122 protein-coding genes and 1 pseudogene (1 of these 123 running past the window's edge) are annotated in these 110951 nt (G+C 74.3%); 60 read left to right on the top strand and 63 right to left on the bottom strand.

Annotation, left to right across the window (positions count from 1 at the left end; genetic code table 11):
* Window positions 1-93: the 5' portion of a FadR/GntR family transcriptional regulator gene (locus tag ACR9E3_RS25035; RefSeq protein WP_460383394.1), read on the bottom strand. Its footprint begins 585 nt before the window's first position; only the first 93 of its 678 coding nucleotides appear in the window; the start codon lies at window positions 91-93; the stop codon falls past the left edge of the window.
* 131 nt (window positions 94-224) lie between these two features.
* On the opposite strand from ACR9E3_RS25035, the gene ACR9E3_RS25030 reads away from it, so the two are divergent.
* From ACR9E3_RS25030 to ACR9E3_RS25015, 4 genes are read left to right on the top strand one after another with little or no spacing between them, the layout of a single operon-like run.
* On the top strand, window positions 225-1097 hold the full coding sequence (locus tag ACR9E3_RS25030) for a fumarylacetoacetate hydrolase family protein (protein WP_460383392.1): 873 nt from the start codon (window positions 225-227) through the stop codon (window positions 1095-1097).
* Window positions 1098-1120: 23 nt separating this feature from the next.
* On the top strand, window positions 1121-1885 hold the full coding sequence (locus ACR9E3_RS25025; RefSeq protein ID WP_460383391.1) for an alpha/beta fold hydrolase: 765 nt from the start codon (window positions 1121-1123) through the stop codon (window positions 1883-1885).
* A gap of 32 nt (window positions 1886-1917) precedes the next feature.
* Window positions 1918-3216, top strand: coding sequence for a metal-dependent hydrolase family protein (locus ACR9E3_RS25020; protein ID WP_460383390.1), 1299 nt, complete (start codon window positions 1918-1920; stop codon window positions 3214-3216).
* A gap of 1 nt (window position 3217) precedes the next feature.
* The gene (locus ACR9E3_RS25015) at window positions 3218-3541 is read left to right on the top strand and encodes a thioredoxin domain-containing protein (RefSeq protein ID WP_460383389.1); all 324 of its coding nucleotides are present in this window, start codon (window positions 3218-3220) and stop codon (window positions 3539-3541) included.
* A 280-nt stretch (window positions 3542-3821) separates the two neighbouring features.
* On the opposite strand, the gene ACR9E3_RS25010 is transcribed toward ACR9E3_RS25015, so the two are convergent.
* A complete protein-coding gene (locus ACR9E3_RS25010; protein ID WP_460383388.1) occupies window positions 3822-4034 on the bottom strand; it encodes a DUF7711 family protein in 213 nt (70 codons plus the stop codon).
* 75 nt (window positions 4035-4109) lie between these two features.
* Between ACR9E3_RS25010 and ACR9E3_RS25005 the strand changes: the two genes are divergently transcribed.
* Genes ACR9E3_RS25005 through ACR9E3_RS24990 form a run of 4 tightly spaced genes read left to right on the top strand, consistent with a single transcriptional unit; the run spans window position 4110 to window position 7361 of the window.
* Window positions 4110-5393 carry an aminotransferase family protein gene (locus tag ACR9E3_RS25005; protein WP_460383387.1) on the top strand — a complete coding sequence of 428 codons (1284 nt, stop codon included), beginning with the start codon at window positions 4110-4112 and terminating at the stop codon, window positions 5391-5393.
* The gene (locus ACR9E3_RS25000; RefSeq protein ID WP_460383386.1) at window positions 5390-5713 is read left to right on the top strand and encodes a winged helix-turn-helix transcriptional regulator; all 324 of its coding nucleotides are present in this window, start codon (window positions 5390-5392) and stop codon (window positions 5711-5713) included. Before ACR9E3_RS25005 ends, ACR9E3_RS25000 begins: the two co-directional genes overlap by 4 nt.
* 41 nt (window positions 5714-5754) lie before the next feature.
* Complete coding sequence (locus tag ACR9E3_RS24995; RefSeq protein WP_460383384.1) at window positions 5755-6600, top strand: NAD(P)H-binding protein; 846 nt, start codon at window positions 5755-5757, stop codon at window positions 6598-6600.
* Window positions 6597-7361 carry a LamB/YcsF family protein gene (locus tag ACR9E3_RS24990; protein WP_460383382.1) on the top strand — a complete coding sequence of 255 codons (765 nt, stop codon included), beginning with the start codon at window positions 6597-6599 and terminating at the stop codon, window positions 7359-7361. The genes ACR9E3_RS24995 and ACR9E3_RS24990 overlap by 4 nt, the downstream gene beginning before the upstream one ends.
* A 3-nt stretch (window positions 7362-7364) precedes the next feature.
* On the opposite strand, the gene ACR9E3_RS24985 is transcribed toward ACR9E3_RS24990, so the two are convergent.
* The 6 genes from ACR9E3_RS24985 to ACR9E3_RS24960 form a co-directional block, all read right to left on the bottom strand.
* Window positions 7365-7592, bottom strand: coding sequence for a hypothetical protein (locus ACR9E3_RS24985; protein WP_460383380.1), 228 nt, complete (start codon window positions 7590-7592; stop codon window positions 7365-7367).
* Window positions 7593-7877: 285 nt separating this feature from the next.
* A complete protein-coding gene (locus tag ACR9E3_RS24980) occupies window positions 7878-9233 on the bottom strand; it encodes an acetyl-CoA carboxylase biotin carboxylase subunit (RefSeq protein ID WP_460383378.1) in 1356 nt (451 codons plus the stop codon).
* Complete coding sequence (locus ACR9E3_RS24975) at window positions 9230-9472, bottom strand: acetyl-CoA carboxylase (protein ID WP_285652261.1); 243 nt, start codon at window positions 9470-9472, stop codon at window positions 9230-9232. The genes ACR9E3_RS24980 and ACR9E3_RS24975 overlap by 4 nt, the downstream gene beginning before the upstream one ends.
* An 11-nt stretch (window positions 9473-9483) precedes the next feature.
* A complete protein-coding gene (locus ACR9E3_RS24970) occupies window positions 9484-10458 on the bottom strand; it encodes a 5-oxoprolinase subunit C family protein (protein WP_460383375.1) in 975 nt (324 codons plus the stop codon).
* Window positions 10455-11354 (bottom strand): 5-oxoprolinase subunit B family protein, encoded by a 900-nt coding sequence (locus tag ACR9E3_RS24965; protein WP_460383373.1) that lies wholly within the window; start codon window positions 11352-11354, stop codon window positions 10455-10457. The genes ACR9E3_RS24970 and ACR9E3_RS24965 overlap by 4 nt, the downstream gene beginning before the upstream one ends.
* 3 nt (window positions 11355-11357) lie before the next feature.
* A complete protein-coding gene (locus ACR9E3_RS24960) occupies window positions 11358-13727 on the bottom strand; it encodes a xanthine dehydrogenase family protein molybdopterin-binding subunit (RefSeq protein ID WP_460383371.1) in 2370 nt (789 codons plus the stop codon).
* A 300-nt stretch (window positions 13728-14027) separates the two neighbouring features.
* Here ACR9E3_RS24960 and ACR9E3_RS24955 point away from each other — a divergent pair, with 300 nt between their 5' ends.
* Window positions 14028-14318 carry a DUF1540 domain-containing protein gene (locus ACR9E3_RS24955; RefSeq protein ID WP_460383369.1) on the top strand — a complete coding sequence of 97 codons (291 nt, stop codon included), beginning with the start codon at window positions 14028-14030 and terminating at the stop codon, window positions 14316-14318.
* Here ACR9E3_RS24955 and ACR9E3_RS24950 read toward each other — a convergent pair.
* From ACR9E3_RS24950 to ACR9E3_RS24925, 6 genes are all read right to left on the bottom strand, one after another.
* Window positions 14303-14719 carry a hypothetical protein gene (locus ACR9E3_RS24950; RefSeq protein WP_460383367.1) on the bottom strand — a complete coding sequence of 139 codons (417 nt, stop codon included), beginning with the start codon at window positions 14717-14719 and terminating at the stop codon, window positions 14303-14305. The genes ACR9E3_RS24955 and ACR9E3_RS24950 overlap by 16 nt on opposite strands.
* A 97-nt stretch (window positions 14720-14816) precedes the next feature.
* Complete coding sequence (gene corA / locus ACR9E3_RS24945; protein ID WP_460383365.1) at window positions 14817-15857, bottom strand: magnesium/cobalt transporter CorA; 1041 nt, start codon at window positions 15855-15857, stop codon at window positions 14817-14819.
* Window positions 15858-15901: 44 nt separating this feature from the next.
* A complete protein-coding gene (locus tag ACR9E3_RS24940; RefSeq protein ID WP_460383363.1) occupies window positions 15902-16687 on the bottom strand; it encodes a lysostaphin resistance A-like protein in 786 nt (261 codons plus the stop codon).
* Window positions 16684-18540, bottom strand: coding sequence for an alpha/beta hydrolase (locus tag ACR9E3_RS24935; RefSeq protein WP_460383361.1), 1857 nt, complete (start codon window positions 18538-18540; stop codon window positions 16684-16686). Before ACR9E3_RS24935 ends, ACR9E3_RS24940 begins: the two co-directional genes overlap by 4 nt.
* A gap of 94 nt (window positions 18541-18634) precedes the next feature.
* On the bottom strand, window positions 18635-19843 hold the full coding sequence (locus ACR9E3_RS24930; protein ID WP_460383359.1) for an amidase family protein: 1209 nt from the start codon (window positions 19841-19843) through the stop codon (window positions 18635-18637).
* Between the two features lies 1 nt (window position 19844).
* Window positions 19845-20399 carry a hypothetical protein gene (locus ACR9E3_RS24925; RefSeq protein ID WP_460383358.1) on the bottom strand — a complete coding sequence of 185 codons (555 nt, stop codon included), beginning with the start codon at window positions 20397-20399 and terminating at the stop codon, window positions 19845-19847.
* Between the two features lie 184 nt (window positions 20400-20583).
* On the opposite strand from ACR9E3_RS24925, the gene ACR9E3_RS24920 reads away from it, so the two are divergent.
* A complete protein-coding gene (locus ACR9E3_RS24920) occupies window positions 20584-21219 on the top strand; it encodes an L-threonylcarbamoyladenylate synthase (protein WP_460383357.1) in 636 nt (211 codons plus the stop codon).
* Window positions 21220-21224: 5 nt separating this feature from the next.
* On the opposite strand, the gene ACR9E3_RS24915 is transcribed toward ACR9E3_RS24920, so the two are convergent.
* The 4 genes from ACR9E3_RS24915 to ACR9E3_RS24900 form a co-directional block, all read right to left on the bottom strand.
* Window positions 21225-21542 carry a hypothetical protein gene (locus ACR9E3_RS24915; RefSeq protein WP_460383356.1) on the bottom strand — a complete coding sequence of 106 codons (318 nt, stop codon included), beginning with the start codon at window positions 21540-21542 and terminating at the stop codon, window positions 21225-21227.
* Window positions 21539-22027: an STAS domain-containing protein gene (locus ACR9E3_RS24910; protein WP_460383355.1), complete on the bottom strand. Its 489-nt coding sequence runs from the start codon at window positions 22025-22027 to the stop codon at window positions 21539-21541. Before ACR9E3_RS24910 ends, ACR9E3_RS24915 begins: the two co-directional genes overlap by 4 nt.
* Window positions 22028-22163: 136 nt before the next feature.
* Window positions 22164-22892: a TSUP family transporter gene (locus ACR9E3_RS24905; RefSeq protein ID WP_460383354.1), complete on the bottom strand. Its 729-nt coding sequence runs from the start codon at window positions 22890-22892 to the stop codon at window positions 22164-22166.
* Window positions 22893-22950: 58 nt separating this feature from the next.
* Complete coding sequence (locus tag ACR9E3_RS24900) at window positions 22951-23397, bottom strand: DUF4333 domain-containing protein (protein WP_460383352.1); 447 nt, start codon at window positions 23395-23397, stop codon at window positions 22951-22953.
* A 248-nt stretch (window positions 23398-23645) separates the two neighbouring features.
* Between ACR9E3_RS24900 and ACR9E3_RS24895 the strand changes: the two genes are divergently transcribed.
* Window positions 23646-24377, top strand: a complete 732-nt coding sequence (locus ACR9E3_RS24895) for a PP2C family protein-serine/threonine phosphatase (protein ID WP_460383351.1) — start codon at window positions 23646-23648, stop codon at window positions 24375-24377.
* 3 nt (window positions 24378-24380) lie between these two features.
* Here the strand turns inward: ACR9E3_RS24895 and ACR9E3_RS24890 are convergent, their stop codons facing one another.
* A complete protein-coding gene (locus ACR9E3_RS24890) occupies window positions 24381-25817 on the bottom strand; it encodes a sensor histidine kinase (protein ID WP_460383349.1) in 1437 nt (478 codons plus the stop codon).
* Window positions 25814-26509, bottom strand: coding sequence for a response regulator transcription factor (locus tag ACR9E3_RS24885; protein WP_460383348.1), 696 nt, complete (start codon window positions 26507-26509; stop codon window positions 25814-25816). The genes ACR9E3_RS24890 and ACR9E3_RS24885 overlap by 4 nt, the downstream gene beginning before the upstream one ends.
* Window positions 26510-26647: 138 nt before the next feature.
* Between ACR9E3_RS24885 and ACR9E3_RS24880 the strand changes: the two genes are divergently transcribed.
* The 3 genes from ACR9E3_RS24880 (at window position 26648) to ACR9E3_RS24870 (ending at window position 29245) form a co-directional block, all read left to right on the top strand.
* Window positions 26648-27241: a hypothetical protein gene (locus ACR9E3_RS24880; protein WP_460383347.1), complete on the top strand. Its 594-nt coding sequence runs from the start codon at window positions 26648-26650 to the stop codon at window positions 27239-27241.
* A gap of 277 nt (window positions 27242-27518) precedes the next feature.
* Window positions 27519-28451 carry a sulfite exporter TauE/SafE family protein gene (locus ACR9E3_RS24875; protein WP_460383346.1) on the top strand — a complete coding sequence of 311 codons (933 nt, stop codon included), beginning with the start codon at window positions 27519-27521 and terminating at the stop codon, window positions 28449-28451.
* Window positions 28452-28522: 71 nt separating this feature from the next.
* Window positions 28523-29245 carry an HAD family hydrolase gene (locus ACR9E3_RS24870; RefSeq protein WP_460383345.1) on the top strand — a complete coding sequence of 241 codons (723 nt, stop codon included), beginning with the start codon at window positions 28523-28525 and terminating at the stop codon, window positions 29243-29245.
* Here the strand turns inward: ACR9E3_RS24870 and ACR9E3_RS24865 are convergent.
* The 4 genes and pseudogenes from ACR9E3_RS24865 to ACR9E3_RS24850 form a co-directional block, all read right to left on the bottom strand.
* Window positions 29235-29534, bottom strand: a complete 300-nt coding sequence (locus ACR9E3_RS24865; protein ID WP_460383344.1) for a hypothetical protein — start codon at window positions 29532-29534, stop codon at window positions 29235-29237. The genes ACR9E3_RS24870 and ACR9E3_RS24865 overlap by 11 nt on opposite strands.
* Before the next feature lie 63 nt (window positions 29535-29597).
* Window positions 29598-31112, bottom strand: coding sequence for an FGGY family carbohydrate kinase (locus tag ACR9E3_RS24860; RefSeq protein WP_460383450.1), 1515 nt, complete (start codon window positions 31110-31112; stop codon window positions 29598-29600).
* 36 nt (window positions 31113-31148) lie between these two features.
* Window positions 31149-32150: pseudogene (locus ACR9E3_RS24855) on the bottom strand (2-hydroxyacid dehydrogenase); the annotation flags it as partial.
* 19 nt (window positions 32151-32169) lie between these two features.
* Window positions 32170-32814, bottom strand: a complete 645-nt coding sequence (locus tag ACR9E3_RS24850; RefSeq protein ID WP_460383343.1) for a class II aldolase/adducin family protein — start codon at window positions 32812-32814, stop codon at window positions 32170-32172.
* A gap of 122 nt (window positions 32815-32936) precedes the next feature.
* Here ACR9E3_RS24850 and ACR9E3_RS24845 point away from each other — a divergent pair, with 122 nt between their 5' ends.
* Together ACR9E3_RS24845 and ACR9E3_RS24840 are read left to right on the top strand one after the other, a co-directional pair.
* Entirely contained in the window at window positions 32937-33728 is a 792-nt protein-coding gene (locus tag ACR9E3_RS24845; RefSeq protein WP_460383342.1) for a DeoR/GlpR family DNA-binding transcription regulator, read from the top strand.
* Between the two features lie 74 nt (window positions 33729-33802).
* Window positions 33803-35143 (top strand): MFS transporter, encoded by a 1341-nt coding sequence (locus ACR9E3_RS24840; protein WP_460383341.1) that lies wholly within the window; start codon window positions 33803-33805, stop codon window positions 35141-35143.
* Here the strand turns inward: ACR9E3_RS24840 and ACR9E3_RS24835 are convergent.
* Window positions 35116-35298 carry a MerR family DNA-binding transcriptional regulator gene (locus ACR9E3_RS24835; protein WP_460383339.1) on the bottom strand — a complete coding sequence of 61 codons (183 nt, stop codon included), beginning with the start codon at window positions 35296-35298 and terminating at the stop codon, window positions 35116-35118. The genes ACR9E3_RS24840 and ACR9E3_RS24835 overlap by 28 nt on opposite strands.
* 115 nt (window positions 35299-35413) lie before the next feature.
* Between ACR9E3_RS24835 and ACR9E3_RS24830 the strand changes: the two genes are divergently transcribed.
* The gene (locus ACR9E3_RS24830) at window positions 35414-35695 is read left to right on the top strand and encodes a hypothetical protein (RefSeq protein WP_460383338.1); all 282 of its coding nucleotides are present in this window, start codon (window positions 35414-35416) and stop codon (window positions 35693-35695) included.
* Here the strand turns inward: ACR9E3_RS24830 and ACR9E3_RS24825 are convergent.
* From ACR9E3_RS24825 to ACR9E3_RS24815, 3 genes are read right to left on the bottom strand one after another with little or no spacing between them, the layout of a single operon-like run.
* On the bottom strand, window positions 35661-36992 hold the full coding sequence (locus ACR9E3_RS24825) for a sensor histidine kinase (protein WP_460383336.1): 1332 nt from the start codon (window positions 36990-36992) through the stop codon (window positions 35661-35663). The two genes, ACR9E3_RS24830 and ACR9E3_RS24825, sit on opposite strands and share 35 nt — an antisense overlap.
* The gene (locus ACR9E3_RS24820; protein WP_460383335.1) at window positions 36989-37699 is read right to left on the bottom strand and encodes a response regulator transcription factor; all 711 of its coding nucleotides are present in this window, start codon (window positions 37697-37699) and stop codon (window positions 36989-36991) included. The genes ACR9E3_RS24825 and ACR9E3_RS24820 overlap by 4 nt, the downstream gene beginning before the upstream one ends.
* Window positions 37700-37730: 31 nt before the next feature.
* The gene (locus ACR9E3_RS24815; RefSeq protein ID WP_460383333.1) at window positions 37731-38075 is read right to left on the bottom strand and encodes a hypothetical protein; all 345 of its coding nucleotides are present in this window, start codon (window positions 38073-38075) and stop codon (window positions 37731-37733) included.
* Window positions 38076-38279: 204 nt separating this feature from the next.
* Between ACR9E3_RS24815 and ACR9E3_RS24810 the strand changes: the two genes are divergently transcribed.
* Window positions 38280-39077 carry a class I SAM-dependent methyltransferase gene (locus ACR9E3_RS24810; protein WP_460383331.1) on the top strand — a complete coding sequence of 266 codons (798 nt, stop codon included), beginning with the start codon at window positions 38280-38282 and terminating at the stop codon, window positions 39075-39077.
* Between the two features lie 43 nt (window positions 39078-39120).
* Window positions 39121-39918, top strand: coding sequence for an enoyl-CoA hydratase/isomerase family protein (locus ACR9E3_RS24805; protein ID WP_460383330.1), 798 nt, complete (start codon window positions 39121-39123; stop codon window positions 39916-39918).
* On the opposite strand, the gene ACR9E3_RS24800 is transcribed toward ACR9E3_RS24805, so the two are convergent.
* The 7 genes from ACR9E3_RS24800 to ACR9E3_RS24770 form a co-directional block, all read right to left on the bottom strand.
* On the bottom strand, window positions 39905-40534 hold the full coding sequence (locus tag ACR9E3_RS24800; protein WP_460383329.1) for a hypothetical protein: 630 nt from the start codon (window positions 40532-40534) through the stop codon (window positions 39905-39907). The two genes, ACR9E3_RS24805 and ACR9E3_RS24800, sit on opposite strands and share 14 nt — an antisense overlap.
* Before the next feature lie 52 nt (window positions 40535-40586).
* On the bottom strand, window positions 40587-41708 hold the full coding sequence (locus ACR9E3_RS24795) for a thiolase family protein (protein ID WP_460383328.1): 1122 nt from the start codon (window positions 41706-41708) through the stop codon (window positions 40587-40589).
* Complete coding sequence (locus ACR9E3_RS24790; RefSeq protein ID WP_460383326.1) at window positions 41705-42100, bottom strand: Zn-ribbon domain-containing OB-fold protein; 396 nt, start codon at window positions 42098-42100, stop codon at window positions 41705-41707. Before ACR9E3_RS24790 ends, ACR9E3_RS24795 begins: the two co-directional genes overlap by 4 nt.
* Window positions 42093-43001 (bottom strand): CoA transferase subunit A, encoded by a 909-nt coding sequence (locus ACR9E3_RS24785; RefSeq protein WP_460383325.1) that lies wholly within the window; start codon window positions 42999-43001, stop codon window positions 42093-42095. The genes ACR9E3_RS24790 and ACR9E3_RS24785 overlap by 8 nt, the downstream gene beginning before the upstream one ends.
* A gap of 71 nt (window positions 43002-43072) precedes the next feature.
* A complete protein-coding gene (locus tag ACR9E3_RS24780; RefSeq protein WP_460383324.1) occupies window positions 43073-43924 on the bottom strand; it encodes a hypothetical protein in 852 nt (283 codons plus the stop codon).
* 9 nt (window positions 43925-43933) lie between these two features.
* Complete coding sequence (locus ACR9E3_RS24775; RefSeq protein ID WP_460383323.1) at window positions 43934-45379, bottom strand: aldehyde dehydrogenase family protein; 1446 nt, start codon at window positions 45377-45379, stop codon at window positions 43934-43936.
* 30 nt (window positions 45380-45409) lie between these two features.
* Complete coding sequence (locus ACR9E3_RS24770) at window positions 45410-46939, bottom strand: class I adenylate-forming enzyme family protein (protein ID WP_460383321.1); 1530 nt, start codon at window positions 46937-46939, stop codon at window positions 45410-45412.
* Between the two features lie 113 nt (window positions 46940-47052).
* On the opposite strand from ACR9E3_RS24770, the gene ACR9E3_RS24765 reads away from it, so the two are divergent.
* The gene (locus ACR9E3_RS24765) at window positions 47053-47703 is read left to right on the top strand and encodes a PadR family transcriptional regulator (RefSeq protein ID WP_460383320.1); all 651 of its coding nucleotides are present in this window, start codon (window positions 47053-47055) and stop codon (window positions 47701-47703) included.
* A 1-nt stretch (window position 47704) separates the two neighbouring features.
* On the opposite strand, the gene ACR9E3_RS24760 is transcribed toward ACR9E3_RS24765, so the two are convergent.
* Window positions 47705-48013: an EthD family reductase gene (locus ACR9E3_RS24760; RefSeq protein ID WP_460383318.1), complete on the bottom strand. Its 309-nt coding sequence runs from the start codon at window positions 48011-48013 to the stop codon at window positions 47705-47707.
* Window positions 48014-48084: 71 nt separating this feature from the next.
* Window positions 48085-49662 (bottom strand): class I adenylate-forming enzyme family protein, encoded by a 1578-nt coding sequence (locus ACR9E3_RS24755; protein WP_460383317.1) that lies wholly within the window; start codon window positions 49660-49662, stop codon window positions 48085-48087.
* 209 nt (window positions 49663-49871) lie between these two features.
* Between ACR9E3_RS24755 and ACR9E3_RS24750 the strand changes: the two genes are divergently transcribed.
* Window positions 49872-50534, top strand: a complete 663-nt coding sequence (locus tag ACR9E3_RS24750; protein ID WP_460383316.1) for a TetR/AcrR family transcriptional regulator — start codon at window positions 49872-49874, stop codon at window positions 50532-50534.
* 10 nt (window positions 50535-50544) lie between these two features.
* Window positions 50545-50766: a hypothetical protein gene (locus tag ACR9E3_RS24745; protein ID WP_460383315.1), complete on the top strand. Its 222-nt coding sequence runs from the start codon at window positions 50545-50547 to the stop codon at window positions 50764-50766.
* Here the strand turns inward: ACR9E3_RS24745 and ACR9E3_RS24740 are convergent.
* Window positions 50738-51232, bottom strand: coding sequence for a GNAT family N-acetyltransferase (locus tag ACR9E3_RS24740; RefSeq protein WP_460383313.1), 495 nt, complete (start codon window positions 51230-51232; stop codon window positions 50738-50740). The genes ACR9E3_RS24745 and ACR9E3_RS24740 overlap by 29 nt on opposite strands.
* A 534-nt stretch (window positions 51233-51766) precedes the next feature.
* Here ACR9E3_RS24740 and paaA point away from each other — a divergent pair.
* From paaA to ACR9E3_RS24695, 9 genes are all read left to right on the top strand, one after another.
* The gene (gene paaA, locus ACR9E3_RS24735; RefSeq protein WP_460383312.1) at window positions 51767-52735 is read left to right on the top strand and encodes a 1,2-phenylacetyl-CoA epoxidase subunit PaaA; all 969 of its coding nucleotides are present in this window, start codon (window positions 51767-51769) and stop codon (window positions 52733-52735) included.
* On the top strand, window positions 52732-53076 hold the full coding sequence (paaB, locus tag ACR9E3_RS24730; protein ID WP_460383310.1) for a 1,2-phenylacetyl-CoA epoxidase subunit PaaB: 345 nt from the start codon (window positions 52732-52734) through the stop codon (window positions 53074-53076). Before paaA ends, paaB begins: the two co-directional genes overlap by 4 nt.
* Entirely contained in the window at window positions 53076-54032 is a 957-nt protein-coding gene (gene paaC, locus ACR9E3_RS24725) for a 1,2-phenylacetyl-CoA epoxidase subunit PaaC (RefSeq protein ID WP_460383309.1), read from the top strand. Before paaB ends, paaC begins: the two co-directional genes overlap by 1 nt.
* Entirely contained in the window at window positions 54026-54544 is a 519-nt protein-coding gene (paaD, locus tag ACR9E3_RS24720) for a 1,2-phenylacetyl-CoA epoxidase subunit PaaD (RefSeq protein WP_460383308.1), read from the top strand. The genes paaC and paaD overlap by 7 nt, the downstream gene beginning before the upstream one ends.
* Window positions 54544-55644: a 1,2-phenylacetyl-CoA epoxidase subunit PaaE gene (gene paaE / locus ACR9E3_RS24715; protein WP_460383307.1), complete on the top strand. Its 1101-nt coding sequence runs from the start codon at window positions 54544-54546 to the stop codon at window positions 55642-55644. The genes paaD and paaE overlap by 1 nt, the downstream gene beginning before the upstream one ends.
* 11 nt (window positions 55645-55655) lie before the next feature.
* Window positions 55656-57689 (top strand): phenylacetic acid degradation bifunctional protein PaaZ, encoded by a 2034-nt coding sequence (gene paaZ, locus ACR9E3_RS24710; RefSeq protein WP_460383305.1) that lies wholly within the window; start codon window positions 55656-55658, stop codon window positions 57687-57689.
* Window positions 57682-58101: a hydroxyphenylacetyl-CoA thioesterase PaaI gene (paaI, locus tag ACR9E3_RS24705; protein WP_285652344.1), complete on the top strand. Its 420-nt coding sequence runs from the start codon at window positions 57682-57684 to the stop codon at window positions 58099-58101. Before paaZ ends, paaI begins: the two co-directional genes overlap by 8 nt.
* A 141-nt stretch (window positions 58102-58242) precedes the next feature.
* Window positions 58243-58899 carry a DedA family protein gene (locus tag ACR9E3_RS24700; protein WP_460383303.1) on the top strand — a complete coding sequence of 219 codons (657 nt, stop codon included), beginning with the start codon at window positions 58243-58245 and terminating at the stop codon, window positions 58897-58899.
* Window positions 58900-58938: 39 nt separating this feature from the next.
* Complete coding sequence (locus ACR9E3_RS24695; RefSeq protein ID WP_460383302.1) at window positions 58939-59253, top strand: hypothetical protein; 315 nt, start codon at window positions 58939-58941, stop codon at window positions 59251-59253.
* A 50-nt stretch (window positions 59254-59303) separates the two neighbouring features.
* On the opposite strand, the gene ACR9E3_RS24690 is transcribed toward ACR9E3_RS24695, so the two are convergent.
* A complete protein-coding gene (locus ACR9E3_RS24690; protein ID WP_460383301.1) occupies window positions 59304-60440 on the bottom strand; it encodes an acyl-CoA dehydrogenase family protein in 1137 nt (378 codons plus the stop codon).
* Window positions 60441-60507: 67 nt separating this feature from the next.
* Here ACR9E3_RS24690 and ACR9E3_RS24685 point away from each other — a divergent pair, with 67 nt between their 5' ends.
* Window positions 60508-61095 carry a TetR/AcrR family transcriptional regulator gene (locus ACR9E3_RS24685; protein ID WP_460383300.1) on the top strand — a complete coding sequence of 196 codons (588 nt, stop codon included), beginning with the start codon at window positions 60508-60510 and terminating at the stop codon, window positions 61093-61095.
* Here the strand turns inward: ACR9E3_RS24685 and ACR9E3_RS24680 are convergent.
* A complete protein-coding gene (locus ACR9E3_RS24680; RefSeq protein ID WP_460383299.1) occupies window positions 61066-61785 on the bottom strand; it encodes a molybdopterin-dependent oxidoreductase in 720 nt (239 codons plus the stop codon). The genes ACR9E3_RS24685 and ACR9E3_RS24680 overlap by 30 nt on opposite strands.
* Window positions 61786-61870: 85 nt before the next feature.
* Between ACR9E3_RS24680 and ACR9E3_RS24675 the strand changes: the two genes are divergently transcribed.
* The 6 genes from ACR9E3_RS24675 (at window position 61871) to ACR9E3_RS24650 (ending at window position 65903) form a co-directional block, all read left to right on the top strand.
* A complete protein-coding gene (locus tag ACR9E3_RS24675; protein ID WP_460383298.1) occupies window positions 61871-62437 on the top strand; it encodes a TetR/AcrR family transcriptional regulator in 567 nt (188 codons plus the stop codon).
* 10 nt (window positions 62438-62447) lie between these two features.
* Window positions 62448-63083, top strand: coding sequence for an MSMEG_1061 family FMN-dependent PPOX-type flavoprotein (locus ACR9E3_RS24670; RefSeq protein ID WP_460383297.1), 636 nt, complete (start codon window positions 62448-62450; stop codon window positions 63081-63083).
* Between the two features lie 105 nt (window positions 63084-63188).
* Window positions 63189-63539 (top strand): YciI family protein, encoded by a 351-nt coding sequence (locus ACR9E3_RS24665; protein ID WP_460383449.1) that lies wholly within the window; start codon window positions 63189-63191, stop codon window positions 63537-63539.
* A complete protein-coding gene (locus ACR9E3_RS24660) occupies window positions 63527-64765 on the top strand; it encodes an RNA polymerase sigma factor (RefSeq protein ID WP_460383448.1) in 1239 nt (412 codons plus the stop codon). Before ACR9E3_RS24665 ends, ACR9E3_RS24660 begins: the two co-directional genes overlap by 13 nt.
* Before the next feature lie 17 nt (window positions 64766-64782).
* Entirely contained in the window at window positions 64783-65433 is a 651-nt protein-coding gene (locus ACR9E3_RS24655; protein ID WP_460383296.1) for a DUF1707 SHOCT-like domain-containing protein, read from the top strand.
* Between the two features lie 137 nt (window positions 65434-65570).
* Entirely contained in the window at window positions 65571-65903 is a 333-nt protein-coding gene (locus ACR9E3_RS24650) for a hypothetical protein (RefSeq protein ID WP_460383295.1), read from the top strand.
* Between the two features lie 108 nt (window positions 65904-66011).
* Here the strand turns inward: ACR9E3_RS24650 and ACR9E3_RS24645 are convergent, their stop codons facing one another.
* The 9 genes from ACR9E3_RS24645 to ACR9E3_RS24605 all read right to left on the bottom strand — a co-directional run bounded on the left by ACR9E3_RS24645 (window position 66012) and on the right by ACR9E3_RS24605 (window position 72255).
* Window positions 66012-66506: a deaminase gene (locus ACR9E3_RS24645; protein ID WP_460383293.1), complete on the bottom strand. Its 495-nt coding sequence runs from the start codon at window positions 66504-66506 to the stop codon at window positions 66012-66014.
* Window positions 66507-66519: 13 nt separating this feature from the next.
* Window positions 66520-66726 carry a DUF2795 domain-containing protein gene (locus tag ACR9E3_RS24640; protein WP_460383292.1) on the bottom strand — a complete coding sequence of 69 codons (207 nt, stop codon included), beginning with the start codon at window positions 66724-66726 and terminating at the stop codon, window positions 66520-66522.
* Window positions 66727-66739: 13 nt separating this feature from the next.
* Window positions 66740-67153 carry an STAS domain-containing protein gene (locus ACR9E3_RS24635; protein ID WP_460383290.1) on the bottom strand — a complete coding sequence of 138 codons (414 nt, stop codon included), beginning with the start codon at window positions 67151-67153 and terminating at the stop codon, window positions 66740-66742.
* Between the two features lie 145 nt (window positions 67154-67298).
* On the bottom strand, window positions 67299-67514 hold the full coding sequence (locus ACR9E3_RS24630; RefSeq protein ID WP_460383289.1) for a hypothetical protein: 216 nt from the start codon (window positions 67512-67514) through the stop codon (window positions 67299-67301).
* 139 nt (window positions 67515-67653) lie between these two features.
* The gene (locus tag ACR9E3_RS24625; RefSeq protein WP_460383288.1) at window positions 67654-68424 is read right to left on the bottom strand and encodes a glycosyltransferase family 2 protein; all 771 of its coding nucleotides are present in this window, start codon (window positions 68422-68424) and stop codon (window positions 67654-67656) included.
* Entirely contained in the window at window positions 68421-69032 is a 612-nt protein-coding gene (locus tag ACR9E3_RS24620) for a methyltransferase (protein WP_460383287.1), read from the bottom strand. Before ACR9E3_RS24620 ends, ACR9E3_RS24625 begins: the two co-directional genes overlap by 4 nt.
* Window positions 69026-69763 carry a PIG-L deacetylase family protein gene (locus ACR9E3_RS24615; RefSeq protein WP_460383286.1) on the bottom strand — a complete coding sequence of 246 codons (738 nt, stop codon included), beginning with the start codon at window positions 69761-69763 and terminating at the stop codon, window positions 69026-69028. The genes ACR9E3_RS24620 and ACR9E3_RS24615 overlap by 7 nt, the downstream gene beginning before the upstream one ends.
* Window positions 69760-70719 carry an acyl-CoA dehydrogenase family protein gene (locus ACR9E3_RS24610; RefSeq protein ID WP_460383284.1) on the bottom strand — a complete coding sequence of 320 codons (960 nt, stop codon included), beginning with the start codon at window positions 70717-70719 and terminating at the stop codon, window positions 69760-69762. Before ACR9E3_RS24610 ends, ACR9E3_RS24615 begins: the two co-directional genes overlap by 4 nt.
* 189 nt (window positions 70720-70908) lie before the next feature.
* Window positions 70909-72255, bottom strand: coding sequence for an amidase family protein (locus ACR9E3_RS24605; protein WP_460383283.1), 1347 nt, complete (start codon window positions 72253-72255; stop codon window positions 70909-70911).
* 110 nt (window positions 72256-72365) lie between these two features.
* Between ACR9E3_RS24605 and ACR9E3_RS24600 the strand changes: the two genes are divergently transcribed.
* Together ACR9E3_RS24600 and ACR9E3_RS24595 are read left to right on the top strand one after the other, a co-directional pair.
* A complete protein-coding gene (locus tag ACR9E3_RS24600; protein WP_460383282.1) occupies window positions 72366-73238 on the top strand; it encodes an NmrA family NAD(P)-binding protein in 873 nt (290 codons plus the stop codon).
* A gap of 189 nt (window positions 73239-73427) precedes the next feature.
* On the top strand, window positions 73428-73598 hold the full coding sequence (locus ACR9E3_RS24595) for a hypothetical protein (RefSeq protein WP_460383281.1): 171 nt from the start codon (window positions 73428-73430) through the stop codon (window positions 73596-73598).
* A 37-nt stretch (window positions 73599-73635) separates the two neighbouring features.
* Here ACR9E3_RS24595 and ACR9E3_RS24590 read toward each other — a convergent pair whose 3' ends face one another.
* A complete protein-coding gene (locus ACR9E3_RS24590; protein WP_460383280.1) occupies window positions 73636-74037 on the bottom strand; it encodes an ATP-binding protein in 402 nt (133 codons plus the stop codon).
* 52 nt (window positions 74038-74089) lie between these two features.
* Between ACR9E3_RS24590 and ACR9E3_RS24585 the strand changes: the two genes are divergently transcribed.
* Window positions 74090-74476: a nuclear transport factor 2 family protein gene (locus tag ACR9E3_RS24585; RefSeq protein ID WP_460383279.1), complete on the top strand. Its 387-nt coding sequence runs from the start codon at window positions 74090-74092 to the stop codon at window positions 74474-74476.
* A 41-nt stretch (window positions 74477-74517) separates the two neighbouring features.
* Window positions 74518-75018, top strand: a complete 501-nt coding sequence (locus ACR9E3_RS24580; RefSeq protein WP_460383278.1) for a hypothetical protein — start codon at window positions 74518-74520, stop codon at window positions 75016-75018.
* Here the strand turns inward: ACR9E3_RS24580 and ACR9E3_RS24575 are convergent.
* Window positions 75015-76415 (bottom strand): MFS transporter, encoded by a 1401-nt coding sequence (locus ACR9E3_RS24575; RefSeq protein ID WP_460383277.1) that lies wholly within the window; start codon window positions 76413-76415, stop codon window positions 75015-75017. The two genes, ACR9E3_RS24580 and ACR9E3_RS24575, sit on opposite strands and share 4 nt — an antisense overlap.
* A gap of 121 nt (window positions 76416-76536) precedes the next feature.
* Between ACR9E3_RS24575 and ACR9E3_RS24570 the strand changes: the two genes are divergently transcribed.
* The 3 genes from ACR9E3_RS24570 to ACR9E3_RS24560 all read left to right on the top strand — a co-directional run bounded on the left by ACR9E3_RS24570 (window position 76537) and on the right by ACR9E3_RS24560 (window position 79430).
* Window positions 76537-77172, top strand: a complete 636-nt coding sequence (locus tag ACR9E3_RS24570; protein WP_460383276.1) for a LysE family translocator — start codon at window positions 76537-76539, stop codon at window positions 77170-77172.
* A 186-nt stretch (window positions 77173-77358) separates the two neighbouring features.
* Window positions 77359-78819 carry an FAD-dependent oxidoreductase gene (locus tag ACR9E3_RS24565; RefSeq protein ID WP_460383275.1) on the top strand — a complete coding sequence of 487 codons (1461 nt, stop codon included), beginning with the start codon at window positions 77359-77361 and terminating at the stop codon, window positions 78817-78819.
* Between the two features lie 83 nt (window positions 78820-78902).
* Window positions 78903-79430: a hypothetical protein gene (locus ACR9E3_RS24560; protein ID WP_460383273.1), complete on the top strand. Its 528-nt coding sequence runs from the start codon at window positions 78903-78905 to the stop codon at window positions 79428-79430.
* Here ACR9E3_RS24560 and ACR9E3_RS24555 read toward each other — a convergent pair.
* A complete protein-coding gene (locus ACR9E3_RS24555; RefSeq protein WP_460383272.1) occupies window positions 79411-80556 on the bottom strand; it encodes a TetR/AcrR family transcriptional regulator in 1146 nt (381 codons plus the stop codon). The genes ACR9E3_RS24560 and ACR9E3_RS24555 overlap by 20 nt on opposite strands.
* Window positions 80553-81347, bottom strand: coding sequence for an enoyl-CoA hydratase-related protein (locus ACR9E3_RS24550; RefSeq protein ID WP_460383271.1), 795 nt, complete (start codon window positions 81345-81347; stop codon window positions 80553-80555). The genes ACR9E3_RS24555 and ACR9E3_RS24550 overlap by 4 nt, the downstream gene beginning before the upstream one ends.
* 246 nt (window positions 81348-81593) lie before the next feature.
* Here ACR9E3_RS24550 and ACR9E3_RS24545 point away from each other — a divergent pair, with 246 nt between their 5' ends.
* Window positions 81594-83141 carry a long-chain-fatty-acid--CoA ligase gene (locus ACR9E3_RS24545; protein WP_460383269.1) on the top strand — a complete coding sequence of 516 codons (1548 nt, stop codon included), beginning with the start codon at window positions 81594-81596 and terminating at the stop codon, window positions 83139-83141.
* 4 nt (window positions 83142-83145) lie between these two features.
* Here the strand turns inward: ACR9E3_RS24545 and ACR9E3_RS24540 are convergent, their stop codons facing one another.
* Entirely contained in the window at window positions 83146-84411 is a 1266-nt protein-coding gene (locus tag ACR9E3_RS24540) for an RNA polymerase sigma factor (protein ID WP_460383268.1), read from the bottom strand.
* A 4-nt stretch (window positions 84412-84415) separates the two neighbouring features.
* The gene (locus tag ACR9E3_RS24535) at window positions 84416-84835 is read right to left on the bottom strand and encodes a YciI family protein (protein ID WP_460383267.1); all 420 of its coding nucleotides are present in this window, start codon (window positions 84833-84835) and stop codon (window positions 84416-84418) included.
* Between the two features lie 185 nt (window positions 84836-85020).
* On the opposite strand from ACR9E3_RS24535, the gene ACR9E3_RS24530 reads away from it, so the two are divergent.
* From ACR9E3_RS24530 to ACR9E3_RS24485, 10 genes are all read left to right on the top strand, one after another.
* Complete coding sequence (locus tag ACR9E3_RS24530; protein ID WP_460383265.1) at window positions 85021-86904, top strand: GAF domain-containing SpoIIE family protein phosphatase; 1884 nt, start codon at window positions 85021-85023, stop codon at window positions 86902-86904.
* Window positions 86901-87242: an STAS domain-containing protein gene (locus ACR9E3_RS24525; RefSeq protein WP_460383264.1), complete on the top strand. Its 342-nt coding sequence runs from the start codon at window positions 86901-86903 to the stop codon at window positions 87240-87242. Before ACR9E3_RS24530 ends, ACR9E3_RS24525 begins: the two co-directional genes overlap by 4 nt.
* A complete protein-coding gene (locus ACR9E3_RS24520) occupies window positions 87239-88219 on the top strand; it encodes an ATP-binding protein (protein ID WP_460383263.1) in 981 nt (326 codons plus the stop codon). Before ACR9E3_RS24525 ends, ACR9E3_RS24520 begins: the two co-directional genes overlap by 4 nt.
* Window positions 88220-88625: 406 nt before the next feature.
* Window positions 88626-89207, top strand: coding sequence for a DUF2510 domain-containing protein (locus ACR9E3_RS24515; protein ID WP_460383262.1), 582 nt, complete (start codon window positions 88626-88628; stop codon window positions 89205-89207).
* 87 nt (window positions 89208-89294) lie between these two features.
* Entirely contained in the window at window positions 89295-90692 is a 1398-nt protein-coding gene (locus ACR9E3_RS24510) for a dihydrolipoyl dehydrogenase family protein (protein ID WP_460383261.1), read from the top strand.
* 64 nt (window positions 90693-90756) lie between these two features.
* Complete coding sequence (locus ACR9E3_RS24505) at window positions 90757-91221, top strand: hypothetical protein (RefSeq protein ID WP_460383260.1); 465 nt, start codon at window positions 90757-90759, stop codon at window positions 91219-91221.
* A 262-nt stretch (window positions 91222-91483) separates the two neighbouring features.
* On the top strand, window positions 91484-91714 hold the full coding sequence (locus tag ACR9E3_RS24500; protein ID WP_460383259.1) for a DUF7455 domain-containing protein: 231 nt from the start codon (window positions 91484-91486) through the stop codon (window positions 91712-91714).
* A 99-nt stretch (window positions 91715-91813) separates the two neighbouring features.
* Window positions 91814-93283, top strand: a complete 1470-nt coding sequence (locus ACR9E3_RS24495; RefSeq protein WP_460383257.1) for a hypothetical protein — start codon at window positions 91814-91816, stop codon at window positions 93281-93283.
* 436 nt (window positions 93284-93719) lie between these two features.
* The gene (locus tag ACR9E3_RS24490; protein ID WP_460383255.1) at window positions 93720-93965 is read left to right on the top strand and encodes a hypothetical protein; all 246 of its coding nucleotides are present in this window, start codon (window positions 93720-93722) and stop codon (window positions 93963-93965) included.
* 143 nt (window positions 93966-94108) lie between these two features.
* Window positions 94109-95944, top strand: coding sequence for a glycosyltransferase family 4 protein (locus ACR9E3_RS24485; RefSeq protein ID WP_460383254.1), 1836 nt, complete (start codon window positions 94109-94111; stop codon window positions 95942-95944).
* Window positions 95945-96053: 109 nt separating this feature from the next.
* On the opposite strand, the gene ACR9E3_RS24480 is transcribed toward ACR9E3_RS24485, so the two are convergent.
* From ACR9E3_RS24480 to ACR9E3_RS24445, 8 genes are all read right to left on the bottom strand, one after another.
* Entirely contained in the window at window positions 96054-96500 is a 447-nt protein-coding gene (locus ACR9E3_RS24480; protein ID WP_460383253.1) for a MerR family transcriptional regulator, read from the bottom strand.
* Between the two features lie 171 nt (window positions 96501-96671).
* Window positions 96672-97184, bottom strand: a complete 513-nt coding sequence (locus ACR9E3_RS24475) for a hypothetical protein (RefSeq protein WP_460383251.1) — start codon at window positions 97182-97184, stop codon at window positions 96672-96674.
* Window positions 97185-97424: 240 nt separating this feature from the next.
* Window positions 97425-97922: a cupin domain-containing protein gene (locus tag ACR9E3_RS24470; protein WP_460383250.1), complete on the bottom strand. Its 498-nt coding sequence runs from the start codon at window positions 97920-97922 to the stop codon at window positions 97425-97427.
* Between the two features lie 87 nt (window positions 97923-98009).
* A complete protein-coding gene (locus tag ACR9E3_RS24465) occupies window positions 98010-100814 on the bottom strand; it encodes an AAA family ATPase (RefSeq protein WP_460383248.1) in 2805 nt (934 codons plus the stop codon).
* Between the two features lie 12 nt (window positions 100815-100826).
* Window positions 100827-101198: a VOC family protein gene (locus tag ACR9E3_RS24460; RefSeq protein WP_460383246.1), complete on the bottom strand. Its 372-nt coding sequence runs from the start codon at window positions 101196-101198 to the stop codon at window positions 100827-100829.
* Window positions 101199-101203: 5 nt separating this feature from the next.
* Window positions 101204-101722, bottom strand: coding sequence for a VOC family protein (locus ACR9E3_RS24455; RefSeq protein WP_460383245.1), 519 nt, complete (start codon window positions 101720-101722; stop codon window positions 101204-101206).
* A gap of 57 nt (window positions 101723-101779) precedes the next feature.
* A complete protein-coding gene (locus tag ACR9E3_RS24450) occupies window positions 101780-102589 on the bottom strand; it encodes an oxygen-binding di-iron domain-containing protein (protein ID WP_460383244.1) in 810 nt (269 codons plus the stop codon).
* Between the two features lie 67 nt (window positions 102590-102656).
* Window positions 102657-105563, bottom strand: a complete 2907-nt coding sequence (locus ACR9E3_RS24445; RefSeq protein WP_460383243.1) for an ATP-binding protein — start codon at window positions 105561-105563, stop codon at window positions 102657-102659.
* A 327-nt stretch (window positions 105564-105890) separates the two neighbouring features.
* Between ACR9E3_RS24445 and ACR9E3_RS24440 the strand changes: the two genes are divergently transcribed.
* The 4 genes from ACR9E3_RS24440 to ACR9E3_RS24425 all read left to right on the top strand — a co-directional run.
* The gene (locus tag ACR9E3_RS24440) at window positions 105891-106307 is read left to right on the top strand and encodes an ester cyclase (protein WP_460383242.1); all 417 of its coding nucleotides are present in this window, start codon (window positions 105891-105893) and stop codon (window positions 106305-106307) included.
* 1131 nt (window positions 106308-107438) lie between these two features.
* Window positions 107439-108503 (top strand): rolling circle replication-associated protein, encoded by a 1065-nt coding sequence (locus ACR9E3_RS24435; RefSeq protein WP_460383241.1) that lies wholly within the window; start codon window positions 107439-107441, stop codon window positions 108501-108503.
* A gap of 608 nt (window positions 108504-109111) precedes the next feature.
* Window positions 109112-109675, top strand: a complete 564-nt coding sequence (locus ACR9E3_RS24430) for a hypothetical protein (RefSeq protein ID WP_460383240.1) — start codon at window positions 109112-109114, stop codon at window positions 109673-109675.
* A gap of 298 nt (window positions 109676-109973) precedes the next feature.
* Window positions 109974-110951, top strand: a 978-nt coding sequence (locus ACR9E3_RS24425) for an AAA family ATPase (protein WP_460383239.1), incomplete at its 3' end; no start/stop codon positions are given.

Raw genomic sequence — 110951 nt, 5'->3', positions numbered from 1 at the left:
CTCGGTGGGGATCTTCGCCCCCGTGCCGAGCGATCCGTCGGCGATCCCGCCCTCCAGCAGGTCGCGCAGCCGCGTCACCACCCGCGCCTCCATGGCGACCAATACTAGACCAATACGGAGGGCTGTGAAGCCTTGGCGTCGCTCCGGATGGCCCCTACGGTCGGAGCACCGGCGATGTGGGACACCACACGACGGTATTGGTAACGATTGGTTGGAGGCTCGCCGTGAAGCTCGTGACGTTCGTGACCGACGGTCGCGAGGCGGTCGGCCGACTGGACGACGACGAGACGACGGTGCGCGACCTGACGCCGGTGGTGGGCGCGTCGTCGTTGCTCGCGGTGATCGAGGACTGGGAGCGCCTCGCCCCCCGCCTCGCCGCGGCGACCGACCTGCCCGTCGTCGACGACCCGCGGCTGCGCGCACCCTTCCCCGCACCGCGCCGCGACCTGTTCGCGGTCGGCAAGAACTACCGCGAGCACGTCGCGGAGTTCGGGCGGTCCGGCTACGACACCCCGCAGCGCTCGGAGGACCTGCCCGACAAGCCGATCGTCTTCACCAAGGCGACCACCAGCGTCACGGGCCCCTTCGACGACATCGAGGCCCACGCCGGCCTCACCGCCGAGCTCGACTACGAGGCCGAGCTCGCCGTGATCATCGGACGCGGCGGGCGCGGCATCCCCTACGACGACGCGATGGACCACGTCTGGGGCTACACGATCGTCGACGACGTCACCGCCCGCGACGTCCAGCGCGACCACAAGCAGTGGCTGCTCGGGAAGTCCCTCGACACCCACGCCCCGATGGGCCCCTGGGCGGTGAGCAAGGACGAGATCGACGACCTCGGCGCGCTGGAGGTCAGCTCCACCGTCAACGGCGAGCCGCGCCAGAAGGCGCCCGTCGCCGACCTGATCTTCGACGTCCCGGAGCTGATCCGCGTGATCTCCGCGGGGATGACCCTGCTGCCCGGCGACGTCATCGCGACCGGGACCCCCGCCGGCGTCGGCATCGGCTTCGACCCGCCCCGCTTCCTGCGCCCCGGCGACATCGTCGAGTGCGCGATCACCGGCCTCGGCGCCATCCGCAACACCGTCCGCTGACGAACCCTGGAGGTAGCTGACCCGTGCAGGTCAACGGCAAGGAACTGGCCGTCGAGGTCGACGGCGACGGCCCGGCGGTGCTGCTCGTGCACGGCCTGGGCGGCACGTCGACGTTCTTCCAGCCGCAGGTCGCGGCCCTGGCGGAGCGGTTCACCGTCATCCGGCCCGACATGGAGGGCTCCGGACGCTCCCCGGCCACCGGCACGCTGTCGATCGAGGGGTTCGCGAACGACCTCGCCGCACTGCTCGAGGCCCTCGACGCCGGACCGGCGCGGGTCGTCGGCCACTCGATGGGCACGATCACCGTGCGGAGCCTGGCGGCCCGGCGCCCCGAGCTCGTCTCCCACCTCGCCCTGCTCGGCGCGGTCCCGGCGCCGCTGCCCGAGGCCGGGCAGCAGGGCCAGCACGACCGGGCGGCCAAGGTGCGCGCGGGCGGGCTCCCCGACGTCGCGACCGCCGTCATGACCAACGCGACCGCCGAGGCCACGCGCCGCGACCACCCCGGCACGGCCGCGGCGGTGCGCGAGCTGGTGCTGCGCCAGGACCCGGAGGGCTACGCCCGCTCGTGCGAGGCCCTGGCCGGCGGAGGAGACCCCGGCCCCATCTCACGCGAGCTCCCCCTGCTCCTGCTCACCGGCGCCGACGACGGCGTCGGCGCCCCGGCCGTCACCCAGGCCCTCGCCGACGCCCACGGCTCGGCCGTCGTCGACGTCTTCGACGACTGCGGGCACTGGACCGCCCTCGAGAAGCCCCACGAGGTCACCGAGCACCTCCTGAAGTTCTTCTGACCCTCACCACCCTCGCTGACGAGGAGATCGTCATGACCAAGGTCCTGTTCCGCGATGTCTCGATCCTCGACTCCACCGGGGCCGAGCCCTACCCGGGCGACGTGCTCGTGGAGGACGACCGGATCGCCGCGGTCGGCACGGTCGACGACAGCCGGGCACTGCACGCCCAGGTCGTCGAGGGTCGGGGCCGCACGCTGATGTCCGGGCTGTGCGACGCGCACACCCACTTCAGCTGGAACAACTCGGCGGACCTCGACGGCCTCGGGATGATGCCGGTCGAGGAGCACCTGCTCTTCTCGATGGAGTCGGCGAAGAAGTACATCGACTCCGGCTACACGATGTGCCTCGGCGCCGCGTCGGCGAAGGAGCGCCTCGACGTCGTGTGCCGTGACGCGATCAACGCCGGCCGCATCCCCGGGCCGCGCTACCTGGCCAACGGCCCCGAGATCGCGGTGACGGGCGGCGCGCTGATCAAGTCGATCACGAAGTTCGCCGACGGGCCGGAGGGCATGCGCCTCGCGGTGCGCCAGCTGATCGACCTGGGCGTCGACCAGATCAAGCTGTCGATGACCGGCGAGGAGATCACCGGCACCCAGCGCGCGGAGGACACGTACTTCTCCGACGAGGAGGTCCTCGCCGCCGTCACCGAGGCCCACCGCCGCGGCAAGCGCGTCTGCGCCCACGCCCGCTCCGCGGAGAGCGTGAAGATGTGTCTGCGGAACAAGGTCGACATCATCTACCACGCCTCGTTCACCGACGCCGAGGGCATGGACATGCTCGAGGCCAACAAGGACTGGGTGTTCGTCGCCCCCGGCATCAACTGGCTGATCGCGACGCTCTACGAGGCCGAGGCCTTCGGGTTCCCGCAGGAGGCCGCCGAGGCCGTCGGGTACAAGAAGGAACTGGAGATGGCCACGGACGGGCTGCGCGAGATGCACCGGCGCGGCATCAAGCTCCTGCCCGGCGGCGACTACGGGTTCGCCTGGACCCCGCACGGCACCTACGCCCGCGACCTCGAGCACTTCGTCGAGCGGCTCGGCTTCACGCCGATGGAGGCCCTGATCTCCGCGACGGCCTGGGGCGGCGAGATCATGCTGCGCCCCGACGAGCTGGGGAAGGTCCAGCCGGGCTACCTCGCCGACCTCATCCTCGTCGACGGCGACCCGCTCGAGGACATCACGATCCTGCAGGACCACGACAAGCTGCACGCGATCATGAAGGACGGCCGGTTCCACAAGGAGGACAGCGGTGTCGCCCCGGCGAGCGGGCTCGACGCGCCCGCCGGCCCGGTGACCGAGTCGACGCACCAGACCGTCCAGGCCCGTCCCTGACGTGCCTCTGCTGATCTGCCGCACCTGCCCGCGCGACGAGCCGGGGAGCGGGTCGTTCGGGGTCGCGCTGGACGAGGCCGTGGCGGGGTCCGTGGACGTGCGGGTGCGCCACGTCCCCTGCCTCGGCGGCTGTCCGAACGCGGGCAACGTCGCCCTCGACGGGCCCGGCAAGCCGCGGGTGCGCTTCTCGCACATCGGTGTCGACGACGCCGACGCCGTGCTCGACGCGGCCCGGCGCTACGACGGCAGCGCCGGCTTCCCGGGCGACTGGGACGTGCCGGCCGGGTTGGCGGACCGTCTGACGGCGGTGACGCCGAAGAGGTGAGGCTCGGGGTGGCGGCTTCATCGCCGCGCCCCTGATCTCATGATCCGCCTGGGTGCTCCTCTGACCCGATGTCATCGGGTGAGAGGAGCACCGGGGCGGATCATGGTCAGCAGGGACGCCAGGTGCGCCCACCGGGGGTAGGCACCGGAGCCGGCGCCGAGCTCATCCCCCTCGACCGCGTGGCGGGGCGCCTCCCCGGGGCGGCGGCGCCGGGTGAGGCTCGGGGTGCCTGGAGACGCTTCGGTTTCCGAAGCATCTCCAGCACCTCCGCGGCCTCGGCTCAGCTCTCCACCGCGTCCTCGATCTCACGCAAGCCCTGGGCGGCGCGCCAGAGATGATCGGCGGGAGCGTGGCGCGCGCGGCGCCACGACCTGTCGTGGAAGCCGTCGAGCACCGCGCGGAGGTGGCGCCCAACGAGGTCGCGCTCCTCGCGCAGCTGTGCCCGGCGCTGCTCGTCGTCCGGTCGGCGACCCACATCGACGCCAGGGGCCACGCCATGATCCGTCCCGGTGCGCGGATCATGCCGCGGGGGTGCCGTGGCCCGCGCCGAACGCGGAGAATCCGAACCATGAGCACCCGGCTGTGGCATCCGTTCTCCGACATGGCGGCCGTGGACGGCCACGAGTTCGTCGTCGACCGCGGCGAGGGCCCGTGGGTCTTCGACGAGGAGGGCCGGCGGTACCTCGACGGCTGCGCGAGCCTCTGGTACGCGAACCTCGGCCACGGGCGGCAGGAGATCGTCGAGGCCGCGATGGCCCAGATGGGCAAGCTCGAGGCGTACTCGTGCTTCGCCGACATCGCGAACCGTCCGGCCCTCGAGCTCGCCGACCGCCTCGCCGGGCTCGCGCCCGTCGACGACGCGAAGGTGTTCTTCGGGTCGGGCGGCGCGGACGGGATCGACACCGCGGTGAAGATCGCGCGCGGCTACTGGCAGGCGCGCGGCGAGCACCAGCGCGTGCACGTCGTGTCCCGCGAGACCGGGTACCACGGCACCCACGGCTACGGCACGTCGATCACCGGCATCCCGCCGAACCGCGAGGGCTGGGGCGTGCTCGCCGGGGAGAACACCGTCGCCCCGCTGCACGACCTCGACGGCGTGGAGAAGATCTTCGCGGAGGTGGGCCCGGAGCGGATCGCGGCGTTCGTCATCGAGCCCGTCACCGGTGCCGGCGGGGTCCACCTGCCCGTCGACGGCTACGTGGAGGGCGTCGCCGAGCTGTGCCGCCGCCACGGCGTGCTGCTGGTGATCGACGCGGTGATCTGCGGGTTCGGGCGGCTCGGCACGTGGTTCGGCATCGAGCGCTTCGGCGTGCGGCCCGACATGATCACGTTCGCCAAGGGCGTCACCGCCGGCTACCTCCCGCTGGGCGGAGTGATCGCCTCCGGCGAGGTCGCCGCCCCGTGGTGGACCACCCCCGGCGAGCGCACCCTGCGCCACGGCCCGACCTACTCGGGCCACCCGACGTGCTGCGCGGCCGGGCTCGCGACGCTCGACATCTACGAGCGCGAGAACCTGATCCAGCGCGGCGGGGAGCTGGAGATGCCGCTGTTCGAGGCGCTCGCCCCGCTGACCTCACACCCCTACGTCCACGAGGTGCGCGCCGGCTTCGGGTTCCTGGCCGCCGTCGAGCTGGAGCAGGAGGTGCTCGACGCGATCCCCGACGCCCCCAACGTGCTGCTGCGCGCGGCGCGGAAGGCGGGCGTGCTGGTGCGCGGGCTCGGCAAGGGCGTCGCGGTGTCGCCGGCGCTGACCGTCGGCGACGAGGAGATCGCCTTCCTCGCCGAGGGCATCCGCGCCGGCCTGGACTCCCTCACCGTCGAGCGTCCCGTGCCGTCCGCCCCGGGCGCGTGAGCGCGCCCGCGCCGGACGTCTTCCTCGCCGACTGTCCCGCCCGCTCGGCGCTGGAACTCATCGCCGACACCTGGTCGGTGGTGGTGATCGTGGGCCTCGCCCACGGTCCCCGGCGGTACTCGGCGCTGCTCGAGCGGGCCGGCGGGATCAGCAAGAAGATGCTGACCCAGACCCTGCGGCGCCTCGTGGACGCCGGGCTCGTCGTCCGACCGGCGACCCGCGGCGGGGACTACCGGCTCACCGAGCTCGGCGTCTCGCTCCTCGCCCCGCTCACGGCGCTGACCGCGTGGGCCGAGGAGCACGCGCACGAGCTCGCCTGAGGGCACCCCGCGGTTCCCTCGCGGCGACCACCATCGCGGCCATGGACATCGACACGGCGCTGGTCGCCGGAGCGACGGGGAACGTGGGCGCGGAGGTCGTCCGGGCGCTGGTCGCGCGCGGGGTGCCCGAGGTCCGGGCGTTGTCACGACATGGCACGGCCGTCGACGGGGCGAGACCCGTGGCCGGGGACCTCGGCGACCGCGCAACGGTGTCGGACGCCTGGCGGGGAGTGGACGCGGTGTTCCTCCCGGCCGGCCACCCCGACCCGCCCGGGCTGCTCGCCGACATGGCGGCAGCCGGGGTGCGCCGGGTCGTGCTGCTCTCGACCGGCGCGGTGGTCGGCGGCGACCTCGACAACGCGGTGACACGGTTCAACGTCGTGTCCGAGGCGGCCGTCCGGGACTCGGGGCTCGCGTGGACGGTGCTGCGGCCGAGCGGGTTCATGTCGAACGCGCTCGGGTGGGCGCCGCTGACCGGCGTCGTCCGCGAGCCGTTCGCCGACGTCGGGGTCGCCGTCATCGACCCCGCCGACATCGGCGCCGTTGCGGCCCACGCGCTGACGGACGGCGACCTGGCCGGTCGGAGCCTGCGCCTCACCGGCCCCGAGGCCTCCGTGCCCGCCGAGCGCCTGGCGATCCTGGCCGACCTCCTCGGCCGCGACCTGCGCCTCGAGCCGGAGCCCGACGACGAGGCCCGGGCGCGGATGAGCCGGTCGATGCCCGAGCGGTACGTCGACGCCTTCTTCCGCTTCTTCCGTGGCGGGGAGTACGACGACGGGCACGTCACGACCGTCGTCCCGGATCTGCTCGGGCGCCCGGCACGGACATTTCGGGAGTGGGCAGAGGTTCACCTCGACGCGTTCCGGGCGGAGACTGTCCGACCATGAAGACCCGTGTCGACCTCAACGCCGACGCCGGCGAGAGCCTCGGGCGCTGGAAGCTCGGCCACGACAGCGAGCTCATGACGCACGTGACCTCGGTGAACGTGGCCTGCGGCTTCCACGCCAGCGACCCGGTGACGATGCGCGAGTCGGTGCGCACCGCCGTCGCCACCGGCACCGCGATCGGCTCCCACCCCGGCCTGCCCGACCTCGTCGGGTTCGGGCGGCGGCGGATGGCCCTGCGCCCGGACGAGGCGGCGCAGCTGGTGCTGTACCAGACCGGTGCATTGCAGGCGACGGCCCGCGCGGAGGGCGCCGAGGTCGTGCACGTGAAGCCGCACGGGGCGCTCTACGGCATGGCGCTGACCGACCCGGAGATCACGACGGCGATCACCGAGGCCGTGCTGCGCCTCGACCCGGACCTCATGATCTTCTGGCTCGCGGGCCCCACCGCCGAGCTCGCCCGCTCGCTCGGCGCGACCGTGGCCCGCGAGGGCTTCGCCGACCTCGAGTACACCGACGAGGGCCACATCATCGTCGAGCCCGAGCCGAAGGCGAAGGACCCCGACGCCGTCGCCCAGCAGGCCCTCGACCTGCTCGACGGCCACGTGACCTCGACGTCCGGCAAGAACCTCGACGTCGAGGTCGACACGATCTGCCTGCACGGCGACCGTCCCAACGCCGTCGAGATCGTCGAGGCCCTGGTGCGGCGCTTCGACGACGCCGGCGTCGAGCGGGTGCCCGCGGTCGAACTGCTGCGCGGCTGAGCGCTACAGGCCGATCAGGTGCCACATGATCAGGCCGTGCACGTCCTGCGCCTCGTCGGGCGACGCGCAGCTGACCTCGAACATGTTCCGGCCCACCTTGATGCCCACCACGGTCGCCTCGGTGACCGGCTCGTCGACCGCCGTGATGTACGAGCAGCTGACGATCTGGCGCAGCGGCACCGAGGTCAGCGCCACGCGTCCGTCCTCGTACGCCGCGTCCATGAGCAGCACGCGCCGGTTCGTGATCCCGATTGAGGACGGTCGGGCCGCGCCGGTCGCCGAAGATGCCGTAGATCTGCTCGCCCTCGAGGATGTCCCGCCGGATGGCCTGGACCCCCGGGCCGTGGTGCTGGACGTGTCCGGCACGGTGCTCGGGCCGGACCGGTCCCGCGAGCTGCCCGGAGTCACCCGTACGACCTTGGAGCGACATGGTCTCTCCTCGTATCACTACTCCCAGCAGTGTGCAGGTGACGGTGCGTCAGCTCCACGTCGCGGAACGAGATAGGTCCTTCGGTCCTAGTCCGTTGCTCCGGCCAGCCACGATTCCAGCGTCGTGATGTCGTAGCTCCCGTCGATGACGGCCGGCTCGTCGAGCAGGCGGCGGTGCAGGCCGATCGTGGTCGGCAGGCCCTCGACGCGGTACTCGGCGAGGGCGCGCCGGCCGCGGGCGAGGGCCTCGGCACGGGTGGGCGCCCAGACCGAGAGCTTGGCGACGAGCGAGTCGTAGAACGGCGGCACGACGTCGCCGGCCATCAGCGCGGTGTCGACGCGGACACCCGGGCCGCCCGGCAGTTCGAGGCCATCGACGGAACCCGGCGACGGCAGGAAGTCCTGGTCGGGGTCCTCCGCGTTGACCCGGAACTCGATCGACGCCCCGCGGCACGCGATGTCGTCCTGACCCACCGACAGCTCCGCCCCGCCGGCGATGCGCAGCTGCTCGGCGACGAGATCGAGACCGGTGACCCACTCGGTGATCGGGTGCTCGACCTGGATGCGGGTGTTCATCTCGATGAAGAAGAACTCCTCACCGTCCACCAGGAACTCCACGGTCCCGGCGCCCACGTAACCCACCTCGCGCGCCAGGCGCACGGCCGCGTCGCACAACGAGGAACGCACCGACGGGTCGAGCCCCGGCGCCGGCGCCTCCTCCAGGATCTTCTGACGCCGGCGCTGCAGCGAGCACTCCCGCTCGAAGCAGTGGACGACGTTGCCGTGGGTGTCGGCGAGGACCTGCACCTCGACGTGCTTGGGCCCCGGCAACGCGCGCTCGACGTAGACCGCGTCCGACCCGAACGCCGACGCGGCCTCCCGCTGCGCCTCGACCACCACGTCGCGCAGCTCGTCGGCGGTCGCGGCCGGCCGGATGCCCCGCCCTCCACCACCGGCCGACGCCTTGACCAGCACCGGGTAGCCGACCTCCTCGGCCGCGGCGACGGCGTCGTCGACCGACGCGACCTCGTCGGAGCCCGGCACGACCGGCACGTCGGCCGACCGCGCGAGCGCCCGCGCCGCCGCCTTGTCCCCCATCGTCGCGATCACCGACGACGGCGGCCCGACGAACACCAGCCCCGCCTCCTCGACGGCCGCGGCGAACGCGGGGCGCTCGGAGAGGAACCCGTAGCCGGGGTGCACCGCGTCGACGCCGGCCGAGCGCGCGGCCTCGAGCACGGCGTCGGCGTCGAGGTAGCTCTTGGACGCCGCCGACTTCCCGAGGTGCACGGCGTCGTCGGCCATCCGGACGTGGGCGGCCTCGGCGTCGGCGTCCGAGTACACCGCCACCGACCGGATCCCGAGCTCCCGGCAGGCCCGCACGACGCGCAGCGCGATCTCGCCGCGGTTGGCGACGAGGACCGACCGCAGACCCTCGCTCACGTCTCCAGCTCGACCAGGTCCTGGCCGATCGTCACCTCGTCCTCGTTCTCGACGAGGAACGCCGACACGGTGCCCGCGGCGTCGGCCTTGACCTCGTGGAACGTCTTCATGACCTCGACCAGCCCGACCGTGTCGCCCTCGGCGACGGAGGCCCCCGTCGTCACGTAGGGATCCGCGTCGGGCGAGGGCCGGTGGTAGAAGACGCCGGGCGTACGAGAGGTGATCTTGTGACTGGCCACCGGGGGACCCCCTAGGACGCGAGTGCGGATCGGATGCGGTCGAGTGCGGCGAGGCGGTCCCGCCGCACCTCCAGCGCCCCGTCGAGGTCGACGGGCACGAAGCGGGTCCGGTCGCCCGTCTTGGTCTGGGCGAGCCGGTCGCGGTCGACGGAGACGACGGTGCCGAGCGTCGCGTAGCCGCCGCCCGTGACCGCGTCCTGCAGCAGCACGATCGGCTCGACGCCGCCGGGCACCTGCACCGATCCGACCGGGTAGCCGCAGTCGGTGACGTTCGCCGGGTCGCTGCCGGCCCCGAAGGGCTGCTCGCGCGGCACGAACTCCAGCTCGGCGCCGCGGAACCGGTAGCCGACGCGGTTGGCGTCCGGGGTCACCTTCCACTCGGTGTCGGTGAAGCGCGCGAGGCTGTCCTCGGTGAGCCGGTAGCTGTGCAGGCCGACCAGCAGGTGCACCTCGGCGGTCGACGGGTGCACGGGCACGTCCGACGGATCGACACGGCGCCCGGCCCGCGGGTCCCGCGCGAGCGAGCCGAGCGGGAGCTCGTCGCCGGCCTGCAGCGCCCGACCCTGGAAGCCGCCGATCCCCACGAGCGTGTAGGTCGAGCGGCTGCCGTAGTAGAGCGGCACGTCGATGCCGCCGGCGACGGCGACGTACGGGCGGGCGCCCGCGCGCAGCTGGCCGAACGTCAGCACCGAGCCCGCCGACACGGCCACGGACTCCCACAGCGGGATCTCCTCGCCGTCCACGAACGCCGGGATGTCCGCGCCGGTCACGGCGATGACGGTGTCCTGCGTGAACTCCAGTGTCGGGCCGAGGTACACGGCCTCGAGGGCCGCGGCGCCCGCCTCGTTGCCGACCAGCGCGTTGCCGACGTGGTAGGCGAACGAGTCCAGCGCGCCCGACGGCGGGAAGCCGATGCTGTAGTAGCCGAGCCGCCCGGTGTCCTGGACCGTCGTCTCGAGACCGGGATCGACGACGCGGATGCTCATCCGTACAGCACCTCCTTCATCGCGGCGTTGGTGCCGTCCGGGTCGGCGAGGAACCGGCTCGGCGAGAACTCGAGCTCCTTGTAGGAGTACCGCCAGGTGCCGGCGTCGACCTGCGCGCGCACGTCGTCGTACTCCTCCTGGTCGACGCGCCGGTAGTTGATGACGTCGCCGTGCCGGAAGAACACCACCGAGTCGTTCTCGGCGAAGTCCGGCAGGCGCTGCTCGCCGTCGAAGATCGGCGCCGGCGCCGAGCCGAAGAGCTGGTAACCGCCGGCGCCCTTCACGGGGTAGATCACGGCGAACGCGCCCCCGAACCCGAACGCGCGCTCCGGGGTCTCGGTGCGCGGGCGGACGTACTTGGGCACCTCGACCTGACGCTCCCGGGGCACCAGCTGGAAGCACCACGGCAGCCCGGGGACGAAGCCCATCATCGTCACCAGGTACGGCGAGGCGGCGAGCGCGTCGATGAAGTCCTCGGTCGACGAGTAGCCGTTGATCCGGGCGCCGTAGTCGAGATCGGTGCCCGTCGGGTCCTGGTGGCGGTCGCGGAACTTCATGAGGACCTCGTGGGTCCACGGGTCGTTCAGCATGATCGGCACGTCGATGATGCGCGTGGCGACGGTCAGGTCGTCCGAGTGCCCGCCGACCTCGCCCTCGATCCGCTGCAGCTCGCGGACGAGGTCGCGCGGGTGCAGGCGGTCGGGGTCGACGCGGACCATGTACGACGCGTTCGACGGCGCGATCTCCTCGACCCCGGGGATCGCCTCCTCCGCCAGTCGCCGCGTGATCCCCAGCGACGTGAAGTGCACCGGCAGGCTCATCGCCGGGGAGAGCTCGACGTAGACGAACTCGTCGCCGCCGTAGTCGTACCGCGTCTCGGTGTCCGTGGCGGTCATGGATCACACCCTGGCCGCGTCGGAGAGCGCACGCCAGACCCGCTGCGGGGTGAGCGGCATGTCGAGGTGCGTGACGCCCCGGGCGGCCAGCGCGTCGATGGCCGCGTTGACCACCGCCGGCGACGACCCGATCGCCCCGGACTCACCGATGCCCTTGGCGCCGAGCGGGTTGGTGGGCGAGAGCGTGACCGTCTGGTCGAGCTCGAAGCTCGGCAGGTCGCTCGCCGCGGGCACCGCGTAGTCCGCGAGCGTGGCGGCCGTCGGCTGGCCCGCCTCGTCGAAGGTCGCGTGCTCGTAGAGCGCCTGCGCGATGCCCTGCGCGATCCCGCCGTGCAGCTGACCGTCGACGATCTGCGGGTTGACGATCCGTCCGCAGTCGTCGACGGCGACGAAGCGGCGCACCGTCGTGCGTCCGGTCTCGGTGTCGACCTCGACGACGGCGACGTGCGTGCCGAACGGCCAGGTGAAGTTCGGCGGGTCGAAGTGGTGGTCGGCGGTGAGGTTGGGCTCCATGCCCTCGGGCAGGTCCGCCGCCAGCGACGCCGCGCCGGCCACCTCCTGGATCGTGATCGAGGGCCCCGACGTCCCGGCGACCGAGAACACCCCGCCGACGAACTGCAGGTCGTCCTCCGACGCCTCGAGCAGGTGCGCGGCGAGCGTGCGGGCCTTCGCCGCGACCTTCTCCGCCGCCCCGTACACCGCCGTGCCGCCGACCGCGAGGCTGCGCGAGCCGTAGGTGTCGCGGCCGAACGGGGCGACCATCGTGTCGGAGTGGAACACCTCCACGTCGGCGGGGTCGATGCCGAGCGAGTCGGCCGTGATCTGCGCCCACGCCGTCTCGTGACCCTGCCCGTGCGGGCTGGTGCCGGTGACGACCTCCGCGCGCCCGGCCGTCGTCATCCGGACCGTCGCGGCCTCCCACCCGCCGCTCTGCAGCCGCACCCCGGCTGCGACCTTCGACGGCGACAGCCCGCCGGACTCGGTGAAGTTGCCGATCCCGACGCCGAGCTCGACGGGGTCGCCGTCGGCCCGACGCCGCCGCTGTTCGGCCCGCAGCCCCTCGTAGTCGACGAGCTCGAGCGCCCGGCGCATCGCCTTCTCGTAGTCGCCCGAGTCGTACTGCACGCCGGACGGGACGGTGCGGGGCTCGCTGAAGGGCGGGTGCAAGTTGCGCAGCCGCAGCTCCGCGGGGTCCATCTCCAGGGCCCGCGCGAGGTCGTCGAGGACGCGCTCGTGGGCGTACGCCGCCTCCGAGCGCCCGGCGCCGCGGTAGGCGTCGGTCGGGGTGAGGTTGGTGAACACGCCCTCGCAGGCGAAGTCGTAGGCGCCGAAGTCGTAGAGCCCGCAGTAGGTGAACGCGCCGAACACCGCGATCCCCGGCGTCAGCAGCTGCAGGTAGGCGCCCATGTCCGCGACGAGGCGGACCTTCATCCCGAGGATCGTCCCGTCGCGCCTCGCCCCGACGGTCATGTGCTGGACCTGGCCGCGGCCGTGCGTCGTCGCGACGTGGTGCTCGGAGCGGGTCTCGGTCCACTTCACGGGGCGCCGCAGCCGGCGCGCCAGCACGAGGGCGAGCGCCTCCTCGGCGTACACGTTGAGCTTCGCCCCGAAGCCGCCTCCGACGTCGGGCGCGACGACGCGCAGCTTCGTGTCGGAGATGCCGCAGATCGCGGCGAGGATGTCGCGCACGAAGTGCGGCACCTGGGTGGAGGTGTGGATCGTGAAGCCGCCGCCCACGGCGTCCGGGGTGACGACGACGGCGCGCGGCTCCATCGGCGAGGCCATCACGCGCTGCTGGACGTAGCGGCCCTCCACCACGACGTCGGCCTCGGCCAGCGCGGCGTCGACGTCGCCGACCGCGAGCGGCCACGTGTAGCAGTGGTTGGTGCCGAACTCCTCGTGCACCAGCGGCGCCCCGGGCTCGAGGGCGGCCTCGACGTCCACCACCGCGGGCAGCTCGTCGTAGTCGACGACCACGAGCTCCGCGGCGTCGCGGGCCGCGGCCGCCCCGGTGGCGACGACGACCGCGACCCCGTCGCCGACGTGGTTGACCTCGTCGCGGGCGAGCGGCGGGTGCTCCGGCACGAGGATGTCCTCGGTGACGGGCCAGCCGCACGGGATGCCGGCGGCGAACTCGTCGGCGAGGTCGGCGCCGGTGAGGACGGCGACCACGCCGGGGTGCTCCCGGGCGGCGGCGGTGTCCACGGCCGTGACCCGGGCGTGGGCGACGGGGCTGCGGACGACCGCCAGGTGGACCGCTCCGGGCGGTGCGATGTCGTCGGTCCAGGTGCCGCGTCCGGTGAGCAGTGCCGCATCCTCCCGGCGGGGGAGGCTCTGCCCGACGTGCGCGGTTCTCGGGACGGTCTCGGTCATCCGGGGGCGCTCCCCTCGGCCGGCGATGGTGGTGTGATCCACCGTGGCCTGCCCGGTCCGTCCTGGGAAGTGCCGGTTGTCCACTCCTGATCTTCGCGGCGCGGTGAGGGCAGGCCATCCTCACCCCCGGCGGCCCGGACGAGTGCAAGCGTTGGTGACCTGGATCATACATTCGGCGGTTTGTCGCGCGTGTCGCCTGCGTCGCCGCAGGTCGCCGCGATCGGTGCGCCCGTTTCGCCCTGCTCAGGGCAGCCTTCACTGCGTGGCGGGACGCCCGCCGGGCCCGCCACCATCGTCGCCATGACCTCGATCCAGAGCCTGCCCACGGTCCAGGGCTGTTCGGTGACGTCCTGCGCCTACAACGAAAGCTCGTCCTGCCACGCGGCCGCCATCACGGTGGCCGGCGACAACGCGAAGTGCGGCACCTTCGTCGAGATCTCCTTCAAGGGCGGCGTGTCCGGCAACGGCGTCGTCGGCGCCTGCCACCGCTCGGAGTGCAAGTTCAACGACAAGCTCGAGTGCACGGCCGGCTCGGTGGAGATCGGCGCGGGCCGCGACGTCGCCGACTGCCTCACCTACGAGGCCCGGTAGAGCTCCTCGAGCGGCGCGACCGACCCGTCCGTGGGTTCGAGCACGAGCCCGCGCATCGGGTCGGCGCGCAGCGTCCCGTCGGCCACCGCCAGGGCGGCGACGCAGTCGTCGTCGTCCACCAGCACCGCGGCGCCCCCTGCGGCCACGCCCGCGAGCGCGCCCAGCACGGCACGGCGCCCGGTGGCGTCGAGCCCGTCGGTGAGCCGGTCGACCAGCACGATCGCGGCGCCGCCGGCGTCCTCGAGGCGTCGGCGCCGCTCCGCGACGCCCGTCCCCGCCTCGGCCGTCACACGCTCCGCCGGCGCCCCCGACGTCTCGTCGAGCATCGCCATCAGCCGCCGGCGCACGATCTGCTCGCCGAGCAGCACCGTCACCTCGCCGGTGGGCAGTCGCAGCGTCATCGCAGCCTCCTGTTCAGTGAGGGGAGGCTAACCTCGCTTTCGCGCCGCCGTCGAGGGCTCGGGCGGATCTCACGCCGATGTCCGGACCCGCCCGCGGCTACAGCCAGCCGCGCTTGCGGAAGACGAGGTAGAGCACGACCGCGGTGAGGACCATGAGTCCCAGCGCGAACGGATAGCCGTACACCCAGCCCAGTTCGGGCATGTGCTCGAAGTTCATCCCGTAGATCGCACCGATCAGGGACGGCGTGAAGAGGATGGCCGCCCACGAGGAGATCTTCTTGACCTCCTCGCCCTGCGCGAGGCTCGTCTCGGAGAGCGTCCGCATCTCCTCGTTCTGGCGCTGCCCCACGAGCGCGGCGTTCACCTGCAGGATGTTGCCCAGCAGCTGGCGGAAGTTGTCCGCCGACTCGATGGTCTGGGCGACGTGGTCGGCCACGTCGCGCAGGCCGCGGTGCAGCGTCACGCCCTCCGGGTCGTCGGTGGTCTCGGCGAGCAGCCCGTCGAGGACGTCGCGCAGCGGGTCGACGGCGCGCTGCAGCTCGATCACCTCGCGCGAGAGCTGGTAGATGCGGCGCGAGACGCTCGGGTCGCCGCCGAAGACCTGGGTCTCGATCTGGTCGATGTCGTGGCGGAGGCCGCGGACGACGGGGTGGTAGTCGTCCACGATGCGGTCCAGCACGGCGTACAGCACCGCCCGCGGGCCCTGGGCCAGCAGCGTCGGGTCCTGCTCGAGCCGGGCGCGCACGGACGACAGGTCGGGGGTCTCGGCGTGCCGCACGGTGACGACGAAGTCCTGCCCGAGGAACAGGTGGACCTCACCGACCTGGACGTCCTCGTCCTCGTCGACGTACCAGGCGGGTCGCAGCACCACGAACTCGACGTCGTCGTAGCGCTCCAGCTTCGGTCGCTGATGGGCGTGGATGGCGTCCTCGACGGCGAGCGCGGGGAGCGCGAGCTCCCGGGCCAGCTGGTCGAGCTCGTCCTGGTCGGGGCGCAGCAGGCCGATCCACGCGAAGCCGTCGTCGGGGCCGTCGGCCGCCCGCTCGCGGTCGCGCAGCAGCGCGAGCGTGCCGTCGAGGGAGTCCGGCTCCGTCTCGCGCGCCCCGCTCACGTACACGGCGTTGTCGACGACGCTCATCGGGTGATTGTCGCGCTGCGCGCACCTCTCCGCTGACGGCCGGGTCAGTGGGCGAGCGCGACCCCCGCGGCGACGATGCCGACGGCGTTCGTGCCGAGGTGCAGGCCGATGGGGGCGAGCACCGATCCGGTGCGGTGGCGCAGCCAGCCCAGGGCGAGACCGCCGGTGATCGTCACGGCGAGCACGGCGAGGGCGGACGTCCACTGCAGGGTCGGCGGCAGCGGCACGGCCGAGGGGCCCATCGCGACGGTGAGGTGCCACAGGCCGAACGCGACGGCGGAGACGCCGAGCGCCGCGCGGACGGGCAGGGAGCGCACCGAGCGGCCGTGCAGCACGCCGCGGAAGGCCAGCTCCTCGGCCAGCACGGTGCCCAGCGGGATGAGCAGCAGGCCGCGCAGCAGCAGCGCGCCGGGTGAGGCGCCGGCGAGCTGGGGGTTCTCGAGCAGGTGGGGTGCCACGATCAGCACGGCGCCGTATCCGAGGACGGCGACGCCGATGGCCGCGCCGCCCCAGCGCAGGCCCGCCCCCCAGGTGCCGCGACCGATGCCGAGGTCGGCCCAGGTCAGGCCGAGCAGGCGCGCCACGGTGACCATGGCCGCGACCCCGCCGACGTTGAACAGGGCCTTGAGGACCGCGTCGGCGGGCAGCGCCGGGAGCACGACGTTGCTCCACACGAGCAGCAGGGCCGCGAGCGCCACCGGCGGGGCGAGCCGCCGCCAGTGGGACGGCTTCTCCCCCTCGGTGTCGTCACTCCCGTCGGCCGGACCGGCCGGGCCGGTCGAGCTGGTCGAGGGGCACGCGGGCGTGGCCGTGGGCTGGGGAGCGGTCACACGCCCAGCATGCCTGCCACTCGGGCGGTGTCCGCAGGGGTCCACCCCGCAGGGGTACCCAGTGAGAGCCATCCTCCGACCATGACGCCGCGGTACTGGTGCCCGTGCCCGTCCGGCACCGACAGCGAGTTGGTCAGATCGATGGTGACCTGCCAGAACGTCACCACCGGGTACCAGTCCATCGCCTCGGAGACGTCTGGTCCGCGGGGCTCGGCGAGCCAGTCCGGACGGCTCCAGAGCAGGGCGGGCGACCACCAGACGACCGGGTCCGACGCGTGCTGGAGATAGACCACGTGTGGCGGGGACCACACCGAGGGCGGGCGCCCGAGGTCCGCGATGGTCGCGCCGAAGCGGACGTCCCGCCCGTCACCGACCACGGGGAGGATTTCGGACGTCCCGGGATCGCGGCGCGCGGTGAGCGACGCGTGGAGGCGGTTGGAGTTCGGCGGCCCGACCCAGAGCACGCCGTCGGCCTGGGTGCGGGCGTCCTCGAGAGACGAGAACGCGGCCTCCGAACCCTGCGAGCCCAGGCTCTCGCCGAACGCGAACAGCCGCGGGCGCCGGTCCGGGGGCATCTGCGCGATCCGCGCGTGCACGGCGTCGAACAGGGCCCGTCCCTCGGCCTGCGCGCGCGTGCGGTCGACGAGGAACGACAGCCAGCTCGGCAGGTACGAGTACTGGGTGGCGACGATCGCGGTGTCGCCGCCCCAGATCATCTCCAGGGAGTCGGCCACGGGGTCGTCGATCCAGCCGGTACCGGTGGTGGTCACGACGGCGATCACCGAGCGGTCGAAGGCGCCGGTGCGCTCCAGCTCGGCGACGGCGAGCGCGGCGCGCTCCTCGGGGCTCGGCGCGGAGAGCAGGCCGACGTAGGCGCGGATGGGATCCACGGCCGGACGTCCCGACGCGGCCGCCAGCCGCGCGGTCGGGGGTCCGCCGGCGACGAAGTCCTGGCCCTCGCGCCCGAGCGTGTCCCACCGCACGAGGGAGGCCGGCGAGCCCGAGCGCAGCGGCGACGCCGGGGCGACGACGCCGGGGTAGGACGTGTTGTTGGTCGCGCTGAACGCCGCGTCCGCGACACGCAGACCGGTGCGCAGGACGAGGGCGTCGGCGACGGTGACGACGAGCAGCAGCACCAGCAGGGTCGCCGCCACGCCGGCGACGCGGCCGGGGACGTGGGCGCGGCGCCGCAGCAGGTCGGCGAGCCGCGCCGCGAGCCACCGCACGCCGCGCCCGAAGCCGACGATGAGGCCCGCCACCACTAGCGCCACGGGCCCCGCGCGCAGCCAGCCGTCGGTGGTGGGCTGCTCGATGCCCATGAGCACGGCGACCTGCCGCTGCCAGCCGGCGCCGGCGATGAGCATCCAGAGCAGGGCGACGACCGCGGTGACGACCAGGACGACCCACGAGCCCGGCGTGAACCAGACGGGCGCCGTGCGCGTGACGTGCGTGCCGCGGCGGATCGCCCGGGCGAGCCGGACCGCGAGCCAGGCGAGCGCCACGCCGAGCCCGTACCCGAGCCCCCCGGAGATCCCGGTCGCGAGCCCTTGGAAGAGGTACGTGCGGGGGATGAGCGACGGCGTCAGGGAGATCAGCGCGAAGGCCGTGCCGACGATGAACCCGGCGGGGTGCGCGCGCGGGACGTAGCGCACGAGCGCGGCCGTCCGCGGCCCGAGCAGCGGGGAGTCCCCGCCGAAGTGGTGGCGCTGGCCCTCGCGGTGCCAGAGGTGGTGGTGCTCGAGCTCTTCCTCGAACTCGACCTGGAAGTCGGTGTCGAGCTCGGAGTCGATGTCGGAGTCGGTGCGGGCGGGTCGCGTCGCGTCCGCCGACGGCCCCCGCACCTCCCGGTCCACCACGGCCTCCACTCTTCCCCCGCGCGCAAGGACGTACGCGCGACGTGGCACACCCCATGTGAGCGAACTTTGGGCCTATAGGCCCAAAGTTCGCTCACGTATCGCGGAGGAGGGCCTCGAGGCGGCGGCCGGCGGCGAGGAGGCGGTCCTCGCGGTCGGGGTGGCCGAGGAGCTGCAGGCCGAGCGGGAGCCCGTCCGCGTCGTGGGCGCCCGGCACGGCGAGGGCGGGCAGGCCGAGCAGGTGCCACGGCCGTGACATCGCCGGGTCGCCGGTGTACTCCAGGCCGGTCGGCGCGACACCCAGGGCTCCCGGGGCCAGCACGGCGTCGACGTCCTCGAGGTGCTCGAGCGCGCGGTCGCGGGTGGCGGCGGCGCGCTCGCGGGCCGCGGCGAGGTCCTCCGGCGGCACCGCCCGACCCTCGGCGAGGAGCTCGCGCAGCTTGGCGCCGAGCCCCGGCGCGTCGGGCACCGCGTGCGCGGCCTCCGCGGCCATGACCAGGCGGTGGTCGGCGGCCGCGGCGCGCAGTCCGAGCGTCCACGGCGCGACGTCGGCGCCGGCCGCGCGGGCACGCGCCACGGCGGTCGCGTGCGCCGCGAGCATCGGCGGGGAGACGTCGGAGACCTCGGTGCCGTCCCAGACGAGCAGGCGCAGCGGCGCGTGCTCGTCGACGTGCTCGGGCTCGCGCCCGTCGAGCGCCGCCCGGGCCGCGGCGACGTCGGCGACGCTCGCGGCGAAGAGCCCGAGGGTGTCGAGCCCGGGCGCCAGGGGGGCGACCCCGTCGCGCGGGAGCGTGCCGCGGGCGACGGCGAGACCGGCGACGCCGCAGAACGACGCGGGCCGCACCACGGAGCCCGCGGTCTGCGTCCCGATCGCCAGCGGCACCATGCCCGCCGCGACCGCCGCGGCGGACCCGCTCGACGATCCGCCCGGCGTCCGGTCGAGGTCCCACGGGTTCCGGGTGGGCCCCGGGTCGAAGTACGCGAACTCCGTGGTCACGGTCTTGCCGACGATCGCGGCGCCGGCGTCGCGGAGCATCCGGACGAGCGCGGCGTCCGTCTCCGCCGGCGGGGCGTCGTCCCGGACCGACGAGCCGCACAGCGTCGGGACGCCGGCGACGTCGACGATGTCCTTCACGCCCACCGGCACCCCGGCGAGCGGGCCGTCGACCCGCGGGGGCTCGGGCGGCAGCACGGTCACCCACGCGCGGACCCGGTGGTCGATCGTGTCGATGCGCCGCCGCGCGGCCGCGGCGGCGTCGGGACCCCGGGCGTCGTCGAGCGCCCAGGGCCCGACGAGGTCCACGTCAGGACGCCGGCTGGTCCGGCAGATCGATGATCTTCGTCTGGCCGGGCGGCGGCGGCACGTCCTCGGGGTTCTGCGCCGCGGACGGGGTGGCGCCCGCGGCCTGCTGCGTGTCGGAGGACGGCGTCGAGGAGGAGCCCTGCGAGCTACCCGAGCGCTGGTCGCCGCTCCCCTGGTCGCTCGTCCGGTCGCTCGACGAGCCGCCGGTGTCGCAGTCCGCCGCCTGGCGGCTCGCACCGTTGCCGCCGTGGCCGCCACCGAGCCCCAGGCCGCCGAGCAGGCCGCCCACGAGACCGTCGTCGTCGAGGACCCGGCAGGCCGGGTCGGCGCTGGACGCTCCCGCGGAGGACGTGTGCGCGGAGACCCCGGAGACCCCCGAGACGTCCGAGCTGCCCGCGCCGTCGGCGTCGTCCCCGTGGCCGTGACCCGGGGACGCCAGGGCGAGGCCGGCTCCGGCGCCGGTGAGCGCGAGCGCCGTCGTCGTCGCCACGGCCCCGCGCCCGACGAGGCGGGCGACGTCGGTGGTGTGCTCGTCCTCGAGGCGGTGTGCGCCCATGAGGCTTCCTCCTCCCGCGGGACGCTGCTGGGCCGATCGGCGCATCAGCGTCTCAACCACGCTCCGAGTAGGTCTCGCTGCGGTCACGACGGTAGCCGGAGTGCCCCGGTCCGGCCCCGGCCAATCCCGCGGAACCGAGGTGCGGGGCGTTTCGTGGTCCCCGTCGCACTCCTAGGCTTCCGCGATGGCCGCGACGACGGGGACCGCACGCTACGTCGAGCTCCACCCCCGCAATCCCCAGCGTCGCGCGGTGGTGGCGACCGTCGACCTCCTGCGCGAGGGCGGCTTGATCGCCTACCCCACCGACTCCTGCTTCGCGCTGGGCTGCGCGATCGGCAACCGCGACGGGCTCGACCGGATCCGCGCGATCCGCCGGCTCGACGAGCGACACCACTTCACGCTCGTGTGCCGCGACTTCGCCCAGCTCGGCCAGTTCGTGCGGATCTCCACGCCCGTCTTCCGCTCGGTGAAGGCGGCGACGCCGGGCTGCTACACGTTCATCCTCCCGGCGACCAAGGAGGTGCCGCGGCGCCTGCTGCACCCGCGCAAGCGCACCGTCGGGGTCCGCATCCCGGAGCACCCGGTCGCGGAGGCCCTGCTCGCCGAGCTCGGGGAGCCGCTGCTGTCGTCGACCCTGCTGCTGCCGGGGACCGAGGAGCCGCTGACGTCCGGGCCGGAGATCTACGACCGGCTCTCCCACCAGGTCGACGCCGTCCTCGACTCCGGCGAGTGCGGCGTCGAGCCCACCACCGTCGTCGACCTCTCGGGCGACGAGCCCGTGCTGGTGCGCCAGGGCGCCGGTGAGGGGTTCCGCTGGTAGGTGGGTCAGCCGGAGGGGCGGCGCGGGAGCCGGTCGAGGGCGGCGCGCAGGGCCAGGTAGGCGTCCTCGAGCTCGGTGGCCGCCAGGTGGGCGCAGGCCGTCCGGACCGCCGCGACGACGTCCTCCAGGATGCGCCCGGGCGCGGCGAGGTGGGCCTCGACGGAGGCCCGCAACAGGCGGTCGAGCCGGCCGTCGCGCACGGCTTCCGGCGGGTCCGCGAGATCGGCGAGGTGGTCGAGCGCCACCCGGATCGCGGCGCCGAGCTCGGGAGGGCCCGCCGCGCGGGACGCCCCGGTGGCCGGGCGCGGGCTGACCGCGGTCACCGGACCTCACCCCGGCGATCGAGGGCGGGGTGGGTGTCGGTGAGCGTCACCCGGCGGTCCAGCGCGGTGAGCCGGAGCGGGCGCACCACCGTGCGGTGGCTCGCGACGAGCACGAGCTGCACCCGGCGCGCGGCGGAGGACCGCTGCGTCGAGGCGATGACGTCGAGCCCGGAGGCACCGAGGAAGGTCACGCCGTCGAGGTCGCACACGACCGACGGGTGCTCGTCGTCCGCCGTGGCATCCGCGCCGATGTCGCGGTCGTCGGCCGCCGTCTGCACGGCGCCGTGGAGGACGTCGCGCAGCCGCGGGGCGGTGAGCATGTCGATCTCGCCGAGGACGCGGACGAGCACGAGACCTCGGCGTGGTTGGGTCGGGGCGACGGTCAGCACGCCGGCGAGATCGCCGTCCGGATCGGGGGCGCCGCGAGCGCGCGACGGCTGCGCCGGGATGTGGGCATCGATCTGGCTGCTCTGACGGAGCGCCATCTCCAGCCACCTCTTCCTCGAGGAGTTCCGCCTGGCCTCGAGGGAGTGAAGCAGCGGGTGGCCCCCGTCACTGTCCCCGAGGTCGTGGGACCTGTCCACCGCCTGCGCCGGGCCCGATGCTCGTCCCGTCGACGTCTCAGCTGGTCAGGACGCCGCGCACGACGGTCGCGAGACCACCCACGAGGGCGAGCACCGCCACGGCGCGCCGGGCCGTCCCCGGGTCGAGGCGGCGCTGCACCACATCCCCGAGGGCCACCCCGAGGGCGAGCGCCACGACCCCGGCGATCCAGACCGCGCCGTCGAGCCGCGGCATGCCCTTGCTCACGAGGGCCACGAGGTTGATGCCCAGGAGCACGACCTGCGCGGTCGGCACCAGGACCGCCATGCTCCACTGCCGGACCAGCGCGTAGGCGGAGATCATCGGGCCGCCGACGCCCGCGGTGACGTTGACGAAGCCGGCGATCGCCCCGGCGGCCAGGGCGCCGGGGGTGCCGTGCATCCAGCCGCCCAGGCCGGGAGCCAGCGACAGTCCGACGGCGGCCACCGCCAGGACCCCGACCACCACCAGCAGCGGGCCCTCGGGCAGCACGTCGACGACGACGGCCCCGAACGGCACCGCGACCACCGCCCCGAGCAGGAGCAGGCCCGCGGCCCGCAGGTCGACCCCGCGGGCGGTGCGGGCGAGGACCACCGCGCAGAGCAGCACCTGCAGCGCGTTCCCGAAGGTGACACCGTCGCGCGGCCCCAGGATCGCGACGAGGAACGGAGCCCCGACCAGGGCGAGCCCGAGGCCGGTGGCCCGCTGGGCCAGCGCGCCGATCAGGACCGGGGCGGCGACGACGAGCGCCGTCCCCGCCGCGTTCACGTGCGCGACGGGGACGGCGGTGTCATCCGGTCATGTGACCACGGAACGATCGGTGGGCCTACTGCGGCGTGATGTCGAAGTTCACCGTGCTGTCCTGGACGCTGGTGACCCGCACCAGCAGGGTGGTCGGCGTGCCGTCGATCGGGCCGGAGCAGGTCGTGGTCGCGCCGACCTCGGCGTCGAGCGACGACGGGCAGCGCACCTGGCTCGCGTCGTAGCCGTACTGCTGCTGGTACTGCTCGGTGATCTGCTGCTCGATCTGCTGCGTGCTGACCTGGCGTGGGCCGGCCAGAGCGCCGAGCACCATCAGCCCCACGAAGAGCAGCGCGACGACCCCCACGACGATCGCCACGATCTTGCCGGCCTGACTCTTCCGCGGCGGTGGCGGAGCGTAACCACCATATCCCGGAGCGGGAGGTGGCGGCCCGTAGGGCATGCCCGCGGGAGGCTGCGGCACCGGCGGGTGCGGGTAGCCGTACGGGGGCGGCGGAGCCTGCTGCGACATGGGGGAACTCCTCGACGGACGGGTCGGGCGACGGGTGTCGACGGTCGCGGGACCGCCGGCGGCTACGGAGAGCATAGAACACGGAGAGCTACCGACAAGAGGCTTCATTAGCCCATCAGAGCGATCTCACGATTCCGCCAGAACCACGTACCGGACTCATCCGCCGCACAGCCCCCTCCCAGGCGGCGTGCCGACCCTGGTCGTGACGCCGGAGCACGGCGTCGCCGCCCGGACGAGGAGGCCCACCCGTGAGCGTCGCCGTCAGCATGCCGTTCGTCCCGTCGCCGCGGGAGGCTCCGGCCGACGCCGCACCCGTGGGCCGCGCCTCGCTCCGGGGTCCGCGACGCCACCAGGCCGACGCGGCCGCCGAGCACCGCGGCGCCACGGGCCGGCTCGCGGTGGCGGTGGCCGACGGCGTCGGGGACTCGGAGGCCGCCGCCTTCGCCGCGCGGCTGGTCGCCGACCACGCCGTGCGGGTCGCCACCCTGGAGGGACGGCCCGACACGGCGGTGCTCGCCACGCACGACCTGCTGGAGAGCACGCGGGACCTCGTGCCCGGCGACGCCGCGGCGGTCGTGGCCCTCGCCCCCGGCGACGGCGACCCGCGCTGGCGTCTCGCCTGGGTCGGCGACTGCCGGGCGCTGTCGTGGGACGGTCGCACGCTCCGGACCCTCACCGCCGACCAGACCATCGCCGCCCGTCTGCGCGCGCGGGGCCTGACCGTCCATCCGCGGTTCGACCATGTGCTCGTCACCAGCGCGCGCACGGTGGGCCCAGAGGAGGTGGGCACCGCGGTGGTCGCCGACCCCGGGGTCCTGCTGCTGGTCAGCGACGGCGTCCACCGCAGCGTGTCCGCCCCCTCGTTGGCCGCCGCGCTCGCCGCCGGCGGCTCGGCGCAGGCCCGCGCGGACCGGATCGTCGCCCTGGCCACCGCCGCCGGGACCACGGACAACGCGACCGCCCTCGTGGTCGAGCCCTGATCGTCAGGCGCGCGGGAGCGTCAGCCGGAGGCGGGCGCCCGGCGTGGCGTCGACGACCCGCAGGTCGCCGCCGTGGGCGCGGGCCAGGGCCCGGGCGATCGGCAGGCCCAGCCCGGCGCCGCCGGCGTCGCGGGACCGGGCGTCGTCGAGGCGCACCAGACGGTCGAAGACCCGCTCGCGGTCCTCGGCGGGGATCCCGGGGCCCTGATCGACGACATCCACCACCGCCGTCCGGTCGTCGCCCGAGACCTCGATCCGCACCGTGCCGTCGGCCGGCCCGTGCCGGCGGGCGTTCTCGAGCAGGTTGGCCAGGACCTGGGTGATCCGTCCCGGGTCGGCGTCCGCCCGGACCGGCGCGCCGTCCACCGTGACCGTCATCCCGGGGGCGAGCAGGGCGATGCGCTCGGCCTCCGCCGCGGCGAGCTCGGTGAGGTCGACCGCGCGGCGCTCGAGCGGGGCGCCGTCCTCGATGCGGGCGAGCTCGAGCATGTCGGCGACGAGCGCCCCGGCCCGGCGGGTCTCGCGCACCAGCGTCGTCGCGAGGCGCTCGCGGCGTTCGAGGTCGGCGTCGGGGTGGCGTACCAGCGACTCGGCGAGCGTCTGCACCCCGGCCACCGGCGTCCGCAGCTCGTGCGCGGCGTCGGAGAGGAAGCGCCGCGTCCGCGCCTCGGACAGCTGAGCCTGGCGCGCGGCGTCCTCGGCACGGCCCTGCGCGGCCTCGAGCGCGTCGAGCATCGCGTCGAACGCGGCGGCGGTGCGCCCGAGCTCGGTGTCGGTGCGCTCCGGACGCAGACGCCGGCCCCGCTCGCCGGCCGCGATGTCGCGCGCGAGCACCGTCATGTCGTCGAGGGGCCGCAGCGCGACCCGCACACCGCCGAGGAGCGCGACGGCGACGACCGCCAGCCCGATCGCCCCGACGCCGACCATGACCACCCGCAACCGCGCCAGGACGGCGTCGTCCTCCCCCGGCTCGCCCGCCAGGACCAGCCGCGTGCCGTCGGGGACCGCGACGACACGGACGAGGTCGCGGTCGAGCCGGTCGGGGCCGCCGCGCCGGGGTCCCTGGCCCGGTCCTTGTCCCGGCCCTTGTCCCGGCCCTTGTCCCGGTCCCTGTCCCGGAGGTCCCGGCGGTCCGTCCGTCGATCCCGCGATCCGCCGCCCCGCCGGGTCGAGCAGCACCGCCCGGATGCCCTGGCCCTCGGCGGCGTCGACGAGCGCCGTCCCCGTCGACCCCCCATCGACCAGGAGCTCGGCCCGGGCGGCGCGGTCGTCGAGGCGGCTCTGCTGGTCGCGGCGCAGCTGGGCGGACAGGGACAGGTCGACGGCCACCCCGATCACGACGAGGGCGACCGCGACGACCAGCAGCACGAGCGCGGTGACGCGCAGGCGCAGGGAGCGCGAGCCGCTCCAGCGCCGCGCGGCGTCGACGGCCGACGTCACGGCACCTCCTCGGGGGCGGGGCGCAGCGCGTAGCCCAGCCCGCGGACGGTGTGCACGATCCTCGGCCCGTGCGCCTCGAGCTTGCGGCGCAGCGCCGAGACGTGGACCTCGACGAGGTTCGGGTCGTACGCGTCGTAGCCCCACACCTGCGTGAGGATCTGGTTCTTGGTGACCGTGCGCCCCCGCTGCTCGACGAGGTAGCGCAGCAGGCGCAGCTCGGTGGCGGTGAGGTCGAGCACCGCGCCCGCACGCGTCGCGGTGCCCGCCTCGTCATCGACGACGAGGTCGCCGACCGTCATCGCCGACGGCACCCGGCCGCGGCGGCGCAGCACCGCGCGCACCCGCGAGACGAGCTCCGCGAGCAGGAACGGCTTGACGACGTAGTCGTCGGCGCCGCCGTCGAGGCCGTGCAGCCGGTCGGCGAGCGCGTCGCGGGCGGTGAGCAGCACGAGGCCGGCGTCGCTGCGCCCGCGGACGACGCCGAGCAGCGCGAAGCCGTCGCGGCCGGGCAGCATGACGTCGAGGACGACGAGGTCGGGACGGAACCCGTCGAGGAGGTCCTCCAGGCCCTCGCCGTCCGCGCGCCCGACCGCGCGGAAGCCGGCGTCGTCGAGCGCCTCGACGACCGACTCGCGGATGGCCGCCTCGTCCTCGACGACGAGCACGCGCGCCGCCGTTCCCCAGCTCCCCACACCCCGGATCCTGACCTGTCCTGCCTGAACGCGACCTGAAGACCCGCCCGGCGCGCCCGCGCTTCAGGTCCGGTTCAGCCGTGCTGCGCACTGTCGGCGTCGACGACGTCCCACCCGAGACCCCGGAGACGAGGACACATGAGCGAGACACCGCCCCCCGGCAGCACCCCCGACAGCACCCCGGACGCGGAGCCGCCGACGCGACCGACCGACGCCGCGGGGACGACCGCGAGTCCGGACGGACCGCCCACCCGATGGCAGCGCACCCGCGCGCGCTCGCGGCCGTCGACCTGGACCCGCCGCACCGCGGTCGTCGTCTCCGGTGTCGTCGGCCTCGTGGTCGGCCTGCTGCTCGCCGGCCTGCTGGTCGCGACGACGCCCGCGGGCCGGTTCGTGGCCCACGACGGCCGGGATCGCGCGCCGGGGGCGGTCGCCGACGGCCGCGGGCCGCACGGCGGCCCCGGCGGTCGGGGTGGACCGGACGGCGGCCCCGGCGAGCGAGGGCCGCGCGGTGAGCGCGGACCGGCGACGGCCGGTGGGGGTGGCGGAGGTGGTGGCATCGTCGTGCAGGTGCAGCCGGGGGCCACGGTGCAGGTCGCCCCGGGAGCGACGGTGCAGACCGTCCCGGGCCAGCCCGCCCAGCCGACGCAACCGGCCCAGCCTGCCCAGCCCGCGCAGCCTGCCCAGCCGACCCAGCCGGTCCCGCCGGCCCAGCCGGGGCTGCCCGGCTGACCTCCCGGAGCAGGTCGTCGTGATCGCGGTCACAGCCGTGAGGACGATCGCTGTCACGAGCCCCGAGACGTGTGACGATCGGGAGGTGTCCGACACGGGAGTGGTCCTGGTGCGCCGCGCGCACGTCGACCTGCTCCGTGTCACGTCGGCCGGGTGTCTGCCGCCCCGCCGCTGACCGTCCGCCACACATCCGGTCGCGGGTCCGTTCCCGGCCGGGTCGTGTGCTGCTGCCCCGGAGCACGGGCGCGCGGGCTCGCCCCTGCCCCGAGGATCCTCCTTGCGCGCGTTCCTGCTCTTCGCCCTCGCCGGCCTGATCGCCCAGCTCGTCGACGGCTCACTCGGCATGGCCTACGGCGTCACCTCGACGTCGGTCCTGCTCGCGGCGGGCACGGCGCCGGCCGTCGCGTCCGCGTCGGTGCACCTCGCGGAGGTCGGCACCACGCTGGTCTCCGGGGCCTCGCACTGGCGGTTCGGCAACGTCGACTGGCGCGTCGTCGGCATCCTCGCCGTGCCCGGCGCGATCGGTGCCGTCCTCGGCGCCTACGTCCTGGTCAACATGACCGAGGACGCCGAGCCCTACATGGCCGGCGTGCTGCTGCTCCTCGGCCTCTACGTCCTGCTGCGCTTCAGCTCGCGGGCGATCGCCCGCCGCGTCGTGTCCGGGCCGCGGCCCGGCGGGAAGTTCCTGGGCCCGCTCGGGCTGGTCGCCGGCTTCCTCGACGCGTCCGGCGGGGGCGGCTGGGGCCCCGTCGCCACCTCGAGCCTGCTGGCCTCCGGGCGGCTCGAGCCCCGCAAGGTCGTCGGCTCGGTCGACACCTCCGAGTTCGTCGTCGCCCTCGCCGCGAGCGTCGGCTTCCTGTTCACGCTCTCGCAGGAGGGCATCGACTACCTCGTCGTCCTCGCTCTCATGATCGGCGGCATGATCGCGGCGCCGTTCGCGGCCTACCTCGTGCGGCTGCTGCCCGCCCGCGTGCTGGGCACGGCGGCCGGTGGCCTCATCGTCGTGACGAACACCCGGACGCTGCTCAAGGGCTTCGACGTGCCCTCGTCGGTCCTCACGCCGGTGCTGGTCGTGCTGGCCGTGGCCTGGGTCGCGGCGGTCGTCGTCGCGGTGCGCAGCGCCCGCCGGGAGCTCGCCGAGCGCGCCGAGCACGCGGACGGCACGACCGCCGGGGACGAGTCCGCGGACGCGCCGAGCGCCCAGACCTGACCCCTATGTGAGCGAACTTCGGGGCTATGGCCCCGAAGTTCGCTCACGTACGCGCGCGCGATCATGACGGGGTGCGCGCGCTGTTCGACCTCCCCGCGGCCTACCGGCTCACCGACGCCGAGCAGGCCGCGCCGGTGCCGCCGGTCGAGGCGGTGCTCTGCGACTTCAGCAACACGCTGTTCCGCATGATCGGCACCGACGAGTGGCTGCGCCGTGTCGCGGCGGACACAGGACGGACGCTCGACGACCCGGGCGCGGTGCTCGCCGCGCTGGACGACGCCGCCGCCGAGCCCGCGGTCGCCGCGGCGCAGGAGGGACGCGACCTCGACGCCGAGGCCCACCGGCGGGCGATGCTCACGTGGTTCGCGCGCGTGCCCTTCCTCGCCGGCATCGAGGACTCCGCTCACGCCCGCGTCGTCGCCGAGGACTCGTGGGTGCCCTACGCCGACACCGCCCCGTTCCTGCGCGCGCTCGCCGAGCGCGGCGTCCCGGTCGGGGTGGTCAGCGACATCGGCTGGGACATCCGCGGGCACGCGCGCGCCGCCGGGCTCGCCGACCTGGTCGGCACCTGGGTGCTCTCCTGCGAGGAGGGCGCCGAGAAGCCCGACCCGGCGCTGTTCGCCACCGCCTGCGCACGCCTCGGCGTCGCGCCGCGGCGCACGCTGATGGTGGGCGACAACCCCCGGCGTGACGGCGGCGCCGCGGCCGCGGGGCTGCGCGCGTTCGTGCTCCCCAGCGAGCAGCGCGACGGCGACCGCGGTCTGGCCGCCGTGCTCCCGCTCGTCAGGAGCTGAGCCGGGTCACCCCGGGCGCCACCAGCTCGCGCGACGCCGGCGCGGGCCCGGCACGGCGCACCCACCCGCCGACCACCTGGGCCACGGACCAGCCCTCGCCGGCGACCAGCCCGGCGATCTCCCGGTCGGCCGCGCCGAGCGCGACGCCGGCGTCGTCGAGCACGTCGACGAGCCAGCGCTCGCTGCGACGCACCACCTCGTCGCCCGCGGCGTCGTGGGCGAGCCGCCGCCCCAGGTGGAACGGCTCGGTGTCGAACGGCCCCGACGGGACCTCGTCGCGGTCGGCCATGGCGCCTCCCCCTCGTGATCTCCTCCGGGACGCTACGCCGGTGGACCGACACCGAGGTCCGGCTCAGGCGGGCGCGTGCCCGCGACGGAAGCCCTGGGCCTGGCGCGCCCAGAACCCGCGGGCGGTGTCGACGTGGGCGCGGTAGCGCAGGTAGCCGTCGGCGTAGCAGGTGTGCGCGTCCGCGGAGGGCTCGACGGTCCGCGACGGTGCGGCCCACGCGGCGGGGTCGACGTCGTCGCCGAGCGCCCGCGCCGCGGTCATCGCCGCGCCGCGGGTCCCGAGGCCCGGGTCGTCGGGCACCACGAGCGGCCGTTCGAGGACGTCGGCGAAGATCTGCGCCCACGGCCCGGACTGCGAGCCGCCGCCGCAGGCCACCAGCGTCCCCTGCCGGTCGACCGAGGACGCCGCGCGCTCGAAGCAGTGCTTGGCGGTGTAGGCGATGCCCTCGCACACGGCGCGGACCACGTCACCGCGGTGCGTGGAGAGGGTGACGCCCTCGATCTGCCCGCGGGCCCGCGTGTCGACGAACGGGGCGCGCTCCCCCGAGGACGCCAGGAACGGCAGCGCCGAGACGCCCCCGGCACCGGGCCGGGTGCCCTCGAGCAGCCCGGGCAGCGCCTCGATGCCGACGCCGAGGAAGTCGAGCAGCCAGTCGAGACCGGCCGTGCCCACCATCGCCGGCATGGCGCGCAGCCACATCCCCTCGTCCGGGGTGCACAGCCACATCCCCGCCGGCTCGGGGCCGTCGGCGTCGTCGGGGTCGTCGGGAGCGACCCGGTCGGTGAAGACCTCGCAGGCCAGCGTCGTCCCGATGATCACCAGACCGTCGCCGGGCGTGGAGAGCCCGGCCCCGACCGCGCAGGCGGGCAGGTCGAACGGCCCGCCGGTGACGGGGGTGCCCTCCGGCAGCCCGACGATCTCCGCGCCCCGGCGGTCGAGGGAGAAGAGCGCGCCGGCCGGGGCGGGATCGGCGAGGAGGCCGCGGTACGCCGAGTCGCCGCAGGCCGCGATGGCGTCGTCGTCGTAGCGCCGGGACACGACGTCGAGGAACGGCAGGGAGGCGTCGGACGCGTCGACGGTGATCTCGCCGCAGAGCCGCTGCACCAGGGCGTCGACGCAGTAGCCCGCGACGGCGGCGCGCTCGAGCGACTCCGGCTCGTCGCGCGCCAGGGAGACGAGCAACGGGGCGTGGCAGCCGGGGAACAGGCCCGCCCCGGTGCGCCGGTAGACCTCGGCGAGCGTCCCGTCGTCCTGCCAGCCGCGCACGACGTCGCCGGCCCGGTCGTCGAGCCACGAGATCGGCGGCCGGACGGCGGTGCCGTCGGCGTCGCGCAGCCACATCCCGTCGCCCTGGCCGGTGAGCGCGAGGGCGCGCACCTCCCGGTCCCCCGCCGCGGCGACCACCCGGCGCACGACGTCGGCGACCGAGGCGACGATCTCCTCGAGGTCCTGCTCGACCCGGCCGTCCGGGTACTGCTCCAGGCGCGAGGCGCGCTCGGCGGAGGCGAGCTTGTTCCCCTGCTCGTCGTACGCGTCGGCCTTGGTCATCGACGTGCCGACGTCCACCCCGACGATCATGGCGACCCCCCTCAGGACCTCCGGGTTGAGGCAGTGCTCCAGCGGCCGCCCCTCGGTGAAGCGGGCCACCTCGGCCGCCATCCGGCGGGCGGCGCGGTGCGCGACGTTCGTCGAGGCCCCGGCCAGGTGCGAGACGGTGAGGACCTGCGGCAGGCTCAGCAGCGGGTGGTCCGGCGCGGGCGGCTCGGTGACGTAGACGTCGAGCGCGGCCCCGGACAGGTGCCCGGAGCGCAGCGCGTCGGCCAGCGCGTCCTCGACGAGCAGCTCGCCGCGCGCCGTGTTGACCAGGTACGCGCCCGGCCGCATCCGCCCGAGGACCTCGGCGTCGATCATCCCGCGGGTCTCGGCGGAGAGCCGCGCGTGCAGGCTCACGACGTCGCTGCGCCGCACGAGCTCGTCCAGGCCGACCAGCTCGACGCCGCGCTCGCTCGCCACGTCGGGGTCGATGTAGGGGTCGGCGGCGAGCAGGTGGACGCCGAACGCGCGCAGCAGGTCGGCGACCCGCGTGCCGACCTGCCCGAGCCCGACGAGACCGACCGTGCTGCCGGCGAGCTCCGGGCCCGCCGCGTCGTACCGGTAGAGGTCGCCGGTCCAGTCGCCGCCGCGCATCCGCGCGTGGCTCACCGCGATGTTGCGGCGGCCGGCGATCAGGACCCCGACGGTGAACTCGGCGACGGCCCGCGCGTTGCGGCCCGGCAGGTTCACGACGGCCACGTCGCGCTTCGTCGCGGCCTCGAGGTCGATGTTGGTCGGACCGCCGCGCGGCGTCGCGACCAGCCGCAGCCGGTCCGCACCCTCGAGCGTCCGGTGGGTCACCGGGGCGAGGTGCGTGACGAGCACGTCGGCGCCGTGGAGCGCCTCGGCGATCTCGTCCTCGTCGCCGGAGGCCTCGGCGATCTCGTCGGTGGCGTACCAGGGCTCGGTCGGCCACCGGGTCGCGTGGGTGGTGAAGGTCGTGTCGTCGGGGAGCTCCGGGCGGAGCGCCTCGACGAACAGATCGGGGGTGATGAACTCGTCTCCCGCGCACAGCACGTGCATGGCGTCCTCCTCCGGGCCCTCAGGGCGAGGTGACCGTCTGGCCGTAGCTGTCCAGCTTCGCCGCGACCCGCGCGATCTCCTCGTCGCCCAGCAGGTGCGGCTCGCCGAGCAGGCGGGCCTGGTGGTACATCCGGCAGACCCACTCCAGGTAGAGACTGCGCGTGTACGCCTTCGCGAGGCTCTCGCCGTAGGTCGTCGCGCCGTGGTTCTGCAGCAGGGCGCCGAAACGTCCCTCCATCGCCGTGACGCTGTTCTCGGCGAGCTCGGTGCTGCCGTAGGTGGCGTACGGCGCCACCCGCACCCGCCCGCCCAGCAGGGCGATCATGTAGTGCACCGGCGGGAGCTCGTCGACCAGCACGGACACGGTGCTGGCGTAGAGCGGGTGGGTGTGGACGACGGCGGCAGCGTCGGTGCGCTGGTAGACCGCCGTGTGCATCGGCACCTCCGACGAGGGCTCGAGCGAGCCCTCCACGTGGTCCCCGTCGACGCCGATCACACAGATCGACTCCGGCGTCAGGTCCTCGTAGGCCGCGCCGCTCGGTGTGATCGCGACATGGTCGCCGCGGCGGACGCTGAGGTTGCCCGACGTCCCCACGGTCAGCTCGTCGGCCTGCATCCGGTGGCAGTACTCCACCAGCTCGGCGCGCTCCTTCTCCAGCAGCACGGGCCCCTCCACTCTCTTGGGCGATCCTCCGATGTGAAGTTAACATCGTGAATGTGATCACGGAAGGGTCGCGCGACCGGTCCGGCGCACCCGGGACGGCCGCCGTCGGCGATGCTGGGCCGGTGAGCGCCCGACCGCCGGCCCGGGCGGTGCACGCCCGCACCGCACGTCAGCAACGCATCGTCGACCACGTCCTCGCGGCCGGTTCGGCCAGCGCGGCGGAGCTGGTGGAGCTGACCGGGGTCAGCCTGATGACGGTGCACCGGGACGTGGACGAGCTGGTCCGGCGCGGCCTGGTGCGCAAGTACCGCGGCGGGGTCTCGGCGCAGCCGACCTCGGTGTTCGAGTCGCACTCCGAGTACCGGCGGACGTTGCGCCGTGCCGAGAAGGAGGCGGTCGCCCGCGCCGCGCTGCCGATGGTCGAGCCGGGTTCGTCGATCATGATCGACGACTCGACGACGGCGTTGGCGCTGGTGGAGCTCCTGCACGAGGTGGGTCCCCTGACGGTCGTGACGAACTACCTGCCGGCCCTGGAGCTGCTCAAGGAGATCCCCGAGGTCCGTCTGATCGCCCTCGGCGGCGACTACTCGCGGGCCCACGACTCCTTCGGCGGCATCTCCTGCACCGAGGCCATCGGCGCGATGTCGGTCGACACCGCCTTCGTGTCGACCTCGGCGATGACGGGGGCGATGACCTACCACCAGGAGCAGGACGTCGTGCTGGTCAAGCGGGCCATGCTCGACGCCGCGGCGCGCACGGTGCTGCTGATGGACTCCGGCAAGGCCCCCCGCCGCGCCCTGCACCAGGTGCGTCCGCTGGACGGCTACGACGCCCTCGTGATCGACGACGGCGTCGGCGCGGATCTCCTGCTCGAGCTCCGCGAGCACGTCACGGTGACGGTCGCACCGCGCTGATTTCCGTCGTTGGGTTGTTATCTTAACACCAAGGTTGGTAAGTGTGGGTCACCGCACACCCCGTGGAGGGCGACATGAGCGAGAGCACCGCCGGTCCGGCCGGGTCGGCCCACCGGATCGACCGCTGGGGCATCCCGTACCCGCTGCGCTGGGGGTTCGTCGGCGTCCTGATCTTCATGATCGGCGACGGCGTGGAGACGAGCTTCCTGTCCGCGTTCCTCGCCGAACCGGACGGCGGCGGGCTGTCGGGCAGCCAGGCGTCGTTCGCGACGGTCACGCTCTACGGCGTCGCCGCGCTGATCGCGTCCTGGTTCTCCGGCACGCTCTCGGCGATCTGGGGGCCGCGCCGCGTCATGTGGCTCGGGGCCGCGATCTGGATCGTGCTCGAGCTGCTCTTCCTGTTCGTCGCGGTGCCGTCGGGGATCGCCCCGCTGATCATCGTCACCTACGCCGTGCGCGGTCTGGCGTACCCGCTGTTCGCCTTCGCGTTCCTCGTCTGGGTCCAGGTCGTGGCGCCGCCGCACCAGCGCGGCTCGGCCGCCGGGTGGTTCTGGTTCGCCTTCACCGGTGGCCTGCCGACCCTCGGTGCGGCGCTCGCCGCGATCTGCGTCGGCCCGCTCGGCATCAGCGAGTACGGCACGCTCGTGATCTCGCTGGTGCTGGTCGCGATCGGCGCCGCGATCGGTTCGTTCGCCGTCACCGAGCCGCACGGGCTGCGCCCGATCGCGGACGCGACCGTCACCCGCCCCCGCAGCGCCCGCCGGCTGCTCGAGGGCGTCGACATCCTCTGGCGCGACCGCCGCACGATCGCCGGGTTCTTCGTCCGCCTGGTCAACACCGCCCCGCAGTACGGCTTCTTCGCGATGTTCCCGTTCGTGTTCGGGCCCGAGACGCCCGGCGGCGGCTTCCTCACCACGGCGCAGGTGGCCGTGCTGTCCACGGTCGCCTACGCCGCGAACATCGGCGCGAACCTGTTCTTCGGGGTCTTCGGTGACCACTTCGGCTGGCGGCGCACCGTCACCGTCTTCGGCTGCCTGGGCTGCGCCGTCGCCACGCCGCTCTGGTACTTCGGGGCGATCGCGTCGCAGAGCTTCCTGCTCACGGCGATCCTCGGCGCCGTCTACGGCGTCGTGCTGGCCGGTTTCGTGCCGCTGTCCGCGCTGATGCCGTCGATGGTCGCGCCCAAGGACAAGGGCGCGGCGCTGGCCGTGCTCAACACCGGCGCCGGCGGCGCCGCGCTGCTCGGGCCGCTCACGGTCACCGCGCTCTACCCGCTCACCGGCGGCGGCGGTGTCGCGATCGCGTACTGCCTGATGTACCTCGTGGTGGCGGGGCTGTCCCTCGTCATCCGCTCGGACATCGACCCGGGCACCGCCCGCCGGGAGGCTCAGCCGTCCTCGGCGATGCCGATCTGACGGCGCAGCTTGGCCACGTTCCAGCGGTACTGCCCGGAGGGCAGCGTGATCTCCGGCGTCACGAGGCCCCCTTTGACGTAGCGCTGGAGCGTGCGCGAGCTGACGCCCAGCGCCTTGGCGGCCTCGGGCGTCGAGACCAGATCGGACGGCGGCATGCCGACCACCCTATGTCGCCGCTGTCGTCCGAACGACGATCCCGACGTCCGTGGCGCCAGGTTCTCCGATGACGTGACTGTCGTTCCTGTCGCCGACGTCGCTACACTCGACGCCATGAGCGACATCGGCGCCATTCCTGGACGACGACCCGGCGGCCCGCGCCGCTACCGCCTCGACGCCCGGCGGTTCCGCGGGCCCCTGCACGCCCCCGCCCGCAACGACCACGAGCAGCACGAGTCCGACGACCTCGCGCCGCTGGTCGAGATCGCGCGTGCCCTCGTCGCCGAGGGGTTCACGGCGTGGATCTACGAGCGTGTCCGGCGGTCCACGCCGTGGCCGGAGGCGTGGGACCTGCGCCTGGTCACCCAGCTCGATCCGGACCGAGGGCCAGGCTGACGCGCAGGCCCCCGCCCGGCGCGTCCTCGAGACGCACCCGGCCACCGTGCCGCGCGGCCTGCTGGGCCACCAGCGCGAGCCCGAGCCCCGAGCCCGGTGCGCCCGCGGTGCTGCCGCGCACGAAGCGTCCGAGCACGGCCTCCCGCTCGGCCGCGGGCAGCCCGGTCCCGTCGTCGTCGACGGTCAGCACCACGCCGCCGTCGGCCCCGGCGTGCGCACCCAGCCGGACCGTGGTCGCCCGCCCGTGGCGCACCGCGTTGACCACGGCGTTGGCCAGCGCCATCCGCAGCCCCTCCGCCGAGCCCCGCACCGACTCCGCGGCGTCCCCGGTGTGCTCGTCGTGCTCGTTCATGACGACCTCGAGCGCCGGGTGGGCCCGCCGCGCGTCCTCGGCGGCCAGCCGCAGCAGGTCGGCGACGCCGACGTCCCCGGCGTCGGCGGTGTCCGGGAGGTCCCCGGCGGCCAGGTGCCCGAGGGCCGTGAGCGTGGCCTCCACCCGCCCCTGGGCGCGCAGCACGTCCGCCAGCACCGCGTCGCGCTCGGGCAGGTCCGGGTGGGCGGCCAGGACCTCGAGGTCGGTGCGCATCGCGGTCAGCGGCGTCCGCAGCTCGTGGCGCGCGGCGGCGGCGAAGTCGCGGGCGGCGTGCAGCGACGCCGTGCTGCGCTCCTGCTCGGCGTGCAGGCGGGCGAGCATGGCGGTGAGGGCGTCGGCGAGCTCCTCGGACTCCCGCGAGCCGTCGGCCCGCACCACCGGCGGGTCGTCCACGGGGTCCCGGTCGAGGGTGGCGGCCTGCGCCGTGAGCCGGCGCATCGGGCGCACCGCCCGGCCCGCGAACACCCAGCCCAGACCGGCCGCCAGCAGCACGGCGACGATCCCGAGCCCCGTCACCAGACGCTGCCGCTCGGCGACCCGCGCGCGGGTGTCGTCCTCGGTCGCCCCGACCGTGACCAGCACGCCGGGTGACGGACCCGGCGCCGTCCGGATCCGGTACGCGACGCCGCCGACCTCCACCGAGGTCGGGACGCCGACCGGCGAGAGCGGCAGCTCGGGCCCGCTGACCCGCCGGACCGTGCCGTCGGGCGCCCGCAGCGTCACCGCGAGGTCGGCGCGCGTGGAGGCGAACGAGCCCAGCACCGCCGGCGAGCCGGGCACCAGGCTGCGGTCGAGCCGTTCGGTCTGCTCGCGGGTCAGCAGCACCGACGCGAGGATCCCGACGAGGGCGACGACGACGATCGTCGCGAGGCCCGACGCGAGGGCGACGCGGAGCCGCAGGGACAGCGAGCGGCGGGGCGTCACCCGCCCTCCCTCAGCACGAACCCGACCCCGCGCACCGTGTGCACCAGCCGCGGCGTGCCGTCCGCCTCCAGCTTGCGGCGCAGGTAGCCGGCGAAGACGTCGACGACGTTGGTGTCGGTCGCGAAGTCGTAGCCCCAGACCAGCTCGAGCAGGCGCTCGCGGGTGAGCACGACCTCGGCGTTGCGGGCGAGCACCACGAGCAGCTCGTACTCGCGCTTGGTGAGGTCGACGGGGCGCTCACCGACCGTGGTGAGGCGCCGGGCGAGGTCGATGCGCAGCGGCCCGACCGTGATCACCTCGCCGAGCGCGGGCTCCGCGGACGGCGCCGGCCGCGTGCCGCGGCGCAGCAGTGCCCGCAGGCGGGCCACGAGCTCGGGCAGCGCGAACGGCTTGACCATGTAGTCGTCCGCGCCGGCCTCGAGCCCGACGACACGGTCGTCGACGGTGTCGCGCGCGGAGAGCACGCAGACCGGCACGTCGTGGTCCATCGCCCGCAGCGCGGTCACGACCGCCACCCCGTCCATGCCCGGCAGCCCGAGGTCGAGGACGACCGCGTCCGGCACCCGCTCGTGGACGGCCCGCAGCGCGCCGGGCCCGTCCTCGGCGGAGCGGACCGCGAACCCGGAGAGCCGCAGGCCGCGCTCGAGCGACGCGCGCACGTCGGCGTCGTCGTCGACGACCAGGAGCTCCGCGGACGGCTCGTTCATGGTCGCGGATCGTGCCAGGGCGCGCCGGGGCTCAGCGGTCGGAGCAGGGGCGGCCGGCGCTCTCGACGCGCCGGCTGACCTCGGCGAGACGCGACGCGAGGGCCGGGTCCGGCGAGGCGGCGGCCTGGCCGGGCGGCTGCTGGCGCAAGCGTTCGATCTCGGCGCGCACCTCGGGGGTCAGCGCCATCGTCGAGCCGCCACCGCCGCCGGGACGCAGCCGGGTCGTGCACGGCGTCTGGCTCCCCCCGGTCGGCGCCGACGCGGCCGGGGCGGCGGCGGGCTGGGGGGATTCCCCGGGCGCGCCCGCGCAGCCGCCGAGGACGAGCAGCCCGGCCAGGACCGATCCGGCGAGAACCGGCACACCGCGGTGGGTCATCGAACGATCTCCTCAGCACCATCCGGGCGACCGATCGGGGGCGGCCGCCTCGCACCACGAGACTGGCCACCCGCCGTGACGCAGCTCTGTGGCGTCTCTGAGGGAACCGTGAGGTCCGGGGTCGGCGTGCTGTTGTCAGCGAAGTGCCCCTATCGGCGTGCTCCCCTGATCGACGCTCAGAGCGTCCGTATTCTTCCGTCGATCATGGACGACGAGGACCGCTACGCCGACGCCGCGCGGGGCTGGGCGACGGGCGCCGCGCGGGTCTACGGGCCGCTGGCGGCGCAGCTCGTGGCCTCCGCGCCACACGCGCTGGCCGGTCGCCGGGTGCTCGACGTCGGCGCCGGCACGGGGCTGGCGTCGTCGGCGCTGCGCGCGGCCGGCGCCCACCCGGTGGCCGTGGACCGCTCGCCCGCGATGCTCGCCTGGGACGCCGCGGCGCGCCCGCCGGGGGTCGCCGGCGCGCTGGAGGCCCTGCCGCTGCGGGACGGGGCGGTCGACGACGCCGTCGCCGCCTTCGTGCTCAACCACGTCGACGACCCGACCGCCGCGCTCGCCGAGATCGCCCGCGTCGTGCGGCCCGGTGGGGCGGTGCTCGCGACCGTCGCCGCCGCGACGACCGCACACCGTGCCGTCCGCGACCGGATCGACGTCGTCGTCGCCGACGCGGGCTTCTCGCCGCCGGGCTGGTACGCGCACCTCACGACGGTGCAGTCCCCGCAGCTCGGCGAGGTCCCCGCGATGGCCGCGGCCGCCCGCGCGGCCGGGCTCGCCGTCGTCGACGTCACCGAGCACGCCGCCGACGTCGGCGTCGAGCGCGCCGAGGACCTCGTCGACTACCGGCTCGGCCAGGCCCACGTCGCGTCGTGGCTGGCGGGGCTCGGCGCGGACGAGCGGGCCGCGCTGCGCCGGGCGGCCGTCGACGCCGTGACCCTCGTGATGGCGCCCTACCGGCCACCGGTGGTCACCCTGGTCGCGCGGACCCCGGGGAAGGCAGCATGATCCCCGCGCCCGGACCGGCCGGCGCAGGAGAGGAGTGCGTTCGATGACGAGCGACGCCGTCGTGGTGACCCGTGACGACCAGGCGGCCGTGGCGGTCGTGCGGATGAACCGCCCGGACCGTCGCAACGCGCTGACCACCGAGCTGAAGGTCGCGCTGCGCGACGCGCTCGAGGACGTCGCCCGCGACGAGAGCGTCCGCGCCGTCGTCCTCGCCGCCGCCGGCTCGGCGTTCTGCGTCGGGCAGGACCTCGGCGAGCACGCCGAGACGCTGCGCTCCGGCGACCCGGACGCCATGCGGACCGTGCCCGAGCACTACAACCGCATCACCTCGGCGCTCGCGACGATGCCCAAGCCCGCGATCGCGGCGGTCCGCGGCACGTGCGTCGGCGCCGGCCTGGGCTTCGCGCTCGCCTGCGACCTCCGCCTGGCCGCCGCCGGTGTCCGGTTCGCGACGGCCTTCGCCGGCATCGGCTTCGGCGGCGACTCGGGTCTCTCCGCCACCCTCGCCCACGCCGTCGGCGCCTCCCGGGCCACCGACCTGCTGATGCTCGGCGACACCTTCACCGCCGAGCAGGCGCGCGACTGGGGTGTCGTCCGCGAGGTCGTGGGCGGCGAGGAGCTCGACGACAAGGCGCTCGCCCTGGCCCGCCGCCTCGCGTCGGGGCCGACCGCGGCCTACGCCGAGATCAAGACCGCGATCGCGCTGGGCACGGTGTCGTCGCTGCCGAGCGTGCTCGAGCACGAGGGCGCCGCGCAGTCCCGCCTGGCGAAGACCCAGGACCACCGCAACGCCGTCGAGGCCTTCCTCGCGAAGGAAAAGCCGACCTTCATCGGGAGGTGAGGGGCGCGGCGAGCTCCCGCGCGTCCGACAGCGTCACCGCGACGTCGAGCTCGCCGGTCGTGACGGCGTCGCCCTCGCCGACGACCCACGTCACCCGCACCGAGGATTGCTCGCCACGGGCCACGACGCAGAACCCGTCGGCGGACGACGGGACGCCCCGCCCGCCCGCGAGCACCGCCGTCACCGCCCCGTCGTGGACACGCCAGGTCGCGCGACGCCGCCGCCGGGATGCGTCGTCCGTCCACGGGTTCAGACCGCACCCGAGGACGGGGTCGACGAGCCGGTCGAGCGCTTCGGACCCGAGGCGCTCGACCGCCGCGCAGTCGTGGAACGTGATCTCGAGGCGCAGGGCCTGCTCGGGGCCCGCGACGTCGACGCGCATGCCCGACAGCAACGCGCCGAGCACGCGGGCGCGATCGGCGTCCGCGTGCTCCTCCCGGGCCGTACGCCACGCACGGAGCCGTCGCTCGCGATCACCAGGAGTCATGGGCGTCGGGAGGCCCGGCAGGTCCCGCCACGCCGGCGGCGTCGCGATCCCGGCCCGGGCCGCGCCCCGGCGGAACCGGTCCTCCTCCCGCTGCCGGAGCCGCGCCACGACGTCGTCGACGTGGCTCACCCGGTGCACGTCCCCGAGCACCCGGACCTCCACAGCGCGGACCGGGAGCACGTCAACCACCGGCCAGGACGTGGATGCTGCAGGCCGCGTGGTCGTAGCCGGTGATGCCGCCGCCGGTGCAGTGGGTCAGCCCGGTGTCGGCCCGCCCGCCGTCGTGCTCGGGCGGGTCGCGGAGCCACTCGACGACCTCGACGACCTGCGCCAGGCCGGTCGCGCCGATCGGGTGGCCGCGGGCGAGGAGCCCGCCGCCGCGGTTCACCGCGCACCGCCCGTCGCGCCGGGTCCGCCCGGAGCGCAGGAGGTCCGGGGCCTCGCCGAAGCCGCAGAGCCCGAGCGCCTCGTAGTAGAGGAGCTCGGCGATGCTGAAGGCGTCGTGCAGCTCGATCACGTCGACGTCGTCGGCGGTGATGCCGGCGTCGGTGTACGCGTCGGCGACCACGCGGGACGTCAAGGGCTCACGGGCGAGGTCGTGCGCGCCGGTGGTGCCCGAGCTGAAGCGGCTGGCGGTGACGGTGACCGGCCGCCGGTCCCCGACGTGCCGCGAGACCACCGCGGCCGCCGCGCCGTCCCCGGATCCCGTGCACTGCAACAGCGTCAGCGGGTCGGCGACGGGACGGGACTCCAGGACCTCCGGGAGCGTGGGTGCGGCGCGGAACTGCGCGCGGGGGTTCCGGGCGCCGTTGCCGCGGTTCTTCACCGCGACCTCGGCCAGGTCCTCGACGGTCGCGCCGGTCGCGTCGAGGTAGCTCCGGGCGCGCATCGCGTAGACCGCGGGCATGGTCACGCCCTGGGCGACGTCGAGGTCGTCGGGGTTGAGACGCAGGGTCCCGCCGCCGAACGTCGACAGTTTCTCGACCCCCAGGACGAGAACGGTGTCGTAGAGCCCGGTCCGCACGGCGTGCACCGCCAGGTGGAACGCCACGGCCGAGCTCGAGCAGGCGGCCTCGAGGTTGTAGCCGGGCCGTCCCGTGAGCCCCAGCCGCGCCGCGATCCGCTGCGCGGGCAGCATCCCGCCGTAGACGTTGCCGCAGTACACGGCGTCGACGTCCGCGGCGGTCACGCCGGACGACACCAGCGCGTCGAGCCCGGCCGCGGCGGCGAGGTCCTCGACGGTGCCCTCCGCGCGGCGGGCGAACGGCGTCATCCCGACGCCCAGGACCTGTGCCGGGATCACGGGTCGGCCCCGACGGGCCGGAACAGCCAGCCGGTCACCGTCCCGGCCGGCCCGTCGCGCAGCACCCCGCCGACGGCCTCGACGGCGTCCCCCGGCCGCACGCCGTCCCAGCGCTCCAGCCGCCCGCAGAGCCGCGACCCGTCGGGCAGGTCGACATAGGCGACCGCGTACGGCGCCGCGATGCCGTCCGCGGCGACGTGGGTGACGGTGAGGGCGTGGACCGTGCCGCGGCGGGGCAGCGGCACCTCGGCGAGGTCGGTTCCCCAGCACCGGGGGCAGGCCCGCACCGGCGGGAACGTCCGCTCCCCGCAGCGCCGGCAGCGCGTGGCGAGCAGGACCAGGTCGGCCCCGTCCCGTCGCCACGCACCGGGCGCCAGGACGCTGTCAGGCACGGCGCCGCGTGCCGGTCAGCCCGGCGTACTCCGCCTCGAGGGCGCGCAGCGTGTCGCGGCCGACGACGTCGACGTAGGCGTCGTGGCCGGCCGGACCGGTGATCCACTTCTCGAGGTAGGCGTCGAGCCCGCTGCGGTCGCCCTTGCGCACCCCGGCGGTCGCACGCACGTAGTCCTCGATGTGGGTCGCGTCCTCGGCGTAGTAGCCGTGGGAGGCGTACGGGTGCGCGCCGTACGGGGCGACGACCACGGCATCGGCGTAGGGCACCGAGGTCATGAGCGGGTCGCGGCGGATGTCGTCGTTGTCGACCAGCTGCTCGACCGTCAGGGCGACGCGGTCGGCGGCCCGGGCCATGATCCGGTCGCCGAAGCGGGCCCCCGGGTGGCGGCCGTTGCCGTACTTGTCGGCCTCCCCGACGTGCAGGAACGCCCAGTCGACGGGCAGCGCGGGCACGGCGACGTACTCCTTGCCGTCGCCCAACGGGCTCTCGAAGACCACCAGCTCGTCGTTGAGATCGACGACGCTGCTGCCGATCCCGCCGCGCCAGGCGAAGAACTCCTGTCCCATGGCGCGGGCCTGCAGCCCGGCGTAGAGGATGTACTCGGAACTCTCCTTCATCGTGACCGCGCCGGACTCGATCGCCTGCCGGAAGCAGCTGCCGACCGCCGAGTAGAGCTCGGCGCCGCAGTACGGCGCAATGAGCCGCCCGACGACGCCCGCGCCGAGCAGCAGGTCGATCTCCAGGCCGCCGGTCGCGGACCCGACGATCGTCAGGTCCCGCTTCCCCTGGCGGATCAGCTCGCGCACGAGCGGCATCGGGTGGTTCGCGGTGACGAAGCCGCCGATCGCCACGGTGTCGCCGTCGCGGACCTCGCCCGCGACCTCCTCGGCGCTGCGCACCACCTCACGTCGTCGTGGCGGCCCGTCCGGCATCTCGACGGGCCCTGTCCGCAGTGTCTGGGCACCTCTGCTCATCGCTGCAGCACCCCCTTGCGGTCGATCTCGTGACGGAGGACGTCGAGCTCACGGCTGCTCGGCGGTTCGTGGTGGGCGAAGTGCGGCGAGCGGACGATCTCCCAGCCGGTGTTCTCCGCGACCTCGTCCTCGGTGGTGCCGGGGAAGAGGCCGACGAGTGCGGCCGTGCTGTCGGGACCGGAGAAGTCGAAGACCGCGCGCGGGGTCACGATGAACTGCGGACCGTTGCCCGCCAGGTCCTTCTCCCGGTAGGTCCGCGGCCCGGGCATCGAGACGTGGTCGACCTGCTCGACGCAGCGCTGGCGGTCGTGTGCGGTCATGAACACGAAGGCGTCCCGCACCGTGGTGACGTCGTTGATGCCGACGCTGCCGGGGCCACGGAACCGCCAGCCGCTGTCCGGCGAACCGATGCCGATGAGGTTGACGTTGCCGTGCTTGTCGACCTGGATGCCGCCGACGAAGAACTTGTCGGCGAAGAAGTACTTGTTGGTGTCGAGATACCGCTCGGTGTTCTCGTAGTAGTCGTCACGACCGCCGGGCGGGCCGTAGTGATTGAACGTGTCGTGGTGCTCGAAATACGCCTCCGCCCAGTTCATGATGTGGAAGTCGACGGACGTACGGGGCAGTTCGGAGACTTCCCTGTCGGCGACGTTGCAGAGGAACGCACCCCCGCCGAGCTGCAGCTTGAGGTTGGGCGCGTGCATCTTCTGCGCCAGCATCGTCGCGGCGAACGAGATCTCGGTGTGGGCTCCGGAGCAGATGCGGTCGGTGTCGCGGATCTGGCGCGCGAGGAAGACCGCCATCATCTCCTTCCAGCTCGCCGACATCGCTGTGGTCGCTGTCGTCACGGCCGCCTCCTATCGGGTACTGACGAAGACGGACTTCTCCTGGGTGAAGAAGTCCATGATGCTGAAGCCCATCTCGCGCCCGTGGCCGCTGAGCTTGTAGCCGCCGTACGGCGACGACGAATGGAGAATCCCGAACGAGTTCACGTACACGTTCCCGGCCTCGAGCCGGCCCGCCACGCGGAGGGCGCGCCCGACGTCCCGCGTCTGCACCCCGGCGGCGAGGCCGTAGCGGGTGTCGTTGGCGAGCGCGACGGCGTGGTCCTCGTCGGTGAAGGGCATCGCGACGACGACGGGGCCGAACACCTCGTTCTGCGCGATCTCGCTGGCGTTGTCGACGCCGGTGACGATCGTCGGCTCGAAGAAGAGCTCGCTGTCCAGCCCGTCGACGCGCCGGGTCGCCCCACCGGTGAGGATCTCCGCGCCGGACGCCACCGCCCCGTCGACGAACCCCTGCACGCGCTTGAGCTGGTCGCCGTCGATCAGCGGGCCCATCGTCGTCGCGTCGTCCATCGGGTCGCCGAGGACGGTCGTCTCCGCCGTGTGCCGACGCAGCGCGTCGAGGAACTCGTCGTAGATCGTGTCCTGGACGAGCAGGCGCGTGCCCGCGTGGCAGTTCTCGCCCTGGTTGACGACGAACGCCGTGTGGCTGGTCGCGACCGCGCCGGGGATGTCGACGTCGTCGAAGACGAGGTTGGGGGACTTGCCGCCGAGCTCGAGCGTCACGGGCACGGCCCGCGCGGACGCCGCGGCCTGGATCGCCGCGCCGGTCTCGGTCGACCCGGTGAAGGCGATCGCGCGCACGCGGGGATCGCGGCAGAGGGCCGCGCCGGCCACCTCGCCCACCCCCGGGACGGCGTTGACGACGCCGGGCGGAGCCACCTCGTCGAGCAGCCGCACCGCGAGCAACGGGGCGAGGAGGGCCTGCTCGGCGGGCTTGAGGACGATCGTGTTCCCGGCCATGATCGCCGGCGCGATCTTCCAGATGGCCTGCAGCAGCGGATAGTTCCACGGGATGATCCCGGCGACGACGCCGCGCGGCTCCCGCACCGTGTAGTTCAGGAACGACCCCGGGATCTTCACGGTCTGGCCGGTGACCTTCCCGGCCATGCCGGCGAAGTACTCGATCGCGTCCGGCGCCGTCCGCAGGTCGACCTTGCGGCTGATGCCGATCGGTTTGCCGACGTCGCGGGTCTCGAGCTCGGCGAGCTCGTCGGCGTGCTCGCGGATCGCGGTCGCCCAGTCCCGCAGGACCCCGGCCCGGCGTGACTCGCTCGCCCGGGCCCACGCGGGGAACGCGGCGGCCGCCGCCGCGCACGCGTCGGCGACGTCCGGCTCCCCCGCGGACGCGACCCGGCCCAGCAGCTCACCGGTCGCGGGGTTGTGGACGGCGAACGTGTCCCCGCTCGCCGCGGCGCGTTCGGCACCGGCGATCCTCAGTCCGTACTCGCGACTCATGATCGGGCCGCCCCTCTCGGTCGTTGCTGGTCACACGGAGGCCGGCGGCCCGGCCGCGGGGGAGAACTGCGCGCGCAGCTCGCGGCGCAGCAGCTTGCCGACGGAGCTGCGCGGGATGTCGTCGACGAGGACGTAGCGGCGCGGCACCTTGTAGCCGCTGAGGCGCTCACGGCACCAGGCGTCGAGGGCGTCGACGTCGAGGTCGCCGCCGGCCGGGACCACCGCGGCCCACGGCTTCTCGCCCTTGATCGGGTCCTCCACCCCGAACGCGGCGCACAGCGCGACGTCGGGGTGGGCGGCGAGCACCTCTTCGATCTCGGCCGGGTAGACGTTGTACCCGCCGGTGATGATCATGTCGTTCTTGCGGTCGACGATGTAGAGGAAGCCGGCCTCGTCGCGACGGGCGAGGTCGCCGGTGTGCAGCCAGCCGCCGCGCAGCGTCGTCGCGGTCGCCTCGGGGCGCTCCCAGTAGCCGGCCATGATCTGCGGGCCCCGGGCGATCAGCTCGCCGACCTCGCCGACCGGGACGTCGCCGTCGTCGGCGTACACCACCCGGATCTCGGTCATCGGGTACGGCAGACCGCACGACAGGGTCGGGGTCTCGCCGTAGCGCAGCGAGCCGGTCAGGTTCCCGGCCGCCTCGGTGATGCCGTAGCAGTCGAGCACCGGGGCGCCGAAGCGCTCGCCGAACCGGTGCCGGATCGTGCTGGCGAGCGGCGCGCCGGCGCAGACGGCGACCTCGAGCGCGCTGACGTCGAGGCCGTCCGTGTCGGCGTCCGGGAGGCGCCCCAGCAGCGCGTACGTGGTCGGGACGCCCGCGCAGGCGGTGGCCCGCTCGTCGGCGAGCAGGCGCGCGAACCCGGCCGGGTCGAACGTGGGCTGGACGATCATGGTGGCGCCCGCGACGACGAGGCCGCCCATGATGATGTTGCCGCCGTACAGGTGGACCAGCGGCATCGCCTGCACCAGGACGTCGGACGGGCGCAGCTGCAGCCGGTTCGCGGAGAGCACCGCCTGCATCGAGAGCGACGCGTGGGTGTGCACGATCCCTTTCGGACGCCCGGTGGTCCCGGAGCTGTACGGCAGGCACGCGGGGTCCGAGGGCGACGGGAGCGGGACCTCGCGGCCCGGGCGGGCGAGGAGCTCGGAGAGCGCCACGCACCCGTCGACGGGGCTCGTGGTGACGACCTGGAGCCCGGGCGGGCGACCGAGCTCCCCGTCGAGCCGCGCCAACAGCTCCGGGGTCGTCACGAGCAGCGACGCCGCGCTGTCGGTGATCATGTACTCGACCTCGCGCGGGGTCAGCGCACCGTTGACGAGGTTGGCGACGAGCCCGGCGCGCATCGCGCCGTAGAAGCAGACGACGTAGTCGACCGAGTTCGGCAGGAACAGGCTGACGCGGTCGCCGGGCCGGAGTCCGAGGTCGCTGACCGCCCCGGCGAACGCCCGGACCCGCTCGGCCAGCTCGCCGTAGGTCGCGCGGGTGTCGCCGACGGCGCAGGCGACCGTGCTCGGGGATTCCTCGCCGTGGCGATCCAGCTCCTCGACCAACGTCGCCATCACGACCACCCCTCATTGGATAGTGCGGAATCACACTATAGCGATCCCGTACTATGTCAACGGTCGACAGCGGTGGCCCGGCGGCGCCGCGGGCGGGAAGGGAAGATGCGGTCGTGACCGAGGGGCACGTCGAGGAGGCACCGGCCGAGCAGCTCTCGGATCTGGAGGTCGCGCTCCTGGGCCTGCTCAGCGTGCGGTCGATGACCGGGTACGAGATCGGGCGCCACTACGCGCGCGCCCTCGCGCCGTGGTGGGAGACACCGCGGACGCAGGTCTATCCGAAGCTGCGCGAACTCAAGTCCCGCGGGCTGGTCGACGAGGAGCACGTCGTCCAGGACGGGAAGCCCAACAAGCGGGTCTACTCACTCGGCCCGACAGGACGGACCGCGCTGACGAGCTGGTTGGCGGGGCCCATCCGCCGCACCGACATGAAGCACCACATGATGATGCGGCTCTTCCTCGGCAACCTGCTCCCGGTCGAGACGATGCGCCAGCTGCTCGAGGACTACCGCGTGGAGATGCTCGAGCGGGCCGAGGCCCTGCGCGAGGCCCGCGAGAAGTTCTCCCGGTCCCTGTCCGGGCCCTACCGCAAGAGCGTGTTCTACGAGCTGCTCAGCCTCGACCACCTGATCGCCGTCGCCGATCTCGAGGTGTCCGGCACCGAGAAGGCGCTGAAGGCGATCGAGCTCGACCCCGTCGCGATGCCGGAGAACGGCGAGCACCTCGGCCGGCTGCTCGAGATGTACCGCGACCAGTCGACCTGACTCAGTCGCCGACGATCACGTGCTCCTCGGCGACGAACACCACGGCACGGGCGACGTCGTCGGCGAGCGCGTCCCGGGCCGCGCGCCCCTCGGGCGTGCTGAAGACGTTCCGCGCCGTCTCTTCGGACTCGAACCAGATCTCGGCGACGCCGTCGAACTCCTCGTCCTCGGAGACGGCGATGTTGATGTGGTACCGCGTGAGCCCCGGCCACTTCTTGACCCGCGGCACGTGCACCTCGAACCACCAGCGACGGAACTCGTCGAACGACATCCCCTCGCGGCGCTTGATCGCGCCCACGACCTTGAACATGCGTTCCTCCTGGGTGCGAACGGGGACTTCAGGCGCATAGAAGCAGCGAACAGCACGTTCGCTGCGACACATCACGTCAGCTGGGACTCGCGCTCGCTCCAGAACACGGCGCGCAGCTCCCGCTTGAGGATCTTCCCGGCGCCCGACTTCGGCAGCGGTTCGACGCGGGTCTCGATGCTGCGCGGCACCTTGTAGCCGGCGATCGTCTCGCGGCAGTGGGCGACGAGCTCCGCGGCGAAGGCATCGGGGTCCGCGGGCAGCGAGCGCAGCACGACCACCGCGTGCACGGCCTCGCCGTAGCGCTCGTGCGGCACCCCGAACACCGCCACCTCGACCACCGAGGCGTGCGAGAACAGCGCGTTCTCGACCTCCGCGCTGTACACGTTCTCGCCGCCCGAGACGATCATGTCCTTGGCGCGGTCGACGAGGAACAGGTGCCCGCCGTCGTCGAGCAGACCCAGATCGCCCGAGGCGAACCAGCCGTCGCGCAGCACGGCCGCGGTCTCGTCGGGCTTGTTCCAGTAGCCCGCGGTCACGTTCGCGCCGCGGATGAGCACCTCGCCGACCAGGCCCGGCGGCAGCGGCGTGCGGTCGGTGGGGTCGACGACGATCACCTCGACGCCGACCGCGGCCCGCCCGCACGAGCGCGCCTGCGGGGCGTCGAGCAGGTGCTGCTCGCCGGGCAGGAGCGTGACGATCGGCGAGGTCTCGGTCAGCCCGTAGATGTGCAGCATCTCGGCGTCGGGGAACGTCGCGTGGGTGCGGCGCAGCAGCTCGACCGCCGCCGGCGACGAGCCGTGCGAGAGCCAGCGCAGCGACGAGACGTCCCGCGGGCGGGCGGTCTGCTCGGCGGCGAGCGCGTCCATCATCGTCGGGACGACGAGCGTCGCGGTGACGCCCTGGCGCTCGACGAGGTCGAGCACGCCGTCGGCGGTGAACGCCGGGCACATCACCTGGGTCCCGCCGGCCCAGATCGTCGCCAGCGCCCCGATCGTGCCCGCGGCGTGGAACATCGGGGCGACGACCAGCCACCGGGTCTCGGGCGTGAACGGCCAGCAGGCCATGAAGTGGAAGGCGTTGGCCACGAGGTTGCCGTGGGTGAGCATGACGCCCTTGGCCGCCCCGGTGGTGCCGCCGGTGTAGAAGATGCCGGCGAGGTCGCGCTCGGCGGGCTCGCGCAGCGGGGCGACGGGCTCCGCGTCCGCGAGCAGCGTCTCGTACTCGGTGGTCGTGTCGACGACGCGCAGGTCCGGGTCGAGGCCGTCGAGGGGCCGGTCGGCGAAGAGCACCGTCGCCCCAGCGTCGCGCAGCGCGTAGGTCCGCTCGGCGGCGGTGTGCCGGACGTTGAGCGGGACGATCACCAGGCCGTGGCTCGGCAGGCCGAGGTAGAGCTCGAGGTAGCGGTGGCAGTTGGCCCCGAGCACCCCGACGCGGTCGCCCGGCGCGAGGCCGAGGCGCGTGAGGACCGTGCCGAGGCGGGCGACCCGGTCGCCCAGCTCGGCGTAGGTCACGGTGTGCTCCCCGCAGACCACCGCCGTGCGGTCGCGCGCGGTCGCGAGCGCACGGCGCATCGGCGCCCCGACGGTGCGCGTGGCGTTGCCCGCGTCCGCCGCCGGCGCCAGGTCGTGGAGGGTGTCCAGCGTCGTCATCGACCCACCTCGGGGACACACTGCGGGCTCTCCGCAGTCGAACGATCGTTCGGTCGGTCGCCGACGGTAGCAGTGACGCGCCCCACCGGCCAGGACGAGGATGCGGCCTCCCGCGCACCCGCGCCAGCACCTCCGGCGGCGACACCGCGGCCGACCGGACCGGCCCCGTCGCACCCGCTGACGCGGGGTCGACCCGTAGATTGCCGTCCGTGACCGGTGCGCGTCCCCCCGCCCGTGAGGGTGAGCCCCCGACGGGGACCACGCGGGAGCGTCGCGCCCGGCCGGCCTACGACCCGTCGAGCCTCGTCGAGGTCGCGGCGCGAGTGTTCAACGAGCGCGGCTACGACGCGACGAGCATGGAGGACCTCTCCGCCGCCGCGGGGATCACGAAGTCGTCCTTCTACCACCACGTCCGGGGCAAGGAGGCGCTGCTGCGCGCCGCCCTGGAGCGGGCGCTCGACGGCCTGTTCGGGATCCTCGAGGAGCCGGCTGCCGTCGCGGGCAGCCCGCTGGCCCGCCTGCGCCACATCGTGCGCCGCCAGGTCGAGGTGCTCGCCGCGGAGCTCCCGCACGTCACGCTGCTCCTGCGCCTGCGCGGCAACACCGAGACCGAGCGCTGGGCCCTGGGCCGGCGGCGGGAGTTCGACGCGGCGATCGCCGCCCTGGTGCGCGAGGCCACGGCCGCAGGCGAGCTGCGCGCCGGGCCCGACCCCGCCGTCGACGCGCGCCTGCTCTCGGGGCTCGTGAACTCGCTGGTCGACTGGTACCGGCCCGGCCGCATCGCCGTCGACGCCCTGGTGGCCGAGGTCGACCGCATGGCCTTCGAGGGCCTGCTCGCGAAGGTGCCTGCGACCGGCGGGCCGGCGTCCTAGTCTCGAGCCCGTGCCGCTGGAGTTCTCCGAGCAGCCCGACACCGGCCTCGTCGCCGTCACGCTGACCGACGGGGACGGCACCGTGCTGCAGACCCGCGTGGTGGCCGCGGACGAGATCTCCCGCATCGCGGCGCGCGCCCGGGCGGCGGTCGAGCGCAGCCGGCGCACCGGTGAGCCCGGGCTCTACGTCACGCTCGACGAGCTCATCGACGGGACGTCAGGTCCTTCTTGAACCCGACGTGGCTCGCGGTGAAGCCCAGCCGTTCGTAGAACCGGTGCGCCCCGGACCGGGACGCGTCGCTCGTCAGCTGCACGAGCCCGCAGCCGCGCCGCTGCGCCTCCGCGACCGCCCACGTCACCAGCGCGGCCCCGAGACCGCGCCCGCGCCGGCGCTCGTCCACGTGCACCGACTCGAGCTGGGCCCGCCGCGTCCCCCGCCGTCCGAGGCTCGGAAGCACGGTGAGCTGCAGCGTCCCGACCGTCGTCCCGTCGGCGTCGTCGAGGCAGACCAGCAGGTGGGCGGGGTCGGCGTCGATCTCGGCGAAGGCCGCGTCGTACGGCGCGAGGTCGCCGACGGCGTCGCCCCGGCCGGCGCTGACGGGGTCGGCGGCGACCAGCCCGACCAGCGCGGGCAGGTCCTGCTCCGTGGCGCGCCGGACGGTGAGCGCGCCGTCGGCGAGCGTCGCGAGAACATCCACGGCAGCGGATCCTGCCCGGCGCCGGAGGAGGAGCGAGGGCATCCCTCGCTGCGTCGGGAGCAGCGAAGGTGCCCCTCGCTCCCCGGGAACGCAGGGCGCGGGCACCTCTCGCGCACGGCGCCCGGGGGGAAGCGAGGGCGTCCCTCGCTGCACGTCACGCAGTCAGGGCGTCCCTCGGTCCCCCGCCCGCGGGGCGCCGGCCATGTGCGCTCGCGGCGACCGGCTCGTTATGCGTGATCGAGAGGCAGGGCCAGCTGCGGAACGTGCTGATCGCGCAGCGCGTGCCCACCCCTGCGGAGATCACGAGCACCTGGTGCACCCGTCACGGGAGCTCGAGGGGGGATGACGCGCCCGTGATCACCGCGAGCGCCACCCACACCACCCACGCCGCCTGGAGCGAAGGCGTCCCTCGCTGCGTCACAGGCAGCGAAGGCGGCCCTCGCTCCGTCACCCGGGCGACGACGGTTGCGCACCCGCACCCCGGTGCGCCACCATGGCCAACCGAACGAACATTCGGTACGGAGGTGGCCACCGATGACGGTGACCGAGGACCAGGGCCGCGACCTGAGCGACCTCGAGGCGGAGTTCGACCGCACCGTGGCGACCGAGGGCCGGATCGAGCCGCGCGACTGGATGCCCGAGGGCTACCGGAAGACGCTGATCCGCCAGATCGCCCAGCACGCGCACTCCGAGATCATCGGGATGCAGCCCGAGGGCAACTGGATCCTGCGCGCCCCGAGCCTGCGCCGGAAGGCGATCCTGCTGGCCAAGGTCCAGGACGAGGCCGGGCACGGGCTGTACCTCTACTCGGCGACCGAGACGCTGGGCGTCGACCGCGCCGAGCTCACCGAGAAGCTGATCGACTCCAAGCAGAAGTACTCGTCGATCTTCAACTACCCGACGCTGACGTTCGCCGACATCGGCGTCATCGGGTGGCTCGTCGACGGTGCCGCGATCGTCAACCAGGTCCCGCTGTGCCGCTCCAGCTACGGCCCCTACGCGCGGGCGATGGTGCGCATCTGCAAGGAGGAGTCGTTCCACCAGCGCCAGGGCTTCGAGCTGCTGCGCACGCTGATGGCCGGCACCGACGCGCAGCGCGCGATGGTCCAGGACGCCGTCGACCGCTGGTGGTGGCCGTCGCTGATGATGTTCGGCCCCGCCGACGGCGACTCGCCCAACACCCAGCAGTCGATGGCCTGGCGGATCAAGCGCCACACCAACGACGAGCTGCGCCAGCGCTATGTCGACATGACCGTCCCGCAGGCCGAGGCCCTCGGCGTCACGCTGCCGGACCCGGAGCTGCGCTGGAACGCCGAGCGCGAGGCGCACGACTTCGGCGACATCGACTGGGACGAGTTCATGCAGGTCGTCAAGGGTGCGGGGCCGTGCAACGCCCAGCGCCTGGCCAACCGTCGCGCCGCGCACGAGGACGGTCAGTGGGTGCGGGACGCCGCCAGCGCGTACGCCGCCAAGCACGCCCGGAAGGAGGTGCCGGCAGCATGAGCATGGCCGACGACACCACGGCCCACGTCGAGGGCGAGCCGACGTTCACCGGCACCCCGAAGGCGGTCTGGCCGCTCTACGAGGTCTTCGTGCGCGGCAAGCGCGGGCTCAACCACGTGCACGTCGGGTCGCTGCACGCCCCCGACGACACGATGGCCCTGCACAACGCCCGCAACCTCTACACGCGGCGCAACGAGGGCGTGAGCATCTGGGTCGTCCGCGGCGACGCGATCACCGCGTCGAGCCCGGACGAGAAGGACCCGTTCTTCGCGCCGGCCGGCGACAAGGTCTACCGGCACCCGACGTTCTACGAGATCCCCGACGACGTCCCCCACCTCTGATGCACAGCAGCCATCACGACCACGACGACGAGAACGTCTACGACGCCCTGTCGACGGCCGACGACGACGGGCGCTGGGCCTTCGGCACCGGGTTCGACGCCGGCACCGCGGAGATCGACGCGCCGGTGCCCGACGGCGTCGACCGCGACGACCTCGCGGCCTACTGCCTCATGCTCGCCGACGACGCCCTGATCGCGGCCCAGCGGCTGTCCGGGTGGACGGCGAAGGCGCCCGAGCTCGAGGAGGAGGTCGCGCTCGCGAACATCGCGCTGGACCTGCTCGGGCAGGCCCGCGTCCTGCTCTCGCGGGCGGGCCACCTCGGCGCCGCCGAGCCGTACCGGGGCGAGCGCAGCGACGGGAGAGGCGGAGGCGCCGGGCCGCAGGACGACGAGGACGTGCTGACGTACTTCCGCGACGACCGCGGCTTCCGCAACGTCACGCTCGTCGAGTCCGAGCTCGGCGACTTCGGCCGCACCATCGCCTGGATCCTCGTCCTGTCCTCGTGGCGCCTGGCGCTGATGCAGCGGCTCACCGCGAGCAGCGATCCCGTGCTCGCCGCGGTCGCCGCGAAGGCCGTCAAGGAGCTGACCTACCACCGCGACTACGCCGCCCAGTGGGTCCTGCGCCTGGGCGACGGCACCGAGCTCTCGCACACCCGGATGCAGGCGGGCCTCGACGCGGTGTGGCCGTTCGTCGAGGAGCTCTTCCTCTCCCACGCCGTCGAGCGCCGTCTCGTCGACGCCGGCGTCGCCGTCGATCCTGAGCAGCTGCGCGCCGAGGTCGACGCGGTCCTCGAGCAGGTCCTGCCGGCGGCCACGCTGACCCGCCCGGAGAAGCCCGCGGTCGGCCTCGTCGGCGGCCGCGGGGGCCGCGACGGCGTGCACACCGAGGCCCTCGGCGGGCTCCTCGCCCTCATGCAGTCGCTCGCCCGCGCCCACCCGGAGGCGACGTGGTGACCACCGAGACCGACGCGCGGACGGCTGCCGAGCAGGTCGTCGACCCCGAGATGCCGATGCTGACCCTCGCCGACCTCGGCGTCCTGCGCGGCGTGGAGGTCGTGGAGGACGGCGCGGACAGCGTCGTCCGGGTCACCCTCACCCCGACCTACTCCGGGTGCCCCGCCCTCGACGAGATGCGCCACGACCTGCGGCGCGCGCTGACCGAGGCCGGGTACGCGAAGGTCGACGTCCGCACGACCTTCAGCCCGCCGTGGTCCACCGACTGGATCTCCGACGAGGGACGGCGCAAGCTCGCGGCCGCGGGCGTCGCACCGCCCGACCGGATCGGTCCCCGTGCCGCGGGCGGCCCGGTGCCCCTGACCCTCGTGGCCCCGTCGCGGACCGTCGCCTGCCCGCAGTGCGGCGCCCGCGACACCGACGAGACCTCCCGCTTCGGACCCACGGCCTGCACCGCGCTGCGCCGCTGCCGGTCGTGCGGCGAGCCGTTCGAGCACGTCAAGGAGATCTGATGACGGCGCCCGCCACCGAGGACCGTGCCACCGACACGGCCCCCGGCTTCCACACCCTGCGCGTCGCCGACGTCGAGCGGCTCTGCGACGACGCCGTGGCCGTGCGGTTCGACGTCCCCGACCACCTCGGCGACGACTACGCCTTCCGCGCCGGCCAGTACCTCACGCTGCGGTTGACCGGCGAGGACGGCGAGGAGCGCCGCTCGTACTCGATCTGCGCGCCCGAGGGCGCGGCGCCGCGGATCGGGGTGCGCCGTGTCGACACCGGGCTGTTCTCGACGTGGCTCGTCGACCGGCTCGCCGCGGGCGACGAGATCGAGGTCGGACCGCCGCAGGGCCGCTTCACGCCGGAGGTCGCGCCCGGGGAGCACCACGTCCTCGTCGCCGCCGGCTCGGGCATCACGCCCGTGCTCTCGATCGCGTCCACCGTGCTGGCCGCCGACCGCGACACCCAGGTGACCCTGCTCTACGGCAACCGGCGCTCGGACACGGTGATGTTCGGCGAGGACCTCGCCGACCTCAAGGACCGCTACGGCCCGCGGCTGCAGCTGGTCCACGTGCTCTCCCGCGAGCCCACCGCCGCCGACCTGTTCAACGGCCGCCTCGACGCCGACCGCCTGCGCACGCTGATCGGCGCGCTGGTGCCCGTCGGCGAGGTCGCGCACTGGTGGCTGTGCGGGCCGCTCGGGATGGTCGAGGCGGCCACCGACGTCATCACCGGCTTCGACGTCGAGCGCCGGCGGGTGCACCGCGAGCTGTTCTACGTCGACGAGCCGCCGCCCGAGGTGCACCGCGCCGAGGACGACGTCGTCGACGACGCCGGGGGCGCCACCGTCACGGTCGTGCTCAACGGCCGGGAGAGCGTGCTGACCCTGCCGCGCACCGAGCCGGTGCTCGACGCCGCGCAGAAGGCCCGATCCGACCTGCCGTTCGCGTGCAAGGGCGGCGTCTGCGGGACCTGCCGCGCGCAGGTGACCGTCGGCGAGGTGCGCATGCGGCGCAACTTCGCGCTCGAGCCCGAGGAGGTCGAGGCCGGCTTCGTGCTCACCTGCCAGGCTCTGCCGGTCTCGGACGACGTGACCGTCGACTACGACGTATAGGAGTCCCAGCGATGAGCGTCCTGCCCAGCTACGTCCGCGGCGGGTGGGTCACCCCCGACGGCGTCGAGGGCCGCCCGATGAGCGACGCCGTCACCGGCGAGGAGATCGGCCGGTTGGCCACCGACGGCATCGACATGGCCGCGGTGGCCGCGTACGGGCGCCGCACCGGCGGGCCGGCGCTGCGGGAGCTGTCGTTCCACCAGCGCGCGTCGCTGCTCAAGGCCCTCGGCGGGCACCTGCGCGAGCACCGCGAGGAGCTCTACGCGGCTTCGGCGCGCACGGGCGCGACGAAGGGCGACGCGAAGTTCGACGTCGACGGCGGCATCGGGGTGCTGCTCACCTACGCCTCGCTGGGCAAGCGCGAGCTGCCCGCCGCGGGCCCGTGGCTCGACGGCGACCTCGTGCCGATGAGCAAGGGCGGCACGTTCGTCGGCCAGCACGTCCACACCCCGCTGCAGGGTGTCGCGGTGCAGGTCAACGCCTACAACTTCCCCTGCTGGGGCCCGCTCGAGAAGCTCGCGCCGGCGTTCCTGGCCGGCGTCCCGTCGATCATCAAGCCGGCGACGCCGACGGCGTTCCTCACCGCGGAGCTGGTGCGGCTGATCGTCGACTCGGGCCTGCTGCCCGAGGGCTCGGTGCAGTTCCTGGCCGGCTCGACCGGCGACCTGTTCGACCACCTCACCGAGCAGGACCTCGTGTCGTTCACGGGCTCGGCCTCCACCGCGCGGCGGCTGCGCACCCACCCGGTCCTCTCGGCCCGCGCGGTGCGGTTCACCGCCGAGGCCGACTCGCTGAACTGCTCGATCCTCGGGCCGGACGCGACGCCGGGCACCCCGGAGTTCGACCTCTACGTCTCCCAGCTCGTCACCGAGATGACGGTCAAGGCCGGCCAGAAGTGCACGGCGATCCGGCGCGCGTTCGTGCCCGCGGAGCAGGCCGACGCCGTCGTCGAGGCGGTCCGGACGAAGCTCGCCGACGTCGTCGTCGGCGACCCCGCCGATCCCGCGGTGACCATGGGTGCCCTGGCCGGGCTGGAGCAGCGCGAGGAGGTGCGCCGCTCGCTGAAGTCGCTCACCGACGAGGCCGAGATCGTGTTCGGTGACCCCGAGCAGGTCGAGGTCCACGGGGCGGACGCCCAGCGGGGCGCGTTCCTGTCCCCGGTGCTGCTGCGGGCGAACCCGGACTCCGCCGCCGTGCACGAGGTCGAGGCGTTCGGGCCGGTGTCGACCGTGGTGCCGTACTCCTCGACCGCCGAGGTGATCGAGCTCGCCGCCCGCGGTCAGGGGTCGCTGGCCGGCTCGGTCGTCTCCGCCGACCCGGCGTTCGCGCGCGACGTCGTGCTGGGCGTCGCGCCGTGGCACGGGCGGCTGCTCGTGCTCGACCGCGCCGACGCGAAGGAGTCGACGGGCCACGGCTCGCCGATGCCCCAGCTCGTGCACGGCGGGCCGGGACGCGCCGGCGGCGGCGAGGAGATGGGCGGGCTGCGCGGCGTCGCCCACCACATGCAGCGCAGCGCGGTCCAGGCGAGCCCGGACATGCTCGCGGCGATCACCGGGCGGTGGGTGCCGGGCAGCGCCCGCACCGTCACCGACGAGCACCCCTTCCGCAAGCACCTCGAGGACCTGCGCCCGGGCGACACCGTGGTCGGCGGTCCGCGGCGCGTGACCGAGGCCGACGTCGAGCACTTCGCCGAGTTCACCGGCGACACGTTCTACGCCCACCTCGACGCCGAGGCCGCGGCGGCGAACCCGTTCTTCGGCGAGCGGGTGGCCCACGGCTACCTCGTGGTCTCGTTCGCCGCGGGCCTGTTCGTCGACCCGGCGCCCGGACCCGTGCTGGCGAACTTCGGCGTCGACCACCTGCGCTTCCTGACGCCGGTGAAGTTCGACGACGAACTGACGATCACGCTGACGGCCAAGGACATCTCGCCCCGCGCCTCCGCGGCGTACGGAGAGGTGCGCTGGGACGCCGAGGTGGCCAACGCCGCCGGCGAGCCGGTGGCCAAGTACGACGTGCTGACGCTGGTGGCGAAGCGGAATGGGTGACCTCGACGGGCCGATCTCGCCGTCGGTCCGGCGGATGTGGGACGACGACGCCGCCTCGCGCAAGCTCGGCATGGAGCTGCACGAGGCCGTCGACGGCCGGGCCCGGCTGACCATGACGATCACCGAGGACATGGTCAACGGGCACGGCATGTGCCACGGCGGCTACCTGTTCCTGCTCGCCGACTCGGCGTTCGCGTGCGCGTGCAACAGCCCGGGGCCGGTCGCGGTGGCGGCCGCCGCGGACATCGTCTTCGTCGCCTCGGCGCGCACCGGCGACGTCCTCGAGGCGCTCGCGACCGAGCGGGTGGCCTTCGGGCGCAGCGGGGTGTTCGACGTGACGCTCGTCCGTCCCCGGGACAACCAGGTGATCGCCGAGTTCCGCGGCCGGAGCCGGACGCTGCGCCGCGAGTAGGTCACCCTGGGTCGCCGACTGGGCCGTCCGTGGTCGTCTAGCGGACGGGAGGGTCCCCCTGCGCGCCACCGTGGGTCATCATCGCAAGGATCCGGGGAGCTCACCGAGCAGCTCACCCGCCGCCGAGCGAGAGGTCCCGACGTGGCGATCGACCACTGGTTGATGACCATCCCCCCGCTGGCGGTCTACCTGGCCGTCGCGGGGGTCGTCGGCATCGAGAGCCTCGGCGTGCCGCTGCCCGGCGAGGTCGTGCTGGTCAGCGCCGCGCTGCTCTCGTCGCGCCCCGACATCCCGGTGGAGCCGGAGTGGGTCGCCCTGGGGGCGCTCATCGGGGCGGTGGTGGGCGACTCCATCGGCTACGCCGTCGGGCGGCACTACGGGATCGGGCTGCTCGAACGGCTGGGGCGGCGGTTCCCGAAGCACTTCGGGCCGTCCCACCTCGCCCTCGCCGAACGGGCGTTCGCGCGCTGGGGTGTGCTGACCGTGATCATCGGCCGCTTCATCGCGATCCTGCGCATCCTCGCCGGGCCGCTGGCCGGGGCCCTGCGGATGCCGTACAAGAAGTTCCTGCCCGCCAACATCATCGGTGGCGCGCTGTGGACGATCGGCACCACGTACGCCATCTACTTCCTCGGCATCGTCGCCGAGACGTGGCTGAAGCGCTTCTCCTACGTCGGGCTGGCCGTCGCGCTCGTGGCGGGCGCGACGATCGGGTGGATGGTCAAGAAGCGGGTGTCGGGCATGCTCGCGGCCGCTCCCGCGCCCGGCGACGAGGAGGAGGGTGCGTCGGCGGCGTGATCGGGTAGCCCTGCGGCCCCGTCCGCAAGGAGGAGCTCCGTGGCCGACACCCCGTTTCCCGACTTCGACCACGCCACGGTCGACACCGTCAAGCACCGCATCCGCTCGCTGGCGCGCGAGGACGTCGAGGGCCTGCTCGCCCACGAGCGGGAGCACTCCTCGCGTCTGCCGGTGATCGAGGTGCTGCGCACCCGGCTCGCCGAGCTCGACGCCGGCGCGACCCCGTCGGGCGGCGACCAGACCGAGGCCCGCGACGGCGGCACGGCGCACGGCTCGCCGGTCTCCCCCGACGGCGCCGCCCAGCCCGGCCCGCCCGACCGCCACGGCCTGCGCCAGGTGACGTGGGGCGGCTGAGTCCCCTGTGAGCAGTTGGGGCCCCTCCAGGGGCCCCAACTGCTCACGTATCAGCGGGCGAAACCGCGGCTGATCACCAGGCGCTGGATCTGGTTGGTGCCCTCGAAGATCTGCATGATCTTGGCCTCGCGCATGTAGCGCTCCACCGGGAAGTCGCGGGTGTAGCCGTAGCCGCCGAACACCTGCACGGCGTCGGTGGTGACCCGCATGGCGTTGTCGGTCGCGACCAGCTTCGCCGCGCTGGCCTGCCGCGAGTACGGACGCCCGAGATCGCGGCGGCGGGCCGCGTCGAGGTAGGTGGCGCGCGCGGAGTCGACGGCCGCGGCCATGTCGGCGAGCACGAAGCCCAGCCCCTGGTGGTCGACGATCTTGCGGCCGAACGTCGTCCGCTCGTTCGCGTAGTCGACCGCCGCGTCCAGCGCGCCCTGCGCGAGCCCCACGGCGCAGGCCGCGATCCCGAGGCGCCCCGAGTCCAGCGCCGAGAACGCGATCTCGAGACCCTGCCCCTCGCGGCCGATCAGCCGGTCGGCGTCGAGCACCGCGCCGTCCCAGTTCGCCGTGGCCGTCGGCACCGCGTGCAGGCCCATCTTCTCCTCGGGCCGCCCCCAGGACAGGCCCTCGGCCTGCCCCGGCGCGAGGAAGCACGAGACGCCGCGTGAGCCCTCGCCCGTGCGGGCGAACAGCGCGTAGAAGTCGGCGCGCCCGCCGTGGGTGATCCAGGCCTTGGTGCCGGTGATCTCGTAGCCGTTCTCCACCCGCGAGGCCTTGCACCGCAGCGCCGCGGCGTCCGAGCCGGCCTGCGGCTCGGACAGCGAGTAGCCCCCGATCAGCGAGCCGCCCAGCATCTCGGGCAGGCGCTGCTGCTGGTCGGCGGTGCCGAAGGTGAACAGGGGGAAGCACGACAGCGAGTGGACGCTGGTCGCCACGGCCACCGCGGCCCAGCGGGCGGCCAGCTCCTCGAGCACCTGCAAGTAGACCTCGTACGGCTGCCCGCCGCCGCCGACCTCCTCGGGGTAGGGCAGCCCCAGCAGTCCGGCCGCGCCGAGCGTCGCGAAGAGGCCCTCGGGATAGCTCTCGGCCCGCTCGTGCTCCTCCACCCGCGTCGCGAGCTCCTTGTCCGCGAGGTCGCGGGTCAGCTCGAGGAGGTCCTCGGACTCCTGGGTGGGCAGCAGGCGGTCGACCGGCATCGCTGGACTCCTATCGGTACTCAGATCGGTCCTAGAGTACCGATGGAGGTGCCGCTAGGGTAGGCGCATGAGTGCTCCGAGCTCGACGCGCCGCGGTGCCGCGCGCCACTCGGAGCTCTTCGACGCCCTCGTGGCGCTCCTGCTCGCCGAGGGCTTCGCCCACCTCACCCTCGACGACCTCGCGGCTCGGCTGCGGTGCTCCAAGCGCACGCTCTACGCGCTCGCGGGCTCGAAGGAACAGCTGGTGCGCGCCGCGGTGGTGCACTTCTTCGAGCGCGCCACGACCCACGTCGAGGCCGCCGTCGACGCCTGCGCGGCGCCGGCCGACCGCGTCGCGGCCTACCTGCGTGCCGTGGCGGCCGAGCTCGCCCCCGCGTCGGCCGCCTTCGTCGACGACATGGCCGCGTTCCCGCCCGCCGCCGAGGTCTACGCGCGCAACACCCGCGCCGCGGCCCGGCGCGTCGGCGAGCTGATCGCCGAGGGCGTCGAGGCCGGCGCCTTCCGCGACGTGCCGGTGTCCTTCGCCGCCGAGACCGTCGCGACGACGATGGTGGCGATCCAGCAGCGCCGCATCGCCGGCGCGACCGGGCTCGCCGACGCCGAGGCGTACGAGGCGCTGGCGGCGCTACTGCTCCACGGCCTCGCGCGCCCCTGAGTCGCCGAGCGCGCAGAGGGCCCGGAGCGGCGCGACCAGCGCGCGGTAGAACGGGCGCACCCACGGCCCCGGCAGGGAGCCGTGACGCTCCTCGGCCCAGACCCGCGCGCGCGGGTGCTCCTCGATCACCCGGTCGATCACGGACCGGCGGGGTCCCGGCCGGGCGGTGCGGACCTCGATCCGGCAGAGGTGCTTGGTGCTGAGGTAGCCGTACTGGCGCGGACTGACGAGCCGGACCGGGGCGCCGTGGTCGCCGTCGAGCGGCCGCCCGTCGAGGTTCTCGGCGAGCAGGACGTCGTCGTCCAGCGCGTCCTCGATCGTGACGACCGACCGGTGCCCGTCGAGTCCCCGGAAGACGAGGTGGGTGACGGGCGCGTCCGGGTCGAGGGCCGGCGCGACCAGCTCGCGCCAGAAGCTCGCGAACGGGACCCCCTCCCACCGGAGGTCGACCGCCGACCACCCGGCGACGCAGTGGAGGTCGGCGACGAGCTCGCGGCGCGGCAGCCCGGCGAGCGCAGAGAGCGGGACCGTGACGCCGGCCCGCACCGCGCCGCGGACCTCGATCGCGTGGTCCGCGGGGACGGCCGGCGGCGGGTGGTGGAGGTGGGTGCCGAAGCGCGGGAAGCCGGCGACCGGGCGCTGACCCGGCGGCAGCCGCAGCCCGTGGCCGGTGGCGGGTGCTGTGGTCATGGCCGCTCCCCGGTCGATGTACGGACCCGTATACACCGACGCTAGCACCGTCTGTACGGTGCCGTATAGACACCGGGAGGAACGCATGGCCCTCGCCCGCACACCGCGCCACCGGTGGATCGACGCGGCCCTGCTGGCGCTCGCCGACGGCGGGCCGGACGCGGTCCAGATCGAGTCGCTGGCCCGGTCGCTGGGCGTCACCAAGGGCGGCTTCTACGGCTACTTCGCCGACCGGCGCGCGCTCCTGACCGAGGTGCTCGACACGTGGGAGTCCCGGAGCACCGCGGACGTCCTCGCGCGCGTCGAGCGGGAGGGCGGCGACGCGATGCGGAAGGCCCGCCGGGCCGCCGAGCTGACGTTCAGCGTCGAGCTGCGCCCGGTCGACCTCGCCGTCCGCGACTGGGCGCGGCGCGACGCGGGCGTCGCCGAGCGCCTGCGCCGCGTCGACGACGTCCGCATGGCCTACCTGCGCGAGCTGCTGGAGCCCGTCAGCGCCGACGATGAGGACCTCGAGGCGCGCTGCCTGATCGCCTTCTCGGTGGCGATCGCCGACCGCCTCGTCGCCGCCGACCACGGCACACGCACGCGCGCCGACGTGCTGGAGGCGATCAACCGGCGGCACCTCTTCGCGCGGTCGCCCGAGGCTCCGTAACCTCGGGTCGATGAGCGGGCGGGCCGCACGCGGCGGCACGGAGATCACCGATGTCGAGCAGCTGCGAGCCGTGATCGGCGAGCCGATGCCACGCGCCGTCACGAAGGTGCGCGCGCAGCTCGACGACGTCGACCGGGCCTTCATCGCGAGCTCACCGCTGCACCTGCTGGCCACCTCCGGCGCCGACGGCTCGCTGGACGTGTCCCCCAAGGGCGACCCGGCGGGCGAGGTGCTCGCCGTCGACGACCGGACCCTGCTGCTCCCCGACCGGCCCGGGAACCGCCGCGTCGACGGGATGGTCAACATCCTCGGCGACCCCCACGTCGCGCTGCTGTTCCTCGTCCCGCACCGCCGCGACACGTTGCGCGTGAACGGGCGCGCGCGGCTCCTCCTGGACCCCGAGGACGCGGCGGTGTTCGAGGTCCGCGGCCACCGCCCGCGCGTCCTGGTCGAGGTGACCGTCGACGAGGTGTTCTTCCACTGCCCCAAGGCCCTCATGCGCAGCGGGCTGTGGGACCCCGAGTCGTGGACATCCACCGACCTCCCGAGCGTCGCCGAGATCGCGCACCGGACGAGCCCCGATGCCTCCCTCGAGGAGCTGGAGCAGCGCTACGCCCCGGAGCACTACCGGACGCTCCTGTACTGAGCCCCGCCGCGAGAATCTCCGTCCGGACCTGTCGATCGGCCGCGGGCCGTTCGTGGTGGGGGTGTGCGGGCACGGTGCCCGCCGCCAGGACCGAGGAGGACCCCGATGGCCCACTACCTGCTCAGCGTGTACCAGCCCGCCGGCGGCGAGCCGCCGTCCGAGGCCGAGCTGGGCGAGATCATGACCCGCCTCGACCGGCTCCACACCGACATGCGGTCCGCGGGCGTCTGGGTGTTCTCCGGCGGGCTCGAGGCTCCCGACACCGCGACGGTCCTGGCCCGCAGCGGCGAGGACGTCCTCGTCACCGACGGCCCGTTCGTCGAGCTCAAGGAGTACCTCGGCGGCTTCACGATCGTCGACGCGCCCAACCTCGACGCCGCGATGCACTGGGCCAGGCGCTCGACCGAGGCCACCGGCCTGCCGATCGAGGTCCGCCCGTTCCACTGGACCGTGTGAGCACCCCGCCCTCCTCGGCGGAGATCTCCCGGATCTTCGCCGAGGAGTACGGGCGGTGCGTGGCGACGCTCGTGCGCGCCCTCGGCGACATCGACCTCGCCGAGGAGGCGGTGCAGGACGCGTTCGCCGTCGCGCTCACCCGCTGGCCCGCCGACGGTGTGCCGCCGAACCCGGGCGGCTGGATCGTCACCACCGCCCGCCGACGCGGGATCGACCGGCTGCGGCGCGACGCGCTCGGCCGCGACAAGGAGGCCCGGGCGGTCCGCGAGGAGCCGCCGCGGGACGAGCCGGACGAGGACGAACCGCAGGACGAGGAGGACGGCCCGGTGCACGACGACCGCCTGCGCCTGATCTTCACGTGCTGCCACCCCGCGCTCGCGCTGCCCGCCCGGGTCGCCCTGACGCTGCGCCTGCTCGGCGGGCTCGAGACCCCCGAGATCGCGCGGGCGTTCCTCGTGCCCGAGGCGACGATGGCCCAGCGGATCGTGCGCGCGAAGAACAAGATCCGGGCGGCCCGCATCCCCTACCGCGTGCCGCGCGACGCCGACCTCCCCGACCGACTGCCCGGCGTCCTCGCCGTCGTGTACCTCGTCTTCACCGAGGGCCACGCGACCGCCACCCGCGACGACCTCGCCGCCGAGGCGATCCGGCTGGGGCGGCTGCTCGCCGAGCTGATGCCCGACGAGCCGGAGGTGCTGGGCCTGCTCGCGCTCATGCTGCTCACCGAGGCCCGTCGCCCCGCCCGGACCGACGGCCGCGGGGCGCGGGTCCTCTTGGCCGACCAGGACCGCGCACGGTGGGACCCGGCGCTCGTCGCCGAGGGTCTCGACCTGGTGCGTCGGTGCCTGCGCCGCGACCGCCCCGGGCCGTACCAGGTGCAGGCCGCGATCAACGCGGTCCACACCGCGGCCCCGGACGCCGCGTCGACCGACTGGGCCCAGCTCGTCGCCCTCCACGACCAGCTCCTCGCGCTCGCCCCGAGCCCGACGGTCGCGCTCAACCGCGCGGTCGCCGTGGCCGAGACCGACGGGCCCGCGACGGCCCTGGCGATCGTCGACGAGCTCGCCGCGCGCCTCGACCGCTACCACCTGCTCCACGCGGTGCGCGCCGACCTGCTGCGCCGCCTCGGCCGCAACAGCGAGGCCGACGCCGCGCTCGACGCCGCCCTCGCCCGCACCGACGACCCCGACGACCGGGCCCTGCTCGCCTCCCGTCGCCGCGGGTGACCGGGCAGGATGGATCCGTGACCGCGGAGCCCCCGGAGATGCGGATCGGCGACCGGGAGCGGCGCGCCACCGACGACCGCCTCCGCGCGGCCCTCGACGACGGGGTCCTCACGCTCACCGAGTACGACGAGCGCACCCGGCAGTGCTACGAGGCGCGGGTCCAGCGGGAGCTCGACATGCTGGTGGCCGACCTCCCGGCGCCGGCGGCGTCGACGCCGGCCGAGCCGCGGACGCCGCCGGTGCCGGCGAGCGCTCCCGACCAGCCGCCCTGGTACCACCGCATCGGGCGGGTGGTCGTGCCGGTCCTGGTCCTCGGCGCCGTGGCCTTCGGGGGCACGCGGATCGTCGGCGCCGACGACGGCTTCGCGCTCTTCGGCCACCGGACCGTCCCCGTCACCGCCGACCGGCAGGAGGTCCAGGTGGCGTCGCTGTTCGGGAAGACCGAGGTCGTCGTGCCCGACGGCACCGTCGTGCGCACCGCGGGCTTCATGGTGTTCGGCGGGACCGACTGCGAGCAGGCCTGCCAGCTGCCCCCGGGCGGCGCCACCCAGCGCGAGGTCACGGTGGACGCGAGCGGGGCCTTCGGCTCGGTCGACATCGTGACCGCGTCCGAGGCGGCGCGGGGCGGGATCGACGGCAACGACCGCGACGGCGATGACGACGACTGACCGTCACCCTGGGTGATCGCGGGCTCGCTGAGAAAATTCCCTGCTCCCGACGGAACATCCGCGTCTCCTCCCGCCGTCAGAGTGCCGAACGCCCACCACACCGGGCACCGAGCACTCACCGAGAGCGAGCATCGATCATGGCTGACACCGCCGGCGACAACTACTCCTTCGCCAACGGCTCCGTCTACAACGCCTCCGGCCAGCAGGTCGGCACCTACACCACCGACGCGAGCGGCCAGATCGACTCGGTGTCGACCGACGAGGACCACAACGGCTACGTCGACACGGTCATCGCCGACACCGACCACAACGGCAGCTTCGAGACCGCCGTGGTCGACACCGACGCCGACGGCTACGGCGAGACCGTCCTGCTCGACACCAACAACAACGGCGACTTCGACATGGGCGCCGTCGACACCAACGAGGACGGCACCTACGAGACCATCGCCCCCGTCCCCGACGGCACCTGATCGACCCCACGTGAGCGAACTCTGGGGCCATAGCACCAAAGTTCGCTCACGTACGGCCCGGACCCGCGCACACGCTGCGGGTCCGGGCCGTCGTCGTGTCCGGGGGCGTCAGCCGGCGAGGCGGCGGCGGTGGAGCTCGCGGATCTCGTCGTCGAACGGGGACACCGGGCCGTTCACGCGCAGCGCCGGCGCCACGTCCGTGATCGGCAGGGGACGCACCGGCGACAGCGGCGCGCCGAGCTCGGCACGCCAGCGCGTCAGCTGCTCCGACGAGCTCGCGTAGAGGATCGGCCCGAGCCCGACCCAGGCATGCGCGGCCGCGCACATCGGGCAGTGCTCGCCGGAGGTGTAGACGGTGCTCGCCGCCCGCTCCTGCGCGGTGAGCTCGGCCGCCGCCCACCGGGCGATCTCGAACTCCGGATGGCGCGTCGCGTCACCGCTCGAGCTCTCCCGGTTGCGGTCGGCGAACCGGACGCCGCCGCCGCCGGGGCCCACGAGCACCGAGCCGAACGGGTCGTCGCCCGCCTCCAGCGCCTCGCGGGCGAGCTCCACGCAGCGTCGCAGGTGGTCACGGTCGTCGTCGGTGATCGGCGTGGACGTCACCGCACGACCGTACTCAGGCCCGGTCCGGGCGTTGCGGCACCGAGATCACCACGTCGTCGGCGGTCGAGAACATGCGGTCGGGCAGCGCGCGCAGCGCCGTCAGCACCTGGGTGTCGCCCTCGCCGCGGTCGGTGGCCCAGGAGATGACCTGGGTGCGGTCGGCGGGGAACGCCATCCCCTGCAGGGCCTTGCGGACGCGGAGGTCGTCGCGATCGGTCACGGGAGTCCTCCCTCTACAGCCGGAACTGGCCGAGCTCCGCGGCCAGCGCCTCGGGTGGGTCGTGCAGCTCGACACGGGCCTCGTGGGCCAGGCAGCGGATGCGCAGTCGTGCGAGCACCCGCGCGAGGCCGGCGTCGCAGCCCTCGAGGCCCGAGAGGTCGATGACCAGCTCGGTCCGCGCCTGGCGCTCGAGCTCGCCGGCCATGCCGCGCAGGCGCTCCCGGCCCGCGCGGTCGAACCGCCCGCGCAGCGCGAGCGCGACGCAGCCCGGGCCGTACCGGCGGATGCCGACCGAGGCCCGGCGGTTGCCGACGGCCGACGGCTCGGCGCGGGCGACGGCCTCGGCGACCGCGGCGCGTCGGCGCGCCGACAGGTCGGCCGGCAGATCCTCGGAGAGATCGGTGGACGGGTCGACGTCGATGCTCATGGGGCCTCCTCGCGGCCACGGGCGGCCCGGCCCACGGAAGGGTCGGACCACGTCGTCCGCGACGGCCTGCAGGTCTCAACCGCCGAATCTGTCACCGGGAGGTTACCCGCCGCGACCGGACGACGCAGGACCCCCGACCGGCCGGTCACCGCGTGCCCCGCGGTGTGCGGGGCGTGACGAGACCGTCGATCTCGGCGAGGAGGTGGGCGAGCTCCTGGCGCAACCGGGCGAGCCGCGAGGGCTCGAGGGTGCCGCGCTGCTGTTCGGCGTGCACGGCGTCGACGATCGCGAACGCCCGTTCGAACCGGGGGTCGAGCGACGCGTCGACCCGGGCACGCCACGCGGCGGATCCGGCGCTCACGGGAACGCTCCTCGGACGGTGTGACGGGGACGCTCGGGCATGGCGCGGCTCCTGGGAACGGGCGCGCCCGGCAGTCGCGGGCGCGCAGCACGTGTCGAGGCTCCGCCGCGGGCTCGAGCGGGTGAGACGTCGGTGTCGATCAGTCGCGGGCACGGCCGGACCGCCCCCGGCTCCCCGCCGCGGGTTCGAGCGGGGCCGCGAGAGGGCTACCCGGTGAGGCGGGCATCACATGCCGGGTGAGCGTCCGGAGATGACCGGCGAATCCGTCCGGGGCGCGGCCGTCGGTGCGCGCGCTCGTCACGACGGGGTGCGCGCGGTCGCGGAGCACCCGGTACCCGCCGCGGTCGAGGGCCGCGACGAGCGCGACGTCCTCCGCGGTCGCCCGCGGCGGGAACCCCCCGACCGCGCGGTACGCGTCGGCCGCGATCCCGAGGCTCGCTCCGTGCACGTGGCGGTGGGCGTCGCCGGTCCCGCCCTCGTCGTACGCGGCCCGGTAGCGGTGACGGACCGGGTGCGGCAGCCCGGCCCAGTCGGTGACCGCGACCGTGCCGACCCACGCGTCGGCACCCGCGTCCCGGGCCGCGAGCTGCGCGGACAGCCAGTCCCGGGGCACCACGGAGTCGGCGTCGGTCGTGGCCAGCCACAGCGGCGGGGTCCGACGCGCCAGCAGCGTGGCGGCACCCGCGGCGCGGGCCCGCCCGACGTTGCGCGCCGCCAGACGCCGCACCCCCACGCGGTGCCGGCGGGCGATCACCTCGGTGCGGTCCGTGCACGCGTCGGCGACGACGAGCACCGCCACGCGCGCGCGGTCCCGCACGGCGCCGGCGGCCGCGCGGAGCCCGGCCAGGCAGTCGGCGAGCAGCTCCTCCTCGTCGTGGGCCGGGACCACGACACCCATCCACGGCGTCACCGCAGCCCCGTCTCCTCGGCGACCGAGCGCGCCGGGGGCGGGACGCGCACGTACACCTCGAGCCGGAAGTCGGCCTCGTCGTGACGGACGGTCCGCGCGAGCCCGGGGCGCGCGGCGAGCTCGTCGTGCACCGCGGGTCCCTCGACGGGGTACTCGGGCGCGGCGCGCAGCCAGTGGACGGCGAGCAGGTGGCCGCCGGGGACCAGACGCTCCTCGACGGCGTCCCAGCAGGCCGCCCGGTCGTCCGCGTCGAGGTAGTAGACGACCTCCGAGGCCACCACCAGGTCGAACGGGCCGGCGGGCACCTCGCCGGGCAGCGCGCCCCGCGCCACGTCCACGCCGGGGCGGCCGGCGAGCCGCGCGCGGGCGGCGGCGACGGCGCGGTCGGCGGCGTCGCGGCACACGAGCTCGTCGCACCGGTCGGCCAGCCCCACCGACAGCGCCCCGGACGCGCAGCCGGGCTCGAACGCGCGGGCGTACCGGGGCCGCGGCAGGGCGGCGAGGACGACGGCGCGCTTGCGCTCCTCGTACCAGCCCGCCTCGATGCCCCACGGGTCGGCGTCGCGGGCGTAGAGGTCGTCGAAGTACGCGCGGGACAGGCTCACCACGGCCCCCACAGGATCTCGGTGTCCCGGCGGAACCGGGCCAGGACGGCGTCCGTGAGCACCGGTGCGTCGCGCGGGTCGTCGGACAGCGGCGCGATCTGCGTGGTGAAGCACGCGATCGCCGCGCTCTTGGCCGCGACGGCGTCGCCGGGCAGCACGAGCCGGCGGGCACCCTCGAAGGACACCTGCCCCGGGCGCGCCCAGTGCCACAGCCACACCGCGTACCGCCGGCACGCGACCCCGGCCCGGTCGGCGGCGAGCCCCGCGCCGGCCGACACCGCGTCGTGGTCGGGGTGGCCGTCGTCCGCGACGGGGGCGAGCACGGTGTCGCCGGCGCGCAGGAGAGCACCGAGACCGTGAGCGACGCCGGCCGCCGTCACCCCGCTGTCGGGCAGGCCGAGACGGTGCACCCGGGCGGGCACCCCCAGGGCGGCGAGCGCGGCGCGACGCTCCCCGACACGGCGCTCGACGAGCTGCGCGGGCGTCAGCGTCGGGCTCCCCGGGTGGGAGCCCTCGCCATCGGTGACGGCCACGACGAGCAGCTCGTCCGGCGCCCAGGCGGCGAGCACCCCGCCGACGCCGAGGACCTCGTCGTCGGGGTGCGGCGCCACCACGACCACCCGGCCGGTCGGTCGCACGGTCGCGGGGTCGACCGCCGGGACCGCGTCCAGGCCGCCGGGCCCCCACCAGATGTCCTCGGGCGTCCCGGCGCCCTGGAGCGACGGCGCGGTCACAGGCACACGTCCTCGGCGTCCCCGACCAGCTCCCCGAGCGTGGCGAGATCCCGCTCGGCGTGGCTCTGGCGGACGTAGACCTCGAGGTCGGCGACGCGCTGCGCGTGGTCGGCGTCGCCGGCGAGCGGGCCCGGACCGAGCGCGCGGCCGGTGCGCCGCAGCGCGCTGTCGACCGCCGCCTCGACGACCGCCCGCACCCGCAGGGCCCGCCGCCGGGCCACCGGCGCCGGCTCCGGGCTCGCGGCGTCGAGAGCGTCCGCGGCGTCGCGGAGCAGGCACCGGGCCGCGGCGAGGGCGGCGTCGACCGCGCCGAGGTGGGCGTGGCCGTGGGCGTCGAGACGACCGTCGCGGGCCGCGCGGCGCAGCGGCGCCGCGACCCCGACCGCGCCGCCGAACCACGCCGCCGCCACGGCGATCGCGCCGTGCCAGAACCCCGCGCGCTCGAGGTAGGCGCCGGGCCCGCCGAGCGGCTCGGCCGGCACGCGGTCGAGGTCGACGGTCGCCGCGGCGCTGCCGCGCATCCCGTGGGCCTGCCACCGCCCGGGGGTCACGGTGATCCCGGGCGCGGCGAGGTCGACCGCGAGGATGCGGCGGCCGTCGTCGGCCCGGGCGGTGACGAGGGCGTGGGTGCACGGACCCGCCGCGCCGGAGCAGAACGGCTTGCGACCGGTCAGGCGCCATCGGCCCGCCCCGTCCGGCTCCGCGCGCACCTCCGCGTCGGGCGGTCCAGCGGCCCACACGCCCCAGCACGAGCCGGCCGGCACGGGCCGGCCCCCGAGCTCGGCGTGGATCGTCACGGCGTCGAGGTGTGCCTCGGCCAGGCGCGCGACGTCGAGGTCGTCGGCCGCGGCGCGGGCCAGCACGGCCAGGTTGTGCCGGGTGCGCCCCTCGCCCCGCGGGGACGGCCCGGTCCGGAACGACCCCAGCACGGGGCGGACCGCGTCGAGTGGGGTCATCGCTCTCCTCGGCACGCGCGGGGACCGGCGGCCGGGGGCGACGCCGGACGGGTCCGCACGAGAGCGACGGGGCGGAGGGCTGTACCCCGGGGTCACGGCACGCGGACGTCGGCGACGTCCACGGCGCGGCGGACCGGGCGGGGCTACCCGACCTCCCCGGTCCTCACCCGTGTCCCGGCGTCGCGCTGATCACTCCCGCACAGGGCCGGCCGCCCGCTCGAGCTGCGCCGCCAGCGCGACGAGCCGCGCGTCCTCGCCGGGGGCGACGGCGAGCTGGACCGCCAGGGGGAGCCCGACCTCGGAGCGTCCGACCGGGAGCACGGCGGCCGGCTGCCCGGTGTGGTTGAAGCCCGGGGTGTGGGCGTAATGCCGCCCGAGGGCGAGCATCGTCGGCAGGCCCCGGCGGCCCGCCCAGTGCCCGACCGGCACGGCCGGGCCGCGCGCGGGCGGGGTCAGCAGGACGTCGACGCCGAGATCGGCGAGCAGGCGCCGGCCCACCGCGGCGCCCTGGCGGCGGGCGGGCGCGATCGCCGCGTCCGGGACGAGACCCCCGATCCGCGCGACCTCGGCGGTGCGCGCCTCGAGCAGCGTCGGGTCGTCGACCTCGCCCGCGGTGGCGGCGAGACCGTGCAGCATGCGGGCGACGAAGCCGAGGGGCGCGGCGCCCCAGCGGGTGCGCACCTCGCGCACGTCGTGGCCGAGCCCCGCGAGGGTCTCGGCGGTCCGGCGCACCGCGGCCTCGAGCTCGGGGTCGAGCGGGAGCGCGGGCGACACCGGCGAGGCGAGGTCGACACCGACGCGCAGGGGCGGCGGATCCTGCTCGGCGGCGGCCGCGAGCGGGGCCGGGAAGTCGCCGATCAGGTCGAGGTAGAGCGCGGAGTCCGCGACCCGGCGGGTGAGGCAGCCCTGGACCGAGAGGCCGTTCCACCCGCCGCCGGGGGTGCGGCCGGCGCCGGGCTTGATGCCGACGAGACCGCAGCACCCGGCGGGGATGCGGATCGAGCCGGCGCCGTCGCTCGCGGTCGCCAGCCCGACCGCCCCGCCCGCGACGGCCGCCGCCGAGCCGCCCGACGACCCGCCGGGCGTGCGCGCCGTGTCGATCGGGTTGCGGGTGACGCCGAAGCGCACCGACTCGGTGAACCCGTAGAGCGCGAGCTCCGGCAGCGTCGTGCGACCGACCGGCACGAGGCCCGCCGTCCGCAGCGTCGCGACGACCGCGCTGTCGGCGCTCGCCGGTGTCCGTCGCGCCCGGCTCCCCCACGACGTGACGTGCCCGGCGGCGTCGAGGTCGTCCTTGACCGCGATCGGCACCCCGAGCAGCGGGCCGTCCTCCCCGCGCGCCCGCCGCCGGTCGGCGTCCTCGGCCGCCGCCCCGGCCGCGTCGGCGTCGATCGTGACGAAGGCGTTGACGCGGGCGTCGACCGCACGGGCCGCCGCGACCGTCGCCTCCGCCAGCGCGACGGCAGTGACCTCCCCGGATCGCAGCGCGGCGGCCTGGGCGCGGGGGGTGTCGGCGACGAGCGCGGCGGCGTCCACGGGTCCAGGGTGCGCTACGCGCATGTGAGCACTTCGGAGTGCCCTGGCACTCCGAAGTGCTCACGAGCGCGTCAGCGCACCTGTCGGACCCCCGCGCAAGGGTGTCCGGCATGACCATCGCGATCACCACCCCACGGGGCCACGTGGGGTCGCACGTCCTCCCCCGCCTCGTCCAGGCCGGGGTCCGGCCGCGGGTCCTCCTGCGCGACCCCGCGACCCTCGATCCCGCCTGGCACGAGCACGTCGACGCCGTGCCGTGCGACCAGGACGACGCCGACGCGGTCGTGGCCGCCACCCGCGGGGTCGAGGCGCTGCTGTGGATCAGCCCGACGCAGCACACCGGCGACCCCGTCGCGGCGCACGCGCGGCTCGGCGGCCACGTGGCGCGGGCGGTCCGCGAGAACGGCATCGCGCGCACGGTGTTCCAGTCGAGCATCGGCGCCGAGAAGCGCCACGGCGCCGGCGAGATCGACGGCCTCGCGCGCGTCGAGGAGGCGCTCGACGCGACCGGCGCTCCGGTGCTGCACCTGCGCGCCGGGTACTTCTTCACCAACCTCGAGTTCGAGGGCGACGCCCTGCGCGCCGGCGTGCTGCGCACCGCGATGCCGCTGGACGCCCCGATGCCCTGGGTCGACCCCCGCGACATCGCCGAGGTCGCCGCCGGCCGCCTGCTCGCGCCCTGGACACGGGGCGGAGTGCAGGCCGTGCAGGGTCCCCGCCACCTGTGCTTCGCCGAGGTGGCCGAGGTCCTCACCGCGGCGCTGGGCCGGCCGATCCGCGCCGAGCGACTCACCGACGACGAGCTGCGCGCCGGGCTGCGCTCGGCCGGGCTGGGCGACGCCGCCGTCGAGGCGATCGTCGGGATGTCATCGGGCCTGCGGGACGGGTTCGTGCCCGAGCAGCCGCGCTCGGCGCTGAGCACCACGCCGAGCACGCTCGAGGGCTGGGCGCACACCCACCTGCGGCCCCGGCTCGAGGGATGAGCCGGGCTCCCGCCGGTGGAACGAGCGCCGCCGTTCGTCCCATGATCGCGACCATCCGCCGCCCGACGGCCGCCGCCGGATCGATCCCGTTGTGCACACCCGGCACGCGAGCGGCCCGGACCGCGTTCACTGGAGGACGCACCCCGGGCCGATCCAGGATGCCCGGGCCGCACAGGAAGGGGCCGCAACATGATCAAGAATCGGGAGCTGGCCCTCATCCCGGACTCCGCGCTGGAGCTGCTCGAGCCGCCCGCGACCTCGCCCGTCCCGGGCCCGCGGTCGTCCGCGACCCACGTCCCGCGCACGCCGCGCGTGGCCGACCGGCACGCGCCGCGCCGTCGCGGCTCGACCGCCCGCTGACCCGCTCGGCTCCGCTCGGCCCCGGACGTCGCCCGGCTCAGGCCGGGTGGCGCAGGGTCACCGTCGTCCCGGTCGGCCCGGGATGGACCGTGTACGCCGCGGCCAGCTCCTCGATGAGCGCGAGGCCCCGGCCGCGGTAGCCGTTGGTGCCGGTCGGGGCGCGCCAGCGACCGGCGTCCGACACGGTGATCACCAGCGCCTGTCCAGCCGGATCCCACTGCCCCGAGAGCGTCATCGTGCCGGCCTCGTCCTGGTCGGCGTAGGCGTGCTCGGCGGCGTTCTCGAGGGCCTCGCTGACGGCGAGGGTCAGGTTGTCGACGACGTCCTCGTCGTCGCTGAGGACCCCACGGAGCCACCGCCGCACCGCGCGTCGCAGGCGTCCCACGTCGGAGGGCGTGGCGGGTGCCTCCAGGTGCAGCGCGTCCTCCGCCTCGCCCACGGCACCCCCGCATCCTCCGCCGCTCGCCGATCCCGACCGTACGCTGTTCCCGGTGGACGCCCAGACCAATCCGACCACCTTCCGCGCGGCCGTCGAGAGCGGTGACATGGACGCCGCGATCGCGCTGCTGACCGAGGACGTCGAGTTCCACAGCCCCGTGGTGCACTCGCCCTACCGGGGCCGCGACGCCGTGGCGCCGATCCTGCGGGCGGTCGCGACGGTCTTCGAGGACTTCCGCTACGTGGGCGAGATCGACGGCGGCGAGGAGCACCTGCTGCAGTTCCGCGCCCACGTCGGCGACCGCGAGCTCGAGGGCATCGACCTGCTCCACCACGACGCGACCGGCGCGATCGACCGGCTCACCGTGATGATCCGACCGCTCTCGGCGCTGCAGGCCGTGGCCGGCGCGATGCGGGACCGGCTCGCCGCGCAGGGCTAGGTACTGGTCCGGCGGCGGACGGCGCAGCACACTCCCCCGACGTGGACGCCGCCTACGACGCCGAGCCGTGGTCCGACTTCGCCGCCGGCATGGCCGGCGCCTCCGCCGCGCTCGCCGGCCTGCTGTTCGTCGCCGTCTCGATCAACATCCGGACGATCCTCACCGGCACCGGGATCGCGGGCCGTGCCGCACTGGCGCTGATCCTGCTCGTGCTGCCGGTCTTCCTCTCGCTCGCCCTCCTGATCCCGGGGCAACCGGATACCGCCCTCGCGATCGAGCTCCTGGTGATCTCCGCGGTGACGGTGCCGTCGCTGGGGTACCTGGCGCGTCCCTCCGCGCACGCTGCCGAGCAGCCGATGGCCTCGTGGATCGCCACGAACGTCATCCCGTCGGCGGTCGCCGGCCTGGCGCCCGTGATCTCCGCCCTCGGCCTGCTCACCGAGGCGCTCGGCGGGCTCTACTGGCTGCCGGCCGCGGTGGCGCTCGCCCTGGTGGGCGGCCTGGTCAACGCCTGGGCGCTGCTCGTGGAGATCCTGCGTTAGACGCCCCGCGAGGCCGGCCGCGCGGTGGGGGCCCCCACGACGGCGACCACCGCGAAGGTCGCGAAGAGCCAGCGGGCGGCGGCGAGCGGGTCCGCGCCGCCGAGCGCCAGCGATACGCCGCCGAGGGCGGTGCCCACCGACACCGCGAGCATCTGCACGGTCGTCACCGCGGCCGAGGCCTTGTCCGCCTCGCTCTCGTCCTGCTCGTGCTCCTGCTCCCGCGACGGCTCGGGCTCGGCCCCGCCGATCGCCGACGCGGCCAGGTGCGGCCACGCGGTGCCGATCCCGATGCCCCCGGCGACCAGCCCGACGGCCCACAGCGCGACCGCGAGCGGGCCGTCGAGGGCGAGGAACGTGACCGCGACGAGCACGGTGCCGGCCGCGAGCAGGCCCGGTCCGACCAGGACACGCCACCGCGGCCGCCGCGCCGAGGCGCTGATCATCTCGCCGCTCACCCAGCCCGCCCCCAGCGCGACGCCCAGGAAGCCGGCGGCCGCGGGCGTCAGCCCCGCGACCTGCTGTCCGGCCAGCGGCACGAACGCCTCCAGCCCGGAGACGCCGACGAGGACCGCCATCAGCCCGTAGATCCAGCGCAGCGGCGAGCCGCGTCGGAAGGTGGCGCGCGGGAGCACGGCGGCGGAGGTCCGACGCTCGTGGACGACGAACAGCACCAGCAGCACCAGCGCGACGAGCAGGCCGAGCACCGCGACGGCGAGCTCGGCGGCGAGCCCGGCGACGCTGAGGACGGCCGCGGCCCCGGCCACGAGCAGCACGGAGCCGACCGGGAACGGCCCGGGCGCGATCCGGGCGCGGGCGCGGTGCAGCGCCGAGGGCACGATCGCGGCGATCAGGAGGCTGCCGACGACGAGCGCCCCGAACGCCCAGCGCCACTGGCCCATGCCCGCGAGCAGGCCGCCCAGCCCCGGTCCGACGATCAGCGCGACGCCCCACATCGCCGCGATCACCGCGCTGCCGCGCGTCCACAACGCCCGGGGCAGCGCGACGCGGATGAGGGCGTAGCCCATCGCCGCGAGCAGCCCGCCGCCCACGCCCTGGACGACCCGGCCGACGAGGAGCACGGCCATCGACGGGGCGAGCGCGTCGACCAGGGCGCCGAGCGCGAAGACCGCGAGCGCGACGAGGTAGGCACGCCCGGCGGGGACCGTCGCGAGCACCCGGCTCGTCAGCGACGACGCCACGACGGCGGCGAGCAGGAACAGCGTGGTGGGCCAGGCGTAGAACGCCGCCCCGCCGATCTCGGCGACCGCCGAGGGCAGCAGGCTCGCGGTGACGTAGGTGTCGACGGCGAACATGAGCGTGCCCCCGGCCAGCACGGTGACCGCGCCGCGGCGTCCGGGCGCGATCATCTGCGCCCACGAGCCCTGCTCGACCGTCATCGCCCGTCACCTCCCTCGCCGCCTCTCCCGAGGGGCAACGCCGTGGGGGCCCGCACCCATCCGCCGGCGATCTCCCGGATTCCGCTGGACCGGGCGCCCGGCCGGGACGAGGCTCCGGTCCGTGCCGCATCTGCTCACCTTCGCCGTCGCGTGCGTCGTCGTCATCGCGATCCCCGGACCGAGCGTCGTGTTCGCGATCGGCCGGGCCCTCGCGGCCGGGCGGCGGCGGGCGCTCTGCTCCGTGGCCGGCAACGCGCTCGGCATCGGGCTGCAGGTCCTCGCCGTCGGCGTCGGCCTCGGCGCGGTGCTCGCGCAGTCGGCCACCGCGTTCACGGCGGTGAAGCTCGCCGGCGCGGCCTACCTGGTCGTGCTGGGCGTGACGGCGATCCGGCACCGGCACGAGGCGGCGGCCGCCCTGGTGGCCCCGTCGGCGACGACGTCGCTGCCCGGCTGGTGGCGCTCGGGCGTCGACGGCGTCGTGGTGGGCCTGTTCAACCCCAAGAGCGCAATCTTCCTCATCGCGTTCCTGCCCCAGTTCATCGATCCCGCCGCGCCCACCGGTCCGCAGGTGGTCGTGCTCGGCGTGGTCATGACCTCGATCGGTCTCGCGTTCGACAGCGTCTGGGCCCTCGGCGCGGGGACGGCGCGGGCGTGGTTCGCCCGCTCGCCCCGGCGGCTCGCCGTGCTCGGCGGTGCGGGCGGCGTCGCGATGATCGGACTGGGCGCCGGGCTCGCGACGACGTCGCGGGCGGCCTGACCGTCCCTCCCGGAGGCCGTGCGGCGTCGTCGGGATGCAGTAGGCCGCCTCAGCGCGTACGCAGATCACCCGGGTCGACGTCACGCCGGGTACGCAATTCCTGGAATGTCGGCGGCACTCCGGTCGCCCTAACGTCGGCACCCCGGTCACGCGGTGTGAGTCGGGTGGTGACTCCGGAGGTGCGCGATGGGCGCGATCGTGGTGTGCGGCGGTGGGATGGTCGGGCTGTCGGCGGCCCTGATGATGGCCCGTGACGGGCACCGGGTGACGGTGCTGGAGTCCGATGCCCAGGAGCCGCCACCGACGGAGAGAGCCTGGGCGTCGTGGTCGCGACGCGGCGTCGCGCAGTTCCGGCAGCCGCACGGCCTGTTCGCCCGCGTCCGTGCCGTCCTCGACGCGGAGCTGCCCGACCTGCCCGGGCAGCTGCTCGGCGCCGGGTGCGTCACCGTCGACCCGCTCGCGGCGATGCCGCCGACCGTCACCGACCGGGAACCGCGCCACGGCGACGAGGACCTGACAGCGATCACCGGACGGCGGCCCGTCGTCGAGGCGGTCGTCGCCGCGGCGGCGGCCGGGACCGACGGCCTGCGGATCCGCCGCGGCGTGACGGTCACGGGCCTGCTCACCGGACCCCGACCCGGCACCGGAGCGCGCTGCCCGCACGTCGTCGGCGTCCGCACCGCGACGGGCGAGGAGATCCGCGCCGACCTCGTCGTGGACGCCACCGGTCGGCGCGGGCCGGGGGCGCGGTGGCTGTACGCGCTCGGTGCGCCGGTGACCGAGACCCGCGCCGTCGACCGCGGTTTCGTGTACTACACGCGCTACTACGCGGGGGCGACCCTGCCGCCGCGGATCGGCCCGCCGCTGGCGCCGCTGGGCTCGGTCTCGTTGCTGACCCTCCCCGGCGACGGCGACACGTGGTCGGTGACGATCTACGGGCTCGCCGCCGACCGGGCGCTGCGCGCGGTGCGCGACCCCGCGGTGTTCGACCAGGTCGTCGGGGCCTGCCCCTGGCAGGCGCCGTGGGGCGCCGGCGAGCCGACCACCGGGGTGCTCGCGATGGGTGGCGGGATCGACCGCCGGACCCGGCTCGTGCGCGCCGGCCGGCCGGTGGTGACCGGCCTGGTGGCGATCGGTGACGCGTGGTGCGCCACCAACCCGTCGGCGGGACGCGGCATCAGCATCGGCGCCGCGCACGCCCAGGCACTCCGGCACGTCGTCCGCGACCACCTCGGCGACGCGGCGGCGCTGGCCGAGGCGTTCGACGTCGTCACCGAGCAGGCCATCGCGCCGCTCGTCGAGGTGCAGACCGGGGCCGACCGCGTGCGGGTGGCCGAGATGCAGGCCGAGATCGCCGGGGAGCCCGCCAGGCCGACCGACGACCCGATGACCCGCCTCGCCGCCGCGAGCGGCGAGGACGCCGACGCGCTGCGCGGCCTCCTCGAGATCGTGAACTGCCTGGCCCTGCCCGCCGACGTCCTCGCCCGCCCCCGGGTCCGGGCCGCCGTCGACGCCCTCGGCCCGGTTCCGCCGCGGCGGGTCCCCGGGCCGGACCGGGCCGAGCTCCTCGCCCTGCTCGCCGAGGCGCCGGGCCTCGCCGCCGTCCCCGCCCCGCGCGGCTCACGGCCTGCCGTCCTGGCGTCGTGAGGCTCGTCCTCGGCGGGTGAGGCGCCCGCGGCGCCGGGCGCCTTCGATGCCGGGGACGGCAACGCCGAAGGTGAGGGGGCGAGGTGGCGACGGACCACGACGACGGGCGCGTCGACTCACCGGCGCGGACCGACCTCGCCGACACCACGCGGGCGGCCCTCCGCGCGGCGCTGACGGGGACGATCTTCGCGATGTCGGTGCTGGCCTACTTCGGCAACCACGACACGGGGCTCGGCGAGGTCGTCGCCTCCGTCGTCGGCACCGGGATCGTGATCTTCCTCGGGGAGGCGTACGCCGGCCTGCTCTCCGCGGCCCTGGCCTCCTACGACCGCCTGCCCCGCGCCGAGGTCCGCCACGAGCTCGGCGTCTGCGCGTTCGCGGCGGGCCCGGGCGTCCTGGCCGGCCTCTTCCTCCTGCTGGGCCGCGCGCTCGGGCTGACCGTGCCGGTGAGCGTCGACGTCGCCCTCTGGCTGGGCGTCCTCACGCTGGCCCTGTGCAGCACGGTCGAGAGTGTCGGCTCCCACCGTCCGGTCCCGATCAAGATCTTCTCGGTCGCGGTGTCGGTCGTCCTCGGCGTCGCGATCATCGCGATCAAGGCGGCTCTCCACTGAGGACCGCGCCCGCCAGCGTCGCGATCCGGGCGCGCGCGCCCGGGCGCTCGGCGAGGTGGTGGACCCGCGCCAGGCTGTTCACCAGCGCGAGCGCCGCGTGGACCAGCACCCGCGCCTCGGACGCGGGCCGGGACGGTCGCGCCGCGGTCAGCAGCGCGGTCCACTCGGCGAGGTAGTCGCGCTGCGAGCGCCGCAACGCCTCGCGGTCCGGCTCGGGCAGGTGGATGACCTGCGAGATCAGCACACTGACGATCTCGGGATCGTCGGCGACGAAGGCGGTGTAGTCCGTGGCCAGGCCGGTGAGGGCGTCGGCGGCGTCGGCGGCGCCCGCCAGCACGTGGTGCAGGCCGAGCCACAGGGCCTCGTCGCCGCGGTGCAGGGCGGAGAGCAGCAGGTCGGTCTTGGTCGGGAAGTGCCGGTAGACGCTGGGACCGGCGATGCCGGCCGCTGCGCCGATGTCCGCGAGCCCGACCGCGGGGTAGCCCCGCTCGCCGAACAGCCGGGTCGCCGCCGCCAGTAGGGCCTCGCGCCGCGAGACCGGCGCCAGCACGCCGGGCCGGGCCGGGGCGGCCGCCGGGCCCGTGGCGGCCGGCAACGGTACGGCCAGCACCGCTCGCGCCGCGTCGGCGAGCACCAGGCGGTGGCGCTCGGGATCGAGGCGGAACCGGTGGTGCGAGGGACTGCCCAGCACCGAGAGCGCCGCCCAGGACCGCAGGTCGGCCTCCGGGCCGTCCGCCCGGGTGGCGACGACGCCCGCGACCGCCCGCAGCCGGTGCCGGAGCGCCCGGCGGGCGTCGTCGGGGAGGTGGCCGGCCTCCCGCTCCCAGAGCAGGCCGAACTCGGGCCGCTCCACGACCAGGCCGGCGAGGTCGTCGAGGAGGTCCCCGGGCGGGTCGGCCACCAGCGTCTCGAGGCGGCCGAGCTGCTCGTCGAGGACGGCCAGCAGCAGCTCCTGCTTGCCACGGACGTGGCGGTAAAGGGCGCTCGGCGCGATGTCGACGGCGGCGGCCACGTCGGCCACGCCGACCCGGTGGTAGCCCAGCGACCAGAACTGCGCCGCCGCGGCGGCGAGGATCCGCTGCCGGCGGTCCCGCGGACGCCTGCGCACCGGGACCGGCGCCGTCACGGCGGCGGCACCCGCGGAGCGAAGCGCGGTCGCCGGCGTTCGACGAACGAGGCGACGCCCTCGGCGCAATCCGGGCTCCCGATCAGGTCGGACATCGCCCGGCTCTCCGCCGCGGCGGCGGCATCGGGGTCGACCGGCGTGGAGCGCAGGAGCGCGCGAGTGGCCGCGACCGCGGTCGACGACGTCCGAGAGGCGATCTTTCCGGCCCACTCCTGGGCCCACGCGACCAGGTAGTCCAGAGTCATCGTCGACGACAGGAAGCCCGCGGCGACCGCCTCGCTCGTGTCGACGAGGCGCCCGGAGAGCAGCCAGTCGGCTGCCCGGCCCGCGCCCACCACGTGCGGCAGGCGGTAGGTCGAGGCGCCCCCGGGGCACACGCCGAGGCGGGTGAAGGGGAAGCCGATGCGGGCCTCGGGCGTCGCGAACCGCACGTCGGCCGCGAGCGCCGTGAGCGCGCCGGCCCCCACTGCGTCGCCGTTGAGAGCCGCGACCACCGGCACGTCGAGCCCGGCCATCACCTTCACCACGCGACCCGCCGGGTCGTCGTACCCCGACAGATCGGCGCCGTCGGCGTCGAGAAGCCGCCGGGGAGTCTCCGGCCCGTGGGTGAGGTCGGAGCCGACGCTGAAGGTCTCTCCGTAACCGGTGAGCACGATCGCGCGGACCCGTGCGTCGGCGTGGCACGCGCCCAGCGCCTCGATGAGGGCCGCCGCGAGCCCCGGGGTCAGGGCGTTGTGCGGAGGCCGGTCGAGAGCGATCGTCGCGACCCCACTGATCTCGGCGCGGACCACCCCGTCGTCCGCACCATCCGGCGAAGTGAATTCTCGATCGACGGGCCAGACCGGCACCGGGACCCATCGTTGCGGCACCTCTGACGGTGGCGAGCTGATCCCGTCGCCGTCGGCGCGGTCCATCGCACTCCCTTCGAGGACGAATCGGGCGCTTCCCTCGATGCGAGGTGACGTGCTTCACTTCCACGTCAGCTAACCACGATTCACATCGTGCGCCAAACCGTGCGGGCCCGAGGAGAGAAGGCCGTGGAGATCACCCAGGCGCTGCACCGCGCCGTCCAGCAGACGCCCGACCTGCCGGCGACGATCTTCGGCGACCGCGTGCGGACGTGGGCCGAGTGCCACGACCGCGTCGCCCGCCTCGCCGGGGCGCTGCAGGGGCTCGGCATCGGGGACGGCGACCGGGTGGCGATGCTGTCGCTGAACTCCGACCGGTTCCACGAATACCTGTTCGCCGTCCCGTGGGCCGGCGGCGTCGTCACCCCCGTGAACATCCGGTGGAGCCCGGCGGAGATCGCGTTCTCGATGGAGGACGCCGCGGTGTCGATCCTCTTCGTCGACGACACCTTCGCCCCGGCCGTCCCCGCGGTCCGCGCGGCCGCCCCGGTCGTGACGACGGTCGTGTACTGCGGCGACGGCGACGTCCCCGAGGGCATGGTCGGGTTCGAGCACCTGATCCGGAGCGGCGACGCGGTCCCCGACGCCCGGCGCGGCCGCGACGACCCGTACGGCATCTACTACACCGGCGGCACCACGGGCACGCCGAAAGGCGTCGTGCTCAGCCACACGAACCTGCTCGCGTCCGCCCTGGGCAGCACGGCCTCCGGCGCGTTCACGAACCCGGGCGGGCGCTACCTGCACGCCGCGCCGATGTTCCACCTCGCCGACGGCGCGGCCTGGGTGGCGCGCAACGTCGTCGGCGGCACGCACGTGATCGTCCCGATGTTCACGCCGGCCGGCGTCGCCGCCGCGATCGCGCAGCACGAGGTCACCGACGTCCTGCTCGTCCCGACGATGATCCAGCTGCTCGTCGACGCCCCCGAGGCCGCCGACGCCGACCTGACCAGCCTGCGCAACCTCCTCTACGGCGCCTCGCCGATCTCGGAGGCGGTGCTCGAGAGGGCCGCGAAGCGCCTGCCGGCCGCGGACTTCACCCAGGCCTACGGGATGACCGAGCTGTCGCCGGTCGCGACGCTGCTCCTGCCCGCCGACCACGGCGTCGACCGGCTCCGTCGCTCGGCGGGCCGCGCGGCGCCGCACTCCGAGGTCCGCATCGTCGACGAGCTCGACGAGGAGGTCCCGGTCGGCGGCGTGGGCGAGATCGTCTGCCGCGGACCGCACGTCATGCTCGGCTACTGGAACCGGCCCGAGGAGACCGCGACGGCGCTGCGTGGCGGCTGGATGCACACCGGCGACGGCGGGCGGATGGACGCCGAGGGCTACGTCTACGTCGTCGACCGGATCAAGGACATGATCGTCTCCGGCGGCGAGAACGTGTACTCGGTCGAGGTCGAGAACGCCCTGGCCAAGCACCCCGGCGTGGCGTCCTGCGCGGTGATCGGCGTGCCCGACGACGAGTGGGGCGAGCGGGTCCACGCGGTGGTCGTGCCCGCGGCCGGTGCCGCGCCCGGCGCCGACGAGCTCCGCGAGCACGTCAAGGGCCTCATCGCCGGCTACAAGGCGCCGCGCACGGTCGAGCTGCGCGACGCCCTGCCGGTCTCCGGCGCCGGCAAGATCCTCAAGCGCGAACTGCGCGCCGAGCACTGGCCGCAGGGCGACCGCGGCGTCTCGTAGATCGTCACCCCAGGTCGGCGATCTTGCGCCGGAGCAGCACCCGCTCGCGCTCGTTCCCGCAGCGCCCGACGGCGGTCTCCAGCTCCCGCCGCGCCTCGTCGCGGCGCCCGAGCCGGGTCAGCAGCTCGCCGCGGACGCTCGGCAGCAGGTGCGAGCCGGCCAGCGCGTCGGCGTCCGCCAGCCCGTCGACGATCGGCAGGGCCGCCGCCGGCCCGGAGGCCATCGACACCGCCACGGCACGGTTGAGGTCCACGACGGCCGAGGGCGCGAGGTGCCCGAGCGCCTCGTAGAGGCGCACGACGCGCGACCAGTCGGTGTCCTCGACCGAGGCCGCGACCGCGTGGCACTCGGCGATCGCGGCCTGCAGCCCGTAGGGGCCGAGGCCCCGGCCCGCCTCCTGCGCCCGCGCGAGCGCGGCCCGCCCGCGCCGGACGGCCGAGAGGTCCCACCGCCGGCGGTCCTGGTGCTCGAGCAGCACCGGCTCGCCGTCGGGGCCGGTGCGGGCCGGGAAGCGCGCCGCGGTGAGCTCGAGGAGGGCGAGCAGCGCGTGGACCTCGGGCTCGTCGGGCACCAGCCGGGTCAGCACCCGCGCGAGCCGCTGCGCCTCGCCCGCGAGGTCGAACCGGATCAGCGCGTCACCGGAGGTCGCGGACGACCCCTCGGTGAAGATGACGTAGACGACGCTCAGGACGGTCCCGAGGCGCTCCCGGCGCTCGGGCGTCGACGGCACCGCGAACGGCACCCCGGCGGCCGCGAGCGCCTTCTTGGCCCGCGTGATCCTGGCCTGGACGGTCGCGGTGGGCACGAGGAACGCGCGGGCGATCTCGTCGCTGGTCAGACCGCCGACCACCCGCAGGGTCAGCGCCACCCGCGCCTCGCGGGAGAGCACCGGGTGGCACGAGACGAAGATCAGCGCGAGGACGTCGTCGTCGATCCGGTCGGGGTCCCACAGCACGTCGTCACCCCCGGCGGGTGCGGCCGCGCCGCCCTCGCCCAGGTCGCGGGCGAGGGCGGCGTAGCGCTCGTCGAGCGCGGCGCGGCGCCGGTACGCGTCGATCGCCCGGCGCCGGCCGGTGGTGAGCAGCCAGCCCGCGGGCTGGTCGGGGACGCCGTCGCGCGGCCACCGGACGAGGGCCTCCGCGAGCGCCTCCTGCGCGAGGTCCTCGGCCAGCGCGAAGTCGCCGGTGTAGCGCGCGAGAGCGCCGACGATCCGTGCCGACTCGATGCGCCAGACGGCGGCGACGGCCTCCCGGCCGGTGGCGTCCCCCATCGCTCTACAGCTGTCCGGTCGCCTCGCGCCAGGCCCGCTCCTTCTGGATCCACTCGTTGTCCTGCGGGAACTCGTCGATCGAGGCGACGCGGCGGATCTCGGTCTTGAAGCCCTCGCCGGTGCCGGGCAGCCGCTTCGCCCACTCCACGGCTTCCTCCTTGGAGGCGACGTTGACGAGGTAGAAGCCACCGAAGAGCTCCTTGGTCTCGCCGTAGGGGCCGTCGGTGACGACGGGCGGCTCGGCGGCGTGGTCGACGACCACGGTCTCCGCGGGGTCCTCGAGACCCTCGGCGGCGAGCAGCACCCCCGCCCGGAGCATCTCCTCCTGGAACCGGCCCATCTTCTCGAGCATGGTGTCCATGTCGACGTCGGCCATGGCGGCGTAGGCCTCGTCGGTGGCCCGCATGATCAGCATGTACTTCATCGGTCTCTCCCCTGCTCCTCGGGGCCCTCGGCCGGGCCGCTCACCCCCAGGTCGAACGGCGGGGCCCGCGGATCGACACGGACCCGGAATGTTTCCCGGCACCTCCGGATCCCTTCCATCCGATCACGCCTCGTCACCGAACGGGGCGCTGTCGGCCGCGCAGCGCGGCCGTTAGTCTCCGTCGGGTGACAGCCGAAGCCGACGAACTACTCGGCGTAGTTGCCGGCTCGCTGCCCGCCCGCCGCGGCGACGACGGGGGAGCGCGATCGCGGACGGCAGGCTTCCAGCACCTCGCCGAGCAGCTCTGCCGGGCCCTGACACCCGCGGACATCGGCCGGCTCACCGCCACGACGGCCGCCGCGCTCATCGGTGCCGACGCCTGCGCGGCCTACGGCCGCCGCGAGGGCGCGGACGTGCTCGACGCGCTGCACCACCACGGCTGGCCCGGCGAGACGCACGCCCGCTTCCTCGAGGTGCCGCTGCACGCCGGACGGCCCATGTCCGACGCCGTCCTCACCCGCGCGCCGGTGTGGCTCGAGGACGCCGAGCAGTGGCGCACCCGCTACCCGGAGATGGCGCCGATCGGGGTGTCGGAAGGCCACCAGGCCAGTGCGGTCCTGCCGCTGCAGGTCGAGGACCGCGACCTGGGCGCCGTCGTCTTCAGCTTCTACAGGCCCCGGACCTTCGACGCCGCCGAGCGCGAGTTCCTCCTCGCCGTCGCAGCACTGTGCTCTCAGGCGCTCGACCGGGCCCGGCTCTACGCGGCCGAGCGCGACGCCCGCGCCGTGGCCGAGCGCGAGCGGGACCGGATGGCGTTCCTGGCGCGGGCGAGCCGGCTCATGGAGGCACCCCTGTCGGTGGAGGAGCGGCTGCGCCAGCTCGCCGACCTCGCCGTCAACGGCATCGCCGACTGGTCCGCCGTCCACCTGGTCCGCGGGTCGCGCGTCGAGCGGGTCACGGTCGCGCACCTGGACCCGGCGAAGATCGCCTTCGTCGAGGAGCTCGAGCGGCGCTATCCGCCGGATCCCGACGCCGCGGCCGGCGCGATCGAGGTCGCCCGCACCGGCGTGCCCGTCGTCATGCCGGACATCCCCGACGACCTGCTCGTGGCGTCGGCCGTCGACGCGGTCCACCTCGAGCTCATCCGGGCGATCGGGATGCGCTCGGCGATCGTCGTCCCGCTGCTCGTGCGCGGTCGCAGCCTCGGGGCGCTGACGCTGGTGCACGCCGAGTCGGGCGGGCGCTTCGGCGAGGAGGACCTCACCTTCGTCGGCCAGCTCGCCGCGACCGCCGCGCTCGCCCTCGACAACGCCGCCCTCTACGAGCAGCAGCGCCTCGTCGCGCAGACGCTGCAGACGGCGCTGCTGCCGACCGAGCTGCCCGAGGTTCCCGGGGTCGCGTGTGCGGGCCGCTATCGGCCGCCGAGCCCGGACCTCACGGAGGTCTACGTCGGCGGCGACCTCTACGACGTCCACGAGGACGAGGACCGCCACCGGTGGGCGCTGACCGTGGCCGACGTCTGCGGCAAGGGCCCGCAGGCGGCCGCGATGACCGCGCTCATCCGCCACACCGTCCACGCGGAGGTGCGCCACGGGCTCACGCCGGCGGAGGTCCTGCGGCGTGTCAACGCCACGGTGCTGCGCCACCACGGCGGCGCGCGCGCCCGCTTCGCCACCATGGCGCACGCGGTGATGACCGTGGACCCGGCCGGCGCGACGGTCACGCTCGTCAACGGCGGGCACCCGGCCCCGCTGGTGCTGCGCGGCGACCGCGCCGAGTGGGTGGAGCTCCCCGGCACGCTCGTCGGCGTGTACCCCGACCTCGCCCTCACCGAGATCGAGGTGCGCCTCGGTCCCGGCGACCTGCTGCTGCTCTACACCGACGGCGTCACCGAGGCCCGCGGCCCGGACGGCTGGTTCGGCCCCGAGCGGCTGGCGGCCCTCCTGTCCTCGTCGGCCGGGGCCTCGGCCGACGAGGTGGCCGACGGTGTGATGGCCGCCGTGTCGGACTTCCAGGGCGGCCGGTTCCGCGACGACGTCGCGCTCCTCGCGGTCCGGGCGGACCCGTGAGCGAACCCAGCGGGGTGCTGCGCGTCGACCGCACGTCCCACGCCGACCAGGTGGTGCTGATCATGCACGGCGAGCTCGCCAGCGACACGCTGCCGGTCGCCCAGGACGAGGTCACGGCGGCCGAGGCCGACGCCCCGCCCGTGCTGGTCCTCGACCTCGCGCCGCTGGACTACGTCGACAGCTCCGGTGTGCGCCTCGTCCTGCTCGCCCAGCACGTCGCCGAAGAGGCCGGTCGGCGCCTCGCGGTGCGCCTCGGGCGCGGCCACACCCGGCGGGTGTTCGACATGCTCGGGCTGACGTCACGTCTCGAGGTCCTCGACCGGGACGACGCGTCGTGACCGCCGCCCCCGATCGGTCGCCGGCACCGCACAGCGAACCCGACCCCTTCCGGCACCTCGCCGTCGTCCACGACGACGCCGACGAGCTCGTCGCCACGCTCGCCCCGCTGCTCGACGCCGCGAGGGCGCAGGAGGCGCTCGTGTGGGCCGCCGTCGACGGGCCGATCCGCCGAGCCGTCGAACGACACCTCGGGGACGCGGCCGAGGACGTCGTCTTCGGCGAGCCGGCGCAGCCCTACAGCTACAGCGGCCAGACCACGGCCGCACGCCGCGCGGTGCTGCTGCGGGAGATGGTCGACGAGGATCGCGGCGCCCTCATCCTCAGCGACACCAGCACGATCGGCGGGAGCGGCCCGGACTCGTCGACCCCCGACGTGTGGAGCGTCGTGGACGCGAGCTGCAACCTGGCCCTGACCGGCCTGCCGGTGACCCTGGTCTGCCTCTGCGCGGCCGCGGGCGTCTCCGAGGCCAGCGAGCGGTTCCGGTACTGGAACCACCCGGAGCTCTTCGTCGGCGCGACCGCGAGCCCCAACCCCCGCTACCGCCTGCCGGAGGACGTGCTCGCGGCGTTCCCCGCCCCGCCCGCACCCGTGCTCGGTCCGCCGGACCACGAGACGGCGTTCGACGGCGTCGGGGCGCTGCGCGCCGTCCGGCGCGTGACACGCCACCGCGGCGAGGACGCCGGACTCGACGACGACCAGGTCGACGGGCTCGTGCTCGCGATCGCCGAGCTGGTCAGCAACAGCATCGAGCACGGCGCCGGGAGCGGCACCATGTCGTGGTGGACCGGGCCCGGCCGGATCGTCGCCGAGATCCACGACATCGGGCACATGACGACCACCACCCCCGGGCTGCGGCGCCCTTCCATCCGGTCGCCCCGCGGGCGCGGCGTGTGGCTCGCCCGCCAGCTCAGCGACGTCCTGCACCTCTGGAGCGGCGACGACGGGACCCACGTCCGGCTCGAGCTCAGCGCCTGACCCTCACCAGGCCGGGACGGCGCGGAGGGCGGGGAGCGGGCGGGGCGCCGGCGGGCGTGTCGCCGGCACCGGAACATGCACCGGGGGCGGCACCGGAACCGGCATCGGGACGCGGTAGGCGATCGGCGGCGGGTACCCCCAGGGCGAGGGCGGCGCGGGCGCGCCCCTCCATCCCGCCCTGATCGCCATCGCGGCGTGCCACGCGGCCGCGGCCCACGGCTCTCCCAGCTCTCGCACGTCGACCAGGCCGGCGGGGGCGGTCACGGGCATCACGTCGTGGCGGTGCATGCCGCTGCGACGTCCCGACCGCCCCGCCGTGTTCCCGCGACGTGGCGGCGTGCGGCCATCCGGGCGAACTTCCCCCACAGGACGGAACATCCCGCGGCGCCCGGCCCGTCCGAGCGACATGAAGAGACGCCTGCTCCTCGCGCTCGTGGTGGTGCTCGTCCTCGTGGGCGGGGCCGGGACCGCGCTGGTGCTCACGACGTTCAAGCCCCGCTACGACGAGGAGATGGGCAACAGCCTGTACAACTCCGGGCTCGCGCAGGAGGCCCTCGCGCGCGGTGACGCCCAGGAGGCCCGACTGCGGACGCTGAGCGCGCAGTCCACGCTCGACAGCGCGGAGGAGATCGGCACGGCGATCTCCGTGACCTGGGCGATCGTCGGCGTCGCGGTCCTCGGGGCCGTCGCGGGCGGCATCGGGCTGCGGCGGGGCCGGTCCCGGTCGTCCTCGTCCTCGTCCTCGTCGTCGACGCCCACCCCCGAGCCGGCCGGGGCACCGGGCGGCACCGACGCCGGCGCCGCCACGACCTTCATGCCGGCGATGGCCTCCGGCCCGCCGCAGGCCCCGGCGCCGCCGCAGCCCGCGCCGCCGCGTCCCCAGGTGCCGCCGCCGGGGCCGCCGACCGTCCCGCCCGGCTGGTACCTCGACGCCCGGGGCACGCAGCGCTGGTTCGACGGCCGGGGCTGGACGCACCACGTGCGCTGACGCCACCCGCCCGATCGACGCGTGCCGCCCCCGTCGCCCGGGGATCCGGGAGGATCGCGCCGGACGACGAGGAAGGAAGGCGGACCCATGAGCGATCTCGACGTCGACGTGGTGGTGATCGGTGCCGGTCCGGTCGGCGAGAACGTCGCCGACCGCGCCCACCAGCAGGGGCTGTCGGCGGCGATCGTCGAGTCGCGCCTGGTCGGGGGCGAGTGCTCCTACTACGCGTGCATCCCGTCGAAGGCGCTGCTGCGACCGGTCGACCTGCTCGCCGCGACCCGGCGGATGCCCGGGGTCGAGGCCGGTCCGATCGACGTCGCGAAGGTGCTCGCGCGCCGCGACCAGTTCGCCGACCCGGACGACTCGGGGCAGGCCGACTGGGTCTCCGGCGCCGGCATCACCCTGCTGCGCGGGCACGGCCGGTTGACCGGCGAGCGCGCCGTCGAGGTCGCCCACGACGACGGGACGACCACCTCGGTGTCGGCCCGCTCCGTCGTCGTCGCCACCGGCTCCGTGCCGGCGTTCCCGCCGATCGACGGCATCCACGACGTCGCCGCCTGGACGAACCAGGACGCGACCCAGGTCAAGGAGATCCCGTCGTCGCTGCTGATCCTCGGCGGCGGCGTGGTCGGGGTCGAGATGGCGACGGCGTTCCAGCGGCTGGGCGCGCAGGTGACGCTCGTCCAGCACGGCGACCGGCTGCTGCCGACCACCGAGCCCGAGGCCGGTCGGCGGGTGCAGGCCGCGCTCGAGGCCGACGGCGTCGACGTCCGGCTCTCCACCTCGATGACCGCGGTCCGTCGCGACGGTCCCGACGTCGTCGCCACGCTCGACGACGGCTCGCAGGTGCGGGGGGCCGAGCTGCTGGTGGCCGCCGGGCGGACATCGACGACGTCGGACATCGGCGTCGAGACGGTCGGCCTCGAGCCGGGCAAGCCGCTGCCGGCCGACGACACGACGACCGTGCTCGGCGACTGGCTCTACGCCGTCGGCGACGCGAGCACGGGCGCGAAGCTCACGCACATGGGCAAGTACCAGGCCCGCATCTGCGGCGACGTGATCGTCGCCCGTGCCCAGGGCACGGAGCTCGGCGGCCGGTACTCCCACCACGCCGCGACCGCCGAGCACACGGCCGTCCCGCAGGTGATCTTCACCGACCCGCAGGTCGCGGCCGTCGGGCACACCGAGGCGTCGGCCCGCGACGCCGGGCTGCCGGTGCGCGCCGTGAGCTACGAGATCGGCAACACGGCCGGCGGTTCGCTGCAGGCCGACGGCTACGACGGCTACGCCTCGATCGTCGTCGACACCGACCGGCGAGTGATCGTCGGCGCGACCTTCGTCGGCCAGGACGTCGCCGACATGGTCCACGGCGCGACCATCGCCGTCGTCGGCGAGGTGACGCTCGACCGGCTCTGGCACGCCGTCCCGTCGTTCCCCACGATGAGCGAGGTCTGGCTGCGGCTGCTGGAGACCTACGGGCTGTAGCTCGCCCGGGTGACCCCCGGTACCGCCGGCTAACGGCGCGCCTGCGCCGCGGCGATGCCGGGGCATGACGCCGTCGGGGGGACAGGGCCGGAGCGCCCGCAACGCTGTGCGGGCCGCGCTGGGCAGTGCCGTGGTCGCGGTGCTCGCCGCCGCGGCCGTGGTACTCGGGTCGGCGCCGACCTCGGCCGCGGTGGCCGCGCCGGTCGCACCCGTCGCGGCGGTCGCGCCGGTGTCCCCGGGGTCGCTGGAGGCGGTCACGCCGGTGACGGCCGCTCCGGTGACGGCCGCCCGGGCGACGTCGTCGGCGACGCCCACGACCACCCGGTCCACCCGCACGCGGTCGGCTCGCGACACGGGCGACGGGTGCGGGCAGCGCGCGGTCGCCGCCGGGCGGTTCAACCCGTCGTGCTCGGAGTACCAGGGCTACCTCGACCCCGGCACCTCGGCCGGCCGCGGCCCGACCTCGGGCGAGATCCAGACCGCGTGGGGCTGCGAGCAGGGCTACATCCCCGAGTCCGAGTGCGACTGACCCGCCTCACCAGGACCGGAGCGACCGCGTCCCGAGGACCGGTACGACACAAGATCCGACGTTGGTGAGCGAACGCTCCGCTGAGCGGAGCGTTCGCTCACCGACTGCAGATCTCCGGCTCGCCGTCGCGGTGGGGACCGCCGCTCGAACGGGGGTCCACCCCCCGCCCGTCGAGGGTCAGCACCCTGCCCGTCGCCGCGTCACCGACGCACTCTTGATGCGTCATCCACCACCGACGACCGAGGCGAAGGGGGCGAGCGTCATGACCGAGCCGCGCACTCCGAACCAGACCACACCCGAGCGGTGCGACGCCTGCAGTGCGCGGGCCACGCACCTCGCCGTCCTCCCCGGCGGCGGCGAGCTGGTGTTCTGCACCCACCACCACCGGGCCCACCGCGAGCGCCTGTACGTGACCGGAGCGTGGACGGGACGGCTGCCGAGCGGCGTCGTCCCCGTCGACACGGTGCGTCCGCGCAACGCGAGGGCGGCCTGACGGTCGCCGGGCTCGGCCGCTCGGAGCCGCCCGCCGCCTGCCTTCGGGCGACGCGCGGGCGCCCCTCGGGCGGATTGCGCCGCTCGGCAGGCTGATCTCGTGACCGCGACCGCGTCGGTCCCCGGCCGCACCTCGGCCGCGGACACCACGGCCCCGGCCGCGCCACGAGCGGCCCGGCGGGTCGTCCGCGCCTGGCCGGCGGCCTGGGGCGCGCTGCTCGGCGCGCTGCTCTTCGCCGTGGCCCGTCGCGCGATGCCCGACGACGCGCTGATCTCCCTCTCGTTCGCGCGCAACCTCGCCGAGCACGGGCAGTGGGCGCTCACGACGGGCATCGAGTCCAACTCCGCGACCTCGCCGCTGAACATCTGGCTGCTCGCCGGCCTGGACGTCGTCACGGGGTACCGGGCGATCGTCGCCGCCGGCCTGCTGCTGTGCCTGTGTCTCGCCACGACCGCCGCCTGGCTCGACCGTCTCGGCGGGGCCGTCGCCGCCCTGCTCGGCCCGGCGCTCCTCGTGACGTCGCCGGTGCTGTCGTCGGCCGTCGGGCTCGAGGTCTTCCTGTGCGCCACCGTGCTCGTGGGACTCGTCCGGTACGCCGACGACGGACGCTGGGTCGTCACCGGCGTCCTGGTCGGCGCCTCGTTCCTGGCCCGTCCGGATCTGGTGATCGCCGCCGTCGCCGCGGTCGTCGTGCTGGGCGCGGCGCGGCATCCGCGCCTGTTCCTCGCCCTCCCGCTCGGCGCCCTCGTCGCGCTGCCCTGGGTGCTGTTCTCGTGGCGGCACTTCGGCTCGGCGTGGTCGAACTCGGTGGCCGTGAAGTGGGCCTACGGGTCCTGGAGCGGGTGGACCCTGACGATGCCGGGGTACTGGTGGCCGCGGTTCGGCTGGGCCGCCCTCGCCGTCGCCGCGACCCTGGTGCTGGGGCTGGCCGCGGTGGGCGTCGCCGCGCGCCGCCGCCAGTGGCCCGCCGTGGCCCTCGGTGTCGCCGGTGCCGCCCACCTCGGCGCGCTGGCGTGCGCCGAGACCCCGCCCATCGAGTACTACCTCGCGCCCGCGGTCGTCGGGCTCGGGCTCGCCCTCGTCCTGGTCGCGGCCCGCTCGCGGCCCGCCGCGCTCCTCGTCCCCGGGACGCTCGTCGCGGGGTGCGTGGCCGGCTCGATCGCGCACGGATCGCTGTGGGCCGACGGCCTCGCACCGATGCGCCAGAACATGGCGACCGACGCCGAGTACGCGGCGATCGCCCGCGACCTGCCGACCGACGGCGTCGTGCTGAGCAACGAGATCGGCGCCCTGGCCTTCCACTGCCAGGACCACGGGTGCACCGTGGTCGACCCCGCCCTGTCCGACCCCGGCCGCGTCGACGGCCTGGTCTCGCGGTGGCGCGCGTCGCACCCGGGCTGGGAGCTGAACTACCGCCACTACGCGGTCCCGCCGCGGACCCCGGTGCGCTACCGCCTCGAGATGGGTCTGCCCGAGCCCGGCGCGCACGGCTGGCCGGTGACCCGCACACCCACCCGTCACGGCTGGGCGCAACTGGTCCCGGCGCCGGACCCGCTGGCGGCGGACTGACCCCGACGTGCGACGAGGGGTGCCCGTCGGACCGGAGCACCCCTCGTCGACTTCTCGGCCTGCGGTGCCGGACCGGGTCCCGCGGCGTCTGGCGGTGCCGAGCGGTGACCCTGACTCCGGCATCGGAGGAGGTGGTCGCTCCCCGGTCCAAGAGCCCGGAACCGGTGGAGCGAGCCGGTGATGACGGTAGGGACGCCGGCCGGCGTCCGGACCCCCGCGTCGAGGAACTACTTCCCGGTGTGGGTGTTGACCCTGGTCACGGGGCCGCACTCGATAACGGCTTGATAACGCTCGGGCCGCGGGGCGCGATGGGCCCCCGACGGGGATCGTTCCCCCCGGCGATGCCCCGTCGAGGTCGGGTCCCGTCGCGGTACGCGCCCGTTGCCGCTCCGGGACCCGACCTCACCCACCACATCCGGCAGAAGGGCGACGTCACATGAGCCGCGCAGGACGGAACCTCCCGGAGCCCGATCGGGATCCCGGGCACGCCGGCGCCCCACCCCCGCTGTGGAACCTCGACCCGGCGGACGACCCGACGTTGCCGCCGCTGCCGGCGCTCTCCCACGACGAGCGACCGCGCGGCGAGGGCGTGGGTCAGATGGTCCTGCTCGTCGCGCTGGGACTCGTCGCGGCCGTCCTCCTCGGGCTGGTCGCCGCCACCGAGGCGGGCCTGCTGCGCTGAGGAGCGACCGGCGGCGGCGGACACCACCGGGCGACACCCTTCCGGGCCGGCGTCGTTGAACCCGGTGTCCGTCCGCCCTGGTGCTCCGGTCCGGAGATCACCGACGGCGTGGACCGTGCCCCCGGCGAGAGGACAGCTGTTCCGTGGGGATCGACACGCGCCGGCAGACGGGACCCGCATTCCTGGTCCGCGTCCTGCTGCCCACCGTCGCCGTCGTGGCGACCGTGCCGCCGACCCTCGTCGGGCTCGACGCGCCGACGGTGACCGTGACCGACCTCGTGGTCCTGCCCTGCATCGCCCTCGTGCTCGCGGGCGTCGGGCTCTCCGCCGCCGGGACGTGGCAGCTCCTCGCGTTGGGGACCCGTGCCGCGCCGGTCGCCGGCCTCCTCGGCGGCGCCGTGCTGCTCGGCGAGGGCATCGCCATCGGCACCGACCTGGAGCCCGCGACGTCGTCCGGTCTGATGTTCGGGGCGGCCGGCGGAGCGCTGGCGGGTGCCCTGCTCCTCGGGGTGCTCGTGCGCTGGCAGAGCCGGTCGGGGTGGAGCGCCGCGACGGCCCGGAGCCTGCGCCGACGGCTGGTCGGGGCGACTGTCGTCGTCGCGGGTCTCGTCGTGACGCGGGCGTCGGTACCGGCGTGGCTCGTCGCCGTCGGCGTCCTCGTGATCGTCCTCGTCGGGCTGCCGCTGCTGGCCGCCCGGCTCCGCGTCGGTGTCCCCTCCGCCGAGCTGCCGCCCGAGCCGGCGCCGACGGTTCCTCCCGACGTCGCGGCGCTCGCCGCCGCCGACCCCCACGGGACGATCGAGGTGACGCCGCGGGCCGCGTCCCGCGCGGTCCCGCGCGGCCCGAGTCTGCGGGTCCTGCACGTCGGTGCCGGCGACGCCGAGCTCCACCGTCGGCTCGCCGCGGCCGGACACCAGGTCACCGTGCTCGGCCCGCGGACCCCCGGAGTGCAGGAGCGGATCGAACGCCACGGTGCCGGGTGGGTGCGCTGGAAGCCCTTCGGTGTCCGGTGCGGGCGGACCCGGGTCGGGCAGCTGCTCGCCCGGACCGGCGCGGCGGTCGTCGCCGCACGCCACACCGACGCCGACGTCGTCGTCGAGGAATTCGCCGCGCCGCTCGGTTCGCTGGCGATGCCGCGCTGGGCCCGTCGACCCGTGGTCGGCGTGGCGATGTGGCTCCCCGTCCCGGCGCCGACCGATCGGTGGGCGCCGCTGCACCGCCTGCGCTGGTCGGCGATCCGGAGCCACCGCTCCGTCATCGTCCGGTCCCCGGGCACGGCCGAGCAGCTCGCCGCGGCGGGGTCCCGCGCCCACGTCGCCGTCATCTCCGACGGGATCGACCCGGCCGCGCTGCGTCCGGCGTCCGGTCGTCGCGGGGACGACGTCGTCGTGCGCGTCGGGCACCTGGGCGTGGTCGCCGCGTCGGTGAGCCTCCTCCTCCAGGCCTGGGCGCAGGCGCCGGTCTCCCTCGCGGGCCGGCTGGTCCTGGTGAACGCGGGACCGGCCGAGGACGAGCTGCGACGGTCCGCCGCCCACCTCGGGCTGGCGGAACGGGTGGAGTTCGTGGACCTCTCCGGGGAGACGGAGCACGCCCGGGTGGCGTCGTCGCGCATCGCGGTGGTGCTGCCCGGCGCGCCGGATGCCGCGACGCGGAACGCGGCGCTCGAGGCGCTCGCCGTCGGCACCCCGGTGCTCGGACCCGACGTCGCCGTCCTCCGCGACGTCGTGCCGTCCGGTGTCGGGGTCCTCGTGCCCTCCGACGGCGACGCGGCCGGCCTCGCTCTCGCGTTGCGGGAGCTGCACGGGGACCGGGACCGCCGGGATGCGGCGGCGGCACAGGGACCGCGCCTGGCCCGCGTCCACGACCTCGACGTCCTCGCCGGCCAGACCGAGGACGTCTACCTCGCGGCGGTCACGCGCGGATCGATGGGCGGCCGGGACGGGCAGGGACTCGACCGGCGCCGCCTCGTGCCGCGCTGACCGACCGTCCGACCACGGCGCCTGTGGTCGGACGTGTCAGCACGCGGTGCTCAGCAGCAGCCGCACGAGCACCCGTCGCAGTTCGGGTCCTCGCAGCACGGACAGGCCGTCAGGTCGAGCATGCGTCACACCTCCCTTCCCTCTGTGCGTGGTCCGGCGGGCACCAGGTGCCCGGTGCCGGGTCGGGGCAGGTCGTGCTGGGGAGCTGGTCGGCCATCGCGACGAGGTCGGCGCGCAGCCGGGTCAGCCGGTCGAGCTCGGCGTCGATCTCGGCGATCCGGCTGCGCAGCAGCGGCTCCGCGGGCTCGCACGGGCACTCCCCGGTGTCGCGGACCGCGAGCAGGTCCTTGATGGAGGCCAGCCGCAGCCCGAGCCGTTGCGCACCGCGGATGAACTGCACGCGGTCGATCGCGACCCCGTCGTACCGCCGGTGGGCGCCGCTGGTCCGGGCCGGCGCCGGCATGAGCCCGACGCGCTCGTAGTACCGCACGGTGTCGGGACGCAGCCCGGTCCTGGCGGCCAGGTCGGAGATGGTGAGCACGCCCGCGTCGGTCATGGGACCACGCTAGAACTTGGAGTGCGCTCCAGAGTCAAGGAGAAGTCGAGAACGCCGGTCGGCACGAAAACGAACGGCGAGCTCGCTGCTCCGGAAGCAGCGAACTCGCCGTTCATTCCTTCGTCCGGGCGGGGCGCGGTGGTCAGCGGTCGCCATCCGGAGTCCCGCGACTCAGGTGCAGCTCCACGTGCCCTGGACGTGGGTCACGCTCTCGTCCCCGGTGGTCGAGGTCCGGATGTCGAGCGATCCGGAGGTCCCGCCGGGGTCGACGGTGAACGTGCCGGTGTTCTCGCCCCCACTGTCGGTGACGTAGATCTGGTCGCCGACCGTGACGGTGGCCAGGCCGTGCTCGGGGTCGAGACCGGTGTCCATCGGGAACGACCCTTCACCGGGGTCGCCCTGGCTGAAGGCCACGGACATGTCGACCGGGGTGCCGTCGAGCGTCCCCGTCACCTCCCAGAATCCCCCGCCGATGCACGAGGTGGAGGCGTCGGCCAGCGTGCCGCTCTGCGCTCCGCTGAACGTGATGCTCGTGTTCTGGGCTCCGGAGTCCGAGTCCGCCCAGGAGTCACCGGGGTCCGAGTACGCCGTGGCGGACGCGGTGCCGGCGGCCGCGAGCATGATGCCTCCGGTCACGAGAACGGCGGCGGAAAGGCGGGCGAAACGGTTGCTGGTGATGCTCATGATGTCCTCCGGCGAAGTGTCGGAGCGATTCCTGTCATCGGCTCCGGTGTGCCTCAAATGATCGGCATTCGCCGGGGAGAGCAACAGTTGCCTGGACGCCAGAGAACCCTTACCTCGCCGGGAGGATCCCGTGGTGCCGGAGAGCAGGCACGGCACCGAAGCGGGACGACGCCCACGGGTGATCCATGGGGCGCCGGAGCCACCGGCGGGTTCGTGGGTCGAGGTCGACGAGTGATGTCCTCACGTCGAGTCCGCGGCGGGGATCATGGCCCCGGGCGGGCCGAGGTGTGTGATGTCGTGGCGGCTCGCGACCGCGGTCATCTCCGCGGGGTCGGGGAAGAACGGTGCCTCGGGAAGGGCGCGCTCGCGTGCGGGCTCGCTGAGCGCGGCGACGAACTCGTCCATACCGCCGGGCATGGTGATCGCCAGCGTTCTGAGCAGCTGATCACCGCGGGCGCGGTAGCCGTGGGGGATCTCGCGCGGCAGCCAGACGAAGCCGCCGGCCTCGGCCCGGAACTCGGTGTCGCCGCTGAAGCCGACCAGCGAACCGGCCAGGACGTAGAACGCCTCGTCGGCCCGATGGTGAACGTGCGGTGGCGTCGCGAACCCCGGCGGGTGCAGGAACTCCACGATCGACATCGTGCTGCCGGTACCGGTGGCGGACGCCCGGATCGTGGCCAAGGTACCGAGGAACCAGTGCTCGTCGGCTGTGTCGGTGCTTGTCGTGTAGACGCTCATGTCGAGCTCCCCCGGTGGTCATGTGGTTCACCGAGGATGGCGTTCGGGTCGGACCTCCGGGGAGGGGATCGGCCCGTACTTAGCGGGTCACCACTCGCGGCGGGCGGCGCGGGACACGAGCTCGAGCCGGGTGGCGGTGCCGGTCTTGACGAGCAGGCGCTCGACGTGCTTCTCCACGGTGCGCGGCGAGAGGTAGAGCCGCTCGCCGATGGCCGCGTTCGACAGGCCGTCGCCGACGAGCACCAGAACCTCCATCTCGCGGCCGGTGACGCCCGCGGTCCGGAGCGAGCCGGGAATCGACGGCCCGGCCGTGTGCCGGCCGGGTCGCCCTCCGCTGCGCGCGAGCAGCCCGCGGCAGGCCGCGGCCACGCGATCGTGGCCGGCCGCCGTGAACCACGCTGCGTCGTCGCGAAGCCAGCCGGACGGGTCGCCCCAGCCGTCGGTCACAGCGGCTTCCGCGGCGAGCCGCCTGCCGAGCCTTCGGTGGAACGGAATCTCCGGGTGGCGTGCGAGCACGTCGTCGGCCTCGCCGAACGCAGCGGCCGCCTCGTCCGCACGACCGCTCCGCCCCCACGTGATCGCTCGCGCGAACCCGACGAGCCCCGCGTTCCAACGGGGGAGGCCGGCGGCGTCGAGGTGCACGAACGGGTCCTCTCCGACCAGGGCGAGCGCCACGGCCGCCAACCCGAGGGTGGGAGGTGAGGAGACCGCCGGGTGCGCGCCGATCAGGTCGAGGCCGCGGCGCAGGTGCCCCACGGCGCGGTCCCGGTCCTCGATGACCAGCGCGCGCAAGGCCCGGTTGCCGCAGGCGGCGACCTCGACCAGCGGGTCCGGTCCCCAGGCGACCGCCTCGGCCTCGAGCGCGGCCGCGGCCGCCCTCTGCCCGAGGGCGACCCGAGCGTCGGCCGCGAAGATCAACGCGACCGGCAGCGTCGCGAGCCCGACCCGCTGGGCGACGGCCACACAGTCTTCGGCCTCGGCGATGGCCTCCTCGCACCGTCCGCGCATGAACAGCACGCCCGCCCGGTGCAGTGACACCACGTTCGCCGTGGCCACCGCACCGGTTCGGTCGGCGAGCTCGCGCGCCGCGTCCAGGCGATCGAGTCGCAGAGAGCTCAGAGTATCGATGGTCGAGAGTTCGTGCAGGCCGCGCATCTGCCACACCGGCAGGTCGTGGGCCTCGGCGATCGCGCACGCCCGGCTGAACAGCTCCTCCGCGGCGCGGATGTCGTGCAGACGCGTCACACGGCCCAACACCTCCAGGGCCTCGCACAGCACGGGGAACGGCCCTCCGTGCTCAGTGGCAGTGATCGCTTCCCGCGCTCTGGCCGCGGCGAGCGCGATCCGACCCGTGGCGATCGCGATCTGCGCCTCGGCCATGTCCACCTCGGCCGACACTGCCCGATCAGCGGGTTCGCCCGGATCGGAGGTCACCAGCTGCCGTGCCGCGTCGACGCCGGCGCGCGCCGCGACCCAGTCGGCGGCCGCCGTCCAGGCGCGGGCGGGACGCAGCTGGGCCCGGGCCATGCGTTGCGGCGACCCCGTGGTCCGGCGGAGGAGGGCGAGCAGGCGCTCGGTGGTCGTGGCCGTGTCGACGGGCCTGCCCGCCAGCGCCAGAACGTCGGCCAATGCCTCGTAGGCCGGTACAGCGGTCGCGGCGTCGCTCCCCGCCAGGCCTACTGCTCGGCGCAGGGTCTTCTCTGCGGTCGCGAGCGCCCCACGGTCGGCGTCAGCACGTCCGCCGCGGGTCAACAGGGCCGCCGCGCGACTCCGGTCACCGGCCGCTTCAGCGAGCTCGGCAGCAAGACCGTCCCGACCGGCGAGACCGGGATCGGCCTGTTCGAGGGCGGTCAGCGCCCGACGGGCCCACGTCGCGTGCTCGCCAGGCAGCAGGGAGGCCAGGACGGCCTCACGGTGCAGGGCGTGCCGGAAGCCGATGCCGCCCGCGAGGTCGAGCACACCGGCCGCACCCGCCTCGCGCAGTGCATCGCCGGTCTCGTCGATACCCAGACCCACCGTGCTGGCCACGACGACGCCGTCGCAACCCTCCCCCAGGACAGCCGCGGCGAACACACAGCGGCGCGCCGGGGTCGACAGTCCCCTCACCCGTGCCGTGGTGAGCTCCACGAGCGTCTCCGGCACGCCCGCACCACTCGCCACGAGCTCTTCGACCAGCAACGGCGAGCCCTCCGCCCGTGCCAGCAACCTCCCCATCTCCTCGCTCGGTGGATGCCCCAGACAACCCGCCGCCATCTCGGCGACCGCGGACTCGCCGAGGGGGCCGAGGCGGAGCACCGCCAACACTCCTCGCCGCGCGAGTCGGTCGAACGCTTCGAGGGCCGGGCCCGACTCGTCCCGCGCGGTCAGCAGGAGCAGACACCGCGTCGCGGCGACGTTGTCCGCCAGGTACTCGGCAACGGCCAGCGTGTCCGGGTCGGACCAGTGCAGGTCCTCCAGGACGAGCACCCGTTCACCGAGCAGGCGCAACATCGCCTCGGCGACGGCCCACGGACGATCGGCAGGCGCGTCGGGTGCCTGCACACCGGTCAGCAGCCGGTCCACGACCATGCGATGGGGACCTGACGGTCGCGCCGCACGGTCCAGGCCGGCCAACGCCTCGACCACCGGCCGGTAGCCCCCCGTCACGCCGGGAACCGCCCGCCCGACCAGGGTTCCCGACTCCGCGCGAACCACCTCGCCCACGAGGCGGGACTTCCCGATACCGGGCGGCCCGATCAGCGCCACCGCTGTGCCCTCGCCGCCTCGCGCCACCGCACCGGCCCGCCGCAGACGTCCCAGCTCGATCTCCCGCCCCACCAACCATGGGCAGCGGGCCCTCGCATCCCCCACGGGAGGGATATAGCCGCGCACCCCCCACGGCGCAACGGTCACCGTCGCGGGGGATCACAGCGAGCGCGTCAGCAGTTCCATGTTGTGGCCGTCGGGGTCGGCGAAGTAGACACCGAGGCCTCCGTGGAGCTGGTTGATCCGCCCCGGTTCGGCATGGAAAGGGTCGGCCCAGAAGGCGACCCCGGCTCGGCGGAGTCGCCCGAACGCGGCGTCGAACTCGTCGTCACCGACCAGGAACGCGTAGTGCTGCGGGGTCACGGCCTCGGACGCCGGCCCGTAGTCGAGAGTCACGCCGTTGCCGAGGTGGAGCTGCAGGAAGAACTCGTCGTCGTCTCGGACCTCGAGCCCGAGGAGGTCGGCGAGGAACCGCGCCGAGATCGCGGGGTCGGAGCTCCAGATGATGGTGTGGTCCAGACCGATACTCATCGACCTCACCCCATGTAGATCATCTCGAGGGCGACCCCGTCGGGGTCGGCGAACTGGAACAGCGCGGCCGACAGCCCCTCGATGACGACGTCGCGCACGGCGCTGCACTCCACCCCGCGGGCTGCGAGGTAGGTGTTCCAGGTGTCGAGCTCGCCTCGCGAGGTCGTCATGAAAGCGAGGTGGTCCAGGCCGGTGCGCTGAGGCGCGAACGCCTCGCCCGCGTTCGTGTCGTGGGCATCGAGACCGATGTGCACGTGGGTGCCGGGACGCATCATCAGCGCGGTGCATCCGCCCGGGTAGTGCTCCTCGCCCCACTGGACCATGCCCAGCATGTCGCGGTACCAAGCCACGCTGCGGGCCTGATCGGTCACGGTGATGCCGACGTGGTGGAGCGCGGCGAGGGCCGGCGGGGCAGACGTCGGGGTGGTCGTCGGGGTGGTCGTCGGGGTGGTCGTCGGGGTGGTCGTCGGGGTGGTCGTCGGGGTGGTCGTCGGGGTGGTCGTCGGTGCCGTGGAGGCGTTCATGGTGGAGGAGTCCTCTCGGTGGTGGTCGTCGATCTCGTGGGCCGGTCTCGTCGATCGCTACGGGGCCGCGGTTGCCGCGGCGCTCATCCAGGACTCGAGATCGAGCTGGGTGTAGGGCGTGAGCGGCCCGATGTGCGGCAGGGTGTGCAGCAGCCGGAAGGCGTCCTCGAGGCGTGGGCCCCGGACTACGGGACCGTGCGCGCCGGCGGCCACGGAGATCGGCAGTTGCTGCACATGCTCGACCGCCGCCCCCCAGCGGTGGGCGTCGAGCAGGGCGTGCCAGGGGCTGAGCATCCGCTGCATGTCCAGGAAGCCGTCCCGCCACGGTGCGGCGGGTGTGTCGCCGGCCTCGACGGTGAACTCATCGACCGGCGCACCGAAGCAGTCGCCGCCCCAGTAGAACCCTGTCGAGGGGTCGAGCAGGCCGCGGGTGGTCGGGTTGTCGAACACCGGGGGGCGCACGGCTCGCAGCGTGCGGTCACCGACAACGACCGGGTCGCCGTCGTTGAGGAATCGGACGCGGTCGAGCGGGACGGCGATCCCCTGTTCCAGGGCCATGCGTCCCACCGCGAACCAGGTCGTCAGCACGGTCGCCCGCGGACACAGCTCGAGCAGGAGCGCGAGGTTGCCGACGTGGTCCGGGTCGTCGTGCGAGATGAAGATCCATCGAATGTCGGCGGGGTCGACCAGGGACCCGAGCTGCTCGAGCCATCGTGTGCGGTTCCCGGAGGTCCCGGTGTCGACCAGCACCGGCTCCTGCGCCCGGATGAGCGCGGAGTTGAGGAAGATGCGCCCGAACGGCGGGGCGTCCTCGAGCTGGGTGATCAGCCAGGTGTCCCGGGCGATCTCCACGGGGTGGTCGGTCATGACGGCTCCTCGAGTCGGTGCGCCATCGAGGGTCGCCCTGCGCGACGTGCGCCAGGCAGTGGTGGTTCTACGTATCCGCACCACGTACGCGGGCGATGCGCAGCGCCCACGTGGCGAGCTGGGCACGGTTGCGAGAGCCGGTCTTGGCCAGCAGACGCTCGACGTGCTTCTCCACGGTGCGCTCGGAGAGGTGCAGGCTCCGGGCGATCCCACGGTTCGCCAGACCCTCCGCCACCAGCGCCAGGACCTGCTCCTCGCGTGGAGTGAGCGCGCTGCCGCCCGTCCGCCCGCCGCGGGCGCGCGCAGCGCAGCAGGCATCGGCCGGGATCGGGAGCTCGAGAGCACGGAACCCTGCCTCGGCCTCGGAGAGCCAGCGTGACGGGTCACCCCACCGGTCCACTCCGGGCGTCGTCGCGACCAGCCGGGCGACGACCGCGCGCAGGAACGGCGCGGGGTCGAGGTCGCGCAGTGCCCGGTCCATCAGCTCGCGTCCGGACGGGGCGTCGGCAGCGTCGGTTCGCGGGCCCGCGGCCCCGAACGAGGAACGACCGCTTCGCACGGCCTCGGCCGCCGCGAGGATCCCTCGCCGCCAGCGGCTCGAGTCGGTGTGCCACCCGGCCAGCTCGGCGACGAGCGGTCGAGGGTCGATCCCGTCGACCGCGCTCACGAGCACGTGCATCACCAGCATCGGGGGGATCACCGAGGGCCGGGCCTGCCGCGCGATCTGCATGGCGCGCCGCAGGTGTCCGCGCACGGCGCTCACGTCGTCGACAGCGAAGGCAGCCGTGGCGCGGGACAGCAACAGCCCGATCTCCTCCATCGGCTCGCCGCGCGTCAGCGGCGCGGCCTCGGCCAGCACTGCCTCCATGGCATCGATGTCCCCGCGGAGAGCCAGCCCGCACGCTCGCACGATCAGCAGAGCCGGCACGAGCTGGCCGAGCCGGTACCGGCGGGCCAAGGCGAGACCGGCGTCCGCGTGCTCGAGGGTCTCGGCGACGTCGGCGCGTGTCCACGCCAACAGACCCAGACCGTTCTCGGCGACGGCTTCGGTCTCGGGTGCGCCGCAGGCCTCGGCGAGGGCTCGCGCGGCACGCAGGGCGCTCTCGTCGAGGGAGACGTAGCCGGTGGCGAACCCCAGCTCGGCCAGCGCGCGGGCTTCGCGATGTGCCGACGACGCCCGGCTCGCCACCACCCGGGCGCGCTCGAACGCCTCGATGGCGGCGTCCATGTCGTGCTCCCGCAGGCAGCGCCCGTGCACCAGACGTGCTTCGCACTCGGCGTCCGCATCGCGGGCTCGCTCGGCGGCCTCGATCGCGGCGACTGCGTGCCGGCTGGCGTCGTCGACGCGCCCTTCGCCGAGGGCCACCCCGGCCTGTAGCGCCTCGAGGCCCGCCGCGTCAACGTCGGAGGCCACGAGGGCGCGCGCCGGTTCGAGATGAGCCGCGGCCAACCTCCAGTTCGTCGCTGCCGTCGCCGACCGGGCCAGCGCGAGATGGACCGCCAGCCGGCGGGTGCCCTCGGGGTCGGCGCCCGGGACGTCGCTGCCGAGCTCGGCGAGCAGATGCTCGCCCACCGGGAAGGCATCCTCCATGCGGCCGGCCAGGCCCAGGGTCGTCACCAGCGCCGTCGTGGCCTCGAGACGCCGCGCCGTGCTCGCGTCGAGCGCCGACGCCCGGCGATGGACGGTCTCCGCGGTCGTGAGCGCTCCGCGCTCCAGGGCTCGCCGACCCGCCTCGATGAGCGACTCGGCCGCGACGTCGTGCTCCCCCGCGGCCTCGGCGAGATCGGCGGCCACCTCCACGAGATCCTCGGGCAGCGACGGGCACGACGCCCGCAACCGCGCGAGCACCACCGCCGACCGAGCGCGGCATACCCCCGGCGTGAGATCGGCGAGGAGGGAGTCGCGGATCAGCGCGTGGCGGAAACGGACGCCGGGTTCCGTGGACACGAGGAGACCGAGCGCCGCCGCGGCGCGCACCATCTCCTCGACCACCGATCGGTCGGTCCCGGTGACGGTCGCGACGAGGTCCGGGTCGACGCGCCGTCCGAGCAACGCGGCGTCGCACAGCAGGCCCTGCACGTCCTGCGCCAGCGTGGCGACCCGTGCTCGCACCGAGTCGTGGAAGGTCGCGGGCGGGCGGCCCCGTGCGGATTGCTGGACGACCCAGCGGTCTCCGTCGCGGACCAGTGAATCGTCGCTGCGCAAGCCCGCGAGCAACTCCTCCACGAAGAACGGCAAGCCGTCGGCCCGGTCGGTGACCAGCCGCAACACTTCCGCGGGGACCGCGGCGTCTCCCAGACAGGCCCGGGTCATCGCCACCACCTCGTCCGCCCCGAGACGACCCAGCGGCAGCTCCGCCGCGACGCGGCGATCGACGAGCGGACGGAGGCCCGTGATGACGCCACCGGTGTCCTGCGGCCGGGCGGCGAGCACCAACAGGATCCGCTCCTGCGAGAGATTGTCAGCGAGGTACTCGACCACGGCCGAGGTCTCCGCGTCCGCCCAGTGCAGATCGTCGAACAGGACCACGGCCGCCCCCGCTGCACGGGCCCGCTGCCGAAGGACCCGCAGGAAGCCTTCCGCCACCGACAACAGCCGGGCCGGAGCAGCAGCGGGGACATCCGCTTCCGTGGCGCCGTCGGGGACCAGGCCTGCCAGCGCGCCGCGGAACGGCGCGACCTCCGGGTCGTCCACCGTTGCGCCCTGACGGTAGGCGCTCATCAGGGCCTCCACGACCGGACGGAACGGTGCCGCTGTCGCCGTCTCGACCGCCCGGCCCACCAGCGCCACCGCTCCGGTCTGGGCACACCAGGACCGGAGCTCGCGCAGCAGCCGGCTCTTGCCGACCCCCGGCTCTCCGGTCAGGACGATCGTCGAGCCCCTCCCCCGGGCTGCTTCGTCGAGCGCGGCCCGCAGAGCTCGCAGCTCCTCAGCGCGACCGACCACTGTCGGCGAAAGCAGCGCTCCCCCCATCCGGCCAGTATCAGAGCCACCAGCCGGGAAACAAGTGCCGCTCCGCGGGCAACGGGCAGCGTTATGTGGCGAAGACCTGTCGAACCCGAACGCGCGAAGCGCTCAGGAGAACTCGGCCACGGGGAGCCAGCACCTGCATCCGCCGGTCCGCTCCTTCCGCCGCCCACCCGCGCCCCACCGGGGCACGTACGCCGTGCGCCGCGACGCGCTACGTAGCGGAGATACGTACGACTACCGCTGACGGCGACGTCGTCCGTCGCGAACCTTCTCGAGGGCCCACGGGCCCGAGAGGAGATCCCTCAGCGAGAGCCGACACCGGGAGACCTGATGGATGGCAAGCACATCGTCCAGCGCACCGCCGACACCTGGAACACGCGAGACCAGGAAGGGTTCTTGGCGTTGTACACCGACGACTGCGAGCTCACGGCGCCAGGCTGGACAGGGAAAGGCCGACAGGGCCTGCTCGAGTTCTGGTCGCTGTACATGACCGCCTTCCCGGACAACCGCATCACTGTCCGCACGCTCATCGAGGACAGCAGCGGCGTCGCCGAGGAAGGACTCCTCGACGGCACGCACACCGGACCGATGCCCGCACCGGACGGTACGGAGATCCCGCCGACGGGTCGACGACTCTCGGGGCCTTACGTCTGCATGCACCAGCTCACCGGCGAGCGGATCTCGACGAGCCGGTTCTACTTCGACCAGATGGACCTGCTCGGCCAGCTGGGGCTCACCGGAGAATGAAGCCAGCGTCGTGGGACGGGCAGTGTCCGTTCCACGACCGCCGCGCTGCCGTCCGAGTCGACACCCCCCGCCGACCGCTCGGGCGGCCATCCGATGGAGCCACGCCGCCGGGTCTTCGGGGGACCAGCGAGGGCACCCCGGGCGGGCCAGAGGCCGCGACATGGACACGAGCAGGGCCCTGCCGCGCTGCGACAGGGCCCTGACCTGCGGAGCCGCCTTCGGGATTCGAACCCGAGACCTACGCATTACGAGGCACCCGGGCGGGTCGCTCGTGGTGTTCCATCCCGGCTCTGAGCTGGGGTTCCGGTCTCGGTTGATACCCCTGAACGAGGACGGTTCGCGGGACAACTGCAACGACTGCTGCAACGACGGGAGACCCTCCCGCCGGCGGTTCCGCACGCCCTGACCGCGCCATCACGGCGCCCCGGTCGGCCTTCTCGAGAGGCCGGCCATGTTCCACCTTCATCGTCAGCACGACAACCGTCTGCTCATCGCACGCCTGCGCTTCGGGGGCTCTCCCTCGGCGGCGCGGGGTCGTCTCGGACAGGTCGGGCGCGCGAGGGCAAGGGCCACACCCTCCGTTCCCGGTGACGCCTCGAGCACCGCCGTGGCCCTTGCGGGAGTGCGACCGGGCTGTCAGACCCCGGAAGCGCCGGCGAGGGAGAGACACCGCCGCGACCACCTCCCCGCCGCACCCCTGCCCGTCCGCGTCGGCCCCTCCCTTGGTGGTGCCCGGGTCCAGGGCGGAGCGCCTGGCCGCCGGAGGACGAACCAGGGCAACACCGCGCGTCCCGGCGGCGTCCGATGACCAGGCCGTCGTCCTGGCGCTCCCTGCATGATCCGTGGCGCACGTACAACCCCGCGCCCGCTCCCTCCCTGTCGTCGGTGTCGGCCGTGGGAGGCGAGGTCGGCCCGCCGGCGCGGGTCGAAGACAGGAGCGGCCGGCGGAAGCCGGCCGCGTCCGACCCGGCCGCTGCCCCGGTGCCAGCCGAGGGCCGGCCGCCTGGGCTTGTTCTATGTGCCATATCGGGCCGGGAGGCCCAGGAATCGGCTTCGGTCGTTCCGGATGACCCGGGGTCGCTGTGGTCGCCCCGGTTCCCCTCCCCGGAGCTCGTCGACGCCGCAGCCGCATTGCTGCCCGCGGTCGCCGAGGAGGCGGGCACGCTCGCGGAGGGTCCGCGGTGGGAGCTGACGGTCGGGCCGGGCATGTTCGCCGTCGCGTGCCACGACTGGTCCCGCCGGGAGCGCACCGGCGAGCGGGCGTACGAGGCGCACGTGAAGGACGTGGACCAGGACGTCGCCGCGCATATCGCCACTGCCGAGTGGCCGGAGAAGCCGCCGCCGCGCTCGTCGATCACCGCTTGGTCGCGGAAGTCGCGGAACCGGATGACGCGCCGGCTGTGCGAGCTGGACTACACGCCGCTCTATCGGGAGGGCCGGCTGCCGGCGATGGTGACGCTGACCTACCCCGGGGACTGGCTGACGGTCGTCCCGACCGGGCAGGACCTGAAGCGGCACATGAAGGCGCTGCGGAAGCGCTACGTGCGCGCGTGGGGCGAGGATTGGTCGTGCGTGTGGAAGCTAGAGTTCCAGCGTCGCGGGGCGCCGCACGTGCACATGCTCTGCACTCCCCCGCACGGGCTGTCGAATACGACCGGCGAGCGCTTCGCCGTCTGGCTCTCCGCGGCGTGGGCCGGCGTCGTCGACCATCCCGACCCCGAGCAGCGCCGGCGCCACGGGCTCGCGGGGACGGCGCTGGACTACGCCGAAGGCCTCCGGGCGACCGACCCTCGTCGGGTGGCGGCGTACTTCACGAAGCATGGGCTGATGGCGGCGAAGGAGTACCAGCACGAGGTTCCCGCCGAGTGGCGCGAGCCTGGCCATGGTCCGGGCCGATTCTGGGGCGTGTGGAACCTCGAGCGCGCCACGCGCACCATCGCCGTGCGTCCCGAGGACGGCGTCCAGGCCGGCCGCATCGCCCGTCGCTGGGCTCGGGCGCAGCGGCGAGCACAGCAGACCTGGAAGCCGCGGACGTGCGCCCGCACCGGACGCGTACGCCTCCGCAAGTCCCGCTCGCGGGTTCGGCTCATGACCAACGGCAACCGCGGTTGGGTCGCCCTCAACCAGGGCCCCTCGTTCGTCGTCGCCCTGTCACGCTTCCTCTTCCAGCACCAACCCACACCACCATGCCTCTAGAGGCCCCAAGACCGGGCGACGTCCCCACGGCCTGATGACAGCATCTCAAAGCCCAAGCGCACCCCGCGAGCGCCGTCCCGGCGCCGATCAATAGGCTCCTTCGTCGTCGTCAACGGTTCGCCGAGTGCCCTTGGGGGATGCATGAGGTTGGCCAGTCATGGGGCGAGACCTTGACTCAGTTCCTCGCAGGCGACTTCTTTCGCCTCCTACTGGTACCGCTCCTCACGGCGAGTCTCGGCTGCTTCATAAGGTACTTCACGGCCAAGCTTGCGTCGGCTCCACCCCTGACGCCGCAAGTCTTCACGGTTTGGCCAGACCTCTTGATCGCCGCAGTCTTTAATCTGCTCCTACTTGCTTCTGACATCTCGAAGACTGCTGGAGCGCCGGTTCCTCCCGGAGCAAGTACAACCGAAGAATCGCTCCTTCGGCTCGCAGTAGGAATGATCCTCTTACTGCTAGTTCTATGGATCATCTCTCTAGTAGCTGCACTTCCACGGAGCCCCGGGTGGCGCAGAAACGTTTGGACATTCATCTTCCCTCATGTTGTCGCGCTCGTCGCGCTTGAGGTATCCTTGCTTCTGGCAAACACCGGAAAGGGCTGACTTGAGATGAACGTCTGGATTAGTCTCAGCGCAGCCCTTGTTGGCGCTCTTTTCACCAGCGAAATCGGTCGCTGGCCGGCCACTATCTCCCGGTCCGTAATTCAACGGTCTGCGTCGATGCTTCCTAGCGGATTTGCCGATAGATACAAGGAAGAGTGGCTGGCTGAACTCGCCACTATTAAGACCGGAATCGGTCAGCTTGCATTCTCGTCGCGAATCCTAATCGAGATTCCACGGATGCGCCGCCTTCTTACGAAGGCGTCTATCTCGACCGACGAGGCTATCAACGCCGAGCGAGTGAAGGCGAAGCGACTCCGCCGGAGTACCCTAGTGTTTGGTTCAGCGATTCTAAGTCTGGCTCTGGGCGTTTCGATCAGCTATCTCATCTCCACGGCAGCATCCGATTGGCAAAGCATTGCGGTCGCCTCAGGCGGGGTTGTCGCCGCCACTGCAGCTTGGGTTGCGGCCTACACGCGCGAATTGCCACAAAAACAGGCTTCAAATGAAGTCGACTTACCCGTCGTCATCCAATTACCACCTACACACGATCGTAACGACACGAGTTCATAACGACGTTCTGCTCGAGAGGGGCAAGCGGGGTTTCGACACTCACAATAAGGCCGGGGTAGGAAGCTTGACCTGTCCCGAAACCACGGTCGACTAGGTACGCCGTCTCCGACCAACGTCGTCTGTCTCATGACCAACCGGCAACCGTGAGTGAATCGCTCTCGATAGTCGGCCTGCCTTCACCGAAGCGCTCGCCAGAGCGCCAGACGACAGTAAGCCCCGTAGATGTAACACCGACACCCCGCGTGGGCGATAGTGGATCTACTAGGCCCCAAGGGCGGGCTACAGGCCAGGGGGACAGTTGAGACTCACGCACGTCCGTCTCAAGAATTTCCAGTGCTTTGGGCCGGAGCCCACAACCTTGTCGTTTACCGATTTGACGTTTCTGCTCGGACCGAATGCTTCTGGCAAGACCGCCTGCCTGCAGGCACTCTCCCGCATGTTCTGCGTGACCCCGTCGATGAGGAAAGTCCGCTCCTCAGACTTCCATGCTCCCGTGCTCGGCGAGCAGGCACGGAGCTTCTACATCGAGGCGAACTTCGAATTCGAGGAAACCGGTACCGAATCGCCTAGTCCTGCGGTCGCCGACCACTACGACCACATGCGTCTCGCATCCACCGATGGCCCACCGCAAGTGCGATTTCGCCTTGAGGCTGAAGTCGCAGAAGATGACGTTTCCGATAGTACTCTGATGTACATTCTCGAAGTTGACGAGAACGATGAACCAGCGAAAACCCTTGAGGTCGGCAGGTTGGACCGCAATCGCATTCATGTGCACTACATGCCAGCAAGGCGCGACCCCGCAGACCACATCTCCTACGGCCCCACGACCCTTCTGGGTCGAATTTTGCGAGCGGCCAGCTGGGAACAAGAGCGCGGCGCCGTCCAGATGTTCGCAAGAGACATGAACGATGCCGTCGTGAAGAACGACAGTATTCGCGGAATCGGCGACAACCTCACTGCTGCATGGAGCCGCCTTCACCGCGGCAATTTCTTCGCCTCTCCTACGTTGTCTTTCCTCGGTAGCGACCTCGATTCGCTGCTACAACAGGTCTCGATCGGATTCGGTCCGGCGCACGGTGAAGAATCCGTCGACTACGACCGACTGAGTGATGGGCAACAGTCCCTCCTATACCTGTCACTGATCCTCTCGGCTCACGAACTCAACCAGAAGGTCGTTGCGGGACGGTATGAGAACGTGGATGTCAATAAGCTCCGGCCTCCAACCTTCTCCATGATCGTTATGGAGGAGCCTGAGAATAGCCTCTCCCCCCACTCC

The organism is Actinomycetospora sp. C-140, from assembly GCF_054796175.1.
The sequence above is the reverse complement of the archived record's forward strand: the minus strand, read 5'-3'. Positions and strand labels throughout refer to the sequence as shown.

Excerpts from the sequence above, each read along its gene's own strand:
- ACR9E3_RS24990 (WP_460383382.1), top strand. The coding sequence starts at position 6,597 with ATGAAGACCCGTGTCGACCTCAACGCCGACGCCGGCGAGAGCCTCGGG.
- ACR9E3_RS24840 (WP_460383341.1), top strand. The coding sequence starts at position 33,803 with ATGAGCGAGAGCACCGCCGGTCCGGCCGGGTCGGCCCACCGGATCGAC.
- ACR9E3_RS24490 (WP_460383255.1), top strand. The coding sequence starts at position 93,720 with ATGAGCCGCGCAGGACGGAACCTCCCGGAGCCCGATCGGGATCCCGGG.
- ACR9E3_RS24515 (WP_460383262.1), top strand. The coding sequence starts at position 88,626 with ATGAAGAGACGCCTGCTCCTCGCGCTCGTGGTGGTGCTCGTCCTCGTG.
- ACR9E3_RS24755 (WP_460383317.1), bottom strand. The coding sequence starts at position 49,662 with ATGACGACGCTGGACACCCTCCACGACCTGGCGCCGGCGGCGGACGCG.
- paaC (WP_460383309.1), top strand. The coding sequence starts at position 53,076 with ATGCACAGCAGCCATCACGACCACGACGACGAGAACGTCTACGACGCC.
- ACR9E3_RS25005 (WP_460383387.1), top strand. The coding sequence starts at position 4,110 with ATGAGCACCCGGCTGTGGCATCCGTTCTCCGACATGGCGGCCGTGGAC.
- ACR9E3_RS24540 (WP_460383268.1), bottom strand. The coding sequence starts at position 84,411 with ATGGGGGACGCCACCGGCCGGGAGGCCGTCGCCGCCGTCTGGCGCATC.
- ACR9E3_RS24670 (WP_460383297.1), top strand. The coding sequence starts at position 62,448 with ATGAGCGGGCGGGCCGCACGCGGCGGCACGGAGATCACCGATGTCGAG.
- ACR9E3_RS24445 (WP_460383243.1), bottom strand. The coding sequence starts at position 105,563 with ATGGGGGGAGCGCTGCTTTCGCCGACAGTGGTCGGTCGCGCTGAGGAG.
- ACR9E3_RS24460 (WP_460383246.1), bottom strand. The coding sequence starts at position 101,198 with ATGAGTATCGGTCTGGACCACACCATCATCTGGAGCTCCGACCCCGCG.
- ACR9E3_RS24440 (WP_460383242.1), top strand. The coding sequence starts at position 105,891 with ATGGATGGCAAGCACATCGTCCAGCGCACCGCCGACACCTGGAACACG.
- ACR9E3_RS24665 (WP_460383449.1), top strand. The coding sequence starts at position 63,189 with ATGGCCCACTACCTGCTCAGCGTGTACCAGCCCGCCGGCGGCGAGCCG.
- ACR9E3_RS24680 (WP_460383299.1), bottom strand. The coding sequence starts at position 61,785 with ATGACCACAGCACCCGCCACCGGCCACGGGCTGCGGCTGCCGCCGGGT.
- ACR9E3_RS24430 (WP_460383240.1), top strand. The coding sequence starts at position 109,112 with ATGAACGTCTGGATTAGTCTCAGCGCAGCCCTTGTTGGCGCTCTTTTC.
- ACR9E3_RS24950 (WP_460383367.1), bottom strand. The coding sequence starts at position 14,719 with ATGACGCTGCGACTGCCCACCGGCGAGGTGACGGTGCTGCTCGGCGAG.
- ACR9E3_RS24510 (WP_460383261.1), top strand. The coding sequence starts at position 89,295 with ATGAGCGATCTCGACGTCGACGTGGTGGTGATCGGTGCCGGTCCGGTC.
- ACR9E3_RS24770 (WP_460383321.1), bottom strand. The coding sequence starts at position 46,939 with ATGGCGACGTTGGTCGAGGAGCTGGATCGCCACGGCGAGGAATCCCCG.
- ACR9E3_RS24575 (WP_460383277.1), bottom strand. The coding sequence starts at position 76,415 with ATGACGGTCGAGCAGGGCTCGTGGGCGCAGATGATCGCGCCCGGACGC.
- ACR9E3_RS24835 (WP_460383339.1), bottom strand. The coding sequence starts at position 35,298 with ATGCCGCCGTCCGATCTGGTCTCGACGCCCGAGGCCGCCAAGGCGCTG.
- ACR9E3_RS24815 (WP_460383333.1), bottom strand. The coding sequence starts at position 38,075 with ATGACCCACCGCGGTGTGCCGGTTCTCGCCGGATCGGTCCTGGCCGGG.
- ACR9E3_RS24475 (WP_460383251.1), bottom strand. The coding sequence starts at position 97,184 with ATGAGCATCACCAGCAACCGTTTCGCCCGCCTTTCCGCCGCCGTTCTC.
- ACR9E3_RS24505 (WP_460383260.1), top strand. The coding sequence starts at position 90,757 with ATGACGCCGTCGGGGGGACAGGGCCGGAGCGCCCGCAACGCTGTGCGG.
- paaA (WP_460383312.1), top strand. The coding sequence starts at position 51,767 with ATGACGGTGACCGAGGACCAGGGCCGCGACCTGAGCGACCTCGAGGCG.
- ACR9E3_RS24635 (WP_460383290.1), bottom strand. The coding sequence starts at position 67,153 with ATGAGCATCGACGTCGACCCGTCCACCGATCTCTCCGAGGATCTGCCG.
- ACR9E3_RS24470 (WP_460383250.1), bottom strand. The coding sequence starts at position 97,922 with ATGAGCGTCTACACGACAAGCACCGACACAGCCGACGAGCACTGGTTC.
- ACR9E3_RS24955 (WP_460383369.1), top strand. The coding sequence starts at position 14,028 with ATGACCTCGATCCAGAGCCTGCCCACGGTCCAGGGCTGTTCGGTGACG.
- ACR9E3_RS24595 (WP_460383281.1), top strand. The coding sequence starts at position 73,428 with ATGATCAAGAATCGGGAGCTGGCCCTCATCCCGGACTCCGCGCTGGAG.
- ACR9E3_RS24900 (WP_460383352.1), bottom strand. The coding sequence starts at position 23,397 with ATGTCGCAGCAGGCTCCGCCGCCCCCGTACGGCTACCCGCACCCGCCG.
- ACR9E3_RS24970 (WP_460383375.1), bottom strand. The coding sequence starts at position 10,458 with ATGAGCATCCGCGTCGTCGATCCCGGTCTCGAGACGACGGTCCAGGAC.
- paaZ (WP_460383305.1), top strand. The coding sequence starts at position 55,656 with ATGAGCGTCCTGCCCAGCTACGTCCGCGGCGGGTGGGTCACCCCCGAC.
- ACR9E3_RS24565 (WP_460383275.1), top strand. The coding sequence starts at position 77,359 with ATGGGCGCGATCGTGGTGTGCGGCGGTGGGATGGTCGGGCTGTCGGCG.
- ACR9E3_RS24880 (WP_460383347.1), top strand. The coding sequence starts at position 26,648 with ATGAGCGAGACACCGCCCCCCGGCAGCACCCCCGACAGCACCCCGGAC.
- ACR9E3_RS24600 (WP_460383282.1), top strand. The coding sequence starts at position 72,366 with ATGACCATCGCGATCACCACCCCACGGGGCCACGTGGGGTCGCACGTC.
- ACR9E3_RS24650 (WP_460383295.1), top strand. The coding sequence starts at position 65,571 with ATGGCTGACACCGCCGGCGACAACTACTCCTTCGCCAACGGCTCCGTC.
- corA (WP_460383365.1), bottom strand. The coding sequence starts at position 15,857 with ATGAGCGTCGTCGACAACGCCGTGTACGTGAGCGGGGCGCGCGAGACG.
- ACR9E3_RS24775 (WP_460383323.1), bottom strand. The coding sequence starts at position 45,379 with ATGAGTCGCGAGTACGGACTGAGGATCGCCGGTGCCGAACGCGCCGCG.
- ACR9E3_RS24685 (WP_460383300.1), top strand. The coding sequence starts at position 60,508 with ATGAGTGCTCCGAGCTCGACGCGCCGCGGTGCCGCGCGCCACTCGGAG.
- paaB (WP_460383310.1), top strand. The coding sequence starts at position 52,732 with ATGAGCATGGCCGACGACACCACGGCCCACGTCGAGGGCGAGCCGACG.
- ACR9E3_RS24860 (WP_460383450.1), bottom strand. The coding sequence starts at position 31,112 with ATGATCGTCGGGGTGGACGTCGGCACGTCGATGACCAAGGCCGACGCG.
- ACR9E3_RS24690 (WP_460383301.1), bottom strand. The coding sequence starts at position 60,440 with ATGCCGGTCGACCGCCTGCTGCCCACCCAGGAGTCCGAGGACCTCCTC.
- ACR9E3_RS24810 (WP_460383331.1), top strand. The coding sequence starts at position 38,280 with ATGGACGACGAGGACCGCTACGCCGACGCCGCGCGGGGCTGGGCGACG.
- ACR9E3_RS24995 (WP_460383384.1), top strand. The coding sequence starts at position 5,755 with ATGGACATCGACACGGCGCTGGTCGCCGGAGCGACGGGGAACGTGGGC.
- ACR9E3_RS24760 (WP_460383318.1), bottom strand. The coding sequence starts at position 48,013 with ATGTTCAAGGTCGTGGGCGCGATCAAGCGCCGCGAGGGGATGTCGTTC.
- ACR9E3_RS24960 (WP_460383371.1), bottom strand. The coding sequence starts at position 13,727 with ATGACCGAGACCGTCCCGAGAACCGCGCACGTCGGGCAGAGCCTCCCC.
- ACR9E3_RS24610 (WP_460383284.1), bottom strand. The coding sequence starts at position 70,719 with ATGACCCCACTCGACGCGGTCCGCCCCGTGCTGGGGTCGTTCCGGACC.
- ACR9E3_RS24805 (WP_460383330.1), top strand. The coding sequence starts at position 39,121 with ATGACGAGCGACGCCGTCGTGGTGACCCGTGACGACCAGGCGGCCGTG.
- ACR9E3_RS24820 (WP_460383335.1), bottom strand. The coding sequence starts at position 37,699 with ATGAACGAGCCGTCCGCGGAGCTCCTGGTCGTCGACGACGACGCCGAC.
- ACR9E3_RS24920 (WP_460383357.1), top strand. The coding sequence starts at position 20,584 with ATGGCCGCGACGACGGGGACCGCACGCTACGTCGAGCTCCACCCCCGC.
- ACR9E3_RS24480 (WP_460383253.1), bottom strand. The coding sequence starts at position 96,500 with ATGACCGACGCGGGCGTGCTCACCATCTCCGACCTGGCCGCCAGGACC.
- paaI (WP_285652344.1), top strand. The coding sequence starts at position 57,682 with ATGGGTGACCTCGACGGGCCGATCTCGCCGTCGGTCCGGCGGATGTGG.
- ACR9E3_RS24965 (WP_460383373.1), bottom strand. The coding sequence starts at position 11,354 with ATGACCGCCACGGACACCGAGACGCGGTACGACTACGGCGGCGACGAG.
- ACR9E3_RS24535 (WP_460383267.1), bottom strand. The coding sequence starts at position 84,835 with ATGAAGTACATGCTGATCATGCGGGCCACCGACGAGGCCTACGCCGCC.
- ACR9E3_RS24500 (WP_460383259.1), top strand. The coding sequence starts at position 91,484 with ATGACCGAGCCGCGCACTCCGAACCAGACCACACCCGAGCGGTGCGAC.
- ACR9E3_RS24675 (WP_460383298.1), top strand. The coding sequence starts at position 61,871 with ATGGCCCTCGCCCGCACACCGCGCCACCGGTGGATCGACGCGGCCCTG.
- ACR9E3_RS24925 (WP_460383358.1), bottom strand. The coding sequence starts at position 20,399 with ATGGGCGCACACCGCCTCGAGGACGAGCACACCACCGACGTCGCCCGC.
- ACR9E3_RS24450 (WP_460383244.1), bottom strand. The coding sequence starts at position 102,589 with ATGACCGACCACCCCGTGGAGATCGCCCGGGACACCTGGCTGATCACC.
- ACR9E3_RS24830 (WP_460383338.1), top strand. The coding sequence starts at position 35,414 with ATGAGCGACATCGGCGCCATTCCTGGACGACGACCCGGCGGCCCGCGC.
- ACR9E3_RS24910 (WP_460383355.1), bottom strand. The coding sequence starts at position 22,027 with ATGGCGCTCCGTCAGAGCAGCCAGATCGATGCCCACATCCCGGCGCAG.
- ACR9E3_RS25020 (WP_460383390.1), top strand. The coding sequence starts at position 1,918 with ATGACCAAGGTCCTGTTCCGCGATGTCTCGATCCTCGACTCCACCGGG.
- paaE (WP_460383307.1), top strand. The coding sequence starts at position 54,544 with ATGACGGCGCCCGCCACCGAGGACCGTGCCACCGACACGGCCCCCGGC.
- ACR9E3_RS24865 (WP_460383344.1), bottom strand. The coding sequence starts at position 29,534 with ATGGCCGACCGCGACGAGGTCCCGTCGGGGCCGTTCGACACCGAGCCG.
- ACR9E3_RS24455 (WP_460383245.1), bottom strand. The coding sequence starts at position 101,722 with ATGAACGCCTCCACGGCACCGACGACCACCCCGACGACCACCCCGACG.